Source organism: Chitinibacter fontanus, from assembly GCF_013423785.1.
Lineage (GTDB): Bacteria > Pseudomonadota > Gammaproteobacteria > Burkholderiales > Chitinibacteraceae > Chitinibacter > Chitinibacter fontanus.
The window spans coordinates 3,223,940-3,339,282 of record NZ_CP058952.1 but is presented as its reverse complement, the minus strand read 5'-3'; the positions used below and the strand labels follow the sequence as shown (position 1 = coordinate 3,339,282).

General features: G+C 49.9%; 112 protein-coding genes, 3 tRNA genes, 3 rRNA genes and 1 riboswitch (2 of these 119 running past the window's edge). Of the genes, 52 read left to right on the top strand and 66 right to left on the bottom strand.

Going from position 1 to position 115,343, the window contains the following annotated elements:
- Together nusA and rimP are read right to left on the bottom strand one after the other, a co-directional pair.
- Nucleotides 1-825: the 5' portion of a transcription termination factor NusA gene (gene nusA / locus HZU75_RS15945; RefSeq protein ID WP_180306966.1), read on the bottom strand. It extends 648 nt beyond the left edge of the window; the window shows 825 of its 1,473 coding nt (coding positions 1-825); the start codon lies at nt 823-825; its stop codon lies beyond the left edge, outside the window.
- A gap of 90 nt (nt 826-915) precedes the next feature.
- Nucleotides 916-1,350 (bottom strand): ribosome maturation factor RimP, encoded by a 435-nt coding sequence (gene rimP / locus HZU75_RS15940; RefSeq protein WP_180306965.1) that lies wholly within the window; start codon nt 1,348-1,350, stop codon nt 916-918.
- Nucleotides 1,351-1,568: 218 nt separating this feature from the next.
- Here rimP and HZU75_RS15935 point away from each other — a divergent pair, with 218 nt between their 5' ends.
- The 3 genes from HZU75_RS15935 to HZU75_RS15925 all read left to right on the top strand — a co-directional run bounded on the left by HZU75_RS15935 (nt 1,569) and on the right by HZU75_RS15925 (nt 4,811).
- Complete coding sequence (locus HZU75_RS15935) at nt 1,569-3,236, top strand: AMP-binding protein (protein WP_180306964.1); 1,668 nt, start codon at nt 1,569-1,571, stop codon at nt 3,234-3,236.
- 18 nt (nt 3,237-3,254) lie between these two features.
- Entirely contained in the window at nt 3,255-4,397 is a 1,143-nt protein-coding gene (locus HZU75_RS15930; RefSeq protein ID WP_180306963.1) for a PilT/PilU family type 4a pilus ATPase, read from the top strand.
- Between the two features lie 63 nt (nt 4,398-4,460).
- Nucleotides 4,461-4,811 carry an ArsC family reductase gene (locus HZU75_RS15925; RefSeq protein WP_180306962.1) on the top strand — a complete coding sequence of 117 codons (351 nt, stop codon included), beginning with the start codon at nt 4,461-4,463 and terminating at the stop codon, nt 4,809-4,811.
- Nucleotides 4,812-4,980: 169 nt separating this feature from the next.
- Here HZU75_RS15925 and HZU75_RS15920 read toward each other — a convergent pair whose 3' ends face one another.
- A complete protein-coding gene (locus HZU75_RS15920; RefSeq protein WP_180306961.1) occupies nt 4,981-5,763 on the bottom strand; it encodes an inositol monophosphatase family protein in 783 nt (260 codons plus the stop codon).
- Nucleotides 5,764-5,834: 71 nt separating this feature from the next.
- Between HZU75_RS15920 and HZU75_RS15915 the strand changes: the two genes are divergently transcribed.
- Nucleotides 5,835-6,632: an RNA methyltransferase gene (locus tag HZU75_RS15915; protein ID WP_180306960.1), complete on the top strand. Its 798-nt coding sequence runs from the start codon at nt 5,835-5,837 to the stop codon at nt 6,630-6,632.
- A 74-nt stretch (nt 6,633-6,706) separates the two neighbouring features.
- Here the strand turns inward: HZU75_RS15915 and HZU75_RS15910 are convergent, their stop codons facing one another.
- The 3 genes from HZU75_RS15910 to HZU75_RS15900 all read right to left on the bottom strand — a co-directional run bounded on the left by HZU75_RS15910 (nt 6,707) and on the right by HZU75_RS15900 (nt 9,129).
- Nucleotides 6,707-7,063, bottom strand: coding sequence for a carboxymuconolactone decarboxylase family protein (locus HZU75_RS15910; protein WP_180306959.1), 357 nt, complete (start codon nt 7,061-7,063; stop codon nt 6,707-6,709).
- A 143-nt stretch (nt 7,064-7,206) separates the two neighbouring features.
- On the bottom strand, nt 7,207-8,610 hold the full coding sequence (locus HZU75_RS15905) for a PhoH family protein (RefSeq protein WP_180306958.1): 1,404 nt from the start codon (nt 8,608-8,610) through the stop codon (nt 7,207-7,209).
- 57 nt (nt 8,611-8,667) lie between these two features.
- Nucleotides 8,668-9,129, bottom strand: coding sequence for a peroxiredoxin (locus tag HZU75_RS15900; RefSeq protein ID WP_180306957.1), 462 nt, complete (start codon nt 9,127-9,129; stop codon nt 8,668-8,670).
- Between the two features lie 152 nt (nt 9,130-9,281).
- Here HZU75_RS15900 and dcd point away from each other — a divergent pair, with 152 nt between their 5' ends.
- Both dcd and HZU75_RS15890 read left to right on the top strand, forming a co-directional pair.
- The gene (gene dcd, locus HZU75_RS15895; RefSeq protein WP_180306956.1) at nt 9,282-9,857 is read left to right on the top strand and encodes a dCTP deaminase; all 576 of its coding nucleotides are present in this window, start codon (nt 9,282-9,284) and stop codon (nt 9,855-9,857) included.
- Nucleotides 9,858-9,882: 25 nt separating this feature from the next.
- Nucleotides 9,883-9,953, top strand: a tRNA-Gly gene (locus HZU75_RS15890).
- 120 nt (nt 9,954-10,073) lie between these two features.
- Here HZU75_RS15890 and HZU75_RS15885 read toward each other — a convergent pair.
- Together HZU75_RS15885 and HZU75_RS15880 are read right to left on the bottom strand one after the other, a co-directional pair.
- The gene (locus HZU75_RS15885) at nt 10,074-14,399 is read right to left on the bottom strand and encodes a PAS domain S-box protein (RefSeq protein ID WP_180306955.1); all 4,326 of its coding nucleotides are present in this window, start codon (nt 14,397-14,399) and stop codon (nt 10,074-10,076) included.
- A 368-nt stretch (nt 14,400-14,767) separates the two neighbouring features.
- On the bottom strand, nt 14,768-14,935 hold the full coding sequence (locus tag HZU75_RS15880) for a molybdenum cofactor biosynthesis protein MoaE (RefSeq protein ID WP_308419429.1): 168 nt from the start codon (nt 14,933-14,935) through the stop codon (nt 14,768-14,770).
- A 217-nt stretch (nt 14,936-15,152) separates the two neighbouring features.
- Here HZU75_RS15880 and HZU75_RS15875 point away from each other — a divergent pair, with 217 nt between their 5' ends.
- The 13 genes from HZU75_RS15875 (at nt 15,153) to xerC (ending at nt 24,977) form a co-directional block, all read left to right on the top strand.
- The gene (locus HZU75_RS15875) at nt 15,153-15,941 is read left to right on the top strand and encodes a substrate-binding periplasmic protein (protein WP_180306953.1); all 789 of its coding nucleotides are present in this window, start codon (nt 15,153-15,155) and stop codon (nt 15,939-15,941) included.
- A gap of 304 nt (nt 15,942-16,245) precedes the next feature.
- On the top strand, nt 16,246-17,277 hold the full coding sequence (gene dusA / locus HZU75_RS15870; RefSeq protein ID WP_180306952.1) for a tRNA dihydrouridine(20/20a) synthase DusA: 1,032 nt from the start codon (nt 16,246-16,248) through the stop codon (nt 17,275-17,277).
- 1 nt (nt 17,278) lies between these two features.
- The gene (locus tag HZU75_RS15865; protein WP_180306951.1) at nt 17,279-17,917 is read left to right on the top strand and encodes a retropepsin-like aspartic protease family protein; all 639 of its coding nucleotides are present in this window, start codon (nt 17,279-17,281) and stop codon (nt 17,915-17,917) included.
- Between the two features lie 53 nt (nt 17,918-17,970).
- The gene (gene rdgB / locus HZU75_RS15860; protein WP_180306950.1) at nt 17,971-18,564 is read left to right on the top strand and encodes an RdgB/HAM1 family non-canonical purine NTP pyrophosphatase; all 594 of its coding nucleotides are present in this window, start codon (nt 17,971-17,973) and stop codon (nt 18,562-18,564) included.
- On the top strand, nt 18,561-18,788 hold the full coding sequence (locus tag HZU75_RS15855) for a hypothetical protein (protein ID WP_180306949.1): 228 nt from the start codon (nt 18,561-18,563) through the stop codon (nt 18,786-18,788). Before rdgB ends, HZU75_RS15855 begins: the two co-directional genes overlap by 4 nt.
- Nucleotides 18,789-18,802: 14 nt before the next feature.
- The gene (locus HZU75_RS15850) at nt 18,803-19,351 is read left to right on the top strand and encodes a hypothetical protein (protein ID WP_180306948.1); all 549 of its coding nucleotides are present in this window, start codon (nt 18,803-18,805) and stop codon (nt 19,349-19,351) included.
- Between the two features lie 24 nt (nt 19,352-19,375).
- On the top strand, nt 19,376-20,569 hold the full coding sequence (gene hemW / locus HZU75_RS15845) for a radical SAM family heme chaperone HemW (protein ID WP_180306947.1): 1,194 nt from the start codon (nt 19,376-19,378) through the stop codon (nt 20,567-20,569).
- Between the two features lie 214 nt (nt 20,570-20,783).
- Nucleotides 20,784-21,350, top strand: a complete 567-nt coding sequence (locus tag HZU75_RS15840; RefSeq protein WP_180306946.1) for a flavin reductase family protein — start codon at nt 20,784-20,786, stop codon at nt 21,348-21,350.
- A gap of 45 nt (nt 21,351-21,395) precedes the next feature.
- Entirely contained in the window at nt 21,396-21,779 is a 384-nt protein-coding gene (locus HZU75_RS15835) for a Rid family detoxifying hydrolase (protein ID WP_180306945.1), read from the top strand.
- A 91-nt stretch (nt 21,780-21,870) separates the two neighbouring features.
- A complete protein-coding gene (locus HZU75_RS15830; RefSeq protein WP_180306944.1) occupies nt 21,871-22,293 on the top strand; it encodes a CoA-binding protein in 423 nt (140 codons plus the stop codon).
- A gap of 254 nt (nt 22,294-22,547) precedes the next feature.
- On the top strand, nt 22,548-23,378 hold the full coding sequence (gene dapF, locus HZU75_RS15825; RefSeq protein ID WP_180306943.1) for a diaminopimelate epimerase: 831 nt from the start codon (nt 22,548-22,550) through the stop codon (nt 23,376-23,378).
- Nucleotides 23,379-23,392: 14 nt separating this feature from the next.
- On the top strand, nt 23,393-24,052 hold the full coding sequence (locus HZU75_RS15820; RefSeq protein WP_180306942.1) for a DUF484 family protein: 660 nt from the start codon (nt 23,393-23,395) through the stop codon (nt 24,050-24,052).
- Complete coding sequence (gene xerC, locus HZU75_RS15815) at nt 24,045-24,977, top strand: tyrosine recombinase XerC (protein ID WP_180306941.1); 933 nt, start codon at nt 24,045-24,047, stop codon at nt 24,975-24,977. The genes HZU75_RS15820 and xerC overlap by 8 nt, the downstream gene beginning before the upstream one ends.
- Before the next feature lie 54 nt (nt 24,978-25,031).
- Here xerC and HZU75_RS15810 read toward each other — a convergent pair whose 3' ends face one another.
- Together HZU75_RS15810 and HZU75_RS15805 are read right to left on the bottom strand one after the other, a co-directional pair.
- Nucleotides 25,032-26,588: a cyclic-di-GMP receptor FimW-related protein gene (locus HZU75_RS15810; RefSeq protein WP_180306940.1), complete on the bottom strand. Its 1,557-nt coding sequence runs from the start codon at nt 26,586-26,588 to the stop codon at nt 25,032-25,034.
- Nucleotides 26,589-26,608: 20 nt separating this feature from the next.
- On the bottom strand, nt 26,609-27,934 hold the full coding sequence (locus HZU75_RS15805) for an adenosylmethionine--8-amino-7-oxononanoate transaminase (protein WP_180306939.1): 1,326 nt from the start codon (nt 27,932-27,934) through the stop codon (nt 26,609-26,611).
- Between the two features lie 110 nt (nt 27,935-28,044).
- On the opposite strand from HZU75_RS15805, the gene ltaE reads away from it, so the two are divergent.
- The 4 genes from ltaE (at nt 28,045) to HZU75_RS15785 (ending at nt 31,777) form a co-directional block, all read left to right on the top strand.
- The gene (gene ltaE / locus HZU75_RS15800; RefSeq protein ID WP_180306938.1) at nt 28,045-29,076 is read left to right on the top strand and encodes a low-specificity L-threonine aldolase; all 1,032 of its coding nucleotides are present in this window, start codon (nt 28,045-28,047) and stop codon (nt 29,074-29,076) included.
- A gap of 62 nt (nt 29,077-29,138) precedes the next feature.
- The gene (locus HZU75_RS15795) at nt 29,139-30,149 is read left to right on the top strand and encodes a methionine ABC transporter ATP-binding protein (RefSeq protein ID WP_180306937.1); all 1,011 of its coding nucleotides are present in this window, start codon (nt 29,139-29,141) and stop codon (nt 30,147-30,149) included.
- Nucleotides 30,146-30,823: a methionine ABC transporter permease gene (locus HZU75_RS15790; RefSeq protein ID WP_180306936.1), complete on the top strand. Its 678-nt coding sequence runs from the start codon at nt 30,146-30,148 to the stop codon at nt 30,821-30,823. Before HZU75_RS15795 ends, HZU75_RS15790 begins: the two co-directional genes overlap by 4 nt.
- A 171-nt stretch (nt 30,824-30,994) precedes the next feature.
- Nucleotides 30,995-31,777: a MetQ/NlpA family ABC transporter substrate-binding protein gene (locus tag HZU75_RS15785; protein ID WP_180306935.1), complete on the top strand. Its 783-nt coding sequence runs from the start codon at nt 30,995-30,997 to the stop codon at nt 31,775-31,777.
- A 66-nt stretch (nt 31,778-31,843) separates the two neighbouring features.
- Here HZU75_RS15785 and HZU75_RS15780 read toward each other — a convergent pair whose 3' ends face one another.
- The 9 genes from HZU75_RS15780 to HZU75_RS15740 form a co-directional block, all read right to left on the bottom strand.
- The gene (locus tag HZU75_RS15780) at nt 31,844-32,695 is read right to left on the bottom strand and encodes a transporter substrate-binding domain-containing protein (protein WP_180306934.1); all 852 of its coding nucleotides are present in this window, start codon (nt 32,693-32,695) and stop codon (nt 31,844-31,846) included.
- A gap of 147 nt (nt 32,696-32,842) precedes the next feature.
- Nucleotides 32,843-33,268 carry a nuclear transport factor 2 family protein gene (locus HZU75_RS15775; protein ID WP_180306933.1) on the bottom strand — a complete coding sequence of 142 codons (426 nt, stop codon included), beginning with the start codon at nt 33,266-33,268 and terminating at the stop codon, nt 32,843-32,845.
- The gene (locus tag HZU75_RS15770) at nt 33,265-34,047 is read right to left on the bottom strand and encodes an SDR family NAD(P)-dependent oxidoreductase (protein ID WP_228028103.1); all 783 of its coding nucleotides are present in this window, start codon (nt 34,045-34,047) and stop codon (nt 33,265-33,267) included. Before HZU75_RS15770 ends, HZU75_RS15775 begins: the two co-directional genes overlap by 4 nt.
- A 2-nt stretch (nt 34,048-34,049) precedes the next feature.
- The gene (locus HZU75_RS15765) at nt 34,050-34,589 is read right to left on the bottom strand and encodes a DUF3833 domain-containing protein (RefSeq protein WP_180306932.1); all 540 of its coding nucleotides are present in this window, start codon (nt 34,587-34,589) and stop codon (nt 34,050-34,052) included.
- The gene (locus HZU75_RS15760) at nt 34,586-35,872 is read right to left on the bottom strand and encodes an MFS transporter (RefSeq protein ID WP_180306931.1); all 1,287 of its coding nucleotides are present in this window, start codon (nt 35,870-35,872) and stop codon (nt 34,586-34,588) included. Before HZU75_RS15760 ends, HZU75_RS15765 begins: the two co-directional genes overlap by 4 nt.
- A complete protein-coding gene (locus tag HZU75_RS15755; protein ID WP_228028102.1) occupies nt 35,869-36,453 on the bottom strand; it encodes a chalcone isomerase family protein in 585 nt (194 codons plus the stop codon). Before HZU75_RS15755 ends, HZU75_RS15760 begins: the two co-directional genes overlap by 4 nt.
- Entirely contained in the window at nt 36,419-37,636 is a 1,218-nt protein-coding gene (locus tag HZU75_RS15750) for an SAM-dependent methyltransferase (RefSeq protein WP_180306930.1), read from the bottom strand. Before HZU75_RS15750 ends, HZU75_RS15755 begins: the two co-directional genes overlap by 35 nt.
- Nucleotides 37,633-38,460 (bottom strand): DUF1365 domain-containing protein, encoded by an 828-nt coding sequence (locus HZU75_RS15745; protein ID WP_228028101.1) that lies wholly within the window; start codon nt 38,458-38,460, stop codon nt 37,633-37,635. The genes HZU75_RS15750 and HZU75_RS15745 overlap by 4 nt, the downstream gene beginning before the upstream one ends.
- Complete coding sequence (locus HZU75_RS15740) at nt 38,457-39,740, bottom strand: NAD(P)/FAD-dependent oxidoreductase (protein ID WP_180306929.1); 1,284 nt, start codon at nt 39,738-39,740, stop codon at nt 38,457-38,459. Before HZU75_RS15740 ends, HZU75_RS15745 begins: the two co-directional genes overlap by 4 nt.
- Before the next feature lie 102 nt (nt 39,741-39,842).
- Between HZU75_RS15740 and HZU75_RS15735 the strand changes: the two genes are divergently transcribed.
- The 7 genes from HZU75_RS15735 (at nt 39,843) to HZU75_RS15705 (ending at nt 47,439) form a co-directional block, all read left to right on the top strand.
- Nucleotides 39,843-40,463: a TetR/AcrR family transcriptional regulator gene (locus tag HZU75_RS15735; RefSeq protein ID WP_180306928.1), complete on the top strand. Its 621-nt coding sequence runs from the start codon at nt 39,843-39,845 to the stop codon at nt 40,461-40,463.
- Between the two features lie 92 nt (nt 40,464-40,555).
- Nucleotides 40,556-42,376 (top strand): CHASE2 domain-containing protein, encoded by a 1,821-nt coding sequence (locus HZU75_RS15730; protein WP_180306927.1) that lies wholly within the window; start codon nt 40,556-40,558, stop codon nt 42,374-42,376.
- Nucleotides 42,373-42,888: an SH3 domain-containing protein gene (locus HZU75_RS15725; RefSeq protein ID WP_180306926.1), complete on the top strand. Its 516-nt coding sequence runs from the start codon at nt 42,373-42,375 to the stop codon at nt 42,886-42,888. Before HZU75_RS15730 ends, HZU75_RS15725 begins: the two co-directional genes overlap by 4 nt.
- 2 nt (nt 42,889-42,890) lie before the next feature.
- A complete protein-coding gene (locus HZU75_RS15720) occupies nt 42,891-43,760 on the top strand; it encodes a M48 family metalloprotease (RefSeq protein ID WP_180306925.1) in 870 nt (289 codons plus the stop codon).
- A gap of 69 nt (nt 43,761-43,829) precedes the next feature.
- On the top strand, nt 43,830-45,182 hold the full coding sequence (pepP, locus tag HZU75_RS15715) for a Xaa-Pro aminopeptidase (protein WP_228028100.1): 1,353 nt from the start codon (nt 43,830-43,832) through the stop codon (nt 45,180-45,182).
- Nucleotides 45,183-45,318: 136 nt separating this feature from the next.
- On the top strand, nt 45,319-46,491 hold the full coding sequence (locus tag HZU75_RS15710; RefSeq protein ID WP_180306924.1) for an FAD-dependent monooxygenase: 1,173 nt from the start codon (nt 45,319-45,321) through the stop codon (nt 46,489-46,491).
- A gap of 57 nt (nt 46,492-46,548) precedes the next feature.
- Entirely contained in the window at nt 46,549-47,439 is an 891-nt protein-coding gene (locus HZU75_RS15705) for an AEC family transporter (RefSeq protein WP_228028099.1), read from the top strand.
- Nucleotides 47,440-47,471: 32 nt separating this feature from the next.
- On the opposite strand, the gene HZU75_RS15700 is transcribed toward HZU75_RS15705, so the two are convergent.
- Nucleotides 47,472-49,970 (bottom strand): bifunctional diguanylate cyclase/phosphodiesterase, encoded by a 2,499-nt coding sequence (locus tag HZU75_RS15700; RefSeq protein WP_180306923.1) that lies wholly within the window; start codon nt 49,968-49,970, stop codon nt 47,472-47,474.
- A gap of 141 nt (nt 49,971-50,111) precedes the next feature.
- Between HZU75_RS15700 and HZU75_RS15695 the strand changes: the two genes are divergently transcribed.
- On the top strand, nt 50,112-52,286 hold the full coding sequence (locus tag HZU75_RS15695; RefSeq protein WP_180306922.1) for a bifunctional diguanylate cyclase/phosphodiesterase: 2,175 nt from the start codon (nt 50,112-50,114) through the stop codon (nt 52,284-52,286).
- 65 nt (nt 52,287-52,351) lie between these two features.
- Here the strand turns inward: HZU75_RS15695 and HZU75_RS15690 are convergent, their stop codons facing one another.
- Together HZU75_RS15690 and HZU75_RS15685 are read right to left on the bottom strand one after the other, a co-directional pair.
- Entirely contained in the window at nt 52,352-52,810 is a 459-nt protein-coding gene (locus HZU75_RS15690; protein ID WP_228028098.1) for a copper chaperone PCu(A)C, read from the bottom strand.
- Nucleotides 52,811-52,903: 93 nt separating this feature from the next.
- Complete coding sequence (locus HZU75_RS15685; RefSeq protein WP_180306920.1) at nt 52,904-54,370, bottom strand: aminoacyl-histidine dipeptidase; 1,467 nt, start codon at nt 54,368-54,370, stop codon at nt 52,904-52,906.
- 192 nt (nt 54,371-54,562) lie between these two features.
- Between HZU75_RS15685 and rquA the strand changes: the two genes are divergently transcribed.
- Nucleotides 54,563-55,267 (top strand): rhodoquinone biosynthesis methyltransferase RquA, encoded by a 705-nt coding sequence (gene rquA / locus HZU75_RS15680; protein WP_180306919.1) that lies wholly within the window; start codon nt 54,563-54,565, stop codon nt 55,265-55,267.
- Between the two features lie 62 nt (nt 55,268-55,329).
- Here rquA and HZU75_RS15675 read toward each other — a convergent pair whose 3' ends face one another.
- Nucleotides 55,330-56,649: a hemolysin family protein gene (locus HZU75_RS15675; protein ID WP_180306918.1), complete on the bottom strand. Its 1,320-nt coding sequence runs from the start codon at nt 56,647-56,649 to the stop codon at nt 55,330-55,332.
- A gap of 124 nt (nt 56,650-56,773) precedes the next feature.
- On the opposite strand from HZU75_RS15675, the gene HZU75_RS15670 reads away from it, so the two are divergent.
- Nucleotides 56,774-57,586, top strand: a complete 813-nt coding sequence (locus HZU75_RS15670; protein ID WP_180306917.1) for a pseudouridine synthase — start codon at nt 56,774-56,776, stop codon at nt 57,584-57,586.
- 57 nt (nt 57,587-57,643) lie between these two features.
- On the opposite strand, the gene HZU75_RS15665 is transcribed toward HZU75_RS15670, so the two are convergent.
- The 11 genes from HZU75_RS15665 to HZU75_RS15615 form a co-directional block, all read right to left on the bottom strand.
- Nucleotides 57,644-58,012, bottom strand: coding sequence for a DUF2237 family protein (locus tag HZU75_RS15665; protein ID WP_180306916.1), 369 nt, complete (start codon nt 58,010-58,012; stop codon nt 57,644-57,646).
- Nucleotides 57,969-58,811, bottom strand: a complete 843-nt coding sequence (locus HZU75_RS15660) for an MBL fold metallo-hydrolase (protein WP_180306915.1) — start codon at nt 58,809-58,811, stop codon at nt 57,969-57,971. The genes HZU75_RS15665 and HZU75_RS15660 overlap by 44 nt, the downstream gene beginning before the upstream one ends.
- Complete coding sequence (locus tag HZU75_RS15655; RefSeq protein WP_180306914.1) at nt 58,808-59,581, bottom strand: TatD family hydrolase; 774 nt, start codon at nt 59,579-59,581, stop codon at nt 58,808-58,810. Before HZU75_RS15655 ends, HZU75_RS15660 begins: the two co-directional genes overlap by 4 nt.
- 89 nt (nt 59,582-59,670) lie before the next feature.
- On the bottom strand, nt 59,671-60,039 hold the full coding sequence (locus HZU75_RS15650) for a PilZ domain-containing protein (protein ID WP_180306913.1): 369 nt from the start codon (nt 60,037-60,039) through the stop codon (nt 59,671-59,673).
- 5 nt (nt 60,040-60,044) lie between these two features.
- The gene (gene holB, locus HZU75_RS15645) at nt 60,045-61,070 is read right to left on the bottom strand and encodes a DNA polymerase III subunit delta' (RefSeq protein WP_180306912.1); all 1,026 of its coding nucleotides are present in this window, start codon (nt 61,068-61,070) and stop codon (nt 60,045-60,047) included.
- Nucleotides 61,067-61,693, bottom strand: a complete 627-nt coding sequence (tmk, locus tag HZU75_RS15640; RefSeq protein WP_180306911.1) for a dTMP kinase — start codon at nt 61,691-61,693, stop codon at nt 61,067-61,069. The genes holB and tmk overlap by 4 nt, the downstream gene beginning before the upstream one ends.
- 217 nt (nt 61,694-61,910) lie before the next feature.
- Nucleotides 61,911-62,024 (bottom strand): 5S ribosomal RNA (rrf, locus tag HZU75_RS15635).
- Between the two features lie 132 nt (nt 62,025-62,156).
- A 23S ribosomal RNA gene (locus HZU75_RS15630) occupies nt 62,157-65,043 on the bottom strand.
- Between the two features lie 306 nt (nt 65,044-65,349).
- Nucleotides 65,350-65,425, bottom strand: a tRNA-Ala gene (locus HZU75_RS15625).
- Between the two features lie 38 nt (nt 65,426-65,463).
- Nucleotides 65,464-65,540, bottom strand: a tRNA-Ile gene (locus HZU75_RS15620).
- A 105-nt stretch (nt 65,541-65,645) separates the two neighbouring features.
- A 16S ribosomal RNA gene (locus HZU75_RS15615) occupies nt 65,646-67,179 on the bottom strand.
- The 16S, 23S and 5S rRNA genes sit together here with 2 tRNA genes alongside, the layout of an rRNA operon.
- A 412-nt stretch (nt 67,180-67,591) precedes the next feature.
- Here HZU75_RS15615 and grxC point away from each other — a divergent pair.
- The 5 genes from grxC to HZU75_RS15590 all read left to right on the top strand — a co-directional run bounded on the left by grxC (nt 67,592) and on the right by HZU75_RS15590 (nt 70,747).
- Nucleotides 67,592-67,852 (top strand): glutaredoxin 3, encoded by a 261-nt coding sequence (gene grxC, locus HZU75_RS15610; RefSeq protein WP_180306910.1) that lies wholly within the window; start codon nt 67,592-67,594, stop codon nt 67,850-67,852.
- Nucleotides 67,853-67,989: 137 nt separating this feature from the next.
- Entirely contained in the window at nt 67,990-68,475 is a 486-nt protein-coding gene (gene secB, locus HZU75_RS15605) for a protein-export chaperone SecB (protein WP_180306909.1), read from the top strand.
- Complete coding sequence (locus HZU75_RS15600; protein WP_180306908.1) at nt 68,456-68,905, top strand: SH3 domain-containing protein; 450 nt, start codon at nt 68,456-68,458, stop codon at nt 68,903-68,905. The genes secB and HZU75_RS15600 overlap by 20 nt, the downstream gene beginning before the upstream one ends.
- A gap of 20 nt (nt 68,906-68,925) precedes the next feature.
- Nucleotides 68,926-69,918: an NAD(P)H-dependent glycerol-3-phosphate dehydrogenase gene (locus tag HZU75_RS15595; protein WP_180306907.1), complete on the top strand. Its 993-nt coding sequence runs from the start codon at nt 68,926-68,928 to the stop codon at nt 69,916-69,918.
- Nucleotides 69,919-70,057: 139 nt separating this feature from the next.
- Nucleotides 70,058-70,747 carry a polymorphic toxin-type HINT domain-containing protein gene (locus HZU75_RS15590; RefSeq protein WP_180306906.1) on the top strand — a complete coding sequence of 230 codons (690 nt, stop codon included), beginning with the start codon at nt 70,058-70,060 and terminating at the stop codon, nt 70,745-70,747.
- A gap of 119 nt (nt 70,748-70,866) precedes the next feature.
- On the opposite strand, the gene HZU75_RS15585 is transcribed toward HZU75_RS15590, so the two are convergent.
- From HZU75_RS15585 to HZU75_RS15535, 11 genes are all read right to left on the bottom strand, one after another.
- Nucleotides 70,867-71,634, bottom strand: coding sequence for an ABC transporter ATP-binding protein (locus HZU75_RS15585; protein ID WP_180306905.1), 768 nt, complete (start codon nt 71,632-71,634; stop codon nt 70,867-70,869).
- On the bottom strand, nt 71,631-72,617 hold the full coding sequence (locus HZU75_RS15580) for a FecCD family ABC transporter permease (RefSeq protein WP_180306904.1): 987 nt from the start codon (nt 72,615-72,617) through the stop codon (nt 71,631-71,633). Before HZU75_RS15580 ends, HZU75_RS15585 begins: the two co-directional genes overlap by 4 nt.
- Entirely contained in the window at nt 72,614-73,486 is an 873-nt protein-coding gene (locus tag HZU75_RS15575) for a cobalamin-binding protein (protein ID WP_180306903.1), read from the bottom strand. The genes HZU75_RS15580 and HZU75_RS15575 overlap by 4 nt, the downstream gene beginning before the upstream one ends.
- On the bottom strand, nt 73,483-74,790 hold the full coding sequence (locus HZU75_RS15570) for a cobyrinic acid a,c-diamide synthase CobB (RefSeq protein WP_228028097.1): 1,308 nt from the start codon (nt 74,788-74,790) through the stop codon (nt 73,483-73,485). The genes HZU75_RS15575 and HZU75_RS15570 overlap by 4 nt, the downstream gene beginning before the upstream one ends.
- Nucleotides 74,778-75,203, bottom strand: coding sequence for a hypothetical protein (locus HZU75_RS15565; protein ID WP_180306902.1), 426 nt, complete (start codon nt 75,201-75,203; stop codon nt 74,778-74,780). The genes HZU75_RS15570 and HZU75_RS15565 overlap by 13 nt, the downstream gene beginning before the upstream one ends.
- 66 nt (nt 75,204-75,269) lie before the next feature.
- Complete coding sequence (locus tag HZU75_RS15560; protein ID WP_180306901.1) at nt 75,270-75,716, bottom strand: YiiD C-terminal domain-containing protein; 447 nt, start codon at nt 75,714-75,716, stop codon at nt 75,270-75,272.
- 177 nt (nt 75,717-75,893) lie between these two features.
- Nucleotides 75,894-76,493: a cob(I)yrinic acid a,c-diamide adenosyltransferase gene (cobO, locus tag HZU75_RS15555; protein ID WP_180306900.1), complete on the bottom strand. Its 600-nt coding sequence runs from the start codon at nt 76,491-76,493 to the stop codon at nt 75,894-75,896.
- Nucleotides 76,486-77,274: an ABC transporter substrate-binding protein gene (locus HZU75_RS15550; protein ID WP_180306899.1), complete on the bottom strand. Its 789-nt coding sequence runs from the start codon at nt 77,272-77,274 to the stop codon at nt 76,486-76,488. Before HZU75_RS15550 ends, cobO begins: the two co-directional genes overlap by 8 nt.
- Nucleotides 77,275-77,291: 17 nt before the next feature.
- Nucleotides 77,292-78,311 carry a threonine-phosphate decarboxylase CobD gene (gene cobD, locus HZU75_RS15545; protein ID WP_180306898.1) on the bottom strand — a complete coding sequence of 340 codons (1,020 nt, stop codon included), beginning with the start codon at nt 78,309-78,311 and terminating at the stop codon, nt 77,292-77,294.
- 16 nt (nt 78,312-78,327) lie between these two features.
- Nucleotides 78,328-79,314 carry an adenosylcobinamide-phosphate synthase CbiB gene (gene cbiB / locus HZU75_RS15540; RefSeq protein ID WP_180306897.1) on the bottom strand — a complete coding sequence of 329 codons (987 nt, stop codon included), beginning with the start codon at nt 79,312-79,314 and terminating at the stop codon, nt 78,328-78,330.
- 2 nt (nt 79,315-79,316) lie between these two features.
- Nucleotides 79,317-81,149, bottom strand: coding sequence for a TonB-dependent receptor domain-containing protein (locus tag HZU75_RS15535; RefSeq protein WP_180306896.1), 1,833 nt, complete (start codon nt 81,147-81,149; stop codon nt 79,317-79,319).
- 137 nt (nt 81,150-81,286) lie between these two features.
- Nucleotides 81,287-81,506: riboswitch (cobalamin riboswitch) on the bottom strand.
- A gap of 174 nt (nt 81,507-81,680) precedes the next feature.
- On the opposite strand from HZU75_RS15535, the gene HZU75_RS15530 reads away from it, so the two are divergent.
- Genes HZU75_RS15530 through HZU75_RS15520 form a run of 3 tightly spaced genes read left to right on the top strand, consistent with a single transcriptional unit; the run spans nt 81,681 to nt 84,647 of the window.
- Nucleotides 81,681-82,256 carry a GbsR/MarR family transcriptional regulator gene (locus HZU75_RS15530; protein WP_180306895.1) on the top strand — a complete coding sequence of 192 codons (576 nt, stop codon included), beginning with the start codon at nt 81,681-81,683 and terminating at the stop codon, nt 82,254-82,256.
- 2 nt (nt 82,257-82,258) lie between these two features.
- Nucleotides 82,259-83,578 carry a cytochrome ubiquinol oxidase subunit I gene (locus tag HZU75_RS15525; protein ID WP_180306894.1) on the top strand — a complete coding sequence of 440 codons (1,320 nt, stop codon included), beginning with the start codon at nt 82,259-82,261 and terminating at the stop codon, nt 83,576-83,578.
- A 55-nt stretch (nt 83,579-83,633) separates the two neighbouring features.
- The gene (locus tag HZU75_RS15520; protein WP_180306893.1) at nt 83,634-84,647 is read left to right on the top strand and encodes a cytochrome d ubiquinol oxidase subunit II; all 1,014 of its coding nucleotides are present in this window, start codon (nt 83,634-83,636) and stop codon (nt 84,645-84,647) included.
- Between the two features lie 68 nt (nt 84,648-84,715).
- On the opposite strand, the gene HZU75_RS15515 is transcribed toward HZU75_RS15520, so the two are convergent.
- Nucleotides 84,716-87,502 (bottom strand): M16 family metallopeptidase, encoded by a 2,787-nt coding sequence (locus tag HZU75_RS15515; RefSeq protein ID WP_180306892.1) that lies wholly within the window; start codon nt 87,500-87,502, stop codon nt 84,716-84,718.
- A gap of 109 nt (nt 87,503-87,611) precedes the next feature.
- On the opposite strand from HZU75_RS15515, the gene HZU75_RS15510 reads away from it, so the two are divergent.
- Both HZU75_RS15510 and HZU75_RS15505 read left to right on the top strand, forming a co-directional pair.
- The gene (locus HZU75_RS15510; protein WP_180306891.1) at nt 87,612-88,091 is read left to right on the top strand and encodes a DUF4231 domain-containing protein; all 480 of its coding nucleotides are present in this window, start codon (nt 87,612-87,614) and stop codon (nt 88,089-88,091) included.
- A gap of 4 nt (nt 88,092-88,095) precedes the next feature.
- Nucleotides 88,096-88,548 (top strand): DUF1353 domain-containing protein, encoded by a 453-nt coding sequence (locus tag HZU75_RS15505; RefSeq protein WP_180306890.1) that lies wholly within the window; start codon nt 88,096-88,098, stop codon nt 88,546-88,548.
- A gap of 11 nt (nt 88,549-88,559) precedes the next feature.
- Here HZU75_RS15505 and HZU75_RS15500 read toward each other — a convergent pair whose 3' ends face one another.
- On the bottom strand, nt 88,560-90,251 hold the full coding sequence (locus HZU75_RS15500) for a putative bifunctional diguanylate cyclase/phosphodiesterase (RefSeq protein ID WP_180306889.1): 1,692 nt from the start codon (nt 90,249-90,251) through the stop codon (nt 88,560-88,562).
- Nucleotides 90,252-90,471: 220 nt separating this feature from the next.
- Here HZU75_RS15500 and HZU75_RS15495 point away from each other — a divergent pair, with 220 nt between their 5' ends.
- A complete protein-coding gene (locus tag HZU75_RS15495; protein WP_180306888.1) occupies nt 90,472-91,320 on the top strand; it encodes a 23S rRNA (adenine(2030)-N(6))-methyltransferase RlmJ in 849 nt (282 codons plus the stop codon).
- A gap of 84 nt (nt 91,321-91,404) precedes the next feature.
- Here HZU75_RS15495 and HZU75_RS15490 read toward each other — a convergent pair whose 3' ends face one another.
- The 7 genes from HZU75_RS15490 to leuC all read right to left on the bottom strand — a co-directional run bounded on the left by HZU75_RS15490 (nt 91,405) and on the right by leuC (nt 97,595).
- Complete coding sequence (locus HZU75_RS15490; protein ID WP_180306887.1) at nt 91,405-92,328, bottom strand: Asd/ArgC dimerization domain-containing protein; 924 nt, start codon at nt 92,326-92,328, stop codon at nt 91,405-91,407.
- A 110-nt stretch (nt 92,329-92,438) separates the two neighbouring features.
- Nucleotides 92,439-93,215: a substrate-binding periplasmic protein gene (locus HZU75_RS15485; RefSeq protein WP_180306886.1), complete on the bottom strand. Its 777-nt coding sequence runs from the start codon at nt 93,213-93,215 to the stop codon at nt 92,439-92,441.
- A gap of 102 nt (nt 93,216-93,317) precedes the next feature.
- Nucleotides 93,318-94,382: a 3-isopropylmalate dehydrogenase gene (leuB, locus tag HZU75_RS15480; protein WP_373279618.1), complete on the bottom strand. Its 1,065-nt coding sequence runs from the start codon at nt 94,380-94,382 to the stop codon at nt 93,318-93,320.
- A gap of 192 nt (nt 94,383-94,574) precedes the next feature.
- Nucleotides 94,575-95,306 (bottom strand): glucosamine-6-phosphate deaminase, encoded by a 732-nt coding sequence (nagB, locus tag HZU75_RS15475; protein ID WP_180306885.1) that lies wholly within the window; start codon nt 95,304-95,306, stop codon nt 94,575-94,577.
- A 115-nt stretch (nt 95,307-95,421) separates the two neighbouring features.
- On the bottom strand, nt 95,422-96,060 hold the full coding sequence (gene leuD / locus HZU75_RS15470; protein ID WP_180306884.1) for a 3-isopropylmalate dehydratase small subunit: 639 nt from the start codon (nt 96,058-96,060) through the stop codon (nt 95,422-95,424).
- Entirely contained in the window at nt 96,057-96,176 is a 120-nt protein-coding gene (locus HZU75_RS15465; RefSeq protein ID WP_180306883.1) for an entericidin A/B family lipoprotein, read from the bottom strand. Before HZU75_RS15465 ends, leuD begins: the two co-directional genes overlap by 4 nt.
- Before the next feature lie 12 nt (nt 96,177-96,188).
- Entirely contained in the window at nt 96,189-97,595 is a 1,407-nt protein-coding gene (leuC, locus tag HZU75_RS15460; protein ID WP_180306882.1) for a 3-isopropylmalate dehydratase large subunit, read from the bottom strand.
- A 170-nt stretch (nt 97,596-97,765) separates the two neighbouring features.
- On the opposite strand from leuC, the gene HZU75_RS15455 reads away from it, so the two are divergent.
- The 3 genes from HZU75_RS15455 (at nt 97,766) to HZU75_RS15445 (ending at nt 99,027) form a co-directional block, all read left to right on the top strand.
- Complete coding sequence (locus HZU75_RS15455; RefSeq protein WP_180306881.1) at nt 97,766-98,212, top strand: ribonuclease domain-containing protein; 447 nt, start codon at nt 97,766-97,768, stop codon at nt 98,210-98,212.
- Entirely contained in the window at nt 98,203-98,481 is a 279-nt protein-coding gene (locus tag HZU75_RS15450; RefSeq protein WP_180306880.1) for a barstar family protein, read from the top strand. Before HZU75_RS15455 ends, HZU75_RS15450 begins: the two co-directional genes overlap by 10 nt.
- A 264-nt stretch (nt 98,482-98,745) precedes the next feature.
- A complete protein-coding gene (locus HZU75_RS15445) occupies nt 98,746-99,027 on the top strand; it encodes a helix-turn-helix domain-containing protein (RefSeq protein WP_180306879.1) in 282 nt (93 codons plus the stop codon).
- Here HZU75_RS15445 and HZU75_RS15440 read toward each other — a convergent pair.
- Complete coding sequence (locus HZU75_RS15440) at nt 99,024-99,881, bottom strand: radical SAM protein (RefSeq protein ID WP_180306878.1); 858 nt, start codon at nt 99,879-99,881, stop codon at nt 99,024-99,026. The genes HZU75_RS15445 and HZU75_RS15440 overlap by 4 nt on opposite strands.
- A 28-nt stretch (nt 99,882-99,909) precedes the next feature.
- On the bottom strand, nt 99,910-100,356 hold the full coding sequence (locus tag HZU75_RS15435) for a universal stress protein (RefSeq protein WP_180306877.1): 447 nt from the start codon (nt 100,354-100,356) through the stop codon (nt 99,910-99,912).
- Between the two features lie 133 nt (nt 100,357-100,489).
- Between HZU75_RS15435 and HZU75_RS15430 the strand changes: the two genes are divergently transcribed.
- Genes HZU75_RS15430 through HZU75_RS15415 form a run of 4 tightly spaced genes read left to right on the top strand, consistent with a single transcriptional unit; the run spans nt 100,490 to nt 103,708 of the window.
- On the top strand, nt 100,490-100,912 hold the full coding sequence (locus HZU75_RS15430; RefSeq protein ID WP_180306876.1) for an acyl-CoA thioesterase: 423 nt from the start codon (nt 100,490-100,492) through the stop codon (nt 100,910-100,912).
- Between the two features lie 12 nt (nt 100,913-100,924).
- Nucleotides 100,925-101,338, top strand: coding sequence for a tellurite resistance TerB family protein (locus HZU75_RS15425; RefSeq protein WP_180306875.1), 414 nt, complete (start codon nt 100,925-100,927; stop codon nt 101,336-101,338).
- Between the two features lie 49 nt (nt 101,339-101,387).
- Nucleotides 101,388-103,178, top strand: a complete 1,791-nt coding sequence (locus HZU75_RS15420; protein ID WP_180306874.1) for a methyl-accepting chemotaxis protein — start codon at nt 101,388-101,390, stop codon at nt 103,176-103,178.
- Nucleotides 103,179-103,210: 32 nt separating this feature from the next.
- The gene (locus HZU75_RS15415; protein ID WP_180306873.1) at nt 103,211-103,708 is read left to right on the top strand and encodes a DNA-deoxyinosine glycosylase; all 498 of its coding nucleotides are present in this window, start codon (nt 103,211-103,213) and stop codon (nt 103,706-103,708) included.
- Nucleotides 103,709-103,721: 13 nt separating this feature from the next.
- On the opposite strand, the gene HZU75_RS15410 is transcribed toward HZU75_RS15415, so the two are convergent.
- Nucleotides 103,722-105,407, bottom strand: coding sequence for an ABC1 kinase family protein (locus tag HZU75_RS15410; RefSeq protein WP_180306872.1), 1,686 nt, complete (start codon nt 105,405-105,407; stop codon nt 103,722-103,724).
- Between the two features lie 86 nt (nt 105,408-105,493).
- Between HZU75_RS15410 and HZU75_RS15405 the strand changes: the two genes are divergently transcribed.
- Entirely contained in the window at nt 105,494-106,417 is a 924-nt protein-coding gene (locus tag HZU75_RS15405) for a C40 family peptidase (RefSeq protein WP_180306871.1), read from the top strand.
- 185 nt (nt 106,418-106,602) lie between these two features.
- On the opposite strand, the gene HZU75_RS15400 is transcribed toward HZU75_RS15405, so the two are convergent.
- The 9 genes from HZU75_RS15400 to bamB all read right to left on the bottom strand — a co-directional run.
- Nucleotides 106,603-107,898: an adenylosuccinate synthase gene (locus HZU75_RS15400; RefSeq protein WP_180306870.1), complete on the bottom strand. Its 1,296-nt coding sequence runs from the start codon at nt 107,896-107,898 to the stop codon at nt 106,603-106,605.
- 124 nt (nt 107,899-108,022) lie between these two features.
- The gene (locus HZU75_RS15395; RefSeq protein WP_180306869.1) at nt 108,023-109,165 is read right to left on the bottom strand and encodes an ATP phosphoribosyltransferase regulatory subunit; all 1,143 of its coding nucleotides are present in this window, start codon (nt 109,163-109,165) and stop codon (nt 108,023-108,025) included.
- 77 nt (nt 109,166-109,242) lie between these two features.
- Nucleotides 109,243-109,428 carry a DUF2065 domain-containing protein gene (locus tag HZU75_RS15390; RefSeq protein ID WP_180306868.1) on the bottom strand — a complete coding sequence of 62 codons (186 nt, stop codon included), beginning with the start codon at nt 109,426-109,428 and terminating at the stop codon, nt 109,243-109,245.
- The gene (hflC, locus tag HZU75_RS15385; RefSeq protein WP_180306867.1) at nt 109,425-110,303 is read right to left on the bottom strand and encodes a protease modulator HflC; all 879 of its coding nucleotides are present in this window, start codon (nt 110,301-110,303) and stop codon (nt 109,425-109,427) included. Before hflC ends, HZU75_RS15390 begins: the two co-directional genes overlap by 4 nt.
- Before the next feature lie 11 nt (nt 110,304-110,314).
- Nucleotides 110,315-111,505: an FtsH protease activity modulator HflK gene (gene hflK, locus HZU75_RS15380; RefSeq protein WP_180306866.1), complete on the bottom strand. Its 1,191-nt coding sequence runs from the start codon at nt 111,503-111,505 to the stop codon at nt 110,315-110,317.
- Nucleotides 111,506-112,609, bottom strand: a complete 1,104-nt coding sequence (gene hflX, locus HZU75_RS15375) for a GTPase HflX (RefSeq protein ID WP_180306865.1) — start codon at nt 112,607-112,609, stop codon at nt 111,506-111,508.
- Between the two features lie 118 nt (nt 112,610-112,727).
- Nucleotides 112,728-112,979: an RNA chaperone Hfq gene (gene hfq / locus HZU75_RS15370; RefSeq protein ID WP_180306864.1), complete on the bottom strand. Its 252-nt coding sequence runs from the start codon at nt 112,977-112,979 to the stop codon at nt 112,728-112,730.
- Nucleotides 112,980-113,078: 99 nt separating this feature from the next.
- Complete coding sequence (der, locus tag HZU75_RS15365) at nt 113,079-114,431, bottom strand: ribosome biogenesis GTPase Der (RefSeq protein ID WP_180306863.1); 1,353 nt, start codon at nt 114,429-114,431, stop codon at nt 113,079-113,081.
- 9 nt (nt 114,432-114,440) lie between these two features.
- Nucleotides 114,441-115,343: the 3' portion of an outer membrane protein assembly factor BamB gene (bamB, locus tag HZU75_RS15360; protein ID WP_180306862.1), read on the bottom strand. 225 nt of this gene lie beyond the right edge of the window; only the last 903 of its 1,128 coding nucleotides appear in the window; its start codon lies off the right edge, out of view; it ends in the stop codon at nt 114,441-114,443.

Here is a 115,343-nt window from a genome sequence, read left to right as displayed (position 1 = left end):
CACAATATCGACACGCTCGCCGGCCAACTCGTTACTTACAGCATTAACACGAGTGCCACGCACACCGATACAAGTACCTTGCGGGTCAACGCGCTGATCATTTGACTTCACCGCGATCTTGGCACGCATACCAGGGTCACGAGCAACGCCTTTCAACTCGATCAGATTGTTTTCGATTTCTGGCACTTCCAATTCAAACAACTTGGCCATAAATTCTGGCGCCACACGGCTCAGCACGAGCTGTGGACCACGCCCCATGCGATCAATGCGGAGCAAGAATGCCTTGATGCGGTCACCCACGCGCAAATTTTCTTTTGGAATCATCTGGTCGCGTGGCAAAACGGCTTCCAGCTTGCCCATTTCAATAATGGCATTACCGCGCTCGATGCGTTTGATGCTGCCGGAAATAATATGCTCACGACGCTGCAAGAAATCATTCAGGTTTTGCTCGCGCTCAGCGTCGCGGATTTTTTGCAAGATCACTTGCTTGGCAGCTTGTGCGCCAATACGGCCAAATTCAATCGGCTCCAGCTCTACTTCCCAAACGTCGCCAACCTTCAAATCAGCACTGTAATCTGGGGCATCCGTAATGGCGATTTGGCGAGAAGGTTCTTCATGATCGTTATCTTCAACCACTTCCCAGACACGGAAACTGCGATGCTCGCCGGTTACACGATCAATAGAAACGCGCACTTCAACTTCTTCTTCGTAGCGTTTTTTAGTAGCAGAAGCGAGCGCCATCTCCAACGCACCAAAAACCACTTCTTTTGCAACATTTTTTTCGTGCGCAAGTGCTTCAACCAGCACTAGAATTTCACGATTCATTGATATTTTCCTCCGGCGTCATGCTGTGCCATATAGTCGGGCAAACTGTAAAAACTGCGATGTAAAGCGGCGAACCCTTGCACCAGACAATTAAAATTGTGGCTCAATGCGAACGCGATCAACCTGAGCTAACGGCAGATTCAAAACCTCACCATTCACATCCACCACCACACACTCATCAACCAAGCCCTTAAGCTGGCCAACTAAATTGCGGCGACGATCAGGCAGCGGCAAACGCAGCTTTACTTTCACCATCTGACCGGCAAATCGTTCAAAATCAGCCGGCTTTTTAATCAAGCGATCCAATCCAGGGGACGACACCTCAAGACGCTCATAGGGAATTTCCTCAACCATAAACAAGCGAGTCAGGTGATTACTCACCGCAACGCAGTCATCAATGGTTACGCCGCCTTCTTTGTCGATAAAAATGCGCATCAAGCCATTTCCACCCAACTCAAAGTCGACTAGTTCGTACCCTAAACCCGGCAGGGTGCTATCCAATACAGATTGTAAATTAACCGCCATGACTTCTTTTTAAGCTCCACAAACAAAAAATGGGCTGCAATACCTGCGCCCATTTGTAAGCACTCCCGAGCCAAAGAATCCCAGCGATTCTCGGAACTACGAGATTTTTGGCAATTCTAACAGAAAGTTGCTGTCAGCGAAACACCACTCGCGCTCAAATCAGTTGAATTCAAACGCGGTTTCCCCCTACATTAGAAAAGTCGCAAGGAGAGTGCCCAATGAGCAATACCGAAAAAGTCTGGCTAGCTAACTATCAAGTGGGCGTAACCGATCAAATCAACTTAGATGAATTTGCCTCGATCCCACAAGTAATCGAGCAAAGCGTGGCCAAATATTCGCAGCGCCCCGCGTTTATCAACATGGGCAAATCAATTAGCTATCAAGAACTCGACACCCTTTCGATGCAATTTGCAGCTTACCTGCAACAAAGCTTACGCCTACCACGTGGCGCAAGAGTTGCAGTCATGCTGCCGAACATTCTGCAATATCCAATCGCAATTTTCGGTATTCTGCGCGCAGGTTACGTCGTGGTAAATGTAAATCCACTCTACACGCCGCGCGAGTTAGCCCACCAACTCAAAGACTCCGGAGCCGAAACAATTATAATTTTGGCCAACTTTGCGCACACACTAGAATCCATCATTAGCCAAACCCTAATAAAAAATACGATTGTCTGTGAAATCGGCGATCTACTTGGCTTTCCCAAGCGGCTTCTGGTCAACACCGTCATACGCCACATCAAAAAAATGGTGCCGAAGTATACTCTTGCCGGGCATATTACTTTCAACGAGGCCATTGCTGATGGTTCACGACATACCCTAGAAAAAGTCGAACTCAACCACGCCGACCTTGCCTTCTTACAATACACTGGCGGAACTACAGGCGTAGCCAAGGGAGCCATGCTCAGTCACGGCAATATCGTCGCAAATATGCAGCAAGCCCACGCATGGATTCGGCCGGCAGTAGAAGAAGGCAAGGAAGTCATCGTTACGGCCCTGCCGCTTTACCATATATTTTCACTCACTGCGAACTGCATGGTATTTAGTAAAATTGGCGCCACCAATCTACTTATTACCAATCCACGCGACATTCCGGGCACCATCAAAACCATAGCGAGCTACCCGGTTACCTGCATGACAGGGGTTAACACCTTATTTAACGCGCTACTCAATAACCCCGACTTTGCCAAGCTTGATTTTTCTCACTGGAAACTCGCGCTAGGCGGTGGCATGGCAGTTCAACACGCAGTGGCTGACCGCTGGAAAAAAGTAACCGGCGTCACACTGGCCGAAGCCTATGGCTTAACCGAAACCTCGCCTGCAGCGATAATCAACCCCATCAATATCAAAGAATACAATGGCATGATCGGCTTGCCGATACCGCAAACTGAAGCCCAGATTCGGGATTCGAACGGCCAAGCACTTCCCGCCGGACAACCCGGCGAGCTGTTTATTCGCGGACCTCAAGTAATGCAAGGATACTGGCAGCGCCCCGAAGAAACCGCCGAGGTATTAGGCTCAGACGGCTTTTTAGCAACCGGTGACATCGCAATCATGCAACCCAGCGGTTACTTCCAGATTGTTGATCGCAAAAAGGATATGGTGTTGGTCTCTGGATTTAATGTTTACCCTAATGAAATCGAAAATATCGTCGCAGAATTGGACGGCGTACTTGAAGTGGCCTGCATCGGCGTACCCGATGATAAAACAGGCGAAGCTGTGAAAGTCATCATCGTCAAGAAAGACCCAAACCTCAGCAGCGATGATGTTACGCAGCATTGCCGCAAGCATTTGACTAATTATAAAGTTCCGCGCGTAATCGAGTTTCGTGACAGCCTACCCAAGTCAAATGTGGGTAAAATACTGCGACGGGAATTACGCGACTAAAAAACACCGAGGATAGAAATGAACTTACTGCCTTTTTTCAAGCTAATGGCCGAGCGCAATGCCTCCGATCTGTTTTTGGCAGCGGGCTCGCCCATTGTGATCAAGATTCAAGGCACCTGCCACCCCGTCAACAATCAGGTCCTCAGCGCAGAACACGTCAAACAACTGACCTACCAACTCATGGGGGCCGACCGCGTCGCGGCATTCGAGCGAGATCTCGAAATGAACATGGCCTATCCGATTCCTGAGCTAGGCAACTTCAGGATCAATGTATTTAAAAGCCGCGGCACGGTGGCACTTGTCGCACGGTACATCAAGCCGCGCGCCGATACGCTGGAAGAACTATCAATGCCCGAGTTGCTTAAAGACCTGATCATGGAAAAGCGCGGCATTATCTTAGTTGTTGGCGCCACTGGCTCTGGGAAATCATCCACAGTATCGGCGATGCTGGAACACCGCAACGAGAACCACAGCGGTCACATCTTGACCATGGAAGACCCCATCGAATTTATCTACAGCCACAAAAAATCTTTAGTTAATCAGCGTGAAATTGGCACCGACACCCACAGCTACCACGATGCGCTGCGCAATGCGATGCGTGAAGCGCCCAATGTTTTGATGCTAGGTGAAATCCGCGACCAGGAAACCATGACGTACGCCATGCAATACGCACAGGCCGGGCATTTGTGCATTTCTACCCTACACGCAAACAACAGCTACCACTCGCTCAGCCGGATTGTAAATTTCTACCCACAAGAAGCACGCGAATCACTACTGTATGACATGTCAACCTCGCTAAAAGCGATTGTTTCGCAGCGGCTGGTCAAAACCAAATCAGGCAAACTCAAGCCCGCCGTTGAGGTGATGCTCAATACCAATCGCATTGCAGAATTGATCCGCAATGGCGAACTAGCAGACATCAAAGAAGCCATGGAACAAACCCTGGCAGAAGGCTCGCAAACGTTTGAGCAATCGCTGTATCGCATGTATCGTGCGGGTGAAATCGAGCTGGATGAAGCACTTCGTAATGCTGACTCGGCAACCAACCTCTCTTGGATGGTCAACAACGCTCAAACCGTTGCTGAGCAAGAAGCCGCACGTACCAAGGCAAAGCCACAGCCAGCAGAAGAAACACTCAACTTCGATATGCCACTCCATTAACGCCTAACAAACCCTGCGCGCACTATCCAATTCTGGGCGCAGGGTTGCCACACGAGCAAGACGATGAAACTATTTGGCATCCCCAACTGCGACACAGTCAAAAAAGCCCGCAACTGGCTCACTGAAAACGGCCTCGAATACGAATGGCACGATTTTAAGAAGCAAGGGCTAAGCGCTGAGCAAGCCCAGACCTGGATTGACGCAATTGGCTGGGAAGCATTGATCAACAAACAAGGCACGACTTGGCGCAAACTGGATGACAGCAGCAAAGCGGCCGTTGTCGACGCCAGCAGCGCAATCGCACTAATGTTACGCAACCCATCCGTCATCAAACGCCCCGTACTAGTTACCCAGAACAGCACCCACGTGGGTTTCAAGCCAGAACTGTACCAGCAAATTCTCAAACAAAGTTAGGGTATAGCTTCAAGATTTATTACCAGCAAGCCCTAGAAAGACATACCCTACCCAATACAGATATCAACTTAGTCATTAGCAGCAATTGCAACCCATCTAGCATCGCAATTTAGGCAAGCAAACAAAAAGCCACCGCATGGGTGGCTTTTTTTACATGGGCATATGACGCTTATTTCAAATGGCCTCGAATCAACGATAGCATCTGACCAAACACGCGCGGCGTACCGCACAATACATCGCCCGACTCAAGGAATTTCTCTTCGCCGTTCATATCAGTCACCAAGCCGCCAGCCTCTTGCACCAACAGCGTACCGGCGGCAATATCAACCAGCTTCAGATCAAACTCAAAGAAACCATCAAAACGGCCGCAAGCGACATAGGCCAAATCCAGCGCCGCCGCGCCCGGGCGACGTACACCAGCTGACTTTTGCGCCATATCACGGAAGATATTCAGATAGGTTTCGAGGTTTTCAAAGCGGGTATATGGGAAGCCAGTACCTACCAAAGCATCTGACAATTCACGCACTTTCGATACGCGAATACGGCGATCATTCAAAAATGCACCAACGCCGCGCGTCGCGGTGAACAAATCGTTGCGATTTGGGTCATACACGACAGCCTGAGTGATCACGCCTTTGTGTTCAAGCGCAATTGAGATCGCGTATTGTGGGAAACCATGCAAGAAATTGGTCGTGCCATCCAGTGGGTCAATAATCCAAACGTATTCAGAGTTGCCACGTGAACCGGACTCCTCTGCTAGAATCGCGTGATTCGGATAAGCCTCAAGAATGGTATCGATAATCGCTTGCTCAGCTGCGCGATCGACTTCGGACACAAAATCGTTGTGACCTTTCTTTTCAGGGGTAATCAAATCCAGGTTATTGGACGCACGTTGAATAACGGTCGCCGCACGGCGCGCTGCGCGCACCGCGGTGTTTAGCATCGGATGCATGGTTTCTCAATTTAAAAGAACGTAATTAAGGACGTATTCTACCCGCCTCTGGCGCGAGAATAAACCCAACAATGAATAAAGAAATTAAGAAAAATCTCTACCAAGGCACTGAAACCGACTGTTTGCCGAAAATCCGCGTGGTTTTATCGCATACCAGTCACCCTGGCAATATCGGCTCAACCGCCCGCGCAATGAAAACGATGGGGCTGACGGATCTGTATCTGATCAACCCGAAAGAATTTCCATCCGAAGTCGCCACTGCGCTCGCTTCCAGCGCCGATGATATTTTGCAGAATGCCAAAGTTGTTAGCAGCATGGCTGAAGCACTCGAAGGCACAACGATGCAAGTAGCGCTCACCGCCCGCCGTCGCGAACTATCGCAACCGTTGCAAACGCCACGACAAATTGCGCCAGAAATCATTGCCACGGCTCGCAAAGCAGCAGCAGATCAAATTAGCAATGTGGCGCTGGTATTTGGTGCAGAAACAAGCGGACTGACGATTGACGAGTTATCGATGTGCAGCGATCGCGTCACCATCCCGACTAATCCAAATTACTCCAGCCTCAATCTATCGCAGGCAGTGCAAGTACTGACCTACGAGCTGCGCACCAGCTGCTTTGAAACCGATTGGGTTGATGTACAGCATTTGCAGGAAGATCGTGATTTAGCCACGCACGAATCGCTCGAAAAGCTGTTCGAGCACATGGAAGAAGTGTTACTCAAAATCGGCTTTTTACGCCCACACGCCCCGAAACGCCTGATGCCACGGCTGCGCCGCCTCTATGTGCGAGCAGAATTGGAGCGCGAAGAAGTCGATATTTTGCGCGGCATTTTGAAAGCCACCACTGAGTTTGATCGCAAAGATTAAACTCAGGGTATTGCCCTGCAGATCACAATCCAATTGACCTACAGGGTAATACCCAACAGAAAACATACACAATATTATTTCACAGCTTTTTCGCCACCATATTCCTCAAAAGCAATCAGCGCCTCGGCACCAGTCATCATGCTCGGGCCACCACCCATGTACACGGCTACTTGGATCATTTCTAAAAATTCCGCCCGCGTCACGCCCAACTTCACGCAAGCTTGCGCATGAAAGCCCAAGCAGCCTTGGCAACGTGCCGCAATCGCAATCGCCATGGCCATCAGCTCTTTATGCTTTTTGCTGATTGCACCTTCGGTGTGAGTGGCCTTGGTCAAGGCACCAAAAGCCTGTGCCGTATCGGGTATTTCTTGATTAAATTCACGCAATTTACCGCTAATTTCACGCACGACCTGATGATAGTGTTCGCTCATGATCCAATCTCCTATTACTTTAGCAATCAATTTACAAATAAGCATAGTGTTAAATCGCTCCGCAAACTTTGCGCCAAAACAAAACCGCGCCACCCAAGCCGTTGATCCGGCTTAAGTGACACGGTTCAATCAAGATGATGCGTCTATAACACTTCGGCGGCGTAATCAGCCAAGCGCGAGCGCTCGCCACGGGTCAAGGTGATATGCCCCGAGTGATCCCAACCTTTAAACCGATCAACTACATAGGTCAAACCGGATGAACCCTCAGTCAGATATGGCGTATCGATCTGGCTGATATTGCCCAAACACACCACCTTGGTACCCGGCCCCGCACGCGTGATCAGCGTTTTCATCTGCTTGGATGTCAGATTTTGCGCCTCGTCGATGATCAAAAATTTATTCAGGAATGTGCGCCCACGCATAAAGTTCAGCGATTTCACTTTGATCCTGCTACGAATTAAATCGCGCGTGGCAGCCCGTCCCCAATCGCCCGCCTCTGCGTCGGTTTGATTGAGTACATCGAGGTTATCCTCCAGCGCCCCCATCCATGGCAACATTTTTTCTTCTTCAGTCCCAGGCAGAAAACCAATATCTTCGCCCACCGGCACCGTGACGCGCGTCATGATAATTTCGGTATAGATTTTGGATTCCAGCGTTTGCGCCAGACACGCGGCCAAGGTGAGCAACGTTTTGCCGGTACCGGCTTGCCCTAGCAAGGAAACAAAATCGACTTCTGGGTTCATTAGCAAATTTAGCGCAAAATTCTGCTCGCGATTGCGCGCAGTGATACCCCAAATCGCATTCTTGTGGTGGCTATAATCTTTCAGGCTTTCAATCACCGCCGACTTGCCGTCAATACTGAGTACCCGCGCCTGCAATGGCGTATCGCCCGTCTGGTACAGCATTTGATTGATATACAACTCGGCCACATCTGGCCCCTTGATGCGCCAGTAGCTGCGCCCGCCTTCTTGCCAACTCTCCAGATCTTTACTATTGCGCTCCCAGAATTTCTGATCGATCTCGCGCATGCCGTTGTACAAGAGATCAGTGTCTTCCAGTACCTTGTCGTTAAAGTAATCCTCGGCCGCCAAACCCAAAGTACGCGCCTTAATCCGCATATTGATGTCTTTGGACACCAAGATTACTTCACGCTTGGGCTGCATCGCCTGCAAATGATGCACCACCCCAAGAATTTGATTATCGGCTTTACCCATCGGCAATTGGGATGGCAGTACGCTGGTAATCGCTTCGGTTTGCAAGAACAGGCGCCCCGTCGCCTGCCCTTTGCTGGCGGCCTCTAGCGAAACACCGTCGTACAAATTATGCTCCAGACCCGCGACAAGCTCTTCCATAAAACGACTAGCTTGCCGTGCATTGCGAGCAACTTCGGTCATCCCCTTTTTATTCGAGTCCAATTCTTCCAAAGTCATCATCGGCACAAATAAATCGTGCTCCTGAAAACGATACAGCGAGGTAGGGTCATGCATCAGAACATTGGTATCAAGTACAAATAGCTTGCTAATTTTCTGTGCTTTTTTGGCAGCCATGATGCTTTCCTCCGATCAGATTGGACAACAAAAAAGCGGCTCGACGGCCGCTTTAAACTACTTCAAACTTTCAACAAAACCGAGCACTTCGGCAACGTGATTAGGTACTTTCACACCACGCCACTCCTTTAGTATCTCGCCAGAGGCATTGATGACAAAGGTGCTACGCTCAATACCCCTCACCTGTTTGCCATACATATTCTTCATTTTCATTACCCCAAAAGCCTCGCACGCCTGCTCATCAGGGTCTGAAATTAACTCAAACTCAAGCGCCAGCTTGGCTTTAAAGTTTTCGTGACTTTTAAGGCTATCGCGCGACACCCCGTAAACCGTAGCGCCAGCTGCTAAAAACTGCGCATAGTGATCTCTAAAATCGGCCGTTTCCGTCGTACAACCGGGCGTATTATCTTTAGGGTAAAAATAAATTACTGCATAAGGCGTGGCCAGTTGAGAGAGATCGAATTGGCCAGCATTGGTAGTAGGTAGTTGCTGTAGTGCGGCGCACAGGGCAGAACTCATGGATTCTCCAAAATTGTTACAAAGTAAATACCTTAGTTCATTGTCGGCAATTGTAGTCAGCTAAGCAAGCCTCATTAACCATTCAACTTGTTTAGCCAAATGCTGGTTTGCTAGTACAATACGGGCAAAACATTTACAGGCGTGTGACAAACATGAGTATCAAATCGGATAAGTGGATTCGCCGGATGGCGCAAGAGCACGGCATGATCGAGCCGTTTGTGCCGGGTCAGGTTAAAGAAGTCAACGGCGAGCGCATCGTCTCTTACGGCACATCCAGCTACGGCTATGACATCCGCTGTGCTGACGAATTCAAAGTTTTCACCAATTTAAACTCGACCATTGTCGACCCGAAAAATTTCGACGAAAACAGTTTTGTTAATGTTTCCGGCAAAGGCTACTGCATCATCCCGCCCAATTCATTTGCATTAGCACGCACCGTTGAATATTTCCGCATCCCGCGCAATGCGTTGACAGTTTGTTTAGGCAAATCGACCTATGCTCGTTGTGGCATTATTGTGAACGTCACCCCATTTGAGCCAGAATGGGAAGGCTATGTGACTCTTGAATTTTCCAACACAACGCCCTTACCGGCAAAAATTTACGCCAATGAAGGTGTAGCGCAAGTCTTATTCTTTGAAGCAGATGCGGATGACGTGTGCGAAACCAGCTACCGTGACCGCGGTGGAAAATATCAGGGACAACACGGCGTAACCCTACCGAAAACATAAATTACTGCTATAATGTAGCGCTTGTGCGGGTGTAGTTCAATGGTAGAACGGTAGCTTCCCAAGCTGCATACGAGGGTTCGATTCCCTTCACCCGCTCATTGCTTGCTCAGACTTACGTCAAATAGATCCCCAACACCTTTTCATGTTGCCACCAACTCCCAGCCGCTTCATTCACATACTTTAAGTGCAGATTGGTTTTTGAATGTTTAAAACAGCCTACCGCTGCGAGCCGATATAGCGCGCTATTGAATTAAAGGTAGTTGTTAAAGCCTGATCAAGTTTTTGCAGTAAATCATTCAACTCAACAGCCTCTCCTTCTGCTGTTTTAGCCTGCCGCTCCACTTCACTGGCAATATTGGCCACCTCGGTAAGCGCCAAGGTGGCGGCTGCCCCTTTGAGTTTATGAGCCTGCGCACTTACATCAAGGAAATTATTCTGGTGTATTGCCAGCCTCATATCTTGAGTAACCTTTTCGTGTGCCGCTGCAAATTTACCGAGGAATTTCTGATATGGCGCCACTTTACCATCCCAAAGAGTTAAACCAGCCACGACATCAAGGCCCGGTAGCGCACCACTAGCCATAACGGACATATCACCACCCGTTGCTTCAGATGAGGACTGTCCAGTTGGCTCGGTATTGGAGAGATCTTTGGCAACCGCAGCTTTGGACAACCAAAATGCGAGGGTTTGAAAAAAATGTTCAGGCTCAATTGGCTTAGGCAAAAAATCCACCATCCCCACTTCTTCGCAGGCCCGTCGATCTTCACCAAAAGCATTAGCAGTAATTGCAATAATATAAGGGTGTTCTGGCGCTTTGCCCTGACTCAAAATCAACTTAGATGCTTCTAAACCATCCATTTCCGGCATTTGCATATCCATCAAAATGATGGCATACCTTTGCGCAGCTGCTTTCTCAACAGCTTCACGGCCATCCGCTGCCGTATCAACAATAAGGCCCGTGCCTTCAAGCAAAGCAATCATTAACTCTCGATTGACCTCCAAATCATCAGCCAACAAGATACGAGCACCCGCAAAACCACTTAGCAACTTCAGCGCTCCCACATCACCAACCAGCGCCGGATGACTTGAGAGATTGCTTGCTAATTCACCCTCCCCGCGTTTTAACAGTGCAGAAAACCAAAAAATGGATCCTTTACCCACTTCGCTAATCACACCAGCATCTCCCCCCATCAGATTCGCTAACCGACGAGTGATCGCCAAACCAAGTCCAGTGCCACCATATTTGCGTGTGGTCGAGACATCAGCCTGCTCAAAAGCGTGAAATAATTTACCTTGCTGCTCTGCGGGTATTCCCTCTCCGGCATCTTCAACTTCAAAGCGCAGCTCCACCCCGAAATCAGTTTCACAGACAACTAGCCCTCGGAGTTCAATCTGACCTACACGAGTAAATTTAATCGCATTGCTAAGATAATTAATTAATGCCTGACGAAGGCGTGTAGGATCACCGTGCAACCACAAGGGGACATCCTCAAGGCTACACTGTAGGCTTAGCCCTTTTTTGCGGGCCGCATCACCCATCATCGATGTCACTTGGTCGAACAACATGCCAAGATGAAAATCTATGCACTCTAGCTGCAAATGATTTGCTTCAATTTTTGACAAATCAAGAATGTCATTAACCAAGGAAAGCAAATGCTGTGTTGCGGCGTCAATACGATTAAGCCGCTCTAGTTGAGTTGGATTTTTTTCGTCACGACGCAGTAAATATGTTGTGCCCAAAATGGCATTCATCGGTGTGCGAATCTCATGACTCATATTGGCTAGAAATGAGCTCTTAGCAACATTAGCAGCAACAGCAGCATCCTTTGCCTCGCGTAAAGCAAACTCTAACTGCTTGCGCGCAGATAAATCAGTGTGAGTGCCAACTACACGTTCCGGCTTTCCTAACTGATCGCGCTTAGTTAGTTTTGCTCGACTCAGAATCCATTTGGTATCTCCATTTTTGCTTTGCAACTGAAATTCAAGTGAATATCCGCCTTCCCGCTCTAGCAATTGCATTGCTTGCGTAACAATTTCACCTCGTTTATTTTTAGGCAATAAATTGATCCATACATCTGCAACATTGTCACCCAACTCATCACGGCTAAACCCCAGCATGGCGTAATAGGCTTCATTGCAAATCACCTTACCAGTTGGGATATTCCAATCCCACAGCCCGTCATTAGTTGCGGCAAGCGCCATCCCAAGGCGTTCTTCACTTGAGTGCAAAGAATCCATTGCATCGTGCAACTGTTGGGTTCTTTCTTTTACCAATAATTCCAATTCATTTTTATGTCGCTCCAATTCCTCTGACATTTGGAGTTTTTCAGTAACATCCTCCTCCACTGCGACATAATGCGTCACCATTCCACTTGTATCGCGCAAAGGAGTGATACGAGCAAACTCTACTGAAATAGAACCATCTTTTGTCTTATTGTGGAATGTACCTTCCCACTGGTGCCCCTGCGCCAATTCTGACCACATCCGGGCATAAGTCTCATCGGGCGTGTTACCCGATTTCAAAAAACGGGGATTTTTGCCGATGATCTCTTCGCGCGTATAGCCAGTTGCCGCAATAAAAGCATCATTTACATATTCTATTTGCGCATGAATATTGGTAATAATCACCACAGAAGTACTTTGCTCAACTGCTAATGATATTTTATTTAATTCCAGCTCAGCCAATTTACGCGACGTGATATTTACATGAGCTATCACCGCACCACCTTGCTTTTGCTGCAATGGAGAAACGTGCATTGAAAACCAGCGTTGTTCGGTTGGAGAATGGCATGGATATTCCAACTCGAAATAAGGAATACGCTTAGCCAATACATCTCCGATCCCATTTTGTGCAGCCATGGCATCTATTGCATCATACCCAGAAGTTTTTTTGCACACATTAAGATAATTATTCCCCACGCCAGTAGCGGCTGCCACCTCATTGGCAAAATTACTGTTTTGCGCAGGAAATTCCTGCCATCTACGGTTGGTTGCAATAATCGTACCCTCTGCATCGACAACAGCAATATGGGCATTACTGGAATCAAGAACATCTCTACTAAATGCTTCTGCCGCAATTAGTCTTGCGGTAGCCATTTCAGCATCAGTAATATCCGTAACAAATGAAAGAATGCACTGCTCTCCATCAAAATCAATTAGGCATGATGAAATCCGCACCTGGCAGATTACTTGATCTTTTCGCTTTATTGCCGTTTTAAAATCAACCAGACGGTCTTTATGCAAAAGTGCATCAACAAAATCATTTCTACTGTAATTGCCATCATTCCAAAATCCGCTTTCACTTGTCGTCCGTCCAATCAAATCTTCTTCAGTCCAAGCAAAATCGCGTACAAAGTTTTTATTAACCCGAAGAATACGTCCATCACTAATGGCCGTGATAACTCCACCAATTGGACTTAACTCAAAAGTAGAAAAAAATCGCTCAGATGATTGCAGCAGCTCATTTTCAATTTTCGCATTCTGTAAATATTCATTAGCTTGAAAAAGTTGATGTCGTTGCTTCCAGTATGCAAACAACATTAAGCCAATGATTGTAATTATCACCAATGCAATTAAAGTCCCCCATAAAATCATTTGACGCAGTGAGGCTAGTACTTCAGCCTCGTCGACCTGAGCCAGCACATACCAATCCGTACCGACAACCGGACAAAATGCGGCCAGAACACTCGAACCACGATCATCGATGCCAGATATATGGCCGACGCCTGAAGAAAGTACGGCGGCTGCGGCTGGCAATACGGGGTTCAGAGGCAATTGCAAAGTAAGTGAAGAGAATTTGTCGTGGTGGATATCGTTGATGAATTCAACTTTGTCACCACGACGGCGTATCAGAATTGATTCGCCTGTTTTTCTGGCATCCGGCCATTTTTTAAGTTGTGGGTAAAGAAGTTTGCTTAAATTCATCCTTAAAATCAGGATGACAACTGGCGCTTCACCCCCCGCTTTTGAGTGAGCAAGCTGCACTTGTTCGTTTCTTGTATCACCGATTGGGAACAGCCAATCTAGATGCACATCCTGTGTCTTATCGCGATACAGATAAAAATGCTGGTTAGCTGCATGCGAAGACCCAAGTCCTTGCAAGCCTTTTTGCAGCTGAGGATCGTCTACTGCACAATCACCGCTTGCGTGCAGTATTTGCGCGCCGGGAGTAACTAGACATACCCCATGGTAATCACCCGTAGCTCTAATTCGGTCAAAAAGTGTTTGAATATGCTTACTTGGATTTGCCGAAACTTTACCAGCTGAACCTAACGTGGCCTGTGCAAGCACGAGCGGATCGCTGACAATCAAAGCTCCATCACTTCTTCGTTCATCAAACCAGGCTTCAATTTGACTTGCTTTCAGTTGCGCAATTTCAGTCAGATCCGCAAATGTATTTGCCTCTATGTAGGGACGGTAAATTGAGAAAGTGCCAATTGATAGCACAGGCACCAGCAATATTAAGATCGCAAACAACGATACTTGAAGGCCCACTCCAGACTTCGTGGCACGACTCAAAATAGTATTGAAGATGAGACTCATATAAGGCACTCACTGCAATTTTTCAGTGATCCGAGCGCAAAAAGGCGCATACTTACCCTCTATGTCATCCACGAAGAAATAGAAGACACTCGCTGATTTTCTTTTTTACGAAGACCGTACAACTCAAACTTTACAATGAAATATAGGCGATAAAGAGTCGGCAGAACACCACGATTGATACATGTTTTGTTGAAGGGATTATTTTGGCTATTAAACAGATAAAACCAAGTACAAATTCAATAGTGCTAACAGCTTACTACTACAAATTGAATGGGCAAATCAAACGGAAAATACTCCCGGTAGGGTGACTATGCCTCATCGACTATCCACCGCCTTTGAGCAATGACATCTGACGCCTTTAGATCAACCTAGTGCTCACCTTGCTGGGTGATTTCTTTTCTCCCAAATGGCGCTTGAGTTTTTATCAAATCCATCAGATAGGTATTGGCTGCATAGGCAGCTACCGGATGTTGGCTGGCGGTGATCACTAGCTCAGCAAACGCTAATTGCCCCACTCGGTGAATTATCGTCACCACATACAATTGCCATCATTCCCGCGCGTACTGCACGATATTGCGCAAGGCGCGCTCGGTCTTGCCTGGATAGTGCCCCAGATAATAATAACCTGAGCCGCATTCACCAGACCAAAATCAGATTGCTCACAACATCTCGGCAAACTACGATAGAGAAGCTGTAATCAACAGACGTTGCCAGCTCTGCACAGCTAGTTCACTCACACAGGACCGTGGTGGTATGCCGTTTCGCCCCCTTACTGCCATCGTCGCACTATTACTTAGCTTGCCAGTAAACGCTGACAACCCAATCTCCGTAACCATTTATGGCGATGAAGCTTATCCGCCGTACTCATTTGTGGAAGCTGGTGAGTTTAAAGGTATTTATGTGGATTATCTGCGCAAGCTGAGCCAGCGCGTACAAGGATACCGGATCAATATTAAGCCCATCCCTTGGAAAAGAGGGCTTGCCATGCTAAAGACGGGAGAGGCCTTTGCGCTTTTTCCTCCCTATCAGTTTGCTGATCGTGATTACATCCACCCATATTCCCTGCCACTTAATAAAGAAAGCATTGTTATCACGTGTAGCAGCACCGTGATGACACACCCTCGCCGCGAATTTCAGAGCGATTTTTCGGATGTCACACTAGGCATTAATGGCGGATATCTCCTCTCGGAGAGCCTTCAAGCGGCGATCAAACTCAAACAAATACATATTGATGAAGCACGCGGAAACGAAATTAATATTCGTAAACTGGCTGCTGGTCGGATTGGTTGTTACGTCAACGATCGGCTGTCTATTCATTATGCATTGAGTAAATTAAAAGCTGATCCGAGGGCAGATGCAACAATCAAAGAGCTAAAGCTAATTGACACGGTAGAAATAGCTAGCCAGACGGCGTACATCGCCTACAGCGCTGTGACAAATCTACCGTATAAGGCGGATTTCATCGACAAGCTCAACACCGCTATTCGGGAAAGTGAAAAGCAAAATGAACTCAAAGCGCTGATTGATACCTATACCAGATAACTGCGTCGTTTAGCGCAAACATCAGTTCGACTAAATTTTGTCGCTAATACTCACACATCTGCTCAGATATTTAATAGATTGACTAGGTCCTTCGACCTGCGTGTTTGACCGAAGCTGTGCAGGGTACGATAATGCGCCAGCTACGCTGTTAATTTTGATTGCAACAAAAAACGGCAATCATGCCGCCACGGCGATGCGCAGACACATTTCGAGCCAGCTACATTACTGGGCTACACGCAAACCCGATCAATCAATGTAAATCTATATAGATTTAAAGCATCAAAGCACCACCAAAGGCACCAACATGCAGCTAAATCAGAGCCTAGAGGCCAAGTCACCCAGTCGCCGTTTTTGCATCGCCCCCATGCTCGACTGGACAGACCGCTTTTATCGCCGCTTTGCCCGGGAGTTATCCAGCCAGACTTGGTTATATACCGAGATGGTCAATACAGGTGCGATACTACATGGCGATCAGATGCGGCATTTGCGCTTTGACCCTACCGAACACCCGATTGCCTTGCAGCTAGGCGGCAGTGAACCGGCAGACTTGGCACGCTGCGCCAAGATTGCCCAAAACTGGGGTTATGATGAAGTGAATTTGAACGTAGGCTGCCCAAGCGAGCGCGTACAATCGGGCTCATTTGGCGCCTGCTTGATGCTTGAACCTAACTTGGTGGCTGATGGCGTAAAAGCAATGCGAGATGCATGCGAGATTGATGTTACGGTCAAGCACCGTATCGGTATTGATAAAATCGAGGATTATGCATTTGTACGCGATTTTGTTGGTCAGATTGCAGAAGCCGGCTGCCAGATCTTCATTGTTCATGCGCGCAACGCCATTTTGAAAGGCCTAAGCCCAAAAGAAAATCGCGAAATTCCGCCGCTTAAATATGATTACGCCTATCAGCTAAAACGCGACTTCCCCCACTTAGAAATCATTATTAACGGCGGCATCACCACCGTTAGCCAAAGCATAGAACATCTGAGTCATGTGGATGGCGTGATGGTTGGTCGCGAAGCCTACCACAACCCATGGATATTAACCGGGGTTGACGCGGCCATTTACGGACACACTGCACGCGAGCAGACTCGTCGTGGCGCGATGGAGAATCTGCGCCCATTTATTGAGGCCGAACTATCCAGCGGTACGCCACTACGCTTCATTGCTCGTCATATCTTAGGGCTATATCAAGGGCAGTATGGTGCTCGTCAATGGCGTAGAATGCTTTCAGATGCCACACTGCTTAAAAATGCCAACTGGACTCTAATCGAGCAAGCACTCAATGCACTGGAGCAAGGCGCGGATGCTCGGCAATCTATGACTAGCGAGAATTGATATGATCAAATCATTCATTATGCTGAGCCTATTGCTATCTAGTCTCTGCTTTGCAGATGACATCGTACTCATTGGCACTATGGGCAACAAAGGCGTTTTTCAAATTAATGGGCAGAAAAAAACCCTGCAAGCCGGGCAAGAAAGTGGCAGTTTTAAAATCATTGCGATTCAGGGCGAATCAGCACTGATTGCCAATAACGGTAAACAGCAGCAGCTGCAACTGGGTCAGGGATATGTATCCAGTACAAACAATGGGAATGACAGCGGTGCAAGCGTTGTACTGACCGCAGACGAGCGTGGCCACTATATGGCCGATGTCTTTATCAACCAAGGCTCACTTAAGGGTGTGATTGATACCGGCGCAACGCACTTATCCATGTCACGGCCTGCGGCCGAGTACATGAAAATTGCTTACAAAAATGGGCAAGCTGCGCGCACACAAACCGCGAATGGCACCATTGCCGCATGGATTGTTAAATTGCCACAGATCCGCTTGGCGAACGTAACCTTGTATGATGTACCGGTCGTTGTGCGCGACAGTGAAGACAATAGCCCGATCTTAATTGGAACCAGTACCCTGAACCGCTTTCAGATCAAACAAGAACAAAATCTAATGATCCTGACCAAAAAAGTATACTAGCCTACGTATCAACCCATAAGCCATATCAATATTAACTAGCAGCCATATACCCAATGAAAAAAATAGTTCTCGCCAGCAACAATGCCGGCAAGTTGCGTGAATTTGGCCTTTTATTTGCACCACTGAATATCAAAATAATTGCACAAGGCGAACTCAATGTTCCCGAGTGCCCGGAACCTCACCATACCTTTGTAGAAAATGCACTGGCCAAGGCTCGTCACGCAGCAAAAATCACTGGTCTGCCTGCGCTGGCTGATGATTCTGGCTTGTGCGTGCACGCATTAGGCGGCGCGCCGGGAGTATATTCGGCACGCTTTGCCGGTGAACCTAAATCTGATAGCCGCAACAACGAGAAATTATTGGCTGACCTTGCCAAACACACTGATCGCAGTGCTTGGTACTACGCAGCACTCGTATTGGTGCGCAGCGCAGATGATCCTCAGCCACTAATTGCTGATGGCGTATGTCGCGGTGAAATTACCAATCAAGCCTTAGGTGATGGTGGATTTGGTTACGACCCGCTATTCTGGCTGCCTCAATTTGGCAAAACAGTGGCCCAAATCAGTGCCGAAGAGAAAAGCCAGATTTCTCATCGTGCCAAGGCACTGCAAGCCTTGATGCTTAAACTGCAGGAAACGGGGTTATGAAATCACAAGATGAAAGTCGCTGGGCCAAATGGTGTCGGGATGATGGCTCAATTGTTTCGTGCACCGAGAAAGTAAAAGTCATGAACGAAAATTTAGATGAATTGGCCCAAATGGCGCAGGATTTATTTGAAGATGGCTTGCTGATGGAAGTGTCGGCCGAGCAAATGAAAACCACACTTCATGCCTTGATCGATCAACTACATAATCCATATCAAAACAATTAATTCGCGAGAAAAAAATGAAATATCCACTCCTAGCCCTTAGCCTATGTTTGCCACTGCTCACCGTACAGGCAGCACCAAGCAAAGCCAGCAGCAACGCATCTGCCGCCAGCAAAGATAATCCGTTCACTAAAGAGCGTACTCAGGCGGCTGGCAATCTTAGTACGACCTTAGTTACCATCCAGAAAATGGCGAACGGTTGTAAAGGTAAAGGCGAACTTAGCGAAGAAATCGTCAAAAAAACGGTGCAAGGCTGGCAAACTCAGAACAAAAACTACCTGCAAGTGCATTTTGATTATGTAAGTGGTTATCTAGCGGCAATTAAGCAAGTTGAAGGCGAAGAAGCCGAGAAAAAAGCACTCGCAGAAATGACCAAATTCAACAACGATGAAGCGAACAAAATCGTCAAAACCATGATCGAAAAAGATGGCGTTGAATTAGGGTGTAAAAAATACTTTGGTATTCTCGCCTCAGGTGCGCTGGACATTAAAGAGGGCTATCCCGACTTCAAAATTTGGAAAGGCATGCTTGAATACAGCAAAAAAAGCACCTCAGCAAAGAAATAACAGCCCCGACAAGAAGTTCATTTGATGCAAACCATCTCGCTTGCCCAGTTGGGCAACTCAGGCCTGAGCGCCCTGCCGCCTTTATCGCTGTACATTCACTTTCCATGGTGCGTGCGCAAATGCCCGTATTGCGACTTTAATTCGCATGCGGTCAAAGACGCCAATTCCCCGAGCGGACTGCCGGAAGATCAGTACATCGCGGCGCTGATTAGCGACTTGGAAAGCAATCTGCCGCAAGTCTGGGGACGCTCGGTGTCGAGTATTTTTATGGGCGGCGGCACACCGAGTTTGTTCTCTAGCGCCAGCATGGATCGGCTGCTGGAGGCAATTCGCGCGCGCGTTAAGCTCAATCCGGATGCCGAGATCACACTGGAAGCCAACCCGGGCACATTTGAAATTGAAAAGTTTGCTGGCTACGCCGCGGCGGGGATCAATCGGCTGTCGATCGGCATACAAAGCTTTAATCCTGAGCACCTCAGCGCACTAGGTCGCATTCATAATCGCGATGAAGCCTTGCGCGCAGTGGAAATTGCTCATCGGCACTTTAGCAATTTCAATCTCGACATCATGTATGCGCTGCCCAAGCAAACGCTGGCGCAAGCACAGGCCGATATACGCCTAGCGATTGAATGCAATTCAACGCATCTTTCTGCCTATCACCTGACGCTCGAGCCCAATACGCTGTTTCATCGCTATCCACCGTCACTGCCCGACGATGATTTGGCCGCCGATATGCAGGAAATGATTGAGGCCGAGCTAGCGAGTGCTGGTTTTGAGCATTACGAAACCAGCGCCTTTGCCAAATCAGGCAAACGCAGCCAGCATAATTTGAACTATTGGCAATTTGGTGATTACCTCGGCATTGGTGCAGGGGCGCACGGTAAAATCAGTTTTCACGATAAAATCATTCGTCAGGCGCGCTATAAACAGCCAAATGAATATCTGGCCAAAATGGCCGATGGTAACGCGGTCCAAAGCGAAAACGTCGTCGAAAAAGACGAGCTGCCGTTTGAATTTATGCTCAATTTGCTGCGTTTAACCGAAGGTTTTCCATTGGCGCTGTTCACCGAGCGCACGGGCTTACCGCAAAGCAAGATTTTTGCCGAAATCGAACGCGCTTGCAGTGAAGGCTTACTCGAACGTGATCTACACTGGGTCAAACCTACCGAAAAAGGCCAGCGCTTTTTAAATGTCTTGATGGAACGCTTTTTGCCGTAGCTGTTTACTCTAACGCGAGCGTGGGTCACGCAGAAGTGCGGGAAAATTGCTCAAATCCTCATGTACACGCTGTACACTCCGGTTTTTCGCAATCTTTTGCTCCGTTCTTCCGCGCGTAGCCACACCGCTCAGCAAATAGCTGGGTATATAATCGTAGACTAAGCAAAAGAAGATCAAGCAAGACATACCCAATACCGTATCAACAGGAAAACTTATGGAATGGCCAGTCGCGATATTGTCGCCGAGTGAAAAATACAATTTGATTACCGACTGCGTCGTACCGCGCCCGATCGCTTGGGTAACCAGCATCGATGCCGCAGGCAAAATCAATATTGCGCCATTTTCCTACTTTAATATTGTATCTAGCGAACCAATGATTGTGTCGCTCAGCGTTAACCGCCGCCTTGGTCAAGACGGCAGCAGCGAGCAAAAAGACACGGCGCTCAATTTAATTCACGGTGGTGACTGTGTGATTCATATTCCATCACACGATCACGCACCTGCCGTGCACGCTACCGGCTCGGGCACACCACCCAGCCAAGCGCAAATCGATGCGCTCGGCCTACAATTTAGCCCGTCACTGCAAGTTAAAACACCGCGCATCGACAATTGTGCAGTAGCACTCGAAGGACGGTTTTTGCAGCATATTGAAGTCGCTCAACCGATCGTCGCCGATCTGATTCTGGTTGAAATCGTGCATATTTATGCTGCTGATGACTTGCTACACAATGAGCGCGTACACCCTGAACCGTATGCGATTGCCGCAAATAAAAAACCGTAACATAGACCCGAATATTGAGCTTCACCCTCACAAGGAAACCACGACATGAGCAAAGAAATCATCCATTCAGACAACGCACCTAAGGCCGTTGGCACTTACTCGCAAGCGGTAAAAGTGGGCAACACGGTTTATCTGTCAGGCCAAATCGGTCTTGACCCAGTGAGCGGCGAGTTGGCGGAAGGCTTTGAGGCGCAAACTCATCGCGTATTCCAAAACCTGCGTGCAGTTTGCCAAGCGGCGGGTGGCGATTTGAGCGACATCGTAAAGCTAGGCGTGTTTGTGGTTGATCTGGCCAACTTTGCCAAATTGAACGAAATTATGGGCGAATATTTCACCGCGCCCTACCCTGCGCGCGCCGCAGTACAAGCCGCAGCTCTGCCTAAGGGTGCGATTGTTGAAGCTGATGCAGTGATGGTGCTGAGCAAGTAATTTATCGTGGGTATATACCAGAAAGCCAATTCCAAATTTGGCTATAAGCATATACCCATACCATGCTAAACAATTTGTGTGCGGAGTGACTATGGCGTTTCAAAATCCATCTGATGCAGAAATCAAAACCATTTTACTCGCCACCAAAACCATCGCCGTCGTTGGCCTATCGGATAAACCGAGCCGTGCCAGCCATGGCGTGGCCAAGCTGATGCAGCGTTGGGGCTTTAAAATTATTCCAGTAACACCCAAGCCGCTGCCAACCATCCTCGGCGAGACCGTCTATGCCGATTTGGCCAGCGCTCCAGGTGAGATTGATATGGTAAATGTATTTCGCCGCAGCGAAGAAGCGGGTGAAGTGGTCGATCAGGCAATTGCGCGCGGCACCAAAGCGATCTGGCTGCAACTAGGCATTGTCGATGAAGCCGCTGCAGCGCGGGCGAAAGCGGCGGGTATACCGATTGTGATGGATCGCTGCCTGATGGTCGAATATGGTCGACTCTTTGCAGATTAATCGCGCCACCAAACCTGCCAAGCACTGCCGCACCACTCCCCTCAAACCGTAGCAAAATCACGTCAAACATGGTGATTTTGCTACGCCAGCTAAACAGTCCTTGCCGGATCATAAAGCAGCCTTTAGCCTTACATCACACCCGATTACGCCCGCAGCGCGGGCGCTAAACAAAACTGCATCACCCCCAAAATAACTCGCTTTACGCAGATCATGTTTACTGTTTCAATCAATGAACATGATTATGGAATATCGAAATGAAGCTGCAATTTAGCAAAATGCACGGCCTTGGTAATGATTTTATGGTGATCGATGGCGTACGCCAAACGGTGACTCTTTCTAAGGAAACCATCGGACAGCTTGGTCATCGCAATTTTGGCGTGGGCTTTGATCAATTATTGCTAGTCGAGAAGTCGAACACCCCCGGCATCGATTTTCGCTATCGCATTTTTAATTGTGATGGCTCCGAAGTTGAACAGTGCGGCAATGGCTCGCGCTGTTTTGCCCGCTTTGTGTTCGAACAAGGCCTGACTAACAAAACTGAAATTGCGGTAGAAACCGCAAAAGGCGTGATTTACCCCAAGCTTGAAGCCGATGGCAATGTTACGGTTAATATGGGCGTACCGCGCTTTCATCCAACCGAAATCCCATTTCAAGCTCCCGAGGAAGCGATTATTGATCCGCTGATCGTTGCTGGCCAAGTGCATGATATATCCGTGGTCTCAATGGGCAATCCACATGCGGTACAGGTGGTACAGTCGGCTAACGACGCCCCAGTTGCCGAGCACGGCCCACTAATTGAAAACCATCCGCGCTTTCCGCAAAAAGTAAACGCCGGTTTTATGGAAATTGTGAGTCGCACTGAAATTCGCCTGCGCGTTTTTGAGCGCGCCGCCGGCGAAACGCTAGCATGTGGTACTGGGGCTTGTGCCGCTGTGGTAGCCGGCATTCGCCGCGGTTTGCTCGATGAGTCGGTATTGGTACACACCCGCGGGGGTGATTTACGGATTTCTTGGGCGGGCGCGGCTCAGCCCGTTATGATGACCGGACCGGCCGTGACGGTATTTACAGGTTCAATCGACATTTAATCAGGATACAGCAGATGCAAGCGAACGATGTAGTGCAATGGTTGAAGCAAAATCCCGCATTCTTTGACGAATTTGCCGATGATATCGCGCAGATTTTTGTGCCGCACAATCACGGTGGCCATGCCGTTTCGCTAGCAGAACGCCAATTGCTGACGCTACGCGACCGCAATCGCCAACTAGAAGGCCGGCTTGGTGAATTGCTGCAGTTTGGCGTAGAGAATGACAGCATTTCCGACAAGCTACATCAACTGACCGTTGATTTAATGCGCGCCCACGATCTACCGTCCATTATTGGCACGTTGGAATATCACCTGAAGGAGCGCTTTACAGTTCCTTTTCTTGCCTTACGCTTATGGCTACCGGCGGGTGACTGCAATTTGATGGAGTTCTCACCCGTTAGCGAAGCCATTCATAAACTAGCGGAAAATTTAGTGTCTCCGTATTGCGGCCCTTATGTCACCGACGAAGTGCTGGACTGGTTTGAAATTGGCACTGGCGAGTTAAAATCCTTTGCCCAATTTGCCTTAAAAACCGGCGATTTGCCCTTCGGCATTCTCGTACTTGCCAGCCCGGATAGCGAACGCTTTTACCCGGATATGGGCACCCTCTATCTGCAACGTTTATCAGAGCTGGTCTCTGCTGCTGTAAGGCGAGTTGTACCCGAGCATGGCTAACACCAAGCTAGGCTTGCTCGCGAGCCAAGAAATCCCAGCGCAAACTCGTGAACAGTTTGCGCATTTTTTTCGCTACCTAACTGGCGAAAAAATGGCCAGCGCTCACACCTATGCAGCGTACGAGCGTGATCTGTGGCGACTTGCACAAGCTGCTCAGGACAAACAATTGCAGGAACTAGCCGCGCATGACATTCGCGGCTTTGTGCGCCAATTAGCGAGCCAAGGTCTTTCTGGCCGCTCAATTGCGCGCAGCTTATCTGCGTGGCGGGTATTTTACCGGCTGATGATTCGGGACCATCATTGGCCGCTAAACCCGGCAGAAGGCGTAAAGGCACCGAAAGCCGCCAAAGCACTACCAGGCACACTAAATAGTGATGATGCAGTTGGCTTTTTAGAAAACATCCCGGACGATGATGCGCTTGCCATTCGTGACAAAGCGATCTTTGAGCTGGCTTACTCTTCGGGCCTGCGGGTCAGCGAGCTAGTCAATTTAAAACTGATCGAGCTCGATTTACCACAGGGCATGGCCAATGTAACCGGCAAAGGCAATAAAACACGCATCGTACCAGTGGGTCACGCTGCGCAAGAAGCATTACGTCATTGGCTCAGCATTCGCCCCGAGTATGCACGTGGGCAGGTCGCCACCGTTTTCGTGAGTAAAAATGGGGGGAAATTAACACCGCGTGCCGTGCAACTACGACTTCGGCATTGGCAACAAGAGCTAGGCATTAGTGAGCCACTCTACCCACACAAATTACGCCATAGCTGCGCCAGCCATCTGCTGCAATCATCTGGAGATTTGCGCGCAGTACAGGAGCTACTGGGCCACGCCAGCATTGCTACCACGCAAGTCTATACCCACTTGGACTTTCAGCATCTGGCCAATGTATACGATCAAGCCCACCCACGCGCCAAAAGCAAATAGCTGGGTATAGACACAAACTCATTTAATTTACCGAGCTACAGCAATATACCCCAGCTAATTTAGCTCACCAGTAAATTCAAATAGATCATAGCCATTTTGCTGCTCCACTAATTTTGCGGCGCGTATCAGATGCCGCTGCTCACCCAACAGCACGATATATTCACGCAGTGGGGTATAAAAACCCTTGGGGGTCGCAATGCGCGCTGACTGTTTTAATGCGGGAATAGCAGGCATCAAAATTGCAGGGAAAAATGGAATATCCAAATTCTGGCTAGGACGCATCAAAGTCGCCTGTGCTTTAGCCGACATCACTTGCAAGCCCATCTCCATCGAGCCATTATGGTGCTGATGCAGCCAACGTATCGATGCCACCATCCAATTGGCCTCATTGGCGACCGATAGCGCTACTATTTCACCGGCTTTGGCCTGCTCTTTTGGTAATTCATGCGCCAAGATGCCATAACCACCAGGGCTTTCATTGATCACTTGCCACTGAGTTAGCTGCAAGTCTTTTTCCGAGACTACAAACCTCTCAGCACCTGCGACAATGTTTTGCCCCTGATTAAGCCGGAATGCCGTGCGTCTTAATCCAAAGGCGACACTAATATTGGATTGGGTCGGAATACGCTGATAAATACGATGCGGAACGATGCTCCACTGTCGAATCACGCGCCGCAAAATTTCTAGCCACATTTGTACTTTGGCGCGATCTTTTGCCATCGGCGCCTTCGCCTCAACTGCATGCTCGGCTTTATGCAGTTTTTTGGCCAATTCAATGGTATCAAACAATACTGCCTGACCCACATAATGATCTAAAGAGCGATTGCCCACATAACACGGCGCTTTATCAGTGGCCAATTCAATCAGGAAAAAACCCGCGCTGGATGCTAACTTACTCAGCGGTTGAAAGTGCGCGTGCGGGGCGTAACTCTCGATAATCTCAATAACCTTATCAAGCTCCACCCCAGCAAAACGGTGCGGATCCGCCAAAGCCAGCAACACCATCTGCTTGTATAAAGTGGCCACAGGGCGCGTAGACTTATCTTTTGGATTCTCGTTTTTGGGTTCATCAAGCATTTTATTTTCCGCGCAATAGCGAAAAATTTGATGCATTTCAGCCCAAATGCCCTCAGGCAGCGTTTGGTATAAACGCCCAGACACCTGATACACCCGCCAGTATGCATAAAGCAATGCCTGCAGCTGTATCGGCGCTGCTTTTTGCGGGGCAGAAAAAAAAACAAAGCGTTTTTCCTGCTTATCATGCAGGACAATTTTCCAGCCCACCGCCAACTCAAGCCAAACATTCCGCGCCAGCTGAGCCGCCGCTCGAGCCGACTCTTTCATTGGCAAGCCTGGCGAGGCATAAGCGACTTCAAAAGCCCCCGTCAGCATCTCTAATGAGCTTTGATATTCTGCTAGTAGCACAGCTCGCGCATCAGGCTCAACTTTGACGCGATTCAATACCGTCATGGCGTCGAGCAACATCCGTGCGGCTTCAATGACATTTGCGGTTGGCAAGGCAATCAACCAGTCTTTGAGCTTTTTCGGATCCGTCTCAACGGAAGCAGCGAGGCTTTGATCTGCTTCTGGGATATTAAATTTTAACGTCATGTCAAATGAATAATCGCAAACTAGGCTTGCAAACTGGCTTCCAGTGCCAATAGAGCCGCCGATGTCAGCTGCTCTGTCTGGGCCAGATCAATAATGTAGGGTGGCATAAAATATACCGTATTTCCAACCGGCCGCAGCAAAACTCCCGCATTTAATGCATTTTGAAAGTATTTCTGTGCAAATCCGGGCGGTGCATCAACAACATCAAAAGCCCAAATCATGCCACGTTGCCGCCAATGCTGAACGCGAGGATGTGCCTTCAACGGAGCAAACACCTGATTCATCGCCGCCGCTTTAATGCGATTTTGCACAATTACATCGTCATCCCGGAAAATTTGCAGCGTCGCCAGCGCGGCCGCGCAGGCCAGCGCATTGCCTGTATACGAATGCGAATGCAAAAAAGCTTTGGCCGTATCGTCGGCATAAAAAGCCTGATAAATAACATCAGTACATAACACCACCGCCAAGGGCAAATAGCCGCCAGTAATGCCTTTGGATAAGCAAATTAAATCTGGCTTGATGGCGGCTTGCTCGCAAGCAAACATGCTCCCAGTGCGGCCAAACCCCACCGCAATTTCATCGGCAATCAATAGCACCTGATATTTATCGCAGAGTATACGCGCCTGAGTCAGATAAACTGGATCATACATCGCCATACCCACCGCACCTTGTACAAGTGGCTCAATAATCAGTGCTGCGATTTCATCTGCATGGTTTTGCAGTACACGCTCCAAATCGGCAAGCGCCCTAGCTGTATACTGCTCCGCAGTCTCCTCCTCTGCAGCTAGGCGTGGATCAGGGCTTAGCACCGAGAAATTTTCGCGCACCAAAGGCGCATAGGCAGTGCGAAAAATCGGCACATCGGTTACCGACAGCGCCCCAGCTGTTTCACCGTGATAACTATCTGCCAGATACACAAACCGATTTTTTTCTGGTAGCCCAATATTGAGCCAGAAATGCGCCGCCATTTTTAAGGCAATTTCAGTTGCAGAGGCGCCATCCGAGCCATAAAACGCATGCCCCAAGCCGGTTAACTCACCCAGCTGCTCTGATAGATGTACAACGGGCTCATGCGTAAAACCCGCCAACATCACATGTTCGAGCGAATTCATTTGTGTGCTTATTGCCGCTTTGATGCGTGGCTCATTGTGCCCAAACAAATTCACCCACCAACTGGATACACCATCAATAAATCGCCGACCATTACAATCAGTCAGCCAAATACCATCGGCGCGCGCAATTGGCACCAAGGGCAAGGTTTCGTGGCGTTTCATTTGCGTGCATGGATGCCAAACAGCCGCCATGCTACGCGCGAGCAGTGATTGATTAGTATTTGTCGTTTTCATAATCGCTATTTTCGCATAATCCGCTGCAATCTATCCGAATTAGGAATATCGGCTATAGTCAGTTACACGGTGAATAGTCACAATCATTGTCCAACTTAAAGCATCTCGCCATGAAAACACTCGATCTTCGCAGCGATACAGTGACCCAGCCCACCAATGCCATGCGCCAAGCGATGGCCGACGCCATTGTGGGCGATGACGTTTATGGTGACGATCCAACGGTCATTGAACTTGAACTGACTGCCGCAGCACAGCTTGGCAAAGAAGCTGCATTATTTGTCCCCAGCGGCACCTTCGGCAATCAACTTGCCATTTTGACGCATTGCCAACGTGGAGACGAAGTGATTGTTGGCGACGATAGCCATATCGTTTGGCACGAGGCAGGTGGTAGCGCGGTAATTGGTGGCGTACAGCTTAGAACACTGGAAAGCCACTTTGGCCAGCTTGACCCTCAAGTGCTTGAGGGCAAAATTCGTCACGGCATTGATATTCATGAGCCCAAAACAGGACTGATTTGCCTCGAAAATGCCCACTCCAACGGTCGTGTGATTCCACTGGCGAATATGCAGGCAATTTGGTCGATCGCACAACACCACCAAATACCATTGCACCTGGACGGTGCGCGGATTTTCAATGCAGCAACCCATCTTGGCGTAGATGCCAAAGAAATTACTCAATATTGCGATACCGTGATGTGTTGCCTCAGTAAAGGGTTGGCAGCACCAGTTGGCTCATTGCTAGCCGGGAGTCAAACATTCATTGCGCGAGCACGCCGCTTGCGCAAGATGCTTGGGGGTGGTTTACGTCAGGCAGGTGTGCTGGCTGCGCCAGGCCTGATCGCACTGCACACCATGAGCCAGCGGCTTGAGCAAGACCACGCCAATGCGCAAGCATTAGCACAGGCACTAAGCCAGATTGGTGGCATCGAAATCGATCTGGCCAGCGTACAAATCAATATGGTGTGGTTCAAGTTTAGCCGCAACATTGCCCCCGCAACGGTTAGTGCTGCTTTTGCTGCGGCTAACATCACAGTCAACCCACCGGAACATGGCTGCATGCGTTTGGTCACACACTGGCAAATTGAGCACACTGACATTGACCGCATCGTTGGCGTGATGCGCCAGCTCATGACAAGCAATTAATTACCTTGTTGAACCCCTATGCTTGCGAAATAATCAATTAAACAGGCACATAAAGGCATTCCGTGATTTTATTAGAAAATCTCAGCAAATCTTATCGCGTTGATGGGCGCGATATACCGGCACTTAAGCGCATCGACTTGAGCATTGCCGCCGGTGAAATTTTTGGTGTTATCGGCCATTCTGGCGCAGGTAAATCGACCTTAATTCGACTCATCAATTTGCTCGAGCGGCCAAGTGGCGGCCGTGTTTTGCTCGATGGCGTTAACTTAACCGAACTCTCAAGCGATGCACTTAGAAAATCGCGCCAGAAGATCGGCATGATTTTTCAGCACTTCAATCTACTGATGAGCAAAACCGTAGCGCAGAACGTCGCCTTCCCACTGCAAGTCGCGGGCGAGCTTGATAAAACTGCCATCAATCAGCGGGTGGCCGAATTACTAGAACTTGTCGGCTTAGCCGATCACGCCAACAAGTATCCAGCACAACTCTCGGGCGGACAAAAACAGCGTGTAGGCATTGCCCGTGCGCTGGCCAACAATCCAAAGCTGCTACTTTGTGATGAAGCCACCAGCGCACTCGACCCACAAACTACGGCATCCGTGCTGCAGTTACTGCTGGAAATCAACCAAAAGCTCAAGCTCACAATCGTGCTGATTACACACGAAATGAATGTGATTCGCAGCATTTGCGATCGTGTTGCGGTAATTGATGGTGGCGAAATTGTCGAGCTAGGCCCGGTGACTAATGTGTTTTTACACCCCAAACATCCCACCACAAGACGCTTTGTGTACGAAAGCGAGCACGTTGATGAAACGACTGAAGCCGATGATTTTGCGCATGTCCCGGGCAAAATAGTTCGACTCACTTTCAAAGGTGAATCAACCTACCAATCGCACCTCAGCGCACTGGCACGCCAGTATGCCGTTGATTTTTCAATTCTGGCCGGACGGATTGAACGCATTAAAACCACACCTTGCGGCCAACTCACCCTAGGGCTGGTTGGATCACAAGTCGATGAATTATTGTCGCGCCTCGCTGACGAAGGCATTGTAGTAGAGGAGCTACGTCAATGAACGCCATGTTAAACGATTTACTAAGCAATATTGATTGGGCAGATATCGGTCTTGCTACGATTGATACCCTAAGCATGCTGGGCGGCTCGCTGTTATTCACCCTACTTTTGGGTTTACCGCTGGGTATTTTGCTGTTCCTTACCGGCAAGAAACAACTGCTGGCGCAGCCCGTGGTGTATGGCATATTGTCATTTGTCGTTAATGTACTGCGTTCGGTTCCATTTGTGATTTTGTTGATCATTATGATTCCGTTCACCGTACTACTCACCGGCACCTCACTTGGTGTTGCAGGAGCGATTCCGCCACTGGTGGTGGGTGCCACGCCGTTCTTTGCCCGTTTGGTTGAAACCGCATTGCGTGAAGTAGACCGAGGCATTATCGAGGCCACTCAAGCCATGGGGGCCACTACGCAGCAAATCGTCATCAAAGCGCTGTTGCCAGAGGCCATGCCCGGCATCCTTGCGGCCATTACGGTGACCGCTATTACCTTGGTGTCCTACGCCGCAATGTCTGGCGTGATTGGCGGCGGCGGCTTAGGTGATCTGGCGATTCGCTTCGGATATCAGCGTTTTCAGACCGATGTGATGGTCGTTACCGTTTTACTGCTACTGGTGCTAGTACAAATACTGCAAATGGTGGGCGATAAGCTGGTGCAATATTTCAGCCGCCGTTGAGACTATCTTCGAGCAACCGAGCAAGCTGCATATATAGATAGAAGCAATTGGTATTTAGTATTTAAATTACGTAGTGGTAATCTTTATTCATACACCCTCATCGGGGTATACGGATCTAGATTAGACCTCCAAAAGAGTACAACAACATACCCTCCCAAAAGGAACAAAACCATGAAGAAAGCAATTTCCCTTTTTGCTGCAGCAACCGTATTGGCCAGTGCTGGCGTATTTGCTGCCGACAAAATCAGTGTTGGTGCAACCGCCGTCCCACACGCTGAAATTCTTGAATTCATCAAACCAATGCTGGCTAAGCAAGGCGTTGAGCTGGACGTTAAAGTATTTACTGACTACGTACAGCCCAATGTACAAGTAGCGGAAAAGAAACTGGACGCTAACTTCTTCCAGCACCAGCCTTACCTAACCGAATTTAACAAAGGCAAAGGCACTACATTGGTGAGCGTTGCTGGCGTTCACGTTGAGCCATTTGGCGCCTATTCAAGCAAAGTGAAAAAACTGGCTGATCTGAAAGAAGGCGCAACAGTAGCGATTCCAAATGATGCTACCAATGGCGGCCGCGCCCTGTTGCTACTCGACAAAGCTGGCGTAATTACCTTAAAAGATAAAACCAATATCTTAGCGACCAGCAAAGACATTACCGCCAACCCGAAAAAACTGAAATTCAAAGAATTGGAAGCGGCAACACTGCCACGCATTTTGAATCAAGTAGACTTGGCGCTAATTAACACCAACTACGCCTTGGAAGCTAAATTAAACCCAAGCAAAGACGCACTGGCGATTGAAGGCAAAGAATCACCGTATGTGAATATTTTGGTAACTCGTACCGATAACAAAGACTCAGCGGCCGTTAAGAAGCTTGCTGCTGCGCTGAAATCGCCAGAAGTGAAGAAATTCATCGAAACCAAATACCAAGGTGCAATCGTTCCAGCATTCTAATTGGACAGACAGGATACAACTGCAATAAAAAAGGGGCTAAGGCCCCTTTTTTCATGTCTTGCTCTGTTAGCGATCAATGATCTGACTAGGGTTAACTACAAGCCAAGATTCAACACGGGCATTAAAAAAACCAGCATCGATATAGGCTTTGCGAATCGTACCATCTTTACGCATCCGTCCTAGGCCCTTATTCAAAGCTTCAAGCAGCTGAGATCCTTGACTATTTGGGCTAATAAGAAAATGGCGCGAGCCCGGCATCGCCACCTTCATGCCTTTAATCGGCACCAAACGTACCCCTTCCACCTCAAACGACATATCCGGCGTAGATTTAAACGAAGCCAAGGTAAAGTCACCACGCTCGCCTTTCAGCATTTTGGCAATCATGCCAAACGTGGGAGCACTTTCAAGCTTCGCAATGCCAAGTGATTCAAGCGTTGCGACATCATTCTTCCAGGCTCGATTAGTCACCGCAGTCATCGCACGTAACTCTTTTAAGCTGGCACTTCTAACCCTACTATTACTCTCTTCAGCATAAAACCCAGCTACATATTCACCATCACGAATCAATGGAGCTGAGAGCAGAGCTTTCGTTTGTGCCGCATCACTGGCCCACACCGAAGTGCCACTGGCCGTGACATTACCAGCCTCCACTTCAACCAGAATACGCGCATAGCTATCTACCGGCACCAAGCGTACAGGCTCATCCAAACCGCCACGCAGCAAGGCTTGCTGAAACACGATTAATTCCACCGTATCACGGCGCGCGCCCAAGCCCGTGTAATCGCGAATTTCCATAATGTCACGATTACGGAGTAATTTTTGGTAATCCAAGATGACATCGCGTGGCACGGCCAGCAAAACCGTTGCGAAAGTCATAGGAGCCATCATCGCCAATATCAGGCCATTGATCAGTTTCATTAACTGGCTCCACACGTTCAGTTCATGCCGAGAATTCGGCACCCTTCACGCTTGTAAGCACATTACTTACAAGCAGGGGGACTATACGCGAAGCCAGTAAATAATCAAACACTAATAGACTGAACGGCACTTCATAACCAACATCGCTTACAACTTGACCACAAACTGGCGACGCAACCAGCGTATTGGCCCACCAATCACAGGTAGTTTTTGCAGCAGCTCTTCGGCTGCATCCCAATAATCACGATGAAGCACCACGCGCCCATCGTCACCAAAAGTCAAGTGTGAGCCGCCCTCGATCTGATAGTTTTTGCCTTTCAGGCCAAATTCAAAACGCCAACTTACAAATGCCTGCTGGCCTTGCACCAGCCGCTCGCCGATTACAAATCGAGGATTGTCAGTCGTCGCAAACATATGAGCAAAAATGGCACGGATAGCCTCAGGTCCATGCACATCATTAAATGGGTCTTTAAATCGGGCTTGTGGCTGATAAAAATAAGCAACCTGATCGAGTGTTTCAGGGCAAATACCCGCATACCAAGCGAGTAATTCGTCGATTTTAATAGGCGTCATGAGAGTTTCAGATAGCGTTCAAACAGGGCGAAACGCCAACGATACGGCAAAAACTGCGTTAACTTCAGCATTTGCGTAAATCGGCGTGGAAAATGTATTTCGAATTTTCCAGCTGCTATCCCGTGCAAAATAGCGCTGGCGGCCTGTTCTGGCGTTTGTAGCGCAGGCATTGAAAAGTCATTCTTTGCCGTCAAGCTGGTGCGCACAAAACCCGGATTGATCAAATACACATCTAAGCCCTTCGGATGTAGATCACTGTATAAAATTTCAGCCAAATTGATCAGCGCCGCCTTGCTCGGCCCATACACACTGGCGTTCGGTAAACCCATATAACCCGCCACACTGGCGATCAAGCCAATCCCGCCTTTGCCGCGCTGCAGCATCGCAGGCAGAATGGTTTCGATCGCACGGTAAGCACTAATCAAATTAATATCCAACGTTTGCCCTGCACGCTCGGCGCTCACCTCCCAAATGCGCTCCGGCCGATAATCTGCCGCACAAAATAGCACCAGATCGGGCTCGCCCATTTTGCTACACACGGTTTGGTAGGCTCGAGGCCAAGCCGCAGAATCGGTCGCATCAAAAGCCATCACATGCGCTTGACCGCTAGCACTCGCCACTTGCTGCAGTGGCAATTCACGCCGCGCGCTCAGCGAGACTATCGCCCCAGCCGCCATGAGTTGCTGCGCCAATGCCGCGCCGATCCCACTCGAAGCACCAATCAGCCACACCCGTAAGCCGCGCCAACTTGCAATCGGCGTATTCATCGCTTTGAACATGGCTAGCTCCTTTTCTTGAAAAACAGCGTCACCTGACCCAGCTCGAAGCCGAATTTGCGCATACTGGCGCGATTGATCATCGAGTGCTCGTCCAGCAAAAACATCCAGTCATCAAATTGCACTTCGTAGGTTTTTCCATCTACGGGCAACAGCAAGGTGTATTGCCAATTCAGAGCATTACCCGCCACCTTGCCCACGGCCTCGCCTTTTACGTCCGCTGCGGTGCCGCGCCAGCTCCCATCCGCTTGTTGCGTTAATGTCCAAATCCGCTGATCTTTATTGCCATCGTCATAACTAAAACGCTCGTCCAGCACCAACTTGCCATCGCGCTGCGTACCAGTTATTTCCACATGAAATCGCTTCACGACTTCCCCGCTACGTTTCTGGAACATCCCCCAAGCATCTGTGGTACCAACGAAATAACGCGCCAGATCAAGCTTAGGCTCGGCTTGCTGATAGTGACTAACATCGGGTGAAGCACAGGCAGTGAGCAATCCACAACTGGCCGCGAGTAAGGCTTTTTTAATTCGGTTCAGATTCATGGTGTTTGCTCCTTTAGATGAATGGTTACGTTGCCCATATTGCGCAGCAACACCAAAGCCAGCAGTTTAAATAGACAAGGCACCCCAGCGTATACCCACGCCAGCTCAGCACCAGCTGGTATTCCAGGCGTATACCCCAACACAGCCAATAATGGCAAAGCCAAACCGGACAAGGCCAAGGCCAATTTACCGAGTAAAGTCCACACACCGTAGTAAGTGGCAGCAGCTTCATCGCTAGGGATTAATCTGGCCAACAAAACCGGCGGCAGCGCCAAATCAGCCCCTAGCGCCAAACCCGCAGCAATGCACACCAGCAAATACGCTGTGCTGTCACCCTGCCCCAGCCAGCTGGCGCCACAAAAACTCAAAATTGCCAGCAACATTCCCAACCGCCAACTGCACAACACGCCAAAGCGCTGTGCAAAGCGCACCCAAACCGGCAAGCCTAAGGCTGCCGCAATAAAGTATGCCGCCAGAAAAACACCAGCCAATTGCGGTGCGCCAATTCGGTCGTTGATAAAAAACAGCGCCAACGTCGCAGGGATCGATACCGATATGGCATTCACTACATACGGCCATAGCAAGCGCGTAAACTCGGTGTTTTGCCGCATTAAGCGTAGTGCTTGCGACCAACTCAGTGCCGATGATGGTGCCTTGTGCCACTGAGGCGCCCAGCGCAGCAAAGCGGTAAGGCTTAGCAGCACAATGACTGCAAATGCACCGCTATATACCACTAACCCACCAGTGAGCGACTCGGTCGGCATAGTCATTAGCCAGCTTGGAATCACGCTCGCTAAAATCACCCCCACCAGGCCTGCCCCTTCGCGCCAACCCGCGGCCCCCAATAATTGTTGCTCCTGCCCTAGCCTTGCACCCCATGCCAGATACGCGATATTAAGCATACTGTGCGCCGTATAAGCCACCACCAGCATCACAGCAAGCCATAACGTTAGATACCCCCCACTTACCTGCGGCAGCCATAGCCCACCAAAGGCCAGCACCAGCAACAATGCGCCTGTGATTAACCACCCATTGAGTGCTCGCCCATGCAGGCGATCAATACAACGCCCCAGCCATGGGTCTTGCAAGGTATCAATCAAACGAGCCAGAAACAGCACCCAGCCTGTCCCCGCCAAAGCCAAGCCCAGATGTGTGCTGTAATACGCCGGAATCTGCACATACACGGGTAAGGCGGACATCGCCAGCGGCAAGCCCAAAGCACCGTATGCGGCCAAGGCCAGCGCTGAATGTGGGGCTTGAGCCATTGGCTGAGTCGCGCTCATTTTCGGCTCCCCAGCAATTGAGAGCGCAAACCAGTATCTTTAGTGCGCTCGTCAAACCAGATTGCGAAGAAAGCTTTCGCAAACTCAGGGTCGCGAATTTCCGCCAACAATTGGCGGCTGTTATAAAAACGGCAACCCACTTCCGGCAAATACACGCCAATGAGCTGATCACCGGCATTCACATCAGTAAATGCGCGCTGCATGTCAGCTTCCCAGCGCTTTAGCGTGGCGGCGGAGTAGCGATTAGCAAATAGCCGAGTGATTTCATCCAAGCTGGTTTTAACAAATTGCTCGCGGCTAATGCTGCGGTGATAGGTCAGCTCCAAGGCAAATGGGCTTGTGCTTGACTCAGGATCAAAGCGAGTTTGCTCACTCCAAAGTCGCGCGGTGTATATTTTTAGGCCAAACCAGCGTAAATCACCGCTACCAATGGCACGAGCTTGAGGCAATTGTTCGCGCCAGACATTGGCGCAAACTGGCGCAGCAAGGGGTATCATCAACAAGCCAGCTAAAATAATGGCTTTAAGTGAGATACCCTTAGGTGTATTAGTGCGATTTTTGCAGCAGGAATTGAATAACATCGGTACGCCCCTCATCAAAGCCAGCTTCGCAATACGTCAGGTACAAACGCCAGATTCGCATAAACGACTCATCAAAACCCTGCGCGCGGATTGCGCTGTGCTGCGCTTCAAAATCGGCCAGCCATCGGCGCAGCGTTTCAGCGTAATCGCAACCAAAACGGTATTGGTCTAGCGCTTTCATCCCTGCACGCTCGGCTTTCGCCACAAAGCGCTCAGGACTAGGCAGCATGCCGCCGGGGAATATGTATTGCTGGATAAAATCGGTGCTGCTGCGATAACGCTCAAAATAGCGCTCGTCAATGGTAATGGTCTGAATCAGCGCGCGCCCACCAGGTTTAAGCCGCTCGGCCACAGTAGCGAAATACTGCGACCAGAACCGCTCACCAACCGCTTCAAACATTTCAATCGAGACTATCGCATCGTACTGACCAGACAAATCGCGGTAGTCGCAGATTTCCAGATCAGCCAGCGCATTGAGTCCTTGCGCATCGATTCGTGCCTGCGCGATCTGTAATTGTGCAGGCGAAATGGTGATCCCGTGCACATGGATACCCAAGCGACTGGCATGCTCGGCAAAACCACCCCAGCCGCAGCCGATTTCCAGCACTCGGTGCCCGGAGCGCAAACCAAGCTCATCAATAATCCGCTGATATTTACGTTGCTGGGCACTTTGCAGTGATTGGGCAAAGTCATCGGCAAAAATCGCGCTGGAATAGGTCCAGCTTGGATCAAGCCACAGTCGATAAAAATCATTGCCAATATCGTAATGCGCATGGATATTTTTACGGCTGCCCGCGCGGGTGTTGGGGCGCAACAAGTGCTTAAGCCGATACCACAGCGTCGCCAATTTTCCACCAAAAACCATCTGCTCCAAGACCGCTTCGTTACGAATAGCCAGCCGCAACACCGCAGTTAAATCTGGGCTATCAATCCAACCCGCCTCATAGCTTTCAGCAAAACCGATATCTCCCGCCTTTATAATGCGGCCACAGGCGCGCCAATCGTTAATCTGCAAAGTAGCACTGGGCGGCTGGTGCAAATCACCAAATGTCATACACCCGCCTTCGGGCGTAATCAGTTGCAAATGACCATAGCGTAATTGCGCGAGCAACTTAAGAAATAATCTGGCGGCATTGGGCAGGCTACGGGTATCTGCAAGGGTTAGGGTACGAGTTTGGCTCATGATGAACGCTCCTCTAAATTGCGATCATTGACGAAGCTGGCTTGCACGCTCAGCGGCGTTTGAAAACTGAGATTGGGTTCTGGCGCTAACGGCTGGCGGAAAAAAGGCACTTTCTTGCACCACAACTTGAGCGCCTGCCAGTGAATTTTGCTAAACACACCGATGGTGAGTAGCGGCTGGGCCAACAATGCACGCCACATCGTCGCATCGCTTAAAAGCTGCTTATGCCCACCTATGGCCGTTTTAATCAGCAAACCGGCTTCATCGAAATAATCAATCCCAACAAAGGCGGTGTTCTCCGTGTCACGCAGCCGAAACTGGTAATGTCCAGCCACGGCACAAAATGGTGATACATGCATCAACTTGCGCGCCAGCAAGGGGGTATGCTCGTCAATCACAGCACCAGCATGAGCCACCAACAAATACCGATGCGTATCGCCAAAGGTATTGTTCACTTCTGCCAGTACCGCACGCAAATCCCCTGCAGTATCATGGCAATACCAGAAACTAACCGGGTTAAATACAAAGCCCAGCACGCGGGGAAAAGTTTGCAGCCAGACTTCACCGTCGTGGGGCAGATCATGCTCCCGCAAGACATCCCGTATCCAGTGCAGCAAATCTGAACCATCACGTGGGCCATAATCACGGGTTTGTACGCTGACCAGCCGTCTGCAATCAACGCCAAACCAGCGGCCGCGTAATTCCTTGAGCCGCGCCAGATTAATCCGCACACAAAACACCGGATAAACAAAGTGGTTCATCACGGGCCGCAGGCGGGAATGCATCACCTGACCGCGCAGTAAGTAGGCAGCGGCGGCCATCATGTCACCTGTGCCCATTCCGGCGACAAGCCAAAATCCGCCACTACGCGCAAAGCAGATTTGAGCCCATCTTCATGAAAGCCATAACCCGTCCATGCCCCAGCAAACCAGACCCGATCCACCCCTTGAATGGCAGGCAGCCGTGCTTGCGCATCAATCGCCGCCTGATCAAAGACTGGATGCTCATACTCAAACTGTGCCAGCACCGTCTCAGCCGCAGGTGGGGCAAATGGGTTTAGCGTGACCACTACTGGCGTGACAAACGGTAAATTTTGCAACTGATTTAGCAGATAACTCACGCACACAGGCCGCTCACCCGATACCGCCGCCCCTCCCAAATAATTCCAGGCCGACCAGACTTTGCGTCGTTTTGGCAGTTGCTTGATATCGGTATGCAGCACCGCTGTATTGGCTTGATAGCGTACCGCACTGAGCACGGCACGTTCAGCTTCGCTGGCATCGACGAGCATCGCCAAAGTTTGCGGGGCGTGCGTGGCAAAAACGACAGCATCAAATTGCTCTGCCTGCTGTGCGCTGTACACCATTACGCCATCAGCGGTGCGCTCTACGCGGCTCACTGGCGTATTGAGGCGAACATCACTGAGCGTGGCGGCAATTTTGCGCACATATTCACGCCCACCACCCCGCACGGTTTGCCATTGCGGTCTATCGTTGACTTGCAGTAATGCATGATTAAGGCAAAAACGCAGAAAAGTCGCGGCGGGAAAGTCCAAAATATCATTGGGCGAGCTAGACCAGATTGCTGCGGCCATCGGCAACAAATAGGCATCTCGGAATGCTGCACCGTAAGCGCCCGACTCAAGTAGTTGGCCAAGTGTGGCGCCACTTTGCAAGCAGGCTTCTAGATTAGCGGATGCCGCAGCATTAAAGCGCAAAATATCACGCAGCATGCCGATAAAACGCGTCGAGAGCAGATTACTGCGCTGGGCAAACACAGTATCTAGATTAGTGCCTGCCCACTCAAGCCGACCGTCATCGAGCGAAACACCAAACGACATATCAGTGGCATAACTTCCCACGCCCAACTCAGCCAGCAGAGCAATCAGATTGGGGTAGGTTTTTTCATTGAATACCAGAAACCCAGTATCAACCGCAGCAGTCTGCCCCTCCAGCGTTACTTCGACCGTATTGGTGTGCCCACCAAGATAATTACCCGCCTCAAACAGCACTACCTCATGGGCACGGCTGAGAAAATAGGCGCTCGCTAGCCCGGAAATACCAGAGCCGATCACAGCAATGCGTTGTTTGGCTTTTTGGCTCATATTGACCGTTCATCCATCGTTACGGTGTCAAAACAAATACACTAGTGATAACATTACTACTACTTCAATATAAAAGCTACTACTTAGTAGCAAAACAGACCAATGAGTATACTCAGCAAGCTTAGCTTTAAAGATCAGGCGTTCAAATTACGTGAAAACGCCATTCTCGACGCAACGACAGCCATCTTGCGTGACAAGGGCTTTGATCTAATGACAATGGATGACGTTGCTAGTGCAGTCGGCATTTCCAAGCCTAGCCTATACAAGCACTTTAAATCGAAAGAAGATCTAGTCGGCGAGGCAATGATTCGCCTCATTGATGGAGCGGCAGACTTTCTGGCACAGTTAGACAAAAACCTGCAGCCCATAGAAATCCTAAGTGCGATGCTCGAGTGGGCTCTGCGCGTTAGACTTGAAGGTGGCATGCCATTTCTGCCATCCACCAGTGCGCATGTGCGGGAAATGCTGATGCGCAACTTAAAATATGTCGGCCGTGTGCTCAAGCTGAATCATCAGCTAGAGAAATTAGTCGCTAAAGCGCAAAAAAGTGGTGATCTAGATGCTAGCTTGCCCAGCGATGTAATCTTGTTTAGCTACTATTCTCGTACTTGCGACCCTGCGGTCGAATTTTTGCAGCGATATAGCAAACTGGATAACGAACAAATCATCAAACACATGCTGCAGGTCTGCTTTGCTGGATTAGGGACTAAACAGCCGCATTAAATCTGGATTACATGGCCAGAGTGACTAATTTTACTGTTTCCGCCGAGCAATACAGGTTATAAAGAGTTACCCAGACTTTGCTGTAATGCATCATGCGCCAGAAACTATCGTTTGCTTCTTTATTAGCCATTGTGGCCTGTTTAGTTGCCCTAGATTATGGCTGGCTCAACTTTACGCAAACCATAGATCTACGAGTGGGTGATCTATTACTTGAACAGCACGCCAAAACCCGTAAAGCCAACCCCGATATCGTGATTGTCGATATCGATCAGAAAAGTCTGGAAGATATGAACGAGGTTGCCAGCAAATGGCCTTGGCCTCGTTCTATCCATGCAGAGCTGATCGAACATATCGCAGCACAAAACCCTAGCGCCATCGTCTTTGATGTGATGTTTAACGAACCCGACACTTTTGGCACCGAGTCGGATGCTTTATTCAAACAGGTGGTAGCACAACACTCCAATATTTACTTCGCGCACACTTTACTGCAAGACGGTAACAGCAGCGCACTCAGCGCCTTACCTGCGAGTGTGGGGTTGATCAAGACCCCAAACGCCAAACCTACTGCGCGGGCAATTATGATGCTGCCGTCCGTTCTTGAGCGAGACTCATGGCGAGGTGGGCTGATCAATTTTCAGCAAGATCACGACGGTATTGGGCGCAATTATTTGTTGCATGAAAACATTGATGGCTGGCTAATCCCCTCATTGCCATGGCGACTGGCGCGCGACTTGAAATGGCAACCCATTGAACAGGCCCAAATTCGACTCAATTGGCAGCAGCAGCGCACCCACATCTCTTATTCTGCGGTGTATCTGGATGCCAATACTGAACACCCCAGCCGAGCCCAGAATGAATTTACCAATAAAATTGTCATTATTGGTACCGCAGCACCAGGGCTACAAGATTTGCGCCCTACACCGATCAGTCAAAGCTATCCAGGGGTTGAGATTCTCGCTACGGCAATTGATAACCTTAAATACCAAGACTGGCTGCGCGATACACCGCGCACGCCATTTGCGATTGCTGCGCTACTGTTAGCCTCGCTGCTAGCCTGGGGCTTTCAGAAAGGGCGCAATACACTGCACCTTGCCACATTACTTTTAATTGCAAGTGCTCTATTCGTGAGTGCAGTCTGGTTAGGTCTGAAACAATATTGGTATCTGCCACTAGCCGCACCGATCGCATGGGCGTGGCTGTATTTCTGGCTGGCCGCCTTGCTGTCGTACTTAGCTGAAAAAGCCAGTCGCGAACATGCGATCGCCATGTTTTCGCGTTTTCTGGACGCCAGAGTCGTTGGCGAATTGATCAGCAGCGGTAAGATTGACTTGAGCAAAAAAGCCGAGTCACGCGAGCTTACTGTTTTATTCTCGGACATTCGTGGGTTTACTACGCTATCGGAAAGTCACCCCCCTGAATATATCGTAGAGCTATTAAACCGTTACTTCTCCATGCAGGTGGCTATTATTTTCAAGCATGGCGGCACATTGGATAAATTTATTGGTGATGCAATTATGGCCTTTTGGGGCGCACCAGCACATGATGAACAGCATGCAAATCGTGCAGTGGCAGCAGCACTAGAAATGTCCGCTGCAGTACAGCGCTTTAGGCAGGAATTGCAGGGTTTAAATGCCGAATTTGATGTGGGCATTGGCATTCATACTGGCCCAGCTGTGGTCGGCTTTATCGGCTCAGATTCAAGGCTCGACTATACCGTGATTGGCGATACCGTTAATCTGGCCTCACGGATTGAAGGGCTAACCAAAGGCGTGGCCCGTGTTTTGGTCTCTGAAGCTTGTATGCAAGCGTGCCAACAACACAATACCGTTTACGAATTTATTGCACGCGGCACTCATCAGGTCAAAGGCCGCGAGCAATCTGTCCAATTATTTGAACCGCAGGTGAAATCATGAAAATTGCCCTCTATGCGATGCTCGTTAGCAGCATCGCGCTCGCGGAGCCGGGCACGGTGATCCGCAAAACCGATTTGCGGGACAAGCCATTCCTAGATTCAACGGTAATCGGTAATGTTGCCAGCGACACCCCGGTCGATATCCGCACCCGAAAAGGCGCATGGATGGAGGTCAAACTCAGCACAGGGCAAACCGGTTGGATAAAACTACTCAACGTTCGAACTAGTTCAGGCAGCACCAGCTCGAGCGCGGCACTTTCGAATGTCATTAAAACCGGCTCTTCTGGTAAAACGGTCACAACGGGTGTCAAAGGGCTCTCGGCTGAGCAAATTGAAAATGCGGTACCCAATTTGGCCGAAGTTCAAAAAATGAAAACCTATGCCGCCAGCCCTGGCGACGCACAGCTCAGCGCGCAAAATAATCAATTACGCCGCGTGAGTGTCCCCGAGATAGCCCCCACTAGCGTAAACAGCGCTCCAAATAACCCCAACAATAATCCGATGAGGCGCTAAGCATGAAATCAATTCTTCTCGCCACAATTCTCGGTGTGTCAATCTGCAGCCCAGTACAGGCGCTTGATCTCAACAAGCTGCTTACCGGTGACAACCTCAATAAAAGTTTAAGCATCCTCAGCAATGCTGGCGATGCCTTGTCAACATCGGCCAAAGGTCTGAGTGCCGCGCAAGAGGAATCGCTAGGTCAAAGTGTGATGGCCAATTTATTAGGCGCCGAACCTTTGGTAAATGACGCAAAACTGCAGCGCTATGTCAATCAAGTTGGCTTATGGGTTGCCATGCAATCGAGTCAACCCAATTTGAATTGGCGCTTTGGTGTTATTGATAGCCCGAACATTAATAGTTTTGCGGCTACCGGCGGTTATATTTTAATCACACGCGGCTTATGGGATAGACTGAAAACCGAAGCAGAATTAGCCGCAGTGCTCGGCCATGAAATTACCCACGTAACCCGTAAACACCATGCCAAATCCATTGCCAGCGCCAAAGGACAACAAGCCAGCTCTGACTTAATTGCATTAGTTGTGGATTACAACAACGGCAAATCTGGTGGTAAATCACTCGAAAAATTAGGCAAAGCCGGCTCAGAAGTGTTTATCCGTGGCCTGGATAAAAATGATGAGTATGAAGCAGACATCAACGGCATGGTGTTAGCCGCCCGCGCAGGTTACAACCCATACGCGCTGGTGAGCGTGTTGCAATTACTGGGAAATGTAAGCCCTGCCGATAGCTCGGTGGCATTACTCTTTAGCACCCATCCTTCACCGAAAGATCGACTAGATAATATTGACCGGGTGGTGGGGGATAAGTTGGAGGGTTATGCCGACGGAGCTGAAACCACCAAACGTTTCAATCAGGTAAAGCGCTAAGCCTAGACAGGCATTTTTACTGGGCCGCAACCACTGTTGCGGCCTTATAATTTGTGCATGTGATTTTTAATGGCCAAGCCATTCCATTTACTTGAGGTTTTTATGCAAGACCCAACGCTAATTGAAACCTGCATTGCTCGTCGCCAGCAACTAGCTAGCCAGCTCGCTCCCGGCATTGTGATTATTCCAACAGGCCAGGAAATCATTCGCAATGCCGACACCACCTACCCCTTCCGCTTTGACTCTAGTTTTTATTATCTGACCGGGTTTACCGAGCCAGATGCGGTCTTCGTGCAAATCATCGGTGAGCAAAAAACAGAAAACATCCTGTTTTGCCGCCCTAAAGATGAAGAACGTGAAATCTGGGATGGTTTTCGCTTTGGCCCCGCGGCAGCAGCAAACACCTTTGGCTTTGATGCCGCTTATTCTCTGGAGGAACTCGACAGCAAGATGGTCGAGTTGCTAAAAAACCAGCCACGAATTTATTACCCACTCGCCAAAGAAATGCGCTGGGATCGGCAAATCAATCGTTGGCTAAGCAGTGTGCGCGCCCTTGTACGCACTGGCATTACCGCCCCTAATACCGTGGTTGATATTCGCAGCGAACTTGATGAAATGCGCCTCATCAAAGATCGATTTGAGGCAGGTATATTACGCAAAGCAGGATCAATTAATGCACAGGCACATATACGTGCCATGCAATTTACCCAACCCGGCCAATTCGAATATCAAGTCGAGGCTGAAATTCTGCATGATTACTACCGCCAAGGTAGCCGATTCCCAGCCTACAGCAGCATTGTTGCAGGTGGGGCAAATGCATGCGTGCTACATTACGGCGAAAACAACGGTCAGTTGCGCGATGGCGATTTGTTGCTGATTGATGCTGGTTGCGAAGTCCAAGGTTACGCCAGCGATATTACCCGCACCTTCCCAGTCAATGGCAAGTTCAGTGGTGAGCAAAAAGCGGTGTATGAAATCACGCTCGCCGCCCAGTACGCTGCGCTAGAACAGTGCCGTGCGGGTAGCACCTGGAACGCACCACACGATGCGGCCACACGAGTTCTAGCGCAAGGGATGCTTGATTTGGGTTTACTCAAAGGGTCGTTAACCGAAGTACTGGAAACTGAAAGCTACCGCCAGTTTTATATGCACCGCACGGGTCACTGGATGGGGCTCGATGTGCATGATGTCGGTGCATATAAAGTGGGTGGCCAGTGGCGCGAACTTAAACCTGGCATGGTGATGACAGTCGAGCCTGGGTTCTATATTCGTCCGGCAGCGAATGTGCCCAAGGCGTTTGAGAATATTGGCATTCGCATCGAAGACGATGTCATGATTACCGAGACTGGACACGAAAACCTAACTGCCAGCTGCCCGAAAACCGTTGCTGAGATTGAAGCCACCATGGCTGCAGGCCATTAATTCGCGGGCAAATGCTCGCCTACGCCGAGTGAGGGCGGTAAAATGAGCCTACTGTGTCGTAAAGACACAGCAGGCTCACTGTGCACCGCGCCTCACTGCCCCTACTCCTGCAAACTCCAACCCACTGGAAATGCTTATGCTGATTAAACATTTACCGTCGCACGTTGATATTCTGATTGTAGGCGGAGGGCCAGTTGGGGCTTTACTGGCACAAAAACTCAGTGTAAGCGGTCACGATGTGCTGCTAGCCGAGGCAAAATCGACGGTAGGCAAAGACCCACGTGCCCTAGCGATTTCACAAGCGAGCATCAGCACGTTGACGCAAGTCGGCTTATGGCACGCCAATTTACAAGCCACCCCCATTACCAAAGTCCATGTCTCACAAGCTGGCACCTTCGGGCGCACAGTGTTAGCGGCTGACGATTTAGCATTAGCCCAACTGGGCTGCACGGTGCCATACCAGAGCTTAGCCCAACATGCCCTCGACACCATCAGCACTGGGCAGCCCCCTATTGCGCTAGGATTCAAGGTTACAGGCATTAAACAACTAGCCCGTTTTGCCCAAATCAAACTCATCGACCAAGATGGCAACCCAGCTCAGCTAACTTGCCGCTTAGTGGTGCTTGCCGAGGGCGGCCAATTGATTGCGCAATTGGCTGATATCGAGCAAACCGTTAAATCGTATCAACAGCATGCAGTGCTGGCCCGAGTTACACCTCGCCACCCCCACCAGGGTATTGCTTATGAGCGCTTTGCGGATGATGGCCCGCTGGCATTACTCCCTAATGGTACTGACTACACCCTAGTCTGGACGCAAACACCGGAGCAAGCGGCGGCACGGTTGGCACTGTCAGAGCAAGATTTTATTCAGGAAATTGAACAACGCTTTGCCGATCGAATGACGGGTTTTACTGCAATAAGTGAACGCGCGAGCTGGCCGTTGGCGCTCAAAACGCTCAACTCAGTAGTAGGGAAACGGGTCGTGCTAATTGGCAACGCCGCGCAAACACTGCACCCGGTTGCTGGACAAGGGCTCAACTTAGGCTTACGAGATGCCGACACCTTAGCGCAAGTGCTAACACAAACACCGAAAGCCCAGCTCGGTGAAATCGATAGCCTGCAGCGCTATCGCCAGCTTAGGGCTCGTGATGCCGGTTTAGTCACCGCGTTCACCGATAGCCTCATCAGCATTTTTGACACTTCAGCCCTCCCCATGAAACACGCCCGCAGCGTGGCACTCTTGGCGATTGATCAGGTGGCGTGGCTGCGTAAAGGCTTTGCAAAACGCATGGTGTATGGTGCGCGCTAACGCATGCTCAGGTTAGCACCTCAAATCTAAGCAACACGCCCTTTTCAGGAAATCATTTTGCACACGCTTTACCCGCTGTTTCAAATCATTGCACCGGTGATGATCCTGATTTTTATCGGCTGGGCATACGCCCGCCATCGCCCCGTCGATATGACGGCAGCCAATCGACTCAATATTGAGCTACTTTCCCCTTTACTAGTCTTTAGTGCCATGACTGGCAAAAATGCGGCACTGGGGCAATTCTGGCTGCTGATTGTATTTGCAACACTGGTTATTTTGGGCTCAGGCTTGATTGCATACTGGGTGGCTGGGCGACTAGGCCTGCACAAAATTGCGTTTAGTGCGCCGCAAATGTTCACCAATACCGGCAATATGGGCTTGCCGCTCTGGCTATTTGCTTTTGGCGAAGCGCATTTTCCTGCGGCAATTGCAATTTTCATTCTGACCAATTTATTGCATTTCACACTCGGGATTCGCTTATTTGATCGCAGCGCCCCATTGATCACAGTCTTCAAAACCCCGATGGTATGGGCGCTGATCGCCGGCTTACTGGTGCAATATACCCTCCTTGAGCTGCCATTATGGCTACTCAAACCGATTAAAATGCTTGGCGATATTGCCATCCCTTTGATGCTATTTTCGCTGGGGGTGCGGATGGCGCAATTCAAAGTAACGCGCTGGCATGCGGGCTTAATTGGCGGGCTACTCTGCCCAATCGCGGGCTTGGCACTTGCCTGGCCGTTAGCGCATTTCCTGCCTAGCGCACAAGCCGGCATCTTATTGCTTTTTGGCGCACTGCCACCTGCAGTTCTGAATTATTTATTTGCTGAGCAATATGAGCAGGATCCGGAGCTGGTCGCAGCGCTGGTGGTGGCCGGCACCTTGCTTGCCTTACTATTCATCCCCTTGGCATTGTGGCTGGGGCTTAATACCAGCATAGGGTATTAATTCAAACACAATACCCAACACAATGTACTTAGCTATACCCGCTGCATCATTTGTGCCATTGCCTCGGCAGGCAGTGGTTTAGCATAAAAGTAGCCTTGAATCGTGTCACATCCTGCGGCGTGCAGCGCCTGCATCTGCTCCGCAGTCTCTACTCCCTCGGCAACGACACTGAGGCTTAGTTTTTTCGCCATTGCAATAATCGTTTGTGCGATGGCCATATCGTCATGATCACACGGTAAACCTTCCACGAAAGAGCGATCGATTTTCAAAATATCAAGAGGCAAATACTTAAGCTGCGATAACGAAGAATAGCCCGTGCCAAAATCATCAATCGCCAAGGTCACGCCCATCGCCTTGAGCGCATTCATAATATCCACCGCTTCATTGATCCGCCGCATAATCAGGCTTTCAGTCACCTCAAGCTCCAAGAGATAAGCTGGGAACCCGGTTTCCTGTAATACACTGGCCACTTGTTCAACCAACACCCCGGGCTTAAATTGTCGCACCGATAGATTTACCGCCATCTTTGGCACCAATAAGCCTGCTGCACGCCACTGCTGGGCGGTTCGACAGGCCTCGAGTAATACCCAATGGCCAATCGGGATAATCATGCCGGTTTCTTCTGCAATCGGGATAAATTCAGCTGGGGAAATCCAGCCCATGTCTGGGTGTTGCCAGCGAATCAGGCACTCCATGCCACTCAGCTGTCCCGTTGCCAAATTCATTTGCGGCTGAAACACCAGCTTTAGCTGCTGACGCTCAAGTGCAAATCGCAAGGCTGCCTGCACCGAAAATTGTTGTGTGTTTTGCCGATTCATATCGTGCGAGTAAAAATGGTAGGCATTTTTGCCTAGGTCTTTTGCCCGATACATCGCCAAATCTGCATTACGCATCAATTGTGACGCCACCCCACCGTCATTTGGGTACATACTGATGCCAATTGAGCCGGTAATAAAGAGTTCCTGCCCGTTAATCAGGTAGCTCTCAGCCATCGCTTGCAGCAAACGCTCGGCAACTTGTGAGACCTGTTGCAACTGATGAATATTTTCCAGCACCACAGTAAATTCATCGCCCCCCAAGCGGGCCACCACATCATCGTGCTTTAAATGCTTGCGCAAGCGCTGTGCCACGATGCGGAGCAGTTGGTCTCCAACATCATGACCCAGAGTATCATTGATAGATTTAAAGCGGTCCAAATCAATAAACAGCAGCGCCATACCACGGCGCTTAGTGCTGGAGCGAGTTAGCGCTTTAGCCAGTTCATCATGAAAACCATTGCGATTATATAGGTCTGTTAAGGAGTCATGCAGCGCAAGGTATTGCGCCTTTTGCTCAGCCTGTTTGCGGCTGGTGTAATCAGAAAAAATGCCGACATAGCGGCTTAAGCGCCCCTCGTGATCGTGTACGGCGCTAATTGAAAGCCAAGCCGGGTACAGCTCACCAGTTTTGCGCTTATCAAGCATTTCGCCTTCCCAGTGCCCAGTTTTATCCAACTGCTCCAGCAAGAAGGTCTGATAATGATTTGGGTTACCTGGCCGAGTATCAAAGATACGCGAAGGTCGGCCTAAAGCCTCTTGTTCGCTGTAACCCGTAATGCGGCTAAATGCTGGGTTTACGGCCACCACTCGGTGATCGGCAGCAATCATCATAATGCCTTCCGATGCATGCTGAAATACCTGCCGCGCTAACCTTGCCTCTCCAACCGCCAGCGCATTTTCACGCCGAATACTCGCCAGTAAAACCGCAGTTTGCAAAGCCAGCGCTAGCAAAAATAATTGATGCGCAATTTCGTGCTGCGGCAAAATACCCGCAATGGTTGGACTAGCCAAAATCAGCCACAGCACCAGAGCTGTTACACTATTCCCCACCTGCCCCAAACGCAGAGCCGACCACACCATGAGTGGGAAACACAAATACGTAAGCTGCAAATTTTCCCGGTCAAAATGCGCCAACAACAGCATGGCTCCAGAAGCAGCAATCGAAATCAGAGTCGTTGCCTCGATCAGCCAATTTGCACGTAATTGGGTCCAGTCATTTTGCAGGGCAAAATAACCAGGCACCAAAATCAGTACCCCAACAGCTTCAGTCAGCCACACCAAGCCAACACCGCCCCACCATGCATCATGCGTGGGCAAATATTGCGGAAGCAGCAATGCCAATAAAAAAGCATAGGCGGCAGCAGACAAACCGGCTCCAAACCACAGTAAATCTAGTGCATGTCGAATGCGAAACTCAGCAAAATCGTTTTCTCGACTAATGAAATAAGCACCAATGGCGACACTAGTAAGCCGGATCAGTGGCAAACTAACAACGTGTGCACCCATCCCATGCTGCAAAATTGCCTGCGCGACAACCCCAATAGACAACCAGGGTATAATACGCCAACCTTTATGCAGTAAGGCAGCCAGCGCAATACCGCCACTCAGACTTAAAGATGAGAACACCTGACCAGACGGCAGAAAAGCAAATTCAATGAGGGCGGCGCAGAGATAGGCAAGGAGCCAGATGCTCTTGGTAAATTCCAGTTTCACAATCGCAAGCTGCTTTAGGAGATGCTAATTAACATCCAGCATCTTTCATCGTTTTGGTTTTTTCGTCTATCTATTCTGATAACACTGAGCATTAGAGCCAACAGCTGCTAAAGTAAAAGAATCTGATTGAGAGCTTAGGGTATGAACGACGATTTCCTCGTCTTTGCAAACGAAGATCAACCCAATTCTGAATTGGCGCTACCGCCATGGGCGATTTTAGTGGTTGATGATGACCATGACATTCATCTCAGTACCAGCTTGGTACTCAAGAACACCCAGTTACTGGGGCGCAATATCGAGCTGGTACATGCGTACAGCGCACGCGAAGCTTTTGACTTACTACTAAAACGCCATGACTTTGCGATTATCCTGCTGGATGTCGTGATGGAAAACGATTTTGCAGGCCTGGATTTGGTCGCCAAAATTCGCGGTATTTTGGGCTTAAAGGAAGTACGTATCATTTTACGTACTGGCCAGCCGGGACATGCTCCAGAACCAGGCATCTTCAATTTGCATGACATCAACGATTACCGCTTAAAAACCGAGCTAACCAATAATCGCCTAATTACTGCGCTTTCGGCAGCCTTGCGCAGCTACGAGCAAATTTGCTCAATCTCGGCCAATCGCCGTGGTTTGGAAATGATCGTACACACTGAAGCAGAGCTCATGGAATGCACTCACTTCACTGACTTTGCCGCTGCCATCTTAAAACACGCACCCAAAGTATTTGATCGCGAATGCACTGGCTTTGTTGCCAAGGTCTACCCACACACCCCGACGCATGATGACATCGGCGCCTGCAGCCCTGATTTGCTCGATAGCGTGCTGGAAAAACTAAAACAACGTCCGCAAAGCAGCTCCAATCATCACTTTGACTCCTGCGAAATTTGGCTGCATTTACAAGCGGGCAATGATCAAGCAGTAATTTATTTACAGTTTAAGACGCTACTGACCGAGTTCATCAATTTTGGTCAAATTGCCACGGTATTTGCAGCCAACACCTCAGCGTGTCTGGGGCATCTTTGTCAGCTCGAGCGACTTAACTATCTAGCCTATCATGATGAACTGACCGAATTGGGCAACCGCAGCTGGTTTATTGACCAGCTCGGCGCCGCGCCCCCACCAGAGCGCGGCACTTTTGCTGTCGCCATTTTGGATTTGTGCCGTTTTGCCGATATTAATGACGGCTTGGGCTACGAAGTGGGTAATGCCTTGCTGCGCTCATTTGCCAACCGTTTGCAATCACATTACTCAGACAGCAATACCATGGTTGCTCGCCTTGGCAATGATGTATTTGGGGTGTTTGGCCCAATCACCCAAGTCAACCCAGATTTGCTGTTTCATTTATTCTCAACGCCACTACAAGCGCATCAGCACAGTATTCCGGTGCAAATCGCTATCGGCGTACGCTCCGTCAATGACGAACCACTGAACGGCCTGCAACTGCTCGAACAAGCAAATATCGCGCTCAATTTAGCCAAAATCAAACCCCATCCTCGCTGGGCCAGCTTTAGCCCTGATATGGAAGCCAACACCCGCTGGCGGCACGAAATTATTCGCCAACTGCGCACGGCTTTTCAGGCAAACTTGCTGCAAGTTTGGTACCAACCACAGGTTCACCTGCAGACCAATGAAGTGAGTGGTGTAGAAGCTTTATTACGCTGGCCTGGCGAGGTTGGCTTTATCCAGTCACCGTCCGTGTTTATTCCTTTGGCTGAGTATTCGGGCTTGATTGTTGAGATGGGCGACTGGGTACTAGATGAAGCCTGCCGCGCCTACCAAGAGCTGCAACATTTACCCAATGCACCCAAGCGAGTTGCAGTCAACATTAGCATGCCGCAGTTTCGCACTGGCACGCTGAGCAAAAGTGTTAATCAATCCTTACTCAAATACAAGCTAGCGCCCAATGTGCTCGAATTGGAAATCACCGAAAGCATCGCGATGGATGAGCCCGAAATTGTCCGCAGTTGCTTATCGGCCTTGCGAACCATTGGGGTCGATATTTCGATTGATGATTTCGGCACGGGTTACTCATCTTTAGGGCAGTTGCATGCCTTGCCCATTGATAGCCTGAAAATCGACAAAAGCTTTGTTGATGATATTGATGAGGAAAAGTCAGGCTTGTACGTAGAGTTGATTATCGGACTGGCGCAACGCCTAGGGTTATCCACTGTCGCGGAAGGTGTTGAGACTAAAACTCAGGCACATCGACTAAAAGAATTAGGCTGTACTATTGCGCAAGGCTATTACTACGCCAAACCGATGCCGCTCCATGAACTCAAACGCTGGCTAGAAGCCAGAGCAAATGCAATTTAGCCGAATGGATAAAAAATAAAGCCGGATAAATCCGGCTTTATTTTTAAAATCTCACCCCACTAGCATCAATGCTTTTCACCCGGCGCAACGCCTTTCGAACCCATCGCCTCTACTCGTACTTTAACTTCCACTACCCCTGCCTTCGCAAAGGTTAATTTAAGCGGGATTTTTTCGCCCTCTTTGAGCGCTTGCTTCAGATTGATCAGCATAATATGCAAACCACCGGGAGCGAGCTTTAATTCGCCTTTGGCTGGCACCACAATAGATGGAACCTGACGCATTTTCATCACGCCATCCACCATTTCCATCTGATGCAGCTCAGTCGCTTCAGCGACCTCACTCTCAGCCTTCAACAGGGTATCACCCTCAGTACCCAAATTATTAACCGATAAAAACACGCCGCCCATTTTCGCAGCAGGTGCCGTCGCCCGCGTCCACGGGTGAGCAATTTTTAGTTCACCTACCTGATAATCATGCGCCATCGCAGTACTCATGGCCAACATCAATGCTAAACCTAATTTCATTCCAGCTTTCATCGCTACCTCAAATACAATGCTTTGTCATAATGTGCGTCTAGCCGGTGCAGTTTTCAAGCACACTAGAGCACATTCAGCCAATTAATTCATCGTCTGCGCTGGCACAGCAGCAAGACTTGCGATCAACAACTCCCAAAACTGCGCGACGGAGCTGATTTGCACGCGCTCATCTGGGGAATGCGCGCCTCGAATAGTCGGCCCAAACGACACCATTTCCAAATTAGGGTAAGCACGACCAATTAAGCCACACTCAAGGCCTGCATGAATCACTTTAACCGCCACCTCTTCGCCATGCAGCTGGCGATATACCTGTTGCAGCAGCTTAAGCGCGCCGGAGCTGGGATTGGGCGCCCAACCAGGATATGCACCCGAAGCCTCAAAGCTTAGCCGGGCCAAGCGAGCAATCGACTCAATCATGGTTTGCAGTTCAGCCAACCCCGTGTCGGTGAGTGAGCGCAGCATCAGCACCGCCTCGAAACGACGATCATCGATCCGAACTACGCCGAGGTTATTCGAGGTCTCAACGACGCCAGTAATTTGCTGACTCCAGCGCCGCACCCCATGCGGCAAAGCCAGCAGCAAATCAATGACCATCCGGGTATCAGTCACTGTGAGCGTGGGTTTATCGCCCAATTCAACTGATTTACATGCCACCACTAAGCTAGGCTCAACTTCGGCCAACTCGTGCTGCAGTTGCTGTTGATACTGCAATACAAATCGATCAAACTGTGCGGCATCACAGGCAGGAATGGCCAATAAAGCAAATGCCTCACGCGGCAAAGCATTACGCAATGTGCCGCCACGCAACTGAATTAACCGGGCATCAAACTGGGGTATTGCACCACAAACCAGTCTAGCCAAGAGCTTGATAGCATTACCCCGCTCCAAATGAATATCCACCCCGGAATGCCCGCCTTTTAATCCAGTTAAGGCCACTTCCCGTACTACAAAACCTGCGGGCATTGCTTCGCTATGCAAAGAGCGCTTTAGCGTCACATCAACCCCGCCCGCACAGCCAACATAAACCTCACCCCAGTCCTCGGTATCCAAATTGAGCAAATACTGGCCTTGCAGCAAGTCGCCTTGCAAACCTTGTGCGCCGGTCATGCCGGCCTCTTCGTCGATTGTCAGTAACACTTCCAAGGGGCCATGCGCGATATCCTGGCTGCCAAGTACCGCCAAAGCGGCAGCCACGCCAATGCCATTATCCGCCCCCAAGGTTGTGCCTTCTGCACGCACCCAGTCTCCATCAATTTGCGTTCGAATCGGGTCAGTTAGGAAGTCATGCTGGGTAGTTTCGTTTTTTTGCGCCACCATATCTAAATGTGCCTGCAAAACCACACCCAGCCGATTTCCCATCCCTGCCGTGGCGGGTTTACGAATAATCAGATTTCCAACTGTATCGAGCTGAGTCGCCAAACCTTGTGCCTGCGCCCATGCTTGCAAATGGTTCCGCAAGGCAGTTTCGTGTTTTGATGGGCGTGGAAATTGGCAAATTTGGGCAAAATGCTGCCACAACGGGCTAGGTGTAAGCTGTTCAATCGACATGAAAGGGCTCGTTATCGTAGTTATACAACGTAATAATAAAACTCAAGTACAGCATAACACTACGGTGCAATTACTCACACTAGGAGATGCACTGATGCGATTTATCCTGTAAAACCTTGGGTTAGAACAAATCTCGCGCAACAAATAGCGCTTACGATATATCCAACCTTCATCACAGAGCCGAGCGTCATTATGACCAAAAATCCTCCCGCACTGGCCAGCAACCCTTACTACGAAGGGGTGCCTGAATATATGACCGAGGTCTATGATTGGGCCTATGTTGACCCTAACTGGGTCAAAGCCTTGGACCGCAACATTGTGGTTAAGGTGCTGCTATTTTTGAATGACCAACGTTTGATGCGGCGTTATCTGGCACAAATCGAACCCGGTCAGCGCGTGTGGCAATTAGCCCATGTTTACGGTGATTTGGTACAGCGTGCCGCAGAAAAAGTGGGGCCACATGGCGAATTTCACCTCACCGATGTGACACCTATTCAGATTGAACATGGCAGCAAGAAACTTAAAAACATGCCATGGGCTAAAGTCATTCGTTCGGATGCGGCTGAATTCGCTGGCGAGGGAAGCTATGACGTGATTTGTAGCTTCTTTCTATTGCATGAAGTACCTGATGATAAAAAGCGTGAAATCGTCGATCACATGCTGGCCAAAGTGCCCGTAGGCGGCAAGGCGGTATTTGTCGACTACCACAACCCACGTCGCTGGCAGCCGATTCGCTACATTCTCAAACTGGTCAACCACTATCTTGAGCCGTTCGCCAACGCCTTGTGGGAAAACGAAATTAGCTCATACGCCAGCCATGCAGATCAGTTCAACTGGAAAAAAGAAACTATCTTTGCTGGGGTATATCAATCGGTAGTAGTTACCAGAAAAGCTTAATGGCAATACCCCCCAATAAAAAACGACGCAACTGCGTCGTTTTTTATTGGGCAACGATCACATTAATGATCATCTTCCAGTACATCATCAACAGCGGTGTGGGGTATCACCTTCACCATCACAATGCGCGGGCCATTCATTTTTTTCACCACCACATCAAAGCCTGCAAACTCGATCCGCTCACCCTCGCTTGGTAAATTACCAAGCTTCCACTGCACGAGCCCGCCAACAGTTTCTGCTTCTGGGTGATCAATATCCATCCCAAGCGCACGGCCCAAGGAAAATAGCGGCAAACTGCCTTTGCCGAGCAAGGCTCCATCATCCTGCTGCATCCAATCATTACGACTCTGACGAAACTCATCACGAATTTCACCAACCAGCGCAGCCAATAAATTATCTAGCGTTAAAAAGCCCACCGGCGGTTCGTCACCATAAGCGGCTATCGCGAAATGCGGAGCTCCCGCGCGAAAGCGGCGAAACAGCTCCATAACCGGTGTATCAGGGCTAACCTCCTCAACCGGGCGCACAAATTGCGCCAAGTCTGTTAGCTGAGCATCGCGCAATTCGGCCAGAAATAGATTTTTGAGATGAATAACCCCAAGTACCTGCCCTTCACTATCGACATATGGATAGCGACTAAACCTTTGCTCAGCTATCGTTTGCAGGTTTTCATCGAGTGAGCGATCGGTGTGCAATACCGCAGCTTCGTGAAAGGGCCGCATCAAATCAGCCACCTTGAGTTTGCTAAAGTCTAGCGATTGCGCGACCACATTCCATTCTTGCGGGTTTAGCTCTTCACTATCTTGATTGGCTCGCAAAATCAATTTCAATTCGTCATACGAATAATGACTATCGTGACCACCATGGCCGTCGAGCCCTGCCAATTTAAGTACCAAATTAGCGCTGCGATTAAGCAGCCAAATCGCCGGATACATCAGCCAGTAGAAGAAATACAATGGTGTTGCCGTCCAGAGCGCGATACTTTCTGGCCGCCGGATTGCCATTGATTTCGGTGCCAATTCCCCAACCACAATGTGCAGAAAGGAAATCAAGGTAAAGGCAAACATGAAGGAAATACTATGAATCAACGCTTGCGACTGCACGCCAATCAGCGACAAGATCGGCTCAAGCAAATTGGCAAACGCCGGCTCGCCAATCCAGCCCAAACCCAATGATGCCAGCGTAATACCCAGCTGGCAGGCTGATAAATAGGCATCAAGCTGGCCATGCACCTTGACCAAGATCTGGCCACGCCACCCCGATTTAGCAATACTTTGTACCCGAGTCTGGCGCAATTTGACCAAACCAAACTCAGCGGCGACGAAAAAACCATTCAATGCCACTAAAAACAACGCGATTAGCGTTAATAAAATATTATCCATAATGCGGGCAAACGCCCGTCCAGAACCAAGACCTACTTATTTTAGCGTTTTCACCGTCATTGCGCGAATTGAACCCACTTCCACGGTAAAATTGGCGGCGTACATGCATGAGTAACCCTTGATCATGAAAAAACCTGCAACGCCGCGCTCTGCTACCCGCCGAACATCAGCTCGCGCAGGCACCACACCAAGCTTGGCAAAAAATCGTCGTAGCGCCCCACCGGCTTCAGGCGTAAGTTTGGCGCGGGCCTTATCCAAACTCGGCCATTGCTCGCGCACCGAGGGCGAACGACTCGTCATCGCTGGCGCGGTAACGATTAACGGCAAAATCTGCCTAGACCCCGAGCGCAGAATTCAGCTGGAGAAAGATACACTTAGTGTTCACGGGCATGCCGTAACTGTGCCCAAATTCATTTATTTGATGCTAAATAAGCCACGTGGTTTGATTACCAGCGCCAGTGATGACCAAGGTCGCGAGACAGTATTTAGCTGCTTTGGCGAAACCCCATTACCCCATCTGGGGCCGGTGGGAAGGCTGGATAAAGCCAGCGAAGGGCTTTTGCTATTTAGTAATGATACGCGCTGGGCAGCGCGACTGACTGATCCAAAAACACATCTAGATAAAATTTATCATGTCCAGATTGACCAGCTAGCCGATCCTGAGTTACTTGCATCAATGCAGCGAGGGGTGATCGTGGAGGATGGTAGTCGTTTGGCAGCCAAGCAGGTGCGTCTGCTGCGTTCTGGCGACAAAAATGCCTGGCTAGAGGTGACATTAGATGAAGGCAAAAACCGACAAATTCGCCGCCTACTCGAAGCGCACAATATCAACACCCTACGGTTGATTCGAGTCGCGATAGGCCGCTTAGCACTCGGAGAGCTCGCTAAAGGACAGTGGCGTGAGCTCAGCACAGAGGAACTCAACCTGCTAAACTAAGGAATGGGTATAGACCGATATACTTTATTTTAAATAGGCTTGACGGGTATACCCCAATCAAAACTGCGGCCGATCTACTGCATACTCCACCAAGGTTTCTAGCGATATTAAATCCAAAATCTCTTCATGGGTTGAGGCTAGAACAATTTGTGGCGCAACCCCCATTTGCAGCGCCTCTATCCATCGCCGCGCGCACAAACACCAGCGATCCCCTGCTTGCAAACCTGCAAAACCCCATTCCGGCCTTGAGGTAATAAGATCATTGCCTGCTTGCAGCGAAAAGCGTAAGAACTGCTCGTTCATGATCGCACAGACAATGTGCATGCCCGCATCAGAGTCATCATGCTGGCAACAGCCATCACGAAAAAACCCTGTTAATGGTTCAAAACTGCATGGTTGGAGCGGTTGCCCCAGTACATTCAACATTGGAAGAATCTCCAGAACTCAATTGCATGCCGTCATATCCCACGACCATGCCTGCAGGCAAACGCAAACTTAGCGCATGATATTCCAACTCGTGGGTCATGTGGATCATCACAGTTTGTTTGGCCCCAATCCGCTGTGCCAACTCAATGGCCTGCGTAACAGATAAATGGGTCGGGTGCGGCTTTTCACGCAAACAGTCTAATAACAATAGATCCAATTCTTGTAGTAGCGCCAAAGAACTTTCAGCAAGGTCAGAAACATCAGTGAGGTAGGCCACTCGCCCTACCCGCCAACCCAAAATAGGCCATTTTCCATGCATAACCGGAATTGGCTCGATAGTTACCCCCTCAAACTCAAACGGCTCATCCTCAACTTCATACAAATCTAGGACAGGTTTATCCCAAAAATCGGAAGGTTTGAGGAGCGTGTAGGGAAAGCGTTCACGAATATGCGATAACATTAAACGATTGCCAAACGTTGGTATCGCCGCCTTTTGCAACCAACAAAATGCCCGCAAATCATCGATACCATTGAGATGATCGGCATGCGGGTGAGTATAAAGCACCGCATCAACGTGCAAGATCTGTTCACGCAAAGCCTGCTGACGTAAATCTGGGCCAGTATCAATTAATAGCGTTTTGCCGCCAGCACGAATAATGGCAGAGGCACGGGTACGAGTATTACGCGCATCTTTAGAACTGCAGCTTGGACATTGGCAACCCAAAGCTGGGGTGCCGCCACTTGAACCAACGCCCAACAGCAATACTTCCACATCACCTTGCCAGCGTGCCTTTATCATGGTTTTGCTCTATGAAATAGCCGAAAGAAATTCTCAGTGCTGGCTGCAGCAATATCCTGCAACGGTAGCCCTTTCAATTGAGCAATATGCTCGGCAACATGCCGCACCCAAGCAGGTTGATTTTGTTTGCCACGGTGTGGCATTGGCGCCAAATAAGGGGAATCCGTTTCGATCAGCAAACGCTCAAGCGGCAGTTTGCGCGCCACTTCTTTGAGCTCCTCAGCCTTTTTAAAGGTCACGATACCGGATAAGGAAATATAGAAACCCAAATCCATGGCTTGCTGCGCAACATCCCAGCTTTCGGTAAAACAATGCATTACCCCACCAACCTCGTCGGCACCTTCTTCGCGCATGATCCTTAAGGTATCTTCGGATGCCGCACGAGTGTGAATAATGAGTGGTAACCCAGTTTGACGAGCGGCACGAATATGCGTGCGAAACCGGTCACGCTGCCATTCCAGATCACCGGTTAGTCGGAAATAATCCAAACCAGTTTCACCAATTGCCACCACTTTGGGCGCCTGAGCCAAAACACACAACTGTGCCACAGTGGGCTCTTCGGTATCCTCATAATCAGGATGCACGCCAACTGACGCATATATTTGAGGATAGGTAGCTGCCAATTCCAATACACTCGGCAATTCTGGCAAATTAACCGCCACACAGAGCGCATGACTGACATCATGGGCATGCATGCGTTGCAATATGCCATCGATATCCTGCACTAAATCGGGAAAATTGATATGGCAATGCGAATCAATAAACTTCATAAATCAAATCCAAAATAAAAAAGCCGCACCAGCCGGTGCGGCTATCTAGCTGATGATACGCGAAAAGATAATTTGCCGTCGATGCCAAGTTACATGGTATGGGTGGTTCGACCAGATTGGAGATAGCCGCCTAGCAAATTCTCAATTTTGACCTTCGCCTGATTACCAGCCTCATTACCTGAGAATTGCACGCCAATACCCTGCTGATGATTATTTTGCGCGCCAGGTGGGGTAATCCACACCACATTGCCCGATACCGCAATTTTGGCCGGGTCATCAAGTAGCGACAGGAGCATGAAAACCTCATCTCCGAGGTTATAACCCTTATTGGTTGGAATAAAGATCCCGCCACCTTTGATAAACGGCATATAAGACGCATACAAAGCCGCCTTCTCTTTGATATTTAGCGAAAGCACCCCTGGGCGGGATGTTGGTACGCGAAGAGAGTCTTCACTCATAGCAATTAACCTCGGCGATCTTGACCACGCAAAGCATCAAGATATCCAAATAATAAGCCTTCCAACACTAAGCGTTGGTTTAAAGGATGATGAGCCAAACGCTGCGCTTCATTCAACTCTGTCATGATGTTCAATAGCAAATGTGCGCGTGGGGCAACTCGCGCTAATGCATCACGCCAATCAGGATAATAGCGAATAACACCTATCATTCCCAAGCTGATTACGTCATATACCCATTTTTGCAACCAATCAATAATTAACGCAGTATCTAGCTTTGCTTTTTCAAGCTCAGCGGCTGCCTGTAAAACATTCAAGGTTGCAGGCTCGGCTAGTTTTTCCAAAAAAGCAGTCCGCAGCGATAGCCATTCTGCCGCAGCGTCATCTGCAGCAGCTAGTGGCGCTCCTCCTGCATGCGCAAGATGCAGTGCTGGATTAACTATGGATTGCTCAGATAGCCATTTCATTGCCACTTTTGCATCTGGTGTACTGAGAGGAAATACGCGACAGCGACTGCGTATAGTTGGCAACAGGCGGCGCCAATGATCAGACACCAAGATGAAAACCGCCCCAGCCGGTGGTTCTTCCAGCGTTTTCAAAAATGCATTCGCTGCTGATGTATTCATGGCTTCGGCAGGAGCTACAATTGTTATTCGCTTGCCACCGCGATGTGCGCTGAGATTAACAAAGTCAGTTAGCTCACGAACGTCTTCAACACCAATAACCTGCGATTTTTTCTTGTTCTTCTTTGATCCTTCCGCTTCATCAGCAGCGTCATCCGCCTCAGCCGGTTGGAGCAGACGAAAGTCAGGATGATTCCCTGCACTAAACCAGCGACAGGCATCGCATATGCCACAGGGGTGCTCTGACTTATTAGCATCTTCACACAGTAAAAACTGCGCAAGATGCAAGGCCAAAGCGCGCTTACCGATACCAGTGGCGCCCGTTAACAGCAGCGCATGTGGCAATCTTTCATGCTCACGAATCAATTCCTGCCACGGACTTTCGAGCCATGGATAACGCAATACGCTCATGCGATAAACTCGGCGATGATTTGCTCTAACTCAGTTTGAATCGCAGCTAATGGACGATTGGCATCGATAATACGAATGCGTTGAGGGTATTGATTGGCGCGCTCTAAATAGGCATTGCGCACGCGGATATGAAATTCAAGTTGTTCCATCTCGAAACGATCTAGTTCGCGCGTTGCCGCCATACGCGCTTGACCGATTTCAACTGGCACATCAAAAATGAGTGTCAAGTCAGGCTCAACAAAATGAGCATCACGCAACTGCACCCATCGCTCTAATTGCTGAAATCGTTCGAAATCCAGCCCACGACCACCACACTGGTAAGCGTAGGTTGCATCGGTAAACCGATCACACAACACCCACTCTCCACGCCGCAAGGCAGGCAAAATCAGTTGCTGAAGGTGCTCATTCCGAGCAGCAAACATCAATAGCGCTTCAGTTTCTAGATGCATATCTTCGGAGAGCAACAACTGGCGTAACTTTTCCCCCAAGGGCGTACCGCCTGGCTCTCTGCTTTGCAAAAGCGGAATTTGACACGATTTTAAATGCGCAACTAACCATGCCAGATGAGTACTCTTTCCAGCCCCATCAATTCCTTCAACCGAAATAAATCGACCTGACAACATTTAGAAATTTATCGCCTTATATCCAATCAGGCATTGTCTCACAAGCATACATAATTGAGGCATTTTCAAAACTAAGTTTCATCCCGAATGACCAACAAAAAAAGCGGTATGTAATCGGACAACTCAGCGCAATTGGCCCTTAACCATATACCCACGCAAAAACCACAAAGCAAAAAGCCCAGCTATTTCTAGCTGGGCTTTCTACTTACTTAGGGTAGTCTGGCAATGTCCTACTTTCACACGGGCAATCCGCACTATCATCGGCGCTGAGGCGTTTCACTGTCCTGTTCGGGATGGGAAGGAGTGGGACCACCTCGCTATGGTCACCAGACAAAACTGGGTGAGTTAGCTGTACTTGATGCACAACCACTCGAAATCAATAGAAGAAGTAATCTTGTTTCTCTTCACCAAACAATTTCTTTGGGTCAACTGTATCACGTCATATCAACGCGTCTCAGGTTATAGGATCAAGCCTCACGGGCAATTAGTATCGGTTAGCTTAACGCATTACTGCGCTTCCACACCCGACCTATCAACGTCCTGGTCTCGAACGATCCTTTAGAGGTCTTATAGACCTAGGGAAGTCTCATCTTGAGGCTAGTTTCGCGCTTAGATGCTTTCAGCGCTTATCTATTCCCGACTTAGCTACCCGGCAATGCCACTGGCGTGACAACCGGTACACCAGAGGTCAGTCCACTCCGGTCCTCTCGTACTAGGAGCAGCCCCCCTCAAACTTCCAACGCCCACTGCAGATAGGGACCAAACTGTCTCACGACGTTTTGAACCCAGCTCACGTACCACTTTAAATGGCGAACAGCCATACCCTTGGGACCGGCTACAGCCCCAGGATGTGATGAGCCGACATCGAGGTGCCAAACTCCGCCGTCGATGTGAACTCTTGGGCGGAATCAGCCTGTTATCCCCGGAGTACCTTTTATCCGTTGAGCGATGGCCCTTCCATTCAGAACCACCGGATCACTATGTCCTGCTTTCGCACCTGCTCGACTTGTCGGTCTCGCAGTTAAGCCGCCTTTTGCCATTACACTATCAGTACGATGTCCGACCGTACCTAGGCGACCTTCGAGCTCCTCCGTTACAATTTGGGAGGAGACCGCCCCAGTCAAACTGCCTACCATGCACGGTCCCCGATCCAGATAATGGACCTAGGTTAGAACCTCAAAGGGGTCAGGGTGGTATTTCAAGGACGGCTCCACAGAAACTGGCGTTCCTGCTTCAAAGCCTCCCACCTATCCTACACAAACCACTTCAAAGTCCAATGCAAAGCTACAGTAAAGGTTCACGGGGTCTTTCCGTCTAGCAGCGGGGAGATTGCATCTTCACAAACACTTCAACTTCGCTGAGTCTCGGGAGGAGACAGTAGGGCCATCGTTACGCCATTCGTGCGGGTCGGAACTTACCCGACAAGGAATTTCGCTACCTTAGGACCGTTATAGTTACGGCCGCCGTTTACTGGGACTTCAATCAAGAGCTTGCACCCCATCATTTAATCTTCCAGCACCGGGCAGGCGTCACACCGTATACATCCACTTTCGTGTTAGCACAGTGCTGTGTTTTTGATAAACAGTCGCAGCCCTCATTTCTCTGCGGCCTCATTGGGCTCCGGTTGTACACCTTCACCTACTAGAGGCACACCTTCTCCCGAAGTTACGGTGTCAATTTGCCGAGTTCCTTCTCCCGAGTTCTCTCAAGCACCTTAGAATACTCTTCCTACCCACCTGTGTCGGTTTGCGGTACGGTTCGATATTAGCTGAAGCTTAGTGGCTTTTCTTGGAAGCAGGGTATCGCTCACTTCGTCTACAAGTAGACTCGTCATCATGCCTCAGTGTTAAAGTAGCCCGGATTTGCCTAAGCTACACACCTACACACTTAAACCAACTCTTCCAACCGTTGGCTGAGGTAACCTTCTCCGTCCCCACATCGCACTAATACCAAGTACAGGAATATTAACCTGTTTCCCATCGACTACGCATTTCTGCCTCGCCTTAGGGGCCGACTCACCCTGCGCCGATGAACGTTGCGCAGGAAACCTTGGGTTTTCGGTGAGGGGGCTTTTCACCCCCTTTATCGCTACTCATGTCAGCATTCGCACTTCTGATACCTCCAGCATCCTTCTCAAGACACCTTCACAGGCTTACAGAACGCTCCTCTACCATATGTACATCGTACATATCCGCGTCTTCGGTTATCAATTTGAGCCCCGTTACATCTTCCGCGCAGGACGACTCGACCAGTGAGCTATTACGCTTTCTTTAAATGATGGCTGCTTCTAAGCCAACATCCTGGCTGTCTATGCCTTCCCACCTCGTTTTCCACTTAATTGATCATTTGGGACCTTAGACGGCGGTCTGGGTTGTTTCCCTCTTGTCCCAGGACGTTAGCACCCCAGGACTGTCTCCCATGCTCGCACTTGACGGTATTCAGAGTTTGCCATGGTTTGGTAAGTCGCGATGACCCCCTAGCCATAACAGTGCTTTACCCCCGTCAGTGATACATGAGGCACTACCTAAATAGTTTTCGAGGAGAACCAGCTATTTCCAAGTTTGTTTAGCCTTTCACCCCTATCCACAGCTCATCCCCTAACTTTGCAACGTTAGTGGGTTCGGACCTCCAGTGCGTGTTACCGCACCTTCATCCTGGCCATGGATAGATCACTTGGTTTCGGGTCTACGCCCAGCAACTGTGCGCCCTATTCGGACTCGGTTTCCCTACGCCTCCCCTATTTGGTTAAGCTTGCTACTGAACGTAAGTCGCTGACCCATTATACAAAAGGTACGCAGTCACGGAACAAGTCCGCTCCCACTGTTTGTATGCATCCGGTTTCAGGTTCTATTTCACTCCCCTCCCGGGGTTCTTTTCGCCTTTCCCTCACGGTACTGGTTCACTATCGGTCGATGATGAGTATTTAGCCTTGGAGGATGGTCCCCCCATCTTCAAACAGGATTTCTCGTGTCCCGCCCTACTTCTCGTACGCTTAGTACCACAATTGTGCTTTCATATACGGGGCTATCACCCACTATGGCCGGACTTTCCATTCCGTTCTATTAACACGACTGCTATCACGTACAGGCTCTTCCCATTTCGCTCGCCACTACTTTGGGAATCTCGGTTGATTTCTTTTCCTGCGGTTACTTAGATGTTTCAGTTCACCGCGTTCGCTTCACATGACCTATGTATTCAGTCAAGGATGACCCAAAAGGGCCGGGTTTCCCCATTCGGAAATCGTGGGATCAAAGCACTTTGCCAGCTCCCCCACGCTTATCGCAGGCTATCACGTCCTTCGTCGCCTATCATCGCCAAGGCATCCACCAGATGCACTTATTCGCTTGATCCTATAACCTCAAACACGTTTTACCGTGATCTCGGTTTAGAGTATCGGTATTTACGACTTGTTGAATAGTTTCTCAGGCTATTCAACGGCTAGTCTTTCGACTAGCAGATACAATCAACCCAATTTTTTTACTGTTCACATCAGTTTTACCTGATGCTCACATTGTTTAATTAGGAGATATTACTTCTTCTATTTTGTTAAAGAACGATACAGATGTCTTGCGACATTCCGATTTAAGAAACCAGAACAAAATCAATTACCCGAATCAAACGATTCGTCAATTGACTGAATTCTGAACTCTTGTGATTGGTGGAGGATGACGGGATCGAACCGACGACCCCCTGCTTGCAAAGCAGGTGCTCTCCCAACTGAGCTAATCCCCCAATCTGGCATTACTAAGCTGTTTCCACTTACAGGTAAGTGGTGGGTCAAGCTGGAATCGAACCAGCGACCCCCGCCTTATCAAGACGGTGCTCTAACCGACTGAGCTACTGACCCAGCTTTCCAACCGAGTAGTGTTCAAGTTCCCTTGAGCACTGTCTCTGTATCTTCAAAATCTACAGCCGATGAGTGTGAGTACTTGACCCGCAGGTCTTTCTCTTGAAAGGAGGTGATCCAGCCGCAGGTTCCCCTACGGCTACCTTGTTACGACTTCACCCCAGTCATGAATCCCACCGTGGTAAGCGGCCTCCTTGCGGTTAGCCTACCTACTTCTGGTGAAACCCACTCCCATGGTGTGACGGGCGGTGTGTACAAGGCCCGGGAACGTATTCACCGCGACATGCTGATCCGCGATTACTAGCGATTCCGACTTCATGCACTCGAGTTGCAGAGTGCAATCCGGACTACGATCGGTTTTGTGAGATTGGCACCCCCTCGCGGGTTAGCGACCCTCTGTACCGACCATTGTATGACGTGTGAAGCCCTGGTCATAAGGGCCATGAGGACTTGACGTCATCCCCACCTTCCTCCGGTTTGTCACCGGCAGTCCCACTAAAGTGCTCAACTAAATGGTAGCAACTAGTGGCAAGGGTTGCGCTCGTTGCGGGACTTAACCCAACATCTCACGACACGAGCTGACGACAGCCATGCAGCACCTGTGTTACGGTTCCCGAAGGCACTCCTCTATCTCTAAAGGATTCCGCACATGTCAAGACCAGGTAAGGTTTTTCGCGTTGCATCGAATTAATCCACATCATCCACCGCTTGTGCGGGCCCCCGTCAATTCCTTTGAGTTTTAGTCTTGCGACCGTACTCCCCAGGCGGTCAACTTCACGCGTTAGCTGCGTTACTAAGCTCCGAAAAGCCCAACAACTAGTTGACATCGTTTAGGGCGTGGACTACCAGGGTATCTAATCCTGTTTGCTCCCCACGCTTTCGTGCATGAGTGTCAGTATCAGCCCAGGGGGTTGCCTTCGCCATCGGTGTTCCTCCACATCTCTACGCATTTCACTGCTACACGTGGAATTCCACCCCCCTCTGCCGTACTCTAGTTAGCCAGTTCACAATGCAATTCCCAAGTTGAGCTCGGGGATTTCACATCGTGCTTAACAAACCACCTGCGCACGCTTTACGCCCAGTAATTCCGATTAACGCTTGGACCCTACGTATTACCGCGGCTGCTGGCACGTAGTTAGCCGGTCCTTATTCTTCAGGTACTCTCAAGAGCGATGGATATTAGCCACCACCTTTTGCTCCCTGACAAAAGCGCTTTACAACCCGAAGGCCTTCTTCACGCACGCGGCATTGCTGGATCAGGCTTGCGCCCATTGTCCAAGATTCCCCACTGCTGCCTCCCGTAGGAGTCTGGACCGTGTCTCAGTTCCAGTGTGGCGGATCGTCCTCTAAGACCCGCTACTGATCGTCGCCTTGGTGAGCCTTTACCTCACCAACTAGCTAATCAGCCATCGGCCGCTCCAATAACAAGAGGTCTTGCGATCCCCCTCTTTCCCCCGTAGGGCGTATGCGGTATTAGCTATCCTTTCGGATAGTTATCCCCCATTACTGGGTACGTTCCGATGTATTACTCACCCGTTCGCCACTCGCCACCAGACCGAAGTCCGTGCTGCCGTTCGACTTGCATGTGTAAAGCATGCCGCCAGCGTTCAATCTGAGCCAGGATCAAACTCTTTCGTTTAATCGCTATGCTATTTTTACTACTTGGCTTGTACTTCAATACTCAAAGAAAGAAACGAGAAAAACTTAAAAAGTTCGTCTTGTTTATTTCCTATCATCTGAGTGCAAGCACTTGTTTCGACTTACGAATCAAGCACTCACACTCATCGGCTGTATATTGTTAAAGATCGTTGCTGGCATCGCTTCGTTTCGTTGCGTCATCAGCAGAGAGGCCGAACTATACCCACCAGCCTGAAACACGTCAACACCTATCGACGATTAAATTATCATTTTGTCGATAAGTGGCTGTTTTTACTTGACTCATTAACCTGCGCATTACCCATACTTGCAGAATCGCCCCCCCACCCCAAGATAAACAACCATGAATAACAAAAGGCTCAAACTTCAATTTTGAGCAAAACTGGAGTACACCCATGCCCAAAGTGCTTATGTATAGTACTGGCTACTGCCCTTATTGCGATCGCGCAGAGCGATTACTAACCCAGCGTGGCGTAAGCAATCTGGAAAAAATCCGCGTCGACCTAGACCCTGCCCAGCGCGAAATCATGATGGAGCGCACTCAGCGCCGCACTGTGCCGCAAATTTATATTGATGATTATCATGTAGGGGGTTTCGACGACTTGGCAGCATTAGATCATGCTGGCAAATTAGTACCATTACTAAATGGGCAGTAAACCATTGTAGTGATCTATTACTCATCCACTGCACCAGCATGGTCATCCGATGCCATTTTATGCGATGATTTGCGCGCGGTGGTTCATGTAGCCAAAGCAATACCTGTATAAACTAACCGACTCACAAGGGATGGACCATGAGCGAAGAAAACCAAGTAGCACAAGAAGAACAAGCACAACCGGTTTTTGCAGTACAAAAACTTTACGTTACCGATATCTCGCTTGAGTCCCCAAATGCACCTAACTCATTCATGGAGCAAGGCGAGCCAGAATTTAATATCCAGTTCCGCAACCAAGCTCGCAGCTTTGACAATGGTTTTTTTGAAGCCAGCCTGACCGTCACTGCGACGGCCAAAGTTGAAGACCGCACTGTATTCTTGGTTGAAGTCACTCAAGCTGGCCTATTCCAGATTGAAAACGTACCAGAAACTGAACTCGACCCACTGCTCGGCATTGGCTGCCCAAGCATCTTGTTCCCATACTTGCGCGAAGCCGTGTCTGATTTAACTACACGCGCGGGCTTCCCTCCGCTGGTATTGCAACCGATCAACTTCGAAGCGATCTATATCCAACAGCGTCAACAAGCTGCAGCACAGCAAGCCAATGAGCAAACCACTCATTAAGCCGCTACTAGCCGCAACACTACTAGCCAGCCTGGCTAGTAGTGTTTTTGCGCTTGAATATCGCTCCACCGCGCGCAATGGCGTAATTTTGTATGACGCCCCGCAAGAGAGCAGCACCAAACGCTTTGTACTCAGCGCCAATATACCGCTAGAGATACTGGCCGAACAAGGCAACTGGCTGCGCGTACGCGACCGTGATGGCACATTAGCCTGGCTCACCAAAGCCGATGTCAGCAGCACCCGCTATGTACAGGTCAATCGCTTGGCCGAAGTACGCAAAGACGCCGCTGCCAACTCAGCCCTACTGTTTAAAGTCGAGCGCAATGTGGTGATCGAGCTACTGCAAGACACCCGCACTGGCTGGCTCAAAATCAAACACCGCGATGGCGCCATTGGCTACATCCGCATCGAAGACGTCTGGGGCGCTTAAACCTAGATAGGAGAATTCCTTTGAAACTGGCCGTGTTAGGCGCAGGTGCCTGGGGCACCGCATTGGCGATTCGATTCGCCGATCGTCAAGCTGTTACCCTGTGGTCACGCGAAGCAGATCAAGTCGCGCTAATGCAGCAAGAACGCTGCAATACCCGCTACCTACCCAACGCATCTTTCCCCGATACGCTCACCGTTAGCCACTCGATGGCCGATGCGATTGCAGGCGCGGGCCTTATTTTGATCGTCACCCCGATGTCGGGGCTGCGCGGCACGTTAAAAGCACTGGCGGAGCTGGGCAACACCGCGCCGGTTCTCTGGGCGTGCAAAGGCCTCGAAGCTGGCACAATGCTGCTACCGCACCAAGTCGCTGAACAAGAAATGCCCACCCACATCGCGCGTGGCATGTTATCTGGCCCGAGCTTTGCGCAAGAAGTCGCCAAAGGCCTGCCCGCCGCAGTGACGATTGCCGCCAGCGACGCCGCTTTTGCGCAGCAAGTAGTCAATGATCTGAACACCAATATCCTGCGCCTGTATGCGTCGGACGACATCATCGGCGTTGAAATCGGCGCGGCGGTCAAAAACGTGATGGCGATTGCCGCTGGCGTGGCCGACGGCCTTAACCTTGGTCTAAACGCCCGCGCCGCGCTACTCACCCGTGGTCTGGCCGAAATGGCACGTTTCTGCGTGGCTCTTGGGGGTAAACCGGAAACCATGATGGGCTTAGCGGGCATTGGCGATTTGATGCTGACCGCCACTGGCGACCTATCGCGCAATCGCCGCGTTGGGCTATTGCTGGCGCAAGGCTTAGATTTGGATGGCGTACTGAAAAACCTCGGCCACGTCGCCGAAGGCGTACCGACTGCGCGTGAAGTGCTGCGCCAAGCCGAAGGCCTAGGCATTGAAATGCCGATCACCCGCTCGGTCTGCCAAGTCTTGTTCGACAACGTTGCAGTCAGCGATATCATTGCCGAATTGATGGGTCGCAGCCCGAAAATGGAAGCCGCAGTTTAATAAAAAATAGCCGTCGTCAGACGGCTTTTTATTGCCGCTAATTTAAGAACACTCAGGTTTAATAGCGCCAATCGAACACCCAGCTTTAATTCACCGCACCTCAGACCTCTCCCGAATGCCAACGGAAACAGGACAAATTTTGCAAACACACTCACAAGACAAGATCGAAAATCTAGCACGTTCAATTAGCAATGGTGGTTTGGTAGCCGGCACGCAAGTGTGGACTGATCAAGGGCTTAAACCCATTGAAGCAATCGAGGTTGGCGATATGGTGTTGTCTAAGCCCGAAAATGGTGACGGTGGGCAACAATATAAGCGCGTGGTCAAAACCTTTGTGCACGAAGCGAAGGAAATTTTGGAACTTCGTGTCAAGGTTGGTGAGAAAACTAAGGTCATTTATCCAACGGCAAATCACCCGTTCTGGGTGGTCGAAGAAAAAGAAGAATGGCGCGAGCTGGCTAATGGTGAGCTGGTTTCAAGTTCAACCTTTACAGAGATCGGCTGGTTGCCTGCGGATGAACTGATTCGTTATAAACACCATGTTCAGTTATCGGATGGTTCGTTGGCAATGGTATCGGCAATTCTTCCGGTTTATTGCACGAAGGAGCAGGGTGTAGGCTTTATTCCGCTGCTTCAAGACCCGAATAGACATGATTATGGCAATTTGACCGACTTTAATCGCGGACGGAAGTTTATTCCTGGGGAATATGACCCTACCGAAGACGATTGGGATGACGATGATCCTTACCTGAAAGTGCGGGTGTATAACTTCGAAGTTGAGGATTTCCATACCTATTTTGTCGATTGTGGTGTTTGGGTGCATATGTAAAAAACGAACGCTGAAGTGTTGTAGGACGCAATCGCCGCAGGCGCTACGCCAACTTCCCGCACTTCCTCACACAGGCGTATTGCCGCTACGCGTCGAATACGTCCTACCTACTCCAAGCATCACTGCTGCGGCACAAACCAGCTTTTGCCATTCTGCCGAACAAGAGATACAGGGTAATGGTATAGCCTGCTAAGCGATTCTGAATTTAACACCTCAGCCAATACCCCAGCTGACCACTTTCCATCACCAAATAGCAGCAAGGCGTGTGTGGCACATTGTGCTGCGTGGTTAGGGTCGTGGCTGACCATCACGATGCTGCGCCCTGCCGCACGCTCAGTACGCAGCACTTGCAAGGCTTGTTGCTGATGGCGTAGGTCGAGCTGCGATAGCGGTTCATCCAGCAGCATCAGCGGTGCTTGCTGTGTGAGCGCGGTGGCCAGCGATACACGGCGGCGCTCACCACCCGATAAACTCGCCAAATCTCGCTGATCGAAGCCTTGCAAATCGAGTCGCGCCAATTGCTCGCGCGCCAGCGCCAGATCGGCTGCGCTTTCCCACTGCCAACGGCCCAGGTGCGGGTGGCGGCCAGTAAGCGTTTTTTCCAGCACCGACAAGGGAAACGGGCATTCATCATGCTGCGTTTGCCACGCCAGCACCTTTGCGCGCTGCGCGGGCAACACATTCGATAAAGGCACACCATTGAGCTCAATATGCCCATGCTGCGGCTTAAACCAGCCCGCCCAAGCTGAGAGCAGCGTACTCTTGCCGCAACCGTTTTCGCCCAGCACGATCCACGCTTCGCCTTGCGTGATGGTTAGATTTAAATCTTGCACCAGTACCCGATCGCCCTGCTGCAAAGTCAGATTGTGCACGCTGAGTAAACTCATACCCGCCTCCGACGTGACAACAGGTACAGAAACACCGGCACACCGAGCAAGGCCATGACCACGCCGACCGGCAGCTGCTGTGGCGCGATCAAGGTGCGGGCTAGAATATCGGCCAGCAGCAGCACAATGCCACCCGCCAACGCTGCCGCAGGCAGCAACAAACGCAAGTCCTGCCCAATGATCAGCCGCAATGCATGCGGCACGATGAGGCCGACAAAGCCGATCATGCCCGCCGTGGTCACCGCCAGCGCACTCGCCAGCGCGGCGGCAAAGTACAAAATCCAACGCAGGGTATTGTGATTCAAGCCCAGTGAATATGCCGCTTCCGAGCTCATACCCATGATATTAAGTTCACGCACCAGCGGCCACAGCAAAACCAGCAGTGCAGCAAGAAAGACCAGCGCGGTTTGCCACTGCGCCCCCGCCAAATCGCCCATTAACCAAAAAATCATACCGCGCAAAAGCCCATCGGGCGCCATGCTGAGCAGCAAAGACGATAAGGCGCCGCAAAACGCCGCCAGCGCCACGCCGGTTAGCAATAGCCGCGTTTGCGTACTCGAATGATCACTACCCGCGAGCAAAAAAACGATCAAAATACTCAGCAACGCCCCGCCGCCCGCTGCCAGATTCACCCCCAAAGTACCCGCCCCGAGTAAGAGCGCCAACAGCGCACCGACACTGGCCCCGCCAGAAGTACCCAAGATGTAGGGGTCTGCCAATGGATTGCGCAGCAGCACTTGCTGCAAGGTGCCCGCCAGCGCGAGCAAACCACCCACGGCAATCGCGGCTAAGGTGCGCGGCAAACGTAATTCGAGTACCACATCGCGCGCCAGCGCCGCCTCGTCGCCACTACTCCAGAGTTGCCATGGGCGGTAATTGGTCGAGCCAAAGCACAGGCTCGCCGCCACTGCCAGCAGCAGCAAGAGCCCAAGCACGCCCAGCGTGACGATCACTTTTTGCGGCGTTAGGCGCTGTAAATTCATTGCCGCGCCTTATCGAGCGCGTCGCACATTGCCTTGCCACCTTCAACCAAACGCGGGCCCATGCGGTTCACGCTGTCTTTGGGCAGGATATAAAACTGATTATTCTGAGTGGCTTTGAGGTTTTTCCATTTCTTCCACGGCGCTAACCAATCCGATTTCATACCGGGTTCGCCGCTGGTCATAATCACATCGGGGTTGGCCGCCAACACCGCCTCAACGTCGACTTTAGGCGTTAAATCGCTTTGCGTGCCAAACACATTCACGCCACCGCAAACTCGCATCACGTCCGAAATAATCTGCGTGTTATTAATTGTCATCAAAGGCCGATCCCAGATTTGATAAAACACGCGTACCGGTTTGCGACCCGTATAGGTTTTTTCTAGCTGCGCAAGCTGATCGCGGTATTGCTTGGCCGCTTTGCCGGCTCCCGCTTGCAGCGCAGTCATTTCGCCCATGCGTTCGAGCACTGTCGGGACGTCGGCCATTTTTTTCGAGAAGGTTAAAAACACCGGAAAGCCCAGCGCTTTAATCTGATCGAGCTGGCGTTCAGGATTGCCGCTGGCCCAGCCGATGATCAAATCGGGTTTCAGCGCGCGGATGCGCTCCAGATCAAAACCGTTGTAGCCGCCAATGCGCTCGATTTTATTCGCCTCGGGCGGGTAATCGCTGTAGTTCACCGCGCCGACGATCAGTTTTCCCGCGCCAATCGCAAACAAATCCTCAGTCACATGCGGCGCCAAACTGATGATGCGCTTCGCCGGTTGCGCCAAAGTAATCGTATTGCCGACGTCGTCTTTAACGGTAATCGCAGCCTGCGCCGCCGTGCTGGCGAACAAAACGCTAGCCACGAAAGAAATGGCCAACTTCATACTACGGCTCCAAACAAGGCAGCAGTTGCCACCGGATTACTCATAAACCAAGCGTGGATATACGAAGCGCGAATATACCCATGTGTGTATAGTGCCTCACCATTAGATCCTAAGCGGCATGGCGCACCATACGCAACGGGGGTCATTTCAGTCGCCATAGTTGAATAATGGAAAGTATGCCCGCGAATTTCGCCGTCGCCGCCTGAGCCGAAGTTCAAGCTTTGCGAACCCAGCGCGGCCAAGCGCGTTTGCATCGTGGCGCGTGCGGGGAATAAGCCCCACATCGGTTTGACGCTGCCATCGACCAAAGTAAGCGAATCGCCCAACGCCAGCATGCCGCCGCATTCAGCCCAAATTGGTTTTTTCGCCGCGATATGCGCAGCCAAGTCGGTACGAATACTCGGGTGCGCCGCCAAGGTATCGGCGTGCAACTCGGGGTAGCCGCCCGCCAGATACACCGCATCGCATTCTGGCAAAGACTCGTGCGCCAGTGGCGAGAAGAATCGCAATTCAGCGCCGAGCAATTCCAAGCAGCGTAAATTGGCCGGGTAAATAAAACAAAACGCCGCATCACGCGCGATAGCGATGCGCTTGCCAGCAAGCAGCGGTTTAACTTCAAAACAAACAGGCGCAGCCATTGCAATTGGCTTAGCTAATTGCGCAATGGGCTGAGTCGCCAAGGCATCGGCAATCGCATCAAGCTTGGCCGCCAGATCGGGGATTTCTTCGGGTAAGGCCAAACCCAAATGACGCTCAGGCAAGGGCTCGACTTTTCCGGCCCAACCCATCCAGTGTTCAGATTTAGCCGACTCTTGCAGCATCTGCGCATGGCGCTCACCAGCTACCTTATTGGCCAACACGCCATAAAACGGCAAATCAGCTCGATAATGCGCTAGGCCAAACGCCAGCGCGCCAAAGGTCTGCGCCATCGCGCCCGCGTCGATCACCGCCAGCACTGGCAAGCCAAACTTCACCGCCAAATCAGCCGTGCTCGGCTCGCCATCAAACAAGCCCATTACCGATTCGATCAGCACCACATCGTAATCACGGGCAGCTTCAGCCAGCATCTGGCGGCACAGATCTTCACCGACCAGCCATAAATCGAGATTATCCACCGGTGAGCCACTGGCAAAACCGAGCAGCAGTGGGTCGAGAAAATCCGGCCCGCATTTAAACACTTTGACGCGCTTGCCTTGGCGGCGATACAGCCACGCTAAACCAGCGGTGATGGTGGTTTTGCCTGAGCCTGATGAAGGCGCTGCAATCAGTATGCAACTGGTAACAAAGTTATTCATTTCAGACATAAAATAGACTTAATATTCTTAATTTTTGCGCTCACAATTTCATGAACATCTTCATTCTTAGAAAAACAGAAATTTGCAAGCGCATTCAATTCAATAGCTGCTTGAGTAATTTTATTTTTTCTCGGCAACAAAAACAAGAATGAGACTACAGAATAAAAAGGAATAACACTACAATCCGCGACGATTTTTGCCGATAGTTTCACACATTCAGAGTATGCAAAATGCGATTCCTCATCTTTGACATATGTATAATTTGGAATTACGCGACCCCCATAACACAAAATAAAGTGATTAAATTCCCCAATTGTTTTCTTCAGCTGCTGAGCCGGCTCAATTACAATCTTCAATACATACTGACCGAATAGATAAATAATAACAGCAGAAATAATTGAAATTAAATTTTCAACATTCATCAAAACACCCCTAAATTTTGAGAACAACACTCAAAATAGTGTAAAGTAAACCCCTGCATATTCGGTCTACACATGAATAACATAATTCCCACAAAACCTCACCGCCAGCCCCTGCTGCGTGACGATCTGCACATCCAGCGCAATCCGCCCTCGCCCTTTGCGGCTAAATAGTTTCAGGCAACGATCAAACTCAACATTACTTACCAATTCACAGCGTGCGTTGATGGTTTCAACCACAGGCAGTAAATATTCAATCTGTGCGTCCTGAATCACGATATGCGCGTGCAGACCGGCGGCGTGCAGGCGGGCAAAGACCATGCTCCAACCCGCCAATACCGCCACCGCGTACAAACTCCCGCCAAATGCCGTGCATTTGTGGTTAATGTTTGGCGCTAGCGGCGCGGACAGCTCGATCAGTTGCGGGCTGGCGGTGATGACTGAAATGCAAATTTCGCGCGTTAGCGGGATTTCTTCGTGGAGTGTTTTTTTTAACAAGCTTTTCAATTCAGACATTCACCGACCACTCTCAAAAAATGTACAAAAACGAGGTTGAGTCATAGCAAGCGCCCGTCAGCGTTGCGCGGCCGGAACGCAGAAATCGGAATGTACTGCACAGTGCATGAGGCTGCATATCTGTCGAGTACCGCCCGAGCTGCGATCACGTGGTGGGCAGCATGACTCAAGCCGTTTTTACCACTCCAAGCCTTTCTGGGCTCTGATCCCCGCTTTGTAAGCATGCTTCTCGTCGTTCAGTTCAGTAATCGTGTCGGCAATTTCGCGCAATTCGGCTACCGCCGCACGGCCGGTGACGACGACATGCTGCATTTCTGGGCGCGATTCGATGTCGCGCACGATGGTGGTTTTATCGAGATAACCATATGACAAGCAATAGGTCAGCTCGTCGAGCACGACCACGTCGTAACTTGGATCGTTCAGCATTTTGACGGCCATCGCCCACGCTTCTTCAGAGCGTGCTTTGTCGGCTTCGAAATTTTGTGTCTCCCACGTAAACCCGTCGCCCATCACATGCCATTCGCAGTGTTTACCCAAAAAAGCTTCTTCGCCGGTGTCGGTGCGGTTTTTAATAAATTGCACCACGCCCACTTTCATGCCGTGGCCAATCGCACGCGCCACCATGCCAAAGGCCGATGATGATTTCCCTTTGCCGTTGCCGGTGAGCAAAATCATGATGCCGGTGTCGATATTCGCTTCGGCGATATGCTGGTCGATGATGGCTTTTTTACGTTGCATGCGCGCGGCATGGCGCTCGTTACGGCTTTGTTCAGACATGTTGAAAATCTCGAATATAGGATTGAATCAGCGGCAGGCCACGCGAAATCGCGGTAATGCCGGGCACCAGCAAATCTTCGCTAGCGATTTCAAATACTTGGCGCTGCGCAACGGCGGGAATGTGTTGCCAGCCCTCACGTTGCATTACCGCTTGTGTATCAAATTTTTGCCCGCACCAACTACCCAAAATCAGCTCAGGTGCAGCGGCGATCACCTGCTCGGGCATCACGGCGCGATCTTTGGCGCGTGGCGCATGTGAAATATCGTCAAAGACATCAACGCCACCAGCAATCGCGATCAGCTCGGATACCCAGCGTATGCCGGTATACAACGGCGTATGCCATTCTTCGAAATACACTCTCGGGCGCTGGCTGAATGTTGCGGCGACAAAGCGGGCATTGTCGAGCTGGCTTTGTAGCTGGGCGATCAATGTTTCGGCACGTTCGCTGCAATCGAGTAGCAAGCCCAGTGTGCGGATCATATTGAAAATACCGGCGATGGATTTTTGATTGAAAAAATGCACCTCATAACCGGCTAAAATGCATTCTTTAACAATCTCGCCTTGCAAGCTGGAATACGCCAGAATCAGATCAGGCTCAACAGCAAAGATTTTGTCGGCTTTGGCGGTCGAAAAACCGCTAATGATCGGGTGATTCTTGGTCACGCCCGCCGGATGGCGCGCAAAAGCGGTAATGCCAGCGATGCGATGCTGCTGCCCCAGCGCATACAGCACTTCGACGGTTTCACTACTCAAACAAGTAATGCGTTGCGGGCCTTTCATTAAAACATCCTTATGATTTAGGCGACTTGGCTGGCGGCTAGGCGCAAGCGTTGTTCAAACGTGGCGCGCTGATCGAGTGCGAGCGCGCCGAAGCGAATAGCGTCAACGCCAATATCGAGGGTATTGAATGGGCGACTATAGATTTTATTGCACGCCAAGGCATACCCCCATTGATCAATATTTTTCACTAGGCAAAACTGCATCAGCGGATGGCTGCCGCGTGGCGGCAAGCCCACTTCAGTGAGCAAAGCGGACAGCCATGCGCCATCGGCGGCCAAGCGCGTACGTTGCGCGCCTTGCCAAGCGCGATCAGCCAAGGCCAATTGGCCTGCCCACAGCGCGGGGCCGCTGACATTCCACGGCCCGATTTGCTGCGCCAGCCTCTCGCGCAGTGCTGCGTGCGCAAACACAAAGCCAAGGCGCACACCGGCTAGGCCAAAAAATTTACCCACCGAACGGAGCACGATCAGCCCTTCTCGCTCTGCATCCGCGCATAAACTCTGCGCACCAGCGCCATCAATCGCGTCGATAAAGGCTTCGTCGATAATCAACCAACCGCCGCGCGCGGCCAAGGTGTGGTGCAAGGCCAATAGGGTCTCGCGTGACCAAATCAGCCCATCGGGATTATTCGGGTTCACCAGCACCAGCACATCTAGATGTTGGACGGCATATTCAATTTCATTGGGGTTGAGCGTCACCACCGTATGGCCAGCCAATTGCCAGCGCCACGCGTGCTCGGCGTACGAGGCACGCAGCACGCCGACTTTGCCTGCGCTGCGCATCGTCGGTAGCGCAGCAATCGCCGCTTGCGAACCAGCGACCGGCATAAATGCGCGGCTACCGTAATAGTCGGCGACAACTTGTTCAAACTCGGCGGTCGGGTGCGGCAGGCGCTGCGCCACTTCAACCGGCATTTGAGGCAAGGAGTAGCTATACGGCGCAATGCCGGTCGAGCAGTCGATCCAGTCGGCCAGTGTGCCGCCAAAATTGGCCATCAAAGTACGTAAATTGCCGCCGTGCCGTGGTGCGCTATTCATTTTGTCCCTGTCTCCATCAACCGATCACCCATGCGAGTAGCAGCAAGGCTACGCAACAAAGCAGCCACAGCGCCAGCGTTTTTTTCACCAGCATCATACTACGGGCAATATCGCCCGCCTGCGGCGCTGGCCCAGCGCCCAAATCGGTGCGTTGCTCGATCTGGCCGTGGTAAATCGCATTACCGCCCAAGGTGATGCCCAAAGCGCCCGCGCCCGCCGCCATCACCGGGCCAGCATTCGGGCTATCCCATTGTGGGGCTTGAGTGCGCCAGCTTTGCCATGCCGCACGAGTTTGACCGAGCAAGGTATATGACAAAGCGGTTAATCGGGCAGGAGTAAAATTAAGCACATCATCAAGCCGCGCGGCGCAGCGGCCAAAATAATTAAAACGCGGCGTGCGATAGCCCCACATCGCATCGAGCGTGTTGGCCAGCCGGTGCGCAATCGCACCAAGCCCGCCGAGTAACATAAACCAAAACAAAGTGGAAAATATCGCGTCAGCGCCGTTTTCTAGGTTGGACTCAATCGCGCCCTTGGCGATTTCGGTTTCAGTGAGCTGGCTGCAATCACGGCTAACAATCATGCTCAGCGCCACGCGCGCAGCGGGTACATCGCCGGCGATTAATGGCGTGGCAATCGCTCGCACATGCGACAGCAGACTATTGGCGCCGAGCGCAAACCACAGTGCAGCCCCATTGAGCAGCACCAGCAGCGCACTGATCCAATTAAAATCATCTGTACTTAATCGCAGCAGATAGGTTTGTATCAAACCATATATAACACAGGGTATTGCCACCAAGATCAATACTGAAAAAGCCCCCAGCGCAATACCCGTATATTTTCCATGGCGACTGAAGTGATTTAGCCGCTGCTCCAGCCGTTTCACCCACCCGCCAAAGCCCACCAGCGGGTGAAAACGGCGTGGCTCGCCAATACGCCACTCCAGCGCCAGCCCAAAGGCCAGCGCCAGCAATAACATCAATGGCGAGTGCAGTAGCAACATGATTACTTCGGCGACCAGCGCACGCTCAGCATGCCGTTCAGGCCAACGGTGCTGTAGTCGTACACTTGCGTGTACTCTTTATCAAACACGTTGTTCACACGAGCGGTCACGGCCCAGTCTTTGGCCACTTGATATTCGCCAACCAGATTAAACAGCGCGTAGCCCGCTAAAGTCTTGCGTCCTTCACCGTACACATCATCAAAGCGCTGGCCTTGTGCCTGCATTTCACCGCGGACGCGCCATTGACTGGTACTCAAACCGGCGTAAACCACGCCTGAATTTTTCGCGCGCAATTCAAGCTGGCGATCATTTTTCTGATCCAGCGCATCAAGGTAATCGTAGCTAAAGCCCGCTTCCAGACCGTCTTTGGCCCAATCGGCCGTTAAGGTCAGACCTGACAGGCGCACTTTATCCACGTTTTTGACGGCATTACGATCGTTCAAAATAAAGTCTTTCACTTCATTGCGATACAGCGTGGCGCCCAGTTTCAGCTGATTAGTTTGGTAACGCGCAAATACTTCACCGCCTTCTGATTCTTGCGGTTTCAGGTTTGGGTTACCCCAGTTTGGCCAATACAGTTGGTTAAACGTTGGCGCTTGGTAACCGGTGCCGTAGCTGGCGCCCAATTGGATGTTATCCGTTGCTTGCCACGCGCCGCCCAAGGTGCCGGTGGTTTGGCGATCAAATTGCGAATTGTCATCGCTACGCAGATTGGCTTGTAGCGTAAAGTCGCCCAAATTGGCCAAATAGCCGCCCAGCAGACTATTGATACGACGGTGATCTACCGTGTAGTTGCCGCCGGTTTTCGACACGTCTTGCACCAAGGTTTCTACGCCCAAGGTCGCCACACCGGGGCCCACTTTAATGTCGTTCTGCCACGCCAATTGGTTTTGGCGAGTTTTGATGCGCGTTTCTTCCAACGCTGGCGTTTTGGCTGGCGCGTAGCTGTAGCTATCGTCGATACTGCTACCGGCTTGGATTTTGCTGGTCCAATTGCTGGTGAACTGGTTTTTGCTCCACACCGTCGCGCTACCGTTGGTGCCTTCGTCGCGGTAATCGTAGTATTTCGCCGCGTACGCGTTGTCGTAGTGGTTGTTTACTTTGGCCAGCAACAAGCTAGCACCAACTTCGTTGGCCGCGTTAAATTGATGGCTGAAATTGGCCGATAGGCTATTGTTTTCGTAGCCATCATCATCGCTATTGTATTTCTGGTATTTCGGTAACACCAAGGCGCTCACGCCGTCGGTTTTGCTGTGCGCGAGGCCAATTGAGTAACGTGTTTGCTCGTTGCCGCCCGCCAAACTTGCGCTGGCCTCGACGCTGTTTTGTGTGCCGTAGCCAACTTCGACGCTAGGTGTAAAACCCTTGCCGCCGCGTTTGGTGAAAATCTGAATCACGCCACCAATCGCATCCGCACCGTACAAGCTCGCAGCAGGGCCGCGCAAGATTTCAATCCGATCAACTTGTGCCAGCGGCAAATGCTGTAAGGCCGCTTGCCCAGTGGTTGCCGAGCCATAGCGTACGCCGTCGATCAGCACCACAGTTTGGTTTGCACTGGCACCGCGAATAAACACGCCGCCCGATTTGCCCGCGCCGCCGTTGCTGGTGATTTGCACGCCCGGTTGGCGCGCTAATAATTCAGGCAGGCTAGTATTGCCTTGGCTGGCAATCTCTTGTTGCGTCAGAATCGTGACGTCGCCAACGACTTCGCGCGCGGGCTGGGCCACGCGGGCTGCCGTGACCACAACTTCGTCGAGTTGAGTTACATCAGCATGTGCCATGGTCGCGATGGCAGATAAACAGATTAGGTATAGCTTTGAAAAACGCGGTGTCATTAAAGTCTCCAGCAATACACCCACAGTGTATTGCATTGATAAAACGGCAGGAGACTTCAAATCGAAAGGGAAACAGAGTACGGCAAACGCACAGATTCTGTCGCCACGGTCACCCTGCCGTACGAATCTGCACTACCGAAGGCAGTGCTGGCAAGGCCGGTATCCGGGCTGATCAGTGGCCGTGGCCCATCGACCCCCTTCCCATTTGGTATGCCAAACAGTGGTTGCGGCTTGACCGCTGGATCGACTTAACTGAGTTACCGTTGCAGGGGCAGCACAGGTTTTACACCTGTTTCCCGTTTAAAGCTCACCACGCAAATCAATGCGCGGCGACTCACCTTTGCTGCGCGCATTGTAACTTGAAATTTTATTACGTACCTGTCTGGAATATGACAAACGTGTCGCGAGCGCCTTAGTTTTTCTCTATTGAAGGCATAGAAAAATACAATCCCCTTTGCGCATTGCATCTCCACAGGCGCAAGAATATGATCCAGATCAAATTTCACAAATTACTGAAAATTCAAAACCTCCATGAACCTCACACCACTCATCCAATCTTTTGTGCTGCACTTTGGCGAAATGGGCAGCCATTGGGGCATTAACCGCACCGTCGGCCAGATGTATGCACTGCTGTTCGTCAGCGAAAAGCCACTGAACGCGGACGAAATGGCCGAAGCACTGGGCTTTTCGCGCTCGAATATTTCGATGGGACTGAAAGAGCTGGTGTCGTGGCGGCTAGTGAAGTTGCAGCACTTGCCCGGTGATCGGCGCGAATACTATTCAACGCCCGACGATGTGTGGGTGATTTTTCAAACGCTGGCCGAAGAGCGCAAAAAACGGGAAGTCGACCCAACGCTGACGATGCTGCGCGGCGCACTACTAGAAACGCCGAGCAACGACGCTGACAAGCACGCGCAAGCGCGCATGGCACAAATGCACGATTTGATCGACCTAACGACCAGCTGGTTTAGCGATATTCAGCGCCTCGATGTGGAAACACTGCAAAAGCTGATGAAACTGGGCGCGCAGGTACAAAAATTTTTAGAGCTCAAGCAAAAACTACCCGCCTTTTTAGGTGGCAGTGAATCAAACAGCGATAAGGAATAAACATGCCGACCGATGCCCTACTCGACCCGCTGGTGCTGGCGCGGATACAGTTTGCCGCCAATATCACATTTCATATTCTGTTCCCCACCATCAGCATTGCGATGGGCTGGGTGTTGTTGTTTTTCAAGCTGCGCTTTAACAAGACAGGCGATGACAAGTGGATGCAAGCCTATGGCTTCTGGGTGAAAATTTTTGCGCTGACCTTTGCGCTGGGGGTGGTCAGCGGCATTACGATGAGTTTTCAGTTTGGCACCAATTGGCCCGGCTTTATGATGGCCGTGGGCAATATCGCAGGGCCACTCCTAGCGTATGAAGTGCTAACGGCGTTTTTCCTTGAGGCAACTTTCCTGGGCATTATGCTGTTCGGGCAAAAAAAGGTTAGCAACCGCATGCATACGCTGGCCACCGTACTGGTAGCCGGAGGGACCACGCTATCCGCCTTCTGGATTATTGTGCTCAACTCGTGGATGCAAACGCCGACGGGCTTTGAAATGATCAACGGTCAAGCACATGTAACCAGCTGGCTAGCAGTGATTTTTAACCCATCGATGCCGTACCGCCTGACGCATATGCTGATAGCCTCAGGCCTGACGGTGGCATTTTTGGTTGCGGGTGTGTCAGCATTTCAGTGGCTTAAAGGCCAGCGCCAAGCCGCGGTTCAAGCGGCACTGAAAACGGGGGTGTTCTTAGCCGCAGTTTTGATTCCGCTGCAAATTTTTGTTGGCGATATGCATGGCTTGAACACGCTGAAACACCAACCCGCCAAAATCGCTGCAATCGAAGGCGTATGGCACACCGAGCGCGGCGCGCCGCTGATGTTGTTTGCGCTGCCCAATGGCGAAACGCGCAGCAATGACTTCGCCATCGGCATTCCCAAAGTTGCGAGCTTGATCTTGACGCACGATCTGAATGGCGAAATCAAAGGCCTTAACGAATTTACCGAGCACCCGCCGGTGGCGAAAGTCTTCTGGGCGTTTCGGATTATGGCTGGGGTGGGTATGTTGATGCTGCTCGCTAGCTGGTTGGCCGCGTGGCAAATACGTCGCCAAGGCGAGCCTACTCCACTCGTTAGCAAGCTACTGATCGGCATGACCTTTAGCGGTTGGGTCGCCACCGTGGCGGGCTGGTACGTCACCGAAATTGGTCGCCAGCCATGGCTGGTACACGGCGTACTAAAAACCGCCGATGCGGTATCGAATGTGCCTAGCGGCATGGTGCTGAGCACCTTGGTGATGTATCTGGCGCTGTATGTATTCTTGCTCGGCTCGTATATCTCGGTGGTGTTTTATATGGCCAACAAGGCGGGCAAAGCCACAGCCTAATCATTATTCACCGCTGCTGATGACCGTCAGCGGCGGTTTTTGCAGGAGATTTATTATGGACTTGGCTTACTGGCTACCGGTCATTTTTGCGGCCTTAATGGTCATTTCGATGTTCGCCTATGTCATTCTCGATGGGTATGACCTTGGTGTCGGCATCTTGCTTGAGTTTGAAAGCAAGACCCAAGAAAAAGACAAAATGATCGCCGCGATTGGCCCATTTTGGGATGCCAATGAAACGTGGTTGGTCTTAGGCGTGGGCCTGCTGCTGGTCGCCTTCCCGATGGCGCATGGCGTGATTCTCACTGCGCTGTATCTGCCCGTGGCGCTGATGCTGCTGGGGCTGATTTTGCGCGGAGTGGCGTTTGATTTTCGCGTGAAAGCACAAGCGCATCACCAGCCGCTGTGGAATCGACTCTTTTTTGTCGGCTCATTACTCGCCACCGTATCACAAGGCGTGATGCTGGGCCGCTACCTCACCGGCTTTGACCCCGGCTGGGGCGCGTGGGGCTTTGCACTATTGGTTGGTGTCAGTCTGGTTGCCGCCTATGCGCTGATTGGCGCGAGCTGGCTGATCATGAAATCAACCGGCGCCTTGCAACAACGCGCCGTCGTATGGGCGCAGCGCAGCGTGTGGTTCGCCGCCGTAGCGGCAGTCTTGGTGTCGATCGCCACACCATGGATTAGCCCACGCGTGTTTGATTTGTGGTTTTCACTGCCGAATGTTTTCCTGCTTGCACCCGTACCGATCATGAGCGCCGCGCTATTTGTCGTGATCGCCTATTCGCTGCCAAAACTCGCGCAACGCCAGCGCAATGGCAACGATAATTTCTGCTGGATACCCTTTGCCGCGACCGTCGGGATTGTACTGTTGTCGTTTTTTGGCTTGGTGTACAGCATTTTCCCGCACTTGGTGATCGACCAGCTCACCATCTGGCAAGCCGCGAGCAGCACCGAGGCATTAAAAATCATGTTCTTTGGCGCGGCGCTGGTGCTACCGACCATTATTGGTTACACGATTTACTCGTATCGGGTGTTCTGGGGTAAGGCAGGCGAATTAAGTTACCAATAATTGTCTGGCGAAAAAAAGGCGACTCTTTTGAGTCGCCTTTTTTACTGCAATCAGATAACTGCATATTACTACTGAGCCATCGCAGGCGATTTGAGCTTGCTAAAGTCAATCTCATTGCGACAGTTAAAGACGCCGCTAGTCCAATTACCCGGTGCTAACCAAGCTTGGGTATATTTAAACAACATATCTGGCGTGTATTCGGCTAAATCAGGCAACTTGGCTAGTGGTTTATCTTGATTAAGCCAACGGTGCGTGGCCAGCAAATTAGCGTATAACATCGGTCTTTGCGGCAACTCGATCACCGTTTTGGTGATTTTATCACGCACCGCTTGCAGCTCTTTCTCGCTGGCTGCTTCACTCAGTAAGCGGCGTAGTTCAGTCTCAACGATTTTCTCAGTATCACTGCATTTGGCCGTGTCATTTTGAAACAGCACATTAATTAGCGCACCTTGCGACTCGGTAAATGACGTCCAGACATTGACGCTATAAGTTTCGCCAGCTGATTCGCGCAATGCTGCATTTAAACGCAAGCGCACTAGCTCAGCTAATGCATCGGTCAACACCGCACTTTCACTGGATGGTGGCACTTGCACACTCACCTGCATCACCCGCACCGCGCCTTTCAGCTCATTCACTGGCTGAGTGAACGCGGCTGGCGTCACCATACCTAGGTGCGGCAATGTGACTGGCGTCTGTGGCTGGGTGGGCAAGCCACCAATGTAACGCTCGATCAACTGCTCATGATATTGGCTATGGTTGTCAATACCAGTGAGCACAAAGCGAAATTGGGCTGGGTTCTTAAGCCAGATTTCTCGCACTTCATTGAGTTGCTTTAGATCGGCATCCACATCATTCTTCCGCCAATATTGTGGCAGCGGCCAATTCTCGCCGTAGCGGCGCGCATTAAGGTAGTCAACCAAACCGATGCTACTGACCATTACATTTTGAAAATACAAGTCGCTACTGATTTTACGCTCTGCATCGTCTTGGCGGCGCGAGGTAAAAGCCAGATATTGCATTTGCAATAGCGTTTCTAGCTGAACGCTTGGCGCTTCACCTAACCAAGCAAATTGATCAATATTGACCAGCGGCATAAATACCGTGCCCTTGCTCTGCAACGCCTGATTGACCTCATTAAAGGTCAGATCACCCAAGCCAGCCCGCAATAAATACTGATTGGCAACTCGCCCAGCTGGCCACAACTTGCGGTCCAGCGCCAGCAGGCCACCTTTGGCAATTGCCGCAAACCCCACGCGATTGGTCTGCCCTGGCACGGTAAGTACTTCAATTCCATTACTTAAAGTCAGCAACCGCCCACCAGTGGCCTGATCGGGCTCACGCTTGATAATTTTGCCTTCGCTTGGCGGGTTGGCCACCAGTGCCTTTACCACCACTTCCGACTGAGGCTCCAGCTTCTCGGCCTGCACCTCGGCAACCATCGATTTCACCGATTGTTCGGTCAACAATGAAAATGAGCTTAGCTGCTTAGGCAGCAGCATATAGGCCAGCTGATTAGGGTCTTTGAGCAAGGTTTGCAATAATTGCTGGTAGTCAGCAGGCTTGGTAGCTGCATTGAACTGACGTCTAAGGTATGCCGATTCATAGGGCAAGCGTAATGCATCACCATAGCGCACATGCTGCAGCATCTGACTGGTCCACTGCACATTAGTCAATTGATCCGGGGCCAGCGACTGCCGCAACTCAAACGCAGCTTTGATTTCGGCCTCAGTAAAACCAAAGCGCTGTGCGCGCTCCAACTCTCGATACAGCTCGCGCAAAGCCTCTTTGAGCTGATTGCCTTTGGCAAAAGCCTCTACACTGAGCTCACCATGTCGAGCTGGCACTAACGGAGCTGCCAGTTGAAACTGAGCAGAGCTCTGCATCAAGGTACTGTCAGGTTTTTTCGATTGTGAAAGCAAGCGCTGCTGCAGCAAAATCGCCAACATTTCGTGGCGAAAATTACCCATCGCCGCATCAAGATTGGCCACTGACTGCACAGGCTGCAGCCACGTCCAGCGCACAATTGGCTGCGCTAACCATTCGACATTCCGATGACTAAATAATCGCAAGCCCTGATCACTTCTTGGAACAGGATACTCACGCGCCGCCTCACCTTTTTTCGCACCAGCAAAGCGCGTTTTAATCTGACTCTCGACTGCATCAACATCGACATCACCGGCAATCATTACGGTCATGCGCTGCGCTTGATATTCCCGCAGGTAAAAGGCTTGAATTTGCTCCGTACTGACTTGCTCGATGACTTTGACTTCACCTATCGGTAGCCACTGAGCATACCGGCTAGCGGGATACATCTTCTGCATTAGTTCAGCATAAAAATCGGTGCTTGCTGCGCGATACCGCCCTTCATCTAGTACCACTTTTTTTTCGGCAGCCAACTCGGTGGCATCAAATTGAATTTCCCCACTTGCCCAATCCGATAGCAAATTAATTGCTTTATTAGCCTGAGCACTTGCTACCGACAATTTATAAATCGTCGTTTCATGATTGGTAAACGCATTGGTATCATGGCCAATGCGCATGCCCTCACTCTCAACAAATGCTTTGACCTGCCCTTGGCCAAAGTTTTTCGTGCGGCGAAATGCCATGTGCTCCAGCAAATGGGCAAACCCTTGCTCCTGATCGGTTTCACTTAATGAACCTACATTGACCAGTAATTGCACTTCCACTTTATCAGCAGGCTCTTTCGCGTGAACAATAAAGTAGCGCACACCATTTGCCAGTTCACCATGCCGAACAGAAGAATCAAGTAATGGTGGCAATTCAATGGCACCACTCGGCCCAACTAAAGCCAGACAAAGTGCAATTTGTAGCGATAACTGCTGCAGATATTTCATAAAGCGGCCCAAAAACTTACAAGTTGCAAGCATGATACGCACGCCATCTGTAACCGTCCATCAATTGCAGAGACTGGTATGATGCGGGTTTCCCTAATGCATACCGGCCATGGATCGCGATATCACCAACAATATCCAGCAACAGCATCCCGATGTACGGGTGAGGTTTTTGTTGTCAAAAATAATTCGGCATCAACATTATGCGGAACGCAAAAGTCGCAGCTTAAAGCGCACCACCTACAGCTTGAAGTTTTCGATGCTCAGCCTTGCTGCCGCCTCTACGGTCGTACTGGGGCTCGATGCAGCAACACTACTACCCTATGCAAAAAATATCGCGCTGGTTTTGGGGGCAATCATGACCTTGCTGGGTGGGATCGCCAGCTTTTTGAACATTGAAGAATACTGGATGCGCAATAATGCAACTCACCTGCGCCTAAAAGCGCTGCGTGACCGCTTGGTGTATCTCACGGCAGATTTGCAGTCGATTGAGGAGCCCGCCTTACAAGCGCTAATCAATGATTATCAGGCGATTACCGAAAGCAATATCAACTATTGGCATGAAGCCATCGCAGATAAAAGTGCGGCCTAGTCAGATGCGTATCGCTTATAAAAAACGTCGCAATTATAAGTATGTACTGGCTCAATACTGTGAAATTCAGTTGCCCCTCGTTCTTGAGCAGGAAATACGAACCCGATTTATTAACCTGACCCAATCTGGCAGCTTGCAACTGGCACAGCACTACGCTTGGGATGGCGCCAGTGGCCCGATGCCGGATTTACCGTCGGTAATGCGAGCATCCTTGGTACATGATGCCTTGTACCAACTCATGCGCGAAGGGAAATTGCCAGATAGTTATCGCAAGCAGGCCGATCAAATTCTACGCAACCTTTGTATCGCAGACGGCATGAATGTTGTGCTTGCAAATTGGGTGTACTACTGCGTGCGTTCTTTTGGGCGCAGCTTTGTGCAGTCTGATCTCAAATGGCTTAAATCAAAAGATACCCAGCCAGGTATGACTACAAAATCTAGTATAGAAAATATATAGCAGCAGATACCCTACACCAACAATCGCTGAGCCTGCTCTTTCTCCAGGGGATGACTAAACCAATAGCCCTGTGCATATTGAACACCTTGTGCATTAAGCCACTGTGCCTCCGCCATGGTTTCTACACCTTCAGCGACCACTTCCAGGTGTAGGGCGCGAGCCAAATCGAGTAAAGCCCGGCAAACCTGTTGATGGGCATGATTGTCGGGAATGTTTTGAATCAAGCTGCGATCAAACTTCAGCTTTGACAATGACATGCGCGACAACAATGCCAGATTTGAGTAACCCGTACCAAAATCATCCATATGTACCGCAATACCTGCTTGGGTTAAAACCTGCAATGACTGCAAAGATTGAGCCTGCATCAGAGTTGATTCGGTCAATTCCAGTACAATTTTGTCCTGCAAAAATATCGGTAAGCGGCGTATACGGCGAATCACCGAGTCGGCAAAATCTAATTGCGATAATTGTAATGCCGATACATTCACGGCAATGGGCACCACTGGTAAGCCGGCGCTGGCCCATGCTTGAACTTGCGCCATCGCTTCATCCAACGCCCAATCGCCAATTGCAGCAATAATGCCGGTTTGTTCGGCAAATGGAATAAAGTCGATCGGACTCACTTCGCCGCGTTGCGGTTGATACCAGCGGATCAAGGCTTCAAACCCGATTAGTTGGGTATCGTGTAAGCGAATCTGTGGCTGGTACACCAAACGGAACTCCTGCAAAGCAAGGGCTTGGCGCAATTCGCGCTCCAGCGCCAATTGCAATACTGCATATTTAGCCATCGCGGGCTGAAATACACTAATCTGCCCTCGCCCTTCTGCTTTACCACGATAGAGCGCAATATCGGCATGCTTTAGTAACTGCCCAGCGGTCTGGCCATCTTGCGGGAACTGCACCCTGCCCGCGGTAAAACCCAGCTGAAAATCCAGCTCTTCAATTTGAATTGATTGCGCCAAGAAAAATAATAAATGGTCGTCAATCCGCGCCACATCGGTTTGTGGCGCCAACAGCACAAACTCATCACCACCAAGGCGAAATACCTGCTCGCTAAGCGAGTGCAAGCGCTGCGCCACTTGTACCAATGCAGTATCGCCTGCTGCATGCCCCAGTGCATCGTTAATGCGTTTGAAATGGTCCAGATCAATCAACCACAAGACAAACTCAACACCGGCTGTAATTTTTTGCGCCAGTTGCTGCTCTAGATAACTGCGGTTAAATAATTGCGTCAGCGGGTCATGCCAGGCCAACCACTGTAGCTGCTCTTGCGCCTGCTTGCGTTCGCTAATATCACGAGCAATGCCTGCGGTACCAATAATGTGCCGGCCCTCACGAACCGGCACTTTAATCAACTCCATCCAGCGCTGACCATCAATCACATGCTCAAATGGATGCTCAACCCGAATAGCCTCACCAGACTCAACAATTTTGCGATCGTCCGCTTTATAACGCTCGGCCAGATGGGGAGGCGACAAATAAAAATCATCTTTTCCCAGCAAGCGCTTAGGATCGGAGATTTGCCAAATATCACAAAAAGCACGGTTAACGACCACAAAGCGCCCATCAACATCCTTAGCCCATGCCAAATCTGGGATGCTGTCGACCAGCGCTTGATAGCGTTGGCGCAAACGCCGCGCCCGCCACGCATAAATGAGCAAGGCGACGCAAATGGCAACTAACAAGGCCAAAACCCAAACCATTACTACCCCGCTGCATGTGACATGGTGATGAAGATCACTTCATCTTAATCAATTTGTGGTGGCTTTTCGCAAAACACGGCTCACTCAAGCAACAAAACGACACTTATGCGTCGATGCATCAGCCTCAAATGGGTGATCAGCTAAATTGTGGCCTCGTATGCGCATAGAAGCACAGCACAGTTTGGCGGTACAATGGCCAGATTGTGTCAGAGAATCAACCATGCTCAGTTACCGCCATGCCTTTCACGCCGGCAATCACGCCGATGTCCTTAAACACGCCGTTGAAGTGCTACTGCTCGATTACCTCAATCAAAAAGAAAAACCTTGGTGGTATATCGATACACACGCTGGTGCTGGCGTGTATTCACTCACGGAAGGCTATGCCACCAAAAATGCCGAGTTTGAAACCGGCATCGCCCGCATCTGGCAACGCAATGATTTACCAACGGGATTGGAAAAATACGTCCAATTAGTCAAAACACTCAACGCCGGGCAAGATCATTTGATGTTTTACCCCGGCTCGCCCTTTGTGGCGCAAGGGCTGCAGCGCTTTGACGATAAATTGCGCCTGTTTGAATTGCACACCAGTGACGCTAAATTGCTGGCCGATAACTTTGCCTCGGTTGGCAAACGCGCTCAGGTCATTCATGCCGACGGCTTTGCCAGCATCAAAGGTGTACTGCCACCACCACCACGCCGCTCACTGATGCTGATTGATCCACCGTATGAAGATAAACACGATTATGTACGCGTCGTTGATACGATGAAGCTGGCGCTTGAGCGCTTTGCCACGGGTGTTTATGCGATTTGGTATCCGCAACTGGCACGGGTGGAAGTCAAAGAAATGCTCGATAAATTAAAGAAAATCCCGTGCAAAGGTTGGCTGCACGTTAGCCTGACAGTGCAATCACCTAGCTTGGATGGTTTTGGCATGCACGGCTCGGGCATGTTTGTGTTTAATCCACCGTGGACTCTAGCCAGCGAGCTAGATACCATCATGCCGTATCTGGTCAAACACCTTGGGCTAGATAGCGGTGCGCGCTATACCCTTGAGCAACAGAGCGCATAAGTATTCTTCAGCAGTAAAAAAGCCCCATCATGCATGGGGCTTTTTTATTAGCTAAGCGATTTACCTGAAAGCAGGCTCAGCCAGTTATACCAGCGCCAGCAATAGCGCGGCAGCGCGCGCAGGCAAACGGGCATTATCAGCCACCAGCCATACCGTCGCAGTGCGGCCATCTTCTGACAATTGCAATTGATTGGCCCAAATTTTGTCACCACCAATTGCATCCTGTGGGGTGGCAATGCCAGCCGCGCCGCTGCCTTGCAAGAAATACAAAGCGGGCGCAGCCTGAATGGCGCTTTCTACGGCCGCCAAGGTTTGTGCCGATTTAAACTGCACGCTCAAGCTCACGGCATGGCCAAAAAACACCGGTACTCGGCTCACGGTTAAGCTGTTGATGGCATGACCAGCAGCGGCGAGCTCTGCATGAATACGCGCTTCTTCACCACGCGCGGCGGTTGGCAAAACATTAAACGCCAGCCGTTTTGGATAGCCAGCCAGCTCCACTTCTTGCTGCGCAAACAACTGGCGAGTTTGCATCGACAACGCTTCAATCGCTGACTTGCCATCTTCGGACACCGATACCATCGCGGTTGCGGCGACAAAATTCAGCTCAGACAATGATTTTAACGCCGCTACCGTGGCCGAAATCATCGAGGTCAACACATGCGGCAGACTCACAATTTGCCCTGCCTGCGGTTTACCTACTTTTGACTGAGTCGCGCCAGTCAGGTCAATCACCGCCACACCCGCTTGTGCCGCTTGAGCTGCATATTGGGTGGCCAGCTCTGGCGAGCCGACAAACACCGCGGCTTCGACTGATTTCCAGTCAAACAGATCAACTTCCAGTACCGGCAAAACATGCTCGCGCAGCTCAACCGTACCGGCTTCTTCGTCATCCGACAGTGGATAGAGCGCCTCTAAAGCGATGGGTAACTCACCCAATACATCTAACACGGTTTGAGCTGCGGGGGTATCTGCACCAACTAGCGCAACAGAAATAGCTTTAGACATATACTCACTCCAGGTATAAATAAAAACAACCGCACCAGCTTACGCCGATGCGGTTTAAAGTCGTATTTTACCCGCTTGTGCCCGATAACACGAGCAGCGAACAAAACGGGCTAATTTGATCGATTGATTTCGCGCCGTGTAGCTTCCAGCATTTTGCTGGCTAGACCGGTATCGGACAAAATACGCAGCCCATCGTTAAACGTTTTAGCCCAACGCGGCGAATTGGGGTTTTTACGGTCAAACACCACATGCAGTGGCGCACTCCAATAAGCTTGTGATTGGCACACTATTTTATTCTGGTCTGCTGCCGTTAGATTTTTTGCAATGACATACGGCCCTACTTCAATATCAATAGGTAACAGATCAATGTAGCCCGCACTCAATTTTTTAAAATTACTCACATCGCTATTGCTGACATCCACCTGCAACAAGCCCGATTTACTCAGCTTATCAAAGTCGTCTGAATAAAAATTGCCTGCGGTAACCCCGATTTTGTAAGAGGCCAAATCTTCAAGTTTTTTCCACTTGATTTCACGCCCTTTTTGCTGGCAAAACACCATGCTCAAGGACAATACTGGGTCGGAATAAATGAGATCTTTTTCACGCTCGGCATTTTTGGCCCAGCCAAAGCCCCCCTGGTAAATACCTTGGCGAACACCGTCGATCGCGCGCTTATTGGGAACCGATTCCAACTTGACCGCAATATCTTTTTGCTCAAATGCAGCAACAACTAAGCGTGTCAGCAACCCTTTATGCGGCAAACTTTCACCCATATACGGGGGATAATCCTGCAGTGTCAGGGTAATTTGCTCTGTTTTCTGCTCCGCCTGCGCGGCATTCACCCAGATGCAGCAGCTCACAGCCAGTATGAAGCGATTGATACGCATGATCAGCACCACTTGGAGTAGATAAGTTTTCTTTATAGCAGCCGATTTCACACCCATAAAAAAAAGAGCCTTGTCGGCTCTTTTTTTGGGTCTGTGCGGCAATTACATGGCAGCGACTACGGCGTCGCCCATGGCTGAGCAGCTCACTTTGGTTGTACCTGCTTCGTAAATATCCGCAGTACGCAGACCTTGCGCCAACACTTTCTTCACCGCGTTTTCTACACGCTGTGCAGCCGCTTCACTGTTGAAGGTGTAACGCAGCATCATGGCTACTGACAAAATCGTGGCCAGTGGGTTGGCTACGTCTTTACCGGCGATATCTGGCGCTGAGCCATGGCTTGGCTCGTACAGACCTTTGTTGTTCGCGTCGAGCGAGGCGCTTGGCAACATGCCGATCGAGCCGGTCAACATTGAGGCCTCATCCGACAAGATGTCACCAAAGATATTGCCGGTCACGACTACGTCGAACTGCTTCGGCGCTTTCACCAGCTGCATCGCCGCGTTATCCACCAGCATGTGGCTCAGCTCTACATCCGGATATTCCTTAGCCAGATCGGTCATGATCTCTTTCCAGAATTCAGTGGTTTCCAGCACATTGGCTTTATCCACGGAACACAGGCGTTTGCCGCGCTTTTGCGCCGCTTGGAAAGCCACATGCCCGATACGGCGAATTTCGCTTTCGGCGTATAACATGGTGTTAAAGCCTTCGCGCTCGCCCGCTTCGTTAGTGCGAATGCCGCGTGGCTGACCGAAGTAAATATCGCCGGTCAATTCACGCACGATCAGGATATCCAAGCCCGACACCACTTCTGGCTTCAGGGTTGAGGCATTGGCCAATTCTGGGTACAAAATCGCAGGGCGCAGATTGGCAAACAAATTTAAATCTTTACGAATCGCCAATAGGCCGCGCTCTGGGCGCAGCGGACGATCGAGTTTGTCGTATTGCGGGCCGCCCACAGCACCGAGCAAAATCGCGTCAGCTTCACGCGCCAGTTTTTGCGTGAATTCTGGATACGGCGCGCCGTATTGGTCATAAGCTGCGCCACCCAATGGGGCCTCTTGCAACTCCAAAGCTAAACCGTCATTTTTTAATACTTCGAGTACTTTTTTAGCTTGCGCCACAATTTCTGGGCCAATGCCATCGCCGGGCAAAATCAATACTTTCATGTTTATCTCGTGGTTTTTATCGGGTTAATGATGGATTGCAGTCATATACTAGGTATACATCCACACAGCAATTAAATAATGAGCTCTACGGCAATACCCACAGATGAAATCCAAAGCCAGCGCAGTTATTTTTGCCGCAAATAAACGTAGAAAAAGAGGGGCAAGCCCCTCTTTTTTACTTAGCACACTCGCTTAGAACGATACTTTGTAGTCTACATCGCAGTCAGTCATCACAATCACGCGTGGATGCGTTTGCAGCAATGATGCTGGTACTTGCGTGGTGATTGGGCCATTCAAAGTGCGATCCAAGATTTCAGCTTTCTCAGCACCTTTCACGACCAACAAAATAGCGCGCGCTTGCATAATTGTGCCCATACCCATGGTCACGGCATGCGTTGGCACTTCGTCAATGTGGTTGAAGAAACGCTTGTTCGCTTCGCGAGTCTCTTGTTTCAGCGTTACTTTATAAGTACCGCGAGACAAATGCTCATCCGGCTCATTAAAACCGATGTGACCATTGCCGCCGATACCGAGCAATTGCAAGTCAACTGGGCCTTGCTCAAACATCATTTTGTCGTAGTTGCGGCATTCTGCATCAACGTCAGCCGCGTTGCCATCTGGTACGTGCGTGTTTTCACGTTTGATATCGATGTGATCAAACAGATTGCGCTGCATGAAATTACGATAGCTTTCTTGGTGTGTGATTGGCAGGCCAACGTATTCATCCAAATTGAATGTTTTAGCATGCGCAAAGCTCACCAAACCTGCTTGATAAGTTTTAACGATTTCTTTGTACAAACCGATTGGGGTGCCACCTGTTGCCATACCCAAAATAGCATTGGGCTTTGAACGCACCATAGAGATAATTAGGTCAGCTGCGGCACGATCTAGATCGCTTTGATTTTTAAATTTATGCAGGATCATCGGTTTAATTTCCAAAGTATGAATTCGACCGTAAGAGGATACGACAAAATTCTAAGAATAATATTGATAAAGCCTAAAAAATGAGCCCCATTTTACAAAAAAGGGACTCAATTATTTATTTTGCAAACAACCAAGGTTGTTCGGCTTGGCGTTTTGCTTCAAATGCGGCGATTTCATCGCGATGCGCCAGCGTCAAACCAATTTCATCCAAGCCATTGAGCAAACAATGCTTACGATGCTCGGTAATTTCAAACTTGAATACCTCGCCGCTTGGCGTAGTAATAGTTTGAGCTTCCAGATTGATATTGAGGCGATAACCTTCAGCCTTGGCTTCATTAAACAACTGATCAACCACGGCAGCGGGTTGCACAATCGGCAACAAGCCATTTTTGAAGCAATTATTAAAGAAAATATCGGCAAAGCTTGGCGCAATCAGCGCGCGGAAACCGAAATCTTCGATCGCCCACGGCGCATGCTCGCGCGAGCTACCACAGCCAAAGTTATCGCGCGCTAACAGCACTTGCGCACCTTGATTGCGCGGCAGATTGAGTTCGAAATCAGGATTCAGCGGGCGCTGGCTGTTATCCATACCCGGCTCACCTTGATCCAGATAGCGCCATTCATCAAACAAATTGGGGCCAAAGCCGGAGCGCTTGATCGATTTTAGAAACTGTTTCGGAATAATCGCATCAGTATCCACATTGGCGCGATCCATCGCGCAGACCAAACCATCTAATTGGATAAAAGGTTTCATTTCGCTGCCTTTTCGATGGCTTCGCCACCCTTTTTAATATCTTTACCAATACCCGACACGGTATTGCAGGCACTTAATGCCAATACCAGAACGCACAGAGTGAATGATTTAAGCATCACCATAGCTCCTTAGGCGAAGTGTCGAACATCTACAAAGTGGCCTGCAATTGCCGCGGCGGCTGCCATTTCTGGGCTTACCAAGTGCGTGCGACCACCTTGACCTTGGCGACCTTCAAAGTTACGGTTTGACGTTGAGGCACAACGCTCACCAGGCGCCAAACGATCGGCGTTCATCGCCAGACACATAGAACAGCCTGGCTCACGCCATTCAAAGCCCGCTTCGATAAAGATTTTATCCAAGCCTTCAGCTTCAGCTTGCGCTTTGACCAAACCTGAACCGGGCACGATCAGCACTAATTTGACACTAGCTGCTTTTTTCTTACCTTTGATCACACTGGCAGCGGCGCGCAAATCTTCGATCCGGCTATTAGTACAGGAGCCGATAAAGACTTTATCAATCGCGATTTCGGTCAGTGGCGTATCGGCATTCAGGCCCATGTACTGCAGCGCACGCTCGTAACTACCCTTTTTCACTGGATCGGTTTCATTGGCTGGATTTGGCACTTTGCCAGAAACGCCAAGTACTTGCTCAGGTGATGTACCCCAAGTGATTTGGGGCTCGATGTCTTCAGCCCGCAGCTCAACCACGGCGTCGAATACTGCGCCTTCGTCTGAAACTAACTCGCGCCAGTTCGCTACCGCGGCATCCCATTGCTCAGCGCTTGGCGAGAATGGACGGCCTTTGAGGTATTCAATGGTCTTGTCGTCAACAGCAACCATACCGGCACGCGCGCCACCTTCGATCGCCATATTGCACAAGGTCATCCGACCTTCCATGCTCAAGCTGCGAATCGCTTCGCCACCAAATTCAATCGCATAGCCAGTACCACCAGCGGTACCGATTTTGCCAATAATCGCTAGCGCCACGTCTTTGGCGGTCACGCCCATGCCGAGCTTACCGTCCACGCGCACCAGCATGGCTTTGGATTTTTTCGCCACCAGTGTTTGCGTCGCTAGTACGTGCTCAACCTCAGAAGTACCAATACCATGCGCCAGCGCAGCAAAAGCGCCGTGCGTTGAGGTGTGGCTATCACCACAAACCACCGTCATACCAGGTAGTGTGGCGCCATTTTCTGGGCCAACTACGTGCACAATACCTTGACGCTGATCTTTAAATGGGAAATAAGCGAGAGCGCCAAATTCTTTAATATTCGCGTCGAGGGTTTCGACCTGCAGGCGAGAAATCGGGTCTTGAATCCCTTTTTCCCACTCATTGGTTGGCGTATTGTGATCAGCCGTGGCTACCACGGATGATTTACGCCACGGCTGGCGATTGGCCAGTTTCAAGCCTTCAAAGGCTTGAGGACTCGTCACTTCGTGTACCAAATGACGGTCAATATAAATCAGACAAGTGCCATCAGCTTCTTCGCGAATAACGTGCGAATGCCAAAGTTTATCGTAGAGGGTTTTAGCCATAGCAGGGATCGCCAGTTGGGACAATCAGGAAACCTCCGATAGTAGCGGATTCGCCCCTTTGCGACAACTGATGCATTAGGGTTCTGCCTGATATTGCCTGAACGGACATCGTTCTTGCGTTTCATTCTGCACACGGGATAATTGGCAAACATTGACAGGAAAATCGCATAATGAAAATTAAGCACCTCATTACGATGCTCACACTCTTGGGCGTACCACTATTAGCTTATGCCAGTGCAAATACGCCAAGTTGCGAGCAAGTTGCAATGCAAGTAGCTCAGCAACAGCAAGTGTCCGCCCCAGAACTATTGAGCATTTTGCACAGCCTTAACCATTATCAGCGCCTACCGGAGAAATTTGTCACCAAAAAGCAAGCATACGCTGCCGGTTGGCAGCCGGGCAGCAGTCTTTGGAGTGTATTGCCGGGAAAATCAATTGGCGGAGATCACTTTGGTAATCGTGAACGCAGGCTGCCAGCTGGGCAATATTATGAGGCTGACTTGGATTATCAAGGCAAAAAGCGCAACGCCAAGCGATTAGTCTTTCAACCGAGTGGGAAACGCTTTATCACCGTTGATCACTATCAGAATTTTTCGGAGATTCCGGCATGTCAGTAGGCCTACATATCCACTTACGCAACATTTCCAACTTGAATGATTTTTACGACCAACTCACCCAGCAAGCCAATCTGAATAGGGGCTTTGGGCGTAATCTGGATGCTTTATTTGATGTACTGACTACTGATCTGGCAGGGCCAATTTGCATTACGTGGCATGGTTGCGAGCAATCTAAGCAGGCAATGACAGGCACGCAATTTGCAGATTTGATGAGTGTGTTAAACGATGCAGCAGCAGAGCGTGTTGATTTAACCATACACCCACACTAATCCAAGGTATAGCCCTACAACAAAGACCTACCAATAGCTACAGCAATATACCCCAATCAAATCTACCATTTGATTATCGCAACAATCTCACTGCGACTTCTAATCCGGCAGGAGCTAAATTAGTTCCTGCTGATGGATGTCAATATTCACCACCGTAGACGTGCAATAGTGCCGTGTCTCGCACGGCCAAAATTCTTATGATGACATCAACATTTATCGAGCCGGCATAGATGTCCTTGGATCACATCATTAAGGAGCACAACCATGACCAAAACATTGAATCCAAAGCAGATTCGCAAGCAACTGGGATTAAACCAGCAAGAATTCTGGAGCCAAATTGGCGTCACACAAAGCGGTGGATCACGCTATGAAAGTGGCAGAGCCATGCCCAAGCCAGTACGTGAACTGCTCCGGGTGGTTCATGTTGAAGGAATTGATTTGGCAACCTTAAAACGGGAAGAAATCAAAGCCTTAAACTACCTGCGTGAGCAGCAACCCCATTTGCTAGAAGATTTGATCAAAAAATCAACCGAAACGGCACTTTAAGCGCTCAGCTTGACCGCCAAGCCAATCTGCTCCAAGCGTATTTTGAGTGCGGTCATCCATTCTGCGGGTGCCGCACTCAAACGCGGTGCCTCACTCTGCAATGAAGGTCTTGCCAATCCATACAGCAAAACCCCAGTAATCGGCACGCCCGACGCGAGCTGTTCTGCTAAAAATGCAACGTAGTCGTTTAACTCCGTGTCACTTGGCAAGATACCGTCTACGGCGAACATACAGGTTTGTATCCAGGTTGGGCAGCCCCGTGCAGACACAGCCAGGCGACGCGCTACCTGCGTGCGCGTGAGGGTAATTTGATTTACAAACTCGAAGCCATCTTTGGGTGCACGATCAATTTTGAACCATACTTCGCCATCCATAGCAGCTATTTTCTGCAAAGCTACTTGCACTGCCATTTTATCAAGCTGACTTCCATTCGTAATTAATACGGTTTTAATGTCCAGCGCATACTTGGCGCGAGCCGCAGCGACTACATCAATCACAGCTCCAAATTGCGTTGATGTGGTTGGCTCACCATTGCCAGAGAAAGCAATGTCATTAATTCGCCGCACTTCGGCAGGAACAGCCGTTTGCATAAAATCGCCGATCACGATGTGTTCGAGCAATGCATCAAGCTCAGCAGCAAGTTGCTGTAAATCAGTTTCTGGCGCCGGACCCCGCACCAAATCTGGTACCTGACAATACACGCAACGCCAATTACATGCGTTATTGGGGTTGAGATTAATCCCAATTGATACACCACCCGCTCGCCGCGACACCACGGGATACACATACTTTAAGCCCGCAATGTCACGACGATGATCGTTAACATTCAACGGGCTAATTACTTGAATGGCCATGCGGATTTAAACCTTTAAATAACAGCTTCTAAGCACTAGCTTTCACCAACAAAACTGGAATATGGGTATGCCGCATAACTCCCTCGGCCACACTGCCAAGCAACATATGAGTTAAACCACCGTAGCCGTGCGTCCCCATAACGAGTAAATGCGCCTGCCATTTTGCCGCATCATCCACCAAGGTGCGGGCAATTTGTCCACCCCAGATTTCTAACAACTCCGTTTCAACTTGGATATTTTTCTCTTGCAAAAGCGCGGCACGTTCGGCCAGCAATTTCTCGCCCCCCTCTTTGAGTGAGGCTTGCAACTGCGGCACATCCAGAAACTCATTCGCACTCCATGCAAACTGAGCCAAATCAATAACATGAATTAAGCGCACTATCGCATGCTGCTCGCCTGCCAATCGAGTCGCCTCCTGCAATGCCGCCTGACTGGTATCACTGTGATCAACCGGAACTAAAATTCGGGTGTACATGATCTGCTCCTCATCGCGTGGTATTTATTTAGTCTAGCAGGCCGATTGATAGTTCGGCTATTGCAGCTCAAGGTATTAACGGCATACACTCAAGAAAAACCTTATTTCAGCATCTGCTAATTCAGACTAAATTATGGCTCGTGTTGTACTTGATTTACCCGCCTGTGACTTATTTACCGCCGAATTAGCCATTCGGATACGCGACATCAACTACGGGCAACATCTAAGCAATGATGCGCTGATGGCCATGCTGCATGAAACTAGATTGCAATGGCTGGCTCAATTGGGATTTGCATCTGAGATGGATATTGATGGCAAAGGCCTCATCATGGCCGATGCCGCAATTGTGTTCGAAAATGAGGCATTTTATGGTGATGTGTTGTTAATTCGCTTAGGTGCGGCAGAAATCAGCCGTGCCAGCTTTGAACTTTACTATGATATTAGCAGCCAAAATCAAGCTATCGCTAAGGCAAAAACAACACTAGTGGCTTACGATTACCCACAACGAAAAATCACCAGCTTGCCGCTCGCTTTGCGTGCAGCATTAGAACAATAAAGGGATACCAACATGAAAAAATACCCAGTAAATAGCCCCGAAGCAATGGCTCGCCTGCTCGTGTTACAAATGATTTGTGACGGCAATTTTGACCCCGAAGAAATCGATGAATTGGAGCACTTGCACGTTTACGATGTATTGGGCATTAGCCGCAAAGGCTTTATTCAAGTACTTCAAGACTACTGTAATGACATCGGCGACGAAGCTGATGAGAACGGCAGCGTACATTTGGTCGACAAAGAACGCATTGACCAGCTGCTTGAAACAGTTGACGACCCTAAAAAACGCCTGCAACTTGCGGCACTTTCGCTTGATTTGGCTAAATCAGACCAAGAAATCAACGACGCTGAGCTAGCCGTATTCAGCCGAATGCTCAAGAAATGGCATCTGTCACTCGATGATTTACAACTCGCTTTTGATCACTAATTAGACTTAACTAATAATAATTACAGCCGTAAAAAACGGGAAATTCTAAATGGCTTGGTTGGCAGATTTCCACCGCTCGTTTGAGCGTAACTTCATTCCTACTCTAGGCCGCAAATTTGCCTTCATTGGGCTTCTTTGTTGTTTCCCTTTGCTTATCACTGTTGCGGTGTCCTTAGCCAAAAGTGAGCTGATTCAGCTCACTCAAGGATTACCAGCATCGCAACAGACGCAAATCATCAGTATCTTGGATCAACTTAGCCTGATTTGCACGGCACTCACCGCTGCATCGCTGGTTTTATGCCTTATTGAAATTGCCTATTTTCACCTCTGGATTACCAAACCAGTTCGCCTCATTAATGAGGTATTTACTGACGCAGCAGATCACGAAGGTGATTTATCACGCAACATACCTACGCCGTACACTGATGAAATCAGCCAACTGGGCATGACCTGCAATCGCTTCTTAAGCAAACAACGTGACATTATTGCAAATGTCCAGACCATGACCATTAGCATGGCATTGGAAGCCGCCAAATCGCAAAAACACATCCGAGAATCAGCCAATGCCAGCGCCCAGCAAGATCAGTTGGCCAAAAAAGTGGTTGACGCTAGCAACTCAACGACGCGCGGTATCTCGCAGGTATCTACCCAAACTGGCGAAATTTCACATACCACCGCCGCCAATCTAGACATGGCACATGCGTCATATTCCGAGCTACAGGATGTGGTCAGCCGCATCAATACGATCAATAGCAAGATCGGCAACTTTAATCAAACCGTAGATGGCCTGAATAAACGCTCGGCCAGCATTAAAACCATTGTTGATCTTATTAAAGAAATTGCAGGCCAGACCAATTTACTAGCCCTGAATGCCGCCATTGAAGCGGCCCGTGCAGGCGAACAAGGGCGTGGCTTTGCAGTGGTAGCCGATGAAGTTCGCAAACTAGCCGAAAAGGTCGGCGTAGCAACGGACGAAATCTCGCACGACATTGATAGCATGCTGTCACAAGTATCTGAAACGCTGGCTGAGACCCAGCTCATCACCCAAGATGCCAATATGACGCGCGATGTGGTTGAAAAAGCCTCGGCCCAATTTGCTCATATGGTTCGTGATTTTGAAAATACGGCCGAAGCATTAAGCGGTATTGCCAGCACACTCGAAGAATTCACTGCAGCGAATAATCTAGTAAACGCCAACGTTTCCGAAATTCACCAGCTATCACTGGCGGTGAATGAAAAAATGAGCCGCTCCGCCGAATCATCGAAGGATGTTGCCAAAGCAACAGAAGATGTGCAAGCAATGGTTGGCCGCTTTGTAATTGGCCAAGGCCCGCTTGACTCGATGATCAGCCTGTGCTGCGAGTACCGTGATCAGGTTGCCTACAAACTAACTACAATGCTCACACGTGGGATTGATATTTTTGATCAAAATTATCAAATTGTTCCCAATACAGACCCGCAGAAGTATAAAACCAGCTACAGCCAGCACTTCGCAGCGGAAATGCAGCCTCTCTACGATCAATTAGCTAAAGCGGCCAAAGGGGGGAAATTTTCCTTGGCTGTGGACAATCGTGGTTATGGTGCAACCCACAATAGCTGGTATTCGCAAACACCAACCGGCAATCGGGCAACTGATCTGATCAATAGCCGTGACCAACGGATCTTCAATGACCCTGCCGGACTCAGAGCTGCTCAAAATACTGAACGCTTCCTTTTGCAAAATTATGTGCGTGACACCGGTGAAATCATGACCGAACTTGATGTACCCATTTACATCAATGAGCGTCACTGGGGAAATCTGCGGTTAGGCTTTGATGGTGCTGCGTTACTGAACAAGTAATATTAGCCCTCCTCCGCCAGACATTCGTCCAAATGAGCCTTAAAGCCAGCTTTGCACCTATCGTTAGTCCTGATGCTAGAATTTTGATCTTGGGCAGCTTACCCGGTGATGCATCGCTAGCACAGGGGCATTATTACGCACACCCACGCAATGCATTTTGGCCGATTATCAGCGAAATACTGCAAATTGATCTGTGCAATCTGGCTTATGAGCACCGCTATGCCATGCTGCGTGCCCAACAAATTGCTTTATGGGATGTAATCCAAATAGCCTCTAGGTCAGGCAGCCTAGATTCGGCAATCAGCAATATTCAAGCTAACCCGCTTACCGAATTAACGCTTCGTCTAACTCAGCTAGAGCTAGTCGTTTTTAATGGCAAACTTGCCGCCAAGCACGGAAAAAAACAAATACCAGGGTATATTCAGCAAGCCATTGCTCCGTCTACAAGCCCAGCGTATACCATTTCCATTAGCGACAAGAAAACGGCTTGGCAAAATATTTTCAACGCGTTCATGCTGCGACAAGCTTAGAGAAGCTAGCTTTTTAGCGCTCTGATTTACTTGATATCCAAATAGCAAACATCAGCCAGATGGCATTTAATAGCGCCACAACAAAACCCAAAAAACCCAATAACGGCATACCAAAAATAGTCGGCCCTACTTTAATCGTCATCGCGATTGAAGAACCAATGATCAATGCCCCAGTAACAATACCCATCGTTAATCGATTGGCACTTTTGGCCAACTGATTGCCAAAATGGTCTAAACGCTTTAAATCCAGATCGATGCGCAAATTACCGCGACGTGCTTGCTTGATCAGCTTACCGATATCGCGCGGCAAGCCGGAAAGCACATTAAATGCTTCCAGAAAGTTATCCTTGCCACGCTTCAGTAGCGTTTTGGGGTTGTACCGCGTGATGATGACTTCTTTCACAAATGGCGTTAGGTGCGACACCATTTGAAACTCTGGATCAAGCTGCCGACCCAGCCCTTCCAGCGTGATTAATGCTTTAAACAGCAGAGTGAGATCTGCCGGCAGAGTAATCTCGTGCTCGCGCATAATCATTGCGACATCATTTAGCAAATGACCAAATTGAATATCTTTTAGCGAAAGATTTTCATAATTAAACATAAAATCGGCAATATCGGCGGCTAGCTTTTCCTCATCAACGACGGTATCACCAGTCCACTCCAACAAGACATTCAAAATACCGTGCTCATCACGCTGCGCCAGCGCAGCCAGCAGATCAACAATATGATCCCGTCGTGGATGGGGCAAGCGCCCGACCATACCAAAATCAAGAAAGGCAATTCGACTACCAGATAAATACTTTACATTTCCAGGATGCGGGTCAGCATGAAAGTATCCGTCAATTAACACCATTTTTAGCACTGCATCTGCGCCACGCGCCGCTAGCAGCTTGCGATCCAAGCCAGTCGCATCCACGGCCGCCAGATCATTGCCAGCCACACCGGCGATGTATTCTTGCACAATCAGGCGATCCGAAGTCCATTCCCACCAAATTTTGGGAATAACAATTTCTTCATGACCTGCAAAATTAGTGCTAAAACGCTCCAAATTGCGGGCCTCAATCGAAAGGTTTAATTCCCGATGAATAGATTTTGCAAATTCATCCACCATCCGCACAGGTTGATAGCGCCGCAAATCCGGGAATTCAAACATTGCCAAGCCCGCAATATGCCGCAAGATGCGCAAATCAGCTTCGATCTTGGCGATAAAATTGGGCCGACGAATTTTAAGGACCACCTCGGTACCATCATGTAGTTTGGCCCTATGTACTTGCGCAATGGAGGCCGAGCCAATCGGCTGTGGATCCAGTTCGAAAAACAGCTCATGAGGGTCCCGCCCTAGGGCTGCTCGTAACTCAGGCTCTAATTCGGCAAATGGCAGTGGTGGCACATCACTTTGTAATTTCTCAAACTCGGCAATCCACTCAGGTGGGAACATATCAACCCGCGTTGCCAAGACCTGGCCTAACTTGATGAATGTTGGCCCCAGTTGTTCCAATGCTCGCCGTACACGCACGGGAGGCTCAAGTAGTTCAACCTCATGATCCCCGGGCCAATGCAATAGATCACCAGCACGCTCAACACCTTTTGCCAAGCCCAATCGTTGTACTAAATTACCCAAGCCATGACGCATTAAAATTGCAATAATCTCGCGCACGCGAGGTAAATCTCGCATCACGGTGAACGTTTCTTTTAACATTGAGTCTGTCCATCAGGGCCGAATTAGCCGATTAATTTGAATTTTAGGCTTTACAGCCGTTTTCTACACCCGTAAAGTTCCTGCCCATGAAATGGATTATCATTCTTGCTACAGTATTGAGCTGTACAAACCAATTGGCGCACGCAGATCAGGATATGCCACTCGGAGACACCAATCCGAGCAGTGGCTTGCGCAGCGCAACTACACTTGAATCCGCCGCGAGCAGCGACAACGAGTCCCCTGCCGTTGCAGCACGACCGCGCAGCAAACCCAAATCAACCGCCATGCCAAAGGGCACTGACTACCAGCCCGCGCAGGATTTGCTGTTATCAGCCATGAGTTTGATTGGCGTGAAATATACGTGGGGTGGCAATACCCCCGAAGCAGGTTTAGATTGCTCTGGCTTTATCAAATACGTATTCCAGAACTCAATGAACATTACCCTGCCTCGTACTGCACTTGGCATGTCGCAGACGGGTCAGAATGTTGATAAATCAGAGCTCAAACCCGGCGATTTGGTATTCTTCAATACGCTGGGTCGCACCTTCTCACACGTTGGCATTTATCTTGGCGATAATCGATTTATCCACTCACCTCGCAGTGGCCGCAATATCGAAGTAGCCAATATGAATCTCAGTTATTGGCAAAGCCGTTTTAACGGCGCTAGGCGCGTTGCAGATAGCGGCAGCCAGGGGCTCAATGTCAGCTCATTACTAGCAGCAGGCAGTGGCAATAAAGCAGCCACTACCACTGCACGCAACAGCGCTGAGAGCTCTGATGCCGCGCGTTCCAACATGCAATGCAAGAAAATAACCGTTGGCAAAGGTAAAAAGAAAAAAACCGTTACCCAATGCACCCAACAAAAAGCGAAAAATAGCGCCGCAGCCAACAAACCTAGCGTTAGCAAATCAAGCGCAAAAGCTAGTAAGAATAAAAGCGCAAACAAAAAAGATGCGGCACGCTCTAAAACGACAACCACCAAAAAGACTAACAAATCCAAGAAGCAATAATAGAGTATATGTCTAGATGCCTTATTATGACTTTGTTCGATTAAGATACCCACCAGAAAGCCCGCAATGCGCGGGCTTTTTTACACCACTGCATTGAAGCCACACTGGTCAATCATCATTCTCAATCATTTTCTAGATGCATAAAAAAAGCCCCGAATCTCGGGGCTTTCTTCATCGACTCAAACTTAGCCGTGATATGGGTGACGCATTACAATTGTTTCTTCGCGATCTGGACCAGTAGAAATAATATCGATCGGCGCTTCGCAGATCTCAGCAATGCGCTGCAAATACTTGCGGGCGTTTTCCGGCAAGTCTTCCCATTTTTTTACGCCAAAAGTGCTTTCAGTCCAGCCCGCACATTCTTCGTAGATCGGTTCGCACAAAGCAATATCGTCGGCACCCACGGGCAAGATGTCAGTCTCAACGCCATTGATTTTATAGCCAACACATAATTTGATGGTTTCAATACCATCCATAACGTCAAGCTTGGTCACACAAAGACCAGAAACACCATTGATCTGAATCGAGCGTTTCAGAGCAGCCGCATCAAACCAGCCACAACGACGTGGACGGCCGGTCACCGAGCCAAATTCATTACCACGCTTGGCAAGGCCTGCACCAACATCATCAAACAATTCGGTAGGGAATGGGCCAGAGCCAACACGTGTTGTGTATGCTTTCACAATACCCAATACATATTGCAGCATTTGTGGTGCAACGCCCGCACCTGGAGCTGCAGCACCTGCAACGCAGTTACTTGAAGTCACGTACGGGTAAGTACCGTGGTCAACATCTAGCAAAGTACCTTGTGCACCTTCAAATAACAGCGGCTTACCTGCTTTATTCAAATCATACAAAGTACGCGAAACGTCGCCGAGCATCGGCTTAATGCGCTCAGCATAAGCCAAAGTTTCATCGTAAATCGTCTGGTAATCCAATGTTGGCGCATTGAAGTAGTTTTTCAGTGCAAAGTTGTACCAGTCGAGGTTTTCAAGCAATTTGGCCGCGAAACGCTCTGGGTGATACAAATCTTGCAATCGGATCGAACGACGCGCGATTTTGTCTTCATAAGCAGGGCCAATACCGCGACCCGTTGTGCCGATCTTTTTCTCACCTTTAGCAGCTTCGCGGGCTTGGTCGATCGCGATGTGGTAAGGCAGAATCAAAGGACAAGCTTCAGAAATACGCAAACGGCTCATCACATCAATACCGGCAGCAGTTAGCTCATCAATCTCTTTGAGCAGTGCTTCGGGCGAAATTACTACGCCGTTACCAATAAAACATGCTTTGCCAGCGTGCAAAATACCCGATGGAATCAAGCGCAGAACTGTTTTTTTGCCGCCAACAATCAGCGTATGGCCAGCATTGTGACCACCTTGAAAGCGAACCACGCCTTGGGCGTGATCCGTCAACCAGTCAACAATCTTGCCCTTACCTTCGTCGCCCCATTGGGTACCGATAACGACTACATTTCTGCTCATTCCCAAACCTCGATGCATAAAACACAAAATAATTTGGCAGCGCTACACCTGTAACGTTGCGACCGAACTTTAACGTCAAATCGCGGTTTGAGCCAGCGATTTTTTTGCAAAAACGGCTTAATTTTTACAGACTTATGACTTGCCAAACACCTGCATTTTGCTGCAGGGTCCGGTCCACATGCACTTCCGATTGCACCACGCCCAAATCGACAATCACTATTTCCCCTTGCGCACGCAAGCCACGGATAGCAGAGAGCAATTCAGGATCATCGCCTTGTGGCGCCAAAATACCTGCTTTAGGGCCAGCAAATGGCACAGCGGTTAAACCGCGCAAATCGATACTAAAACCCGTAGCCGGACGCGAGCGGCCAAATTTTTCACCAACACTGTCATAGCGACCACCACGCGCCACCGCGTTGGTGAAGCCTTTGGCATAAGCATTAAAAACTAGACCTGTGTGGTAATAACTGCCCGGCAACTCAGCCAGATCAAAGCGAACGGCAATACCTCGTGCGCTCAACGCAGCGTGCAATTGACTTAGGCCTTCAAGCGCGTCGGTAATCGCGGGCAGGTTTGGCAATTGCCTACGAGCTTGCGCCAGCACAGTGAAGTCGCCATAGTTGGATGCTAACGCCAACAAGCCTTGCGTCAACTCTGGGTTTAATTGCGCTGATAAGGTCTTAAGTGTTGGCACATCTTTTTGTTTGAGTGCACTGAAGGCAGTTTGTCGCACCTCACCTTGCCAGCCAGCCGCATCAGCAATAGCGTTAAATAAGCCAATATGCCCAACTTCCAGCGTGATATCTTTCACTCCAGCTTGCGCAAGGCTAGCAAACATAAGTTCAATGATTTCCACATCCGCAGCCAAACTGGCAGAACCATAAATTTCTGCACCGATTTGGCGTGGCTGACGCGTTGATAGCAAGCCATCAGGACGCGTACACAATACAGAGCCGGTGTAGCAGAGCCGAGCCACACCTTGACGGTTTAGTATATGCGAATCAATGCGAGCAACTTGCGGCGTAATATCGGCACGCAAGCCCATTTGGCGACCAGATAGCTCATCAACCAACTTGAACGTTTTTAAGTCCAAGGCGGCATCTTGCTGTGTGAGCAGCGATTCAACGTACTCAACCAACGGCGGTTCAACTTGCTCGTATCCATAGAGTGCAAACTGATCGAGCATGCGGCGACGCATACTTTCAATTTGGCGGGCCTCGGCAGGGAGTACATCAGAAATATATTCAGGCAGAATCCAGTTACGCATTATCTTTACAAACCAAATGCCCACCCAGGTATAACCCTGGAGTGGGCGTCATTCATAGTATTGGCAGCAATACCCAATTAGGTTGCAGCCAGCGAAATTACCAAACCAACAATTAGCGAGCAAAACCCAAGCAAACGTATCTGGTTATCGGTCATTTGAGCCATACGGCGTAATGCAGACCGCCAGATATGTGGCAGAGCAAAAGGCATAATACCTTCAAACACCAGCATTAGCCCTAAACCCAACCAAAGCGCAGTACTCATTTACCCGAACCAGCACGCGGGTTCTTCATGTACTTGAAGAAGTCTGCACTAGGATCGATCACCATCACATCGCTTTTCTTCGCAAAGCTTTGTTTATAAGCATCTAGGCTCTTATAAAAAGCGTAAAACTCAGGGTTTTTACCATACGATTCGGCATAAATCGCCGCGGCTTTTGCATCGCCTTCACCCTTCATTTGCTGTGCTTGATTGTATGCATCAGCCAAGATCACTTCGCGCTGCTTATCAGCATCCGCTTTGATTTTCTCGGCAGCAGCACTACCTTCAGCGCGCAATTGGCTAGCCACGGCCTTGCGCTCAGATTGCATGCGCTCGTAAACCGAGTTCAAAGTGCTGTCTTCGAGTTCAACCCGTTTGATACGCACATCGAGGACTTGCACGCCGATCCGAGCTGCATCGGCATCGGCAACTTTACGCACCAGATTCATCACTTCATCACGCTGGCCAGAAATTACATCCTGTACGGTTCGTTTACCAAACTCATCGCGTAGCATATTGTTTACGGTATTGCGCAGACGATCCACCGCTTTTTTCTCATCAACACCGACTGCTTTGTAGTATTTTTCTACGTCAACAATCTGGTATTTGATAAAGCTATCGGCTTTCACATTCATTTTTTCGATCGTTTGAATACGCGCAGGAGCTTCTTCATCAATCGTTTGAATGCGTTTATCGAAGTAGCGAACTTCTTGCAGCAGCGGTATTTTAAAATGAAACCCGGGGTCTTTAATAACCCGAACGGCCTCGGAAAACTGGAATACAACTGCGTATTTACGCTGATCCAGAGTAAAAAATGTGGTTGAAAAAATAAACAAGCCCAAAAACAAGGCGGCCAACAAAGGCATAATGCGATTCATCTGTCCTCTCCTTAGCGACCGTCGCGCTGGCCACGATCGTTACGGGCAGCAGGTGTTTCATTAGGTTGTGGAGCAGGAGCCTCAACCGCGGCTTTAACAGCAGGAGCTGGGGCTGGCGATTCACCTTGAGCATTCATCTGCATCAGTTTATCCAAGGGCAGGTAGAGCAAATTGCCATTCGCTTTCTGATCAACCATTACCTTCGTTGTATTTTGATAAACCGTTTGCATTGTATCGAGGTACATACGGTCACGAGTCACCTGAGGTGCCTTGGCATATTCTGCCGCAATCTGTCTAAAGCGCGACGCGTCACCCTCTGCTCGGGCAACAACTTGCTGACGATAACCCAAAGCCTCTTCATTGAGCCGTGCAGCCATACCACTAGCTTTAGGCACAACATCATTTGCATACGCCGTGCCTTCATTAATTAGGCGTGCGCGGTCTTGCCGTGCTTTCACGGCATCACTAAAGGCGGCCTGGACTTGCTCCGGCGGCTGTACGTCAGAGATATTCACACGAGATACTGAAATACCTGTTTGGTATTTGGTCAGCAGCTCTTGAATCATTTCCTTGGTATCTTCACCAATCTTGCCGCGACCTTCATTGAGAACGTAATCAACCTTATTCTTGCCGACCACCTCACGAATTGCAGTTTCAGCAGCCTGCTTGACCACATCTCGGCCATCTTTGTCAGTCAGGCGGTTGTTAAACAAGAAATCTCGCGCTGAGTTGAGGTTATATTGCACCTCAAGTTGAACTTCAATAATGTTCTGGTCACCAGTCAGCATCGTGCTTTCATCACCAGCTGCAGCGGCTCCGCGCACGCCAACTTCCAGACTACGAAGTTCGGTGACATTTACGATCTCACGAGACTCAATTGGGTATGGCAGATGCCAATTAAGACCTGCGTTTTCTACTGTCTTGGTGTATTTACCAAAACGGGTGATGACCGCGTTTTCACGCTCATCAACAACGTAAACACCAGAGCCAACCCACAAAACAAACAATCCAGCAGCAATCACCAAAGCGCCAGTTGAACCGCCATTGCCATTCATGGAAGATGGGTTGCTAGGACTGCCCTTCCCTCCAACCAAGCGATTAAATTTATCGGTAATCGAGCGGAAAATATCTTCCAAATCAGGCGGGCCACCATTATTGCCTTTGTTGCGACCGCCACCCCATTGCGGATCATTCTGACTCATTTATTCTTCCTTTTGTGATTGGCTCATTGCTTCAATCAACGCGGCACGAAGTAAATCAAGGCCATCACCATGGATAGCACTTAATTTAACAGTTTGAATTTTATCATATTCATCACGCAGCATTTCTGCTGGTAATGATTTTTGATCGATCTTATTAAAGACCATCAATTGAGGAATATGTTCCGCACCAATTTCTGTTAATACTTTATTGACTTCTGCGATTTGTAGGTCGCGCATTGGATGATTGATATCAACCACATGCAACAGCAAATCGGCATTAATTGTTTCCTCTAAGGTCGCCCGAAATGCGGCTACCAATGTATGCGGCAGTTGACGAATAAAACCTACCGTATCAGATAAAACAATTGAATGCTCTGCATCTAAAAACAACTTTCGGCTTGTAGTATCCAGCGTTGCAAACAATTGATCTGCAACATAAATCTTGGCTTTGGTTAATGCATTAAACAGCGTTGATTTACCCGCATTAGTATAGCCAACAATTGAAACTGTGAATTGCCCGTTACGATCACGCGCCTTGCGCTGAGTAGCTCGCTGTTTCTGAACCACGACCAGCTGATCTTTCAAACGCTTGACCCGTATCCCGATCAAGCGGCGGTCAGTTTCCAATTGTGACTCACCAGGCCCGCGCAAGCCAACCCCGCCTTTTTGTCGCTCAAGGTGAGTCCACCCCCGAATCAAACGGGTTTGAATATGCGCCAGCTGCGCCAGCTCCACCTGTAACTTGCCCTCAGCTGTACGCGCTCGCTGAGCAAAGATATCCAGAATAAGGGTTGTGCGGTCTAAAACGCGGCATTGCGCCTTTTTTTCTAAATTGCGTTCTTGTGCCGGTGAGAGCTGATGATTAAAGATAACCAGTTGCGCCTGATGTTCAGCCACTGCCTGTGCAATTTCGTCGGCCTTACCACTGCCGGCAAAATATGCCGGATCAGGGCGCTGGCGTTTACCCTCAATAATTTGCAGCGGTTTAACGCCAGCAGATTTGACCAGCTCAACGAACTCATCGATACCATCCCGATAATCGGGCTCACCAAAATCGAGGCAAACCAATATCGCCTCATCACCGCCTTGATGGCGCTCAAACATGCCTACCCCAATCTTTAATCATTATCTGTTCTTAACATGGGGGCAATCTCTGCGATCCCAAGAAGAAAAAACCCCGAAAGATGCAATCTTTCGGGGTTCGAAGTTACCCAAACATCAATCAGCTTTCTGTCGTTGCTGCAGCAGGATTGTCGTGCGGCACATTGACAGAACGCGAAGGCACAACAGTTGAGATTGCATGCTTGTAGACCATTTGCGTCACGGTATTACGCAACAGCACTACATATTGATCAAACGATTCGATTTGACCTTGCAACTTAATGCCATTAACCAAGTAGATTGACACTGGCACATGCTCTTTGCGCAAGATGTTCAAAAAAGGATCTTGCAACATTTGCCCCTTAGCACTCATTTTTATTCTCCGGCTTGTTATTTAATTTCCGTCTATACGGCTTGAGTCAAAACATCTTACGCTTATAGTACACTTTTCAGCAGCTTACAATTGGCAATTTTATTTATTGCCTCGGCGATTCAATTTTGGAGGTGCCTTGCCTTCAAATGGATTCCCACCTTTCTTAAATTGCACCCTAAGTGGCGTTCCTTGAAGCTTGAAGGTTTTCATGAAGAAATGCTCCAAATAACGCCAGTATGAAGCAGGCACAGCCTCAAGCGCATTGCCGTGGATCACAACCACAGGTGGATTGCTACCACCCTGATGCGCATAGCGCATTTTTGGTCTGATCTTACCGGCGATTGGCGGCTGCTGGCGCTCCATAGCCAATTGAAGAGCACGAGTCAGTTTCGGCGTCGGAATCTTGATCATCGCAGCATCATATGCCTGGTGGATCGAACCAAACAAATCACCAACGCCCTTACCCTGCAGCGCGGAAATATAATGGAATTTGGCAAAATCTAAAAAGGCCAGTTTGCGCGAAATTTCACGCTTAATGGTATTGCGCTGGTCTTCATCAGCCGCTTCCCATTTATTAATTGCCACCACCAAAGCACGGCCAGACTCTAATACAAAGCCCGCAATTTTGGCGTCTTGATCCGAAACATCTTGCGTTGCATCAAGCACCAAAATAACCACATTGCAGTCTTCAATCGCCTGCATGGTTTTAATGACCGAAAATTTCTCGATCATGTCGGTGACCTTGCCGCGGCGACGTACACCGGCAGTATCAATTACGGTGTAGTTTTGTCCATTACGCTCAAAATCAATAAACACCGAGTCACGGGTAGTCCCTGGAGCGTCAAAGGCAATAACGCGCTCTTCGCCCAAAATAGTGTTAACCAATGTTGATTTGCCCACATTAGGGCGACCAACAATGGCAAACATTGGGTGAGTGATTTCTTCTTCTGGCTCAGGCTCTGGGAAGCCTTCCAAAATTTCATTTATTAAGTCACGAACCCCTTCGCCATGGGTAGCAGAAATAGCTACTGGGTCACCCAGACCTAATTCATGAAACTCAGCCGTCATTACGGCACGATTCATGCCTTCAATCTTATTTACAGCAACCCACACCGGCCGATCACCCTGTCGCAGGCGATTGGCAATAATTTTATCCTGCGGGGTCAAACCATTGCGGCCATCAACGATAAATACAATTGCGTCAGCTTCATCTACGGCCTGCAGCGTTTGCTTGGCCATCTCAAACATGATGCCTTCATCAACCACTGGCTCGAAACCACCCGTATCAATGACCAGATATGGTTTTTCACCCACTTTGCCGTGACCATAGTGACGATCCCGCGTTAAACCTGGCTGATCGGCCACCAATGCATCACGCGTCTTGGTAAGACGGTTAAATAACGTTGATTTGCCCACATTTGGGCGCCCCACAAGGGCAATTGTTGGTTTCATTCAATTCTCTTACTGTGCACCAAGCAGGTATAAACTGCCTTTGCGGGTTTGAACTAAAGCCTCAGACCCCACAGATTGTGGTGCGATATAAATACGACTGCCATCGGTGGCCTGCTGGCCAACCAAAGACCCATCTTCAGGGTCAAGATAGTGCAAATAACCTTCTAGATCACCTACTACAACCTGATTACCCAATACTGCTGGCGCACTCACGAAACGATAGGCCAGTTTATCTTGCTTCCAAACCGAGCGACCAGTGCTGCGTTCAAAGGCGTAAATGTGCCCTTTCACATCAGTCACATATACATGTGATTCATCAATACCTAAACCAGCCCAGCTAGACACTTCACGTGTCCACACTAAAGAACCGTTTTGCGTACTGATACAAGCCACGCGGCCTTGATAGGCTACCGCACAAACCATATCGGCAAACACTACCGGCGGGCTGACGATATCTGTCACGCGTTCAAGTTCGCTTGCACCACGCGGCAAGGCAATCGGAGCCTCCCACAACACACGACCATCATTCACAGCCAGCGCAGTTAAACGACCGGCAGCTTGTCCGATGTACACAATGCCATCTGCCGCAACCGGCGGTGCGTAATTACGCAATTGCAAAGCAGGCTGCGGACGTTGATAAACCCATTTCAGCTCACCCTTATCAGCAGAGTAAGCACTAACCTTGCCATCAATCGAGCGGACAACAACAAAACCACGCTCAATCACTGGTGATGCAATAACTTCACTTGAGGTTTGGGCAGTCCACAAGGTTTTCCCAGTTGCTAAATCTAAAGCAATGACATCACCCTTCAAGCTGCCAACAGCAACAAGATTGGTACCGACGCCGATCCCACCTGCTACTGGCTGAGGTAACTTGACCTGCCATTTAGCCTTACCGGTTTTACGATCAAG

Coding starts and splice junctions, on each gene's coding strand:
- rimP (WP_180306965.1), bottom strand. CDS start 1,350: ATGGCGGTTAATTTACAATCTGTATTGGATAGCACCCTGCCGGGTTTA.
- HZU75_RS15935 (WP_180306964.1), top strand. CDS start 1,569: ATGAGCAATACCGAAAAAGTCTGGCTAGCTAACTATCAAGTGGGCGTA.
- HZU75_RS15930 (WP_180306963.1), top strand. CDS start 3,255: ATGAACTTACTGCCTTTTTTCAAGCTAATGGCCGAGCGCAATGCCTCC.
- HZU75_RS15925 (WP_180306962.1), top strand. CDS start 4,461: ATGAAACTATTTGGCATCCCCAACTGCGACACAGTCAAAAAAGCCCGC.
- HZU75_RS15920 (WP_180306961.1), bottom strand. CDS start 5,763: ATGCATCCGATGCTAAACACCGCGGTGCGCGCAGCGCGCCGTGCGGCG.
- HZU75_RS15915 (WP_180306960.1), top strand. CDS start 5,835: ATGAATAAAGAAATTAAGAAAAATCTCTACCAAGGCACTGAAACCGAC.
- HZU75_RS15910 (WP_180306959.1), bottom strand. CDS start 7,063: ATGAGCGAACACTATCATCAGGTCGTGCGTGAAATTAGCGGTAAATTG.
- HZU75_RS15905 (WP_180306958.1), bottom strand. CDS start 8,610: ATGGCTGCCAAAAAAGCACAGAAAATTAGCAAGCTATTTGTACTTGAT.
- HZU75_RS15900 (WP_180306957.1), bottom strand. CDS start 9,129: ATGAGTTCTGCCCTGTGCGCCGCACTACAGCAACTACCTACTACCAAT.
- dcd (WP_180306956.1), top strand. CDS start 9,282: ATGAGTATCAAATCGGATAAGTGGATTCGCCGGATGGCGCAAGAGCAC.
- HZU75_RS15885 (WP_180306955.1), bottom strand. CDS start 14,399: ATGAGTCTCATCTTCAATACTATTTTGAGTCGTGCCACGAAGTCTGGA.
- HZU75_RS15875 (WP_180306953.1), top strand. CDS start 15,153: ATGCCGTTTCGCCCCCTTACTGCCATCGTCGCACTATTACTTAGCTTG.
- dusA (WP_180306952.1), top strand. CDS start 16,246: ATGCAGCTAAATCAGAGCCTAGAGGCCAAGTCACCCAGTCGCCGTTTT.
- HZU75_RS15865 (WP_180306951.1), top strand. CDS start 17,279: ATGATCAAATCATTCATTATGCTGAGCCTATTGCTATCTAGTCTCTGC.
- rdgB (WP_180306950.1), top strand. CDS start 17,971: ATGAAAAAAATAGTTCTCGCCAGCAACAATGCCGGCAAGTTGCGTGAA.
- HZU75_RS15855 (WP_180306949.1), top strand. CDS start 18,561: ATGAAATCACAAGATGAAAGTCGCTGGGCCAAATGGTGTCGGGATGAT.
- HZU75_RS15850 (WP_180306948.1), top strand. CDS start 18,803: ATGAAATATCCACTCCTAGCCCTTAGCCTATGTTTGCCACTGCTCACC.
- hemW (WP_180306947.1), top strand. CDS start 19,376: ATGCAAACCATCTCGCTTGCCCAGTTGGGCAACTCAGGCCTGAGCGCC.
- HZU75_RS15840 (WP_180306946.1), top strand. CDS start 20,784: ATGGAATGGCCAGTCGCGATATTGTCGCCGAGTGAAAAATACAATTTG.
- HZU75_RS15835 (WP_180306945.1), top strand. CDS start 21,396: ATGAGCAAAGAAATCATCCATTCAGACAACGCACCTAAGGCCGTTGGC.
- HZU75_RS15830 (WP_180306944.1), top strand. CDS start 21,871: ATGGCGTTTCAAAATCCATCTGATGCAGAAATCAAAACCATTTTACTC.
- dapF (WP_180306943.1), top strand. CDS start 22,548: ATGAAGCTGCAATTTAGCAAAATGCACGGCCTTGGTAATGATTTTATG.
- HZU75_RS15820 (WP_180306942.1), top strand. CDS start 23,393: ATGCAAGCGAACGATGTAGTGCAATGGTTGAAGCAAAATCCCGCATTC.
- xerC (WP_180306941.1), top strand. CDS start 24,045: ATGGCTAACACCAAGCTAGGCTTGCTCGCGAGCCAAGAAATCCCAGCG.
- HZU75_RS15810 (WP_180306940.1), bottom strand. CDS start 26,588: ATGACGTTAAAATTTAATATCCCAGAAGCAGATCAAAGCCTCGCTGCT.
- HZU75_RS15805 (WP_180306939.1), bottom strand. CDS start 27,934: ATGAAAACGACAAATACTAATCAATCACTGCTCGCGCGTAGCATGGCG.
- ltaE (WP_180306938.1), top strand. CDS start 28,045: ATGAAAACACTCGATCTTCGCAGCGATACAGTGACCCAGCCCACCAAT.
- HZU75_RS15790 (WP_180306936.1), top strand. CDS start 30,146: ATGAACGCCATGTTAAACGATTTACTAAGCAATATTGATTGGGCAGAT.
- HZU75_RS15785 (WP_180306935.1), top strand. CDS start 30,995: ATGAAGAAAGCAATTTCCCTTTTTGCTGCAGCAACCGTATTGGCCAGT.
- HZU75_RS15780 (WP_180306934.1), bottom strand. CDS start 32,695: ATGAAACTGATCAATGGCCTGATATTGGCGATGATGGCTCCTATGACT.
- HZU75_RS15775 (WP_180306933.1), bottom strand. CDS start 33,268: ATGACGCCTATTAAAATCGACGAATTACTCGCTTGGTATGCGGGTATT.
- HZU75_RS15770 (WP_228028103.1), bottom strand. CDS start 34,047: ATGTTCAAAGCGATGAATACGCCGATTGCAAGTTGGCGCGGCTTACGG.
- HZU75_RS15765 (WP_180306932.1), bottom strand. CDS start 34,589: ATGAATCTGAACCGAATTAAAAAAGCCTTACTCGCGGCCAGTTGTGGA.
- HZU75_RS15760 (WP_180306931.1), bottom strand. CDS start 35,872: ATGAGCGCGACTCAGCCAATGGCTCAAGCCCCACATTCAGCGCTGGCC.
- HZU75_RS15755 (WP_228028102.1), bottom strand. CDS start 36,453: ATGTTATTCAATTCCTGCTGCAAAAATCGCACTAATACACCTAAGGGT.
- HZU75_RS15750 (WP_180306930.1), bottom strand. CDS start 37,636: ATGAGCCAAACTCGTACCCTAACCCTTGCAGATACCCGTAGCCTGCCC.
- HZU75_RS15745 (WP_228028101.1), bottom strand. CDS start 38,460: ATGATGGCCGCCGCTGCCTACTTACTGCGCGGTCAGGTGATGCATTCC.
- HZU75_RS15740 (WP_180306929.1), bottom strand. CDS start 39,740: ATGAGCCAAAAAGCCAAACAACGCATTGCTGTGATCGGCTCTGGTATT.
- HZU75_RS15735 (WP_180306928.1), top strand. CDS start 39,843: ATGAGTATACTCAGCAAGCTTAGCTTTAAAGATCAGGCGTTCAAATTA.
- HZU75_RS15730 (WP_180306927.1), top strand. CDS start 40,556: ATGCGCCAGAAACTATCGTTTGCTTCTTTATTAGCCATTGTGGCCTGT.
- HZU75_RS15725 (WP_180306926.1), top strand. CDS start 42,373: ATGAAAATTGCCCTCTATGCGATGCTCGTTAGCAGCATCGCGCTCGCG.
- HZU75_RS15720 (WP_180306925.1), top strand. CDS start 42,891: ATGAAATCAATTCTTCTCGCCACAATTCTCGGTGTGTCAATCTGCAGC.
- pepP (WP_228028100.1), top strand. CDS start 43,830: ATGGCCAAGCCATTCCATTTACTTGAGGTTTTTATGCAAGACCCAACG.
- HZU75_RS15710 (WP_180306924.1), top strand. CDS start 45,319: ATGCTGATTAAACATTTACCGTCGCACGTTGATATTCTGATTGTAGGC.
- HZU75_RS15695 (WP_180306922.1), top strand. CDS start 50,112: ATGAACGACGATTTCCTCGTCTTTGCAAACGAAGATCAACCCAATTCT.
- HZU75_RS15690 (WP_228028098.1), bottom strand. CDS start 52,810: ATGAAATTAGGTTTAGCATTGATGTTGGCCATGAGTACTGCGATGGCG.
- HZU75_RS15685 (WP_180306920.1), bottom strand. CDS start 54,370: ATGTCGATTGAACAGCTTACACCTAGCCCGTTGTGGCAGCATTTTGCC.
- rquA (WP_180306919.1), top strand. CDS start 54,563: ATGACCAAAAATCCTCCCGCACTGGCCAGCAACCCTTACTACGAAGGG.
- HZU75_RS15675 (WP_180306918.1), bottom strand. CDS start 56,649: ATGGATAATATTTTATTAACGCTAATCGCGTTGTTTTTAGTGGCATTG.
- HZU75_RS15670 (WP_180306917.1), top strand. CDS start 56,774: ATGAAAAAACCTGCAACGCCGCGCTCTGCTACCCGCCGAACATCAGCT.
- HZU75_RS15665 (WP_180306916.1), bottom strand. CDS start 58,012: ATGTTGAATGTACTGGGGCAACCGCTCCAACCATGCAGTTTTGAACCA.
- HZU75_RS15660 (WP_180306915.1), bottom strand. CDS start 58,811: ATGATAAAGGCACGCTGGCAAGGTGATGTGGAAGTATTGCTGTTGGGC.
- HZU75_RS15655 (WP_180306914.1), bottom strand. CDS start 59,581: ATGAAGTTTATTGATTCGCATTGCCATATCAATTTTCCCGATTTAGTG.
- HZU75_RS15650 (WP_180306913.1), bottom strand. CDS start 60,039: ATGAGTGAAGACTCTCTTCGCGTACCAACATCCCGCCCAGGGGTGCTT.
- holB (WP_180306912.1), bottom strand. CDS start 61,070: ATGAGCGTATTGCGTTATCCATGGCTCGAAAGTCCGTGGCAGGAATTG.
- tmk (WP_180306911.1), bottom strand. CDS start 61,693: ATGTTGTCAGGTCGATTTATTTCGGTTGAAGGAATTGATGGGGCTGGA.
- grxC (WP_180306910.1), top strand. CDS start 67,592: ATGCCCAAAGTGCTTATGTATAGTACTGGCTACTGCCCTTATTGCGAT.
- secB (WP_180306909.1), top strand. CDS start 67,990: ATGAGCGAAGAAAACCAAGTAGCACAAGAAGAACAAGCACAACCGGTT.
- HZU75_RS15600 (WP_180306908.1), top strand. CDS start 68,456: ATGAGCAAACCACTCATTAAGCCGCTACTAGCCGCAACACTACTAGCC.
- HZU75_RS15585 (WP_180306905.1), bottom strand. CDS start 71,634: ATGAGTTTACTCAGCGTGCACAATCTGACTTTGCAGCAGGGCGATCGG.
- HZU75_RS15580 (WP_180306904.1), bottom strand. CDS start 72,617: ATGAATTTACAGCGCCTAACGCCGCAAAAAGTGATCGTCACGCTGGGC.
- HZU75_RS15575 (WP_180306903.1), bottom strand. CDS start 73,486: ATGAAGTTGGCCATTTCTTTCGTGGCTAGCGTTTTGTTCGCCAGCACG.
- HZU75_RS15570 (WP_228028097.1), bottom strand. CDS start 74,790: ATGTCTGAAATGAATAACTTTGTTACCAGTTGCATACTGATTGCAGCG.
- HZU75_RS15565 (WP_180306902.1), bottom strand. CDS start 75,203: ATGAATGTTGAAAATTTAATTTCAATTATTTCTGCTGTTATTATTTAT.
- HZU75_RS15560 (WP_180306901.1), bottom strand. CDS start 75,716: ATGTCTGAATTGAAAAGCTTGTTAAAAAAAACACTCCACGAAGAAATC.
- cobO (WP_180306900.1), bottom strand. CDS start 76,493: ATGTCTGAACAAAGCCGTAACGAGCGCCATGCCGCGCGCATGCAACGT.
- HZU75_RS15550 (WP_180306899.1), bottom strand. CDS start 77,274: ATGAAAGGCCCGCAACGCATTACTTGTTTGAGTAGTGAAACCGTCGAA.
- cobD (WP_180306898.1), bottom strand. CDS start 78,311: ATGAATAGCGCACCACGGCACGGCGGCAATTTACGTACTTTGATGGCC.
- cbiB (WP_180306897.1), bottom strand. CDS start 79,314: ATGTTGCTACTGCACTCGCCATTGATGTTATTGCTGGCGCTGGCCTTT.
- HZU75_RS15535 (WP_180306896.1), bottom strand. CDS start 81,149: ATGACACCGCGTTTTTCAAAGCTATACCTAATCTGTTTATCTGCCATC.
- HZU75_RS15530 (WP_180306895.1), top strand. CDS start 81,681: ATGAACCTCACACCACTCATCCAATCTTTTGTGCTGCACTTTGGCGAA.
- HZU75_RS15525 (WP_180306894.1), top strand. CDS start 82,259: ATGCCGACCGATGCCCTACTCGACCCGCTGGTGCTGGCGCGGATACAG.
- HZU75_RS15520 (WP_180306893.1), top strand. CDS start 83,634: ATGGACTTGGCTTACTGGCTACCGGTCATTTTTGCGGCCTTAATGGTC.
- HZU75_RS15515 (WP_180306892.1), bottom strand. CDS start 87,502: ATGAAATATCTGCAGCAGTTATCGCTACAAATTGCACTTTGTCTGGCT.
- HZU75_RS15510 (WP_180306891.1), top strand. CDS start 87,612: ATGGATCGCGATATCACCAACAATATCCAGCAACAGCATCCCGATGTA.
- HZU75_RS15505 (WP_180306890.1), top strand. CDS start 88,096: ATGCGTATCGCTTATAAAAAACGTCGCAATTATAAGTATGTACTGGCT.
- HZU75_RS15500 (WP_180306889.1), bottom strand. CDS start 90,251: ATGGTTTGGGTTTTGGCCTTGTTAGTTGCCATTTGCGTCGCCTTGCTC.
- HZU75_RS15495 (WP_180306888.1), top strand. CDS start 90,472: ATGCTCAGTTACCGCCATGCCTTTCACGCCGGCAATCACGCCGATGTC.
- HZU75_RS15490 (WP_180306887.1), bottom strand. CDS start 92,328: ATGTCTAAAGCTATTTCTGTTGCGCTAGTTGGTGCAGATACCCCCGCA.
- HZU75_RS15485 (WP_180306886.1), bottom strand. CDS start 93,215: ATGCGTATCAATCGCTTCATACTGGCTGTGAGCTGCTGCATCTGGGTG.
- leuB (WP_373279618.1), bottom strand. CDS start 94,382: ATGAAAGTATTGATTTTGCCCGGCGATGGCATTGGCCCAGAAATTGTG.
- nagB (WP_180306885.1), bottom strand. CDS start 95,306: ATGATCCTGCATAAATTTAAAAATCAAAGCGATCTAGATCGTGCCGCA.
- leuD (WP_180306884.1), bottom strand. CDS start 96,060: ATGAAACCTTTTATCCAATTAGATGGTTTGGTCTGCGCGATGGATCGC.
- HZU75_RS15465 (WP_180306883.1), bottom strand. CDS start 96,176: ATGCTTAAATCATTCACTCTGTGCGTTCTGGTATTGGCATTAAGTGCC.
- leuC (WP_180306882.1), bottom strand. CDS start 97,595: ATGGCTAAAACCCTCTACGATAAACTTTGGCATTCGCACGTTATTCGC.
- HZU75_RS15455 (WP_180306881.1), top strand. CDS start 97,766: ATGAAAATTAAGCACCTCATTACGATGCTCACACTCTTGGGCGTACCA.
- HZU75_RS15450 (WP_180306880.1), top strand. CDS start 98,203: ATGTCAGTAGGCCTACATATCCACTTACGCAACATTTCCAACTTGAAT.
- HZU75_RS15445 (WP_180306879.1), top strand. CDS start 98,746: ATGACCAAAACATTGAATCCAAAGCAGATTCGCAAGCAACTGGGATTA.
- HZU75_RS15440 (WP_180306878.1), bottom strand. CDS start 99,881: ATGGCCATTCAAGTAATTAGCCCGTTGAATGTTAACGATCATCGTCGT.
- HZU75_RS15435 (WP_180306877.1), bottom strand. CDS start 100,356: ATGTACACCCGAATTTTAGTTCCGGTTGATCACAGTGATACCAGTCAG.
- HZU75_RS15430 (WP_180306876.1), top strand. CDS start 100,490: ATGGCTCGTGTTGTACTTGATTTACCCGCCTGTGACTTATTTACCGCC.
- HZU75_RS15425 (WP_180306875.1), top strand. CDS start 100,925: ATGAAAAAATACCCAGTAAATAGCCCCGAAGCAATGGCTCGCCTGCTC.
- HZU75_RS15420 (WP_180306874.1), top strand. CDS start 101,388: ATGGCTTGGTTGGCAGATTTCCACCGCTCGTTTGAGCGTAACTTCATT.
- HZU75_RS15415 (WP_180306873.1), top strand. CDS start 103,211: ATGAGCCTTAAAGCCAGCTTTGCACCTATCGTTAGTCCTGATGCTAGA.
- HZU75_RS15410 (WP_180306872.1), bottom strand. CDS start 105,407: ATGTTAAAAGAAACGTTCACCGTGATGCGAGATTTACCTCGCGTGCGC.
- HZU75_RS15405 (WP_180306871.1), top strand. CDS start 105,494: ATGAAATGGATTATCATTCTTGCTACAGTATTGAGCTGTACAAACCAA.
- HZU75_RS15400 (WP_180306870.1), bottom strand. CDS start 107,898: ATGAGCAGAAATGTAGTCGTTATCGGTACCCAATGGGGCGACGAAGGT.
- HZU75_RS15395 (WP_180306869.1), bottom strand. CDS start 109,165: ATGCGTAACTGGATTCTGCCTGAATATATTTCTGATGTACTCCCTGCC.
- HZU75_RS15390 (WP_180306868.1), bottom strand. CDS start 109,428: ATGAGTACTGCGCTTTGGTTGGGTTTAGGGCTAATGCTGGTGTTTGAA.
- hflC (WP_180306867.1), bottom strand. CDS start 110,303: ATGAATCGCATTATGCCTTTGTTGGCCGCCTTGTTTTTGGGCTTGTTT.
- hflK (WP_180306866.1), bottom strand. CDS start 111,505: ATGAGTCAGAATGATCCGCAATGGGGTGGCGGTCGCAACAAAGGCAAT.
- hflX (WP_180306865.1), bottom strand. CDS start 112,609: ATGTTTGAGCGCCATCAAGGCGGTGATGAGGCGATATTGGTTTGCCTC.
- hfq (WP_180306864.1), bottom strand. CDS start 112,979: ATGAGTGCTAAGGGGCAAATGTTGCAAGATCCTTTTTTGAACATCTTG.
- der (WP_180306863.1), bottom strand. CDS start 114,431: ATGAAACCAACAATTGCCCTTGTGGGGCGCCCAAATGTGGGCAAATCA.